The organism is Pseudomonas sp. TREG-RG-20F-10-E-6-01 (assembly GCF_022662455.1).
Taxonomy (GTDB): Bacteria; Pseudomonadota; Gammaproteobacteria; order Pseudomonadales; family Pseudomonadaceae; genus Aquipseudomonas.
This window is the reverse complement of sequence record NZ_JAKNQP010000002.1, coordinates 1-110,554: the sequence shown is the minus strand read 5'-3', so window position 1 is coordinate 110,554 and position 110,554 is coordinate 1. Positions and strand designations below refer to the sequence as shown.

Sequence of the window (110,554 nt, the reverse complement as noted above, 5' to 3'; positions counted from 1 at the left end):
CGAGCGGGCTTGCCCCGCGTTGGGCTGCGAAGCAGCCCAAAACCAGCCGCCGGAGTACCGTCTGGCACACTGCATTTTGCCTCATTGGGGCTGCTGCGCAGCCCAACGCGGGGCAAGCCCGCTCGCCACAAAAAGCCCGCGCGTCACCTGCAGCCCACCGAAATTGCGAGCTGCTTTTTAGTCGTTCGCAAAGCGCTTCAACGAAAACGACGACAAATCCAGGTCACTCGAACCCCGGATGCACCACTGCGCAAACGCTTCACCCAGCGCCGCCGAGTGCTTGAAGCCATGTTGCTGATCAGCCATGACCTGGCCGTGGTACGTGCGTTGGCGCACGACTTGATGGTGGAGGCGGGGAGTACCGAGCGGCTGTTTGAGACACCGCAGCATGCCTATACACGAGATTTGCTGGTGACCTCGTCATTGCGGCCACTGGAATGATCAGCGCCCACGCAGCATTGGCGGGCAACAACGATCAACTGTGGGAGCTGGCTTGCCTGCGATAGGGGCGTGTCAGCGTAAGCCTATGCCACTGACCCACCGCTACCGCAGCACAGAGTGCGCTGTTGTGGCGAGCAGGCTTGCCCTGCGTTGGGCTGCGAAGCCGCCCCAAACCCAGACACTGAGTTCTTCAGGAAAATTGCATTGCCTTTACTGGGGCTGCTTCGCAGCCCAACGCAGGGCAAGCCTGCTCGCCACTGGGAGAAATTGGTTGCCTTCAGAAGTTGTGTAGATATCCAGGGCGATCGCAGGCAAGCCAGCTCCCACATTAGAGCCGCTTCAGGCCAGTCGCACCCGCCAATCACCGCCATGCTGGAGGTTGCAGGCCTCTTCAGAATCAAAGCGTACACAGCGCTCGATTTTCACCGAGGCCACCTCGGCGTCTTCCAACGCAGCAGCCGTCAGTTCGCGCATACGTTGGTCCGCCCCGTTTGCCAGGGCCAGATCCTTGTTGGCCCGCGTATCGAACACCCAAATCACCCGCAGGCTTTGCGGGAACGCAGCGTAGTCAACCGTGTGAGTCAGCCACTCGAAGCCCGGGATTTCAGCCTTGGCGGTTTCGCAGGCTTCGGTCAGCGTGGCGACCAGGCGGCGTTCGAGGCGGGCGGTGTCGCGTTTGGTTGGGGGCATCAAAGGTCCTGAGATTCAATAAAAGTCATCACATCATCCGGCCCGTATTCACGGGTTAGCCAGTTGTTCCCATCGGTTCGAAGTGAAACGCCTTAGACCTGAATGTCACACCACGCCTCAACGGCGTGCAGCCGCAAGGTCAGACCCGATGCGAAGCACACGACCACGTGATGGTCGGCGGGGAAGGTATCGCAGAGGTAGAACGTTTCTGTCGCGGCGTCGGCTTCCACAATGCCGATGGCGTGAAGCACCGTGTCATCCTCAATCGGGCTATCATGGCGCCCTTCGGCCGAAAAATAACTCACGCCATGGAAGGTGACGGTGATCTCCCGTGGCTCTTCGGGCGGCACCCAGTCCTCGGTCCGTCGTGTAAACCTGAGCGACAGCGTGCGCTCAGACAGCGCGTAATGGATGTCGCTGGCGACATAGAAATTGTGCAGGTCACAGGCGCGTCCTTCGACCTCAACCTCTATATGCCCGAGTACAAAACCGTGAAATTTCATCGCGCTTGCCTATCGCTGCTGAAAGGCCACCTTCAGCCCCAGCCCCATAAACAGCGTGCCGATGATTTTGCCTTCCCAGCGACGCAGCTTTGACAGCCCCTTGAACCCGCGACTCAACGGGCGAATCGAGATCGCCAGCAAGCTCGTATAAACCGCGCTGAGCCCCGAAAAAATCAAACCCAGCACCGCAAATTGCACCAGCGACGAGCCGGATTCGGGATGAACAAATTGCGGCAAAAAGGCCAGAAAAAAGATCGCGGTTTTCGGGTTCAACACCTCGGCCCCGATCGCCTGGAAAAACGCCTGACGCGGCGTCACCGCCGGTAACTCAAGGCGCGCATGCTTGCCGGTTTTGGCCATAAAGGCCCGCACGCCCAGGTAGATCAGATACGCCGCACCGGCCCACTTCACCGCGTTGAACGCCGCCGCCGAGGTCATCAAAATCGCTGACAGGCCCAGTGCCGCGCACAGTGTGTGAATCAAGTCGCCGCAAGCCACCCCCAGCCCGGTGGCGATGCCCACCTTGCGCCCGCCTTGAATCGTACGCGTGAGCACCAACAACACCGAAGGGCCGGGGATCAGGAAAAGACCGATCACCACGGCGACGTAGGTGACGAGGGAGGCGAGTTCAAACATGGCGGCGATCTCTGAGTCAGGCACGGCCTACAGTAATCCTCATGTAAAGGGGTAATGCAACGCCGCTCAAGCAAACGCCGCCAGCATAAAGGCCTGCAAGCCTTTTTCTTCCAGAATCTCGATGGAGAAATGCCCAAAGCGCTTGGGCAACCAAATGATGCGCGTGCCGGATGGCGACTGCAGATCCTCCAGGGCCAATGGCCGGCCGTTTTCATCCTCCGGTTGCACGCCCTTGGCGACCAACTCGGCATAGGCCACCTCGATGTCCGGCGTGGTGTAGCAGTGCCGGTAAATCATCCCTTCGCCGTGTGCGTCCAACAGCTCGCGCAAATTACCCGTCAGCGGCTGCACCAGCATAAAACGCTCCTGGCCCATCAGCACGACCGCATACCGCACATGAAAGCCGCCGCGATTCCAGACTTGAGTGGTGGAGAGGTTGGCGTTGAAAATGTTGGCGTAATACGCGCACGCCTGTTCGAGGTCCTCGACCAATATATCGACGTGGCTGAATGTCAGCTCCATTGCATGCCCTCTGGCGGATGTGGGTTCAGGCGACACTAGCCGATTTACAACTGTTTACGTATTCAAAGAAACCTTCGATATAGGCTTTGAACAGCCCCGACCCACTGTTCGCTGAGCCAGCCGCCATGAAACTGCCTGCTATCACCGTCGCGTTTTTTGCCCTCGCCACCCTGCAATCGCCATGGGCGCAAGGCGCAACGCCCATCACCCATGTCGCCATCTACCGTGGCCCGGCGGGGTGTGACGACTGTTCCGAGAACGTCAAAAACGCCTTGCTGCGGCTCAGCCCGAACTACCAGATCGACTTTGTCGGCGCGGATGAAGCCATCGACATCACCCCGCAAAACCTTGCGCGCTATGACCTCTATGTTCAGCCGGGCGGCGGGCAGGACATTCCCGCTGCGCTCGACAGCTTTGGTGACGCACGCGTGGACGCCATTCGTGAATACGTGGCCAAGGGCGGGCGCTACCTGGGGTTATGCATGGGCGCTTATCTTGCGGACAACAGCAACTTCGGGTTGATACCCCAGGACCTCGACTCCGAAGCCGGGCGGCCGGGATTTGAAGTGCGCGGGATTGAAGACGCGGCGGTGCGGGTGGTGTGGGATGGCAAGCCAGACAGCGTGTTCTATCAGGATGGACCGTATTTTCCCAAGGTTGATGGGCACGCGCCGTATACGGTGATTGCGACTTATCGCAATGGGGATGTGGCGGCGGCGCGGTATCGGTATGAGAAGGGCGTGGTGGTGCTGAGCGGGCCGCATCCGGAGGCGGGGAAGGCGTGGTTTGAGAATGCGGGGATTGCGGTGAGTGAGATGCCGCGGGGGGAGTTGTTTGGGGTGTTGGTGGGGAGGGTGGGGAAATAACAGATGTATCTATGTTTGTTTGGTAGCGGGTTGTCGAGAAGGGCTGCTTTCGGCCAGAAGCGGTCACTCCGCATCACATCCTCGGCCTGAAAGCCTGGATAGCCGAGTTGACCGTTCACGATGCAGTGCAGCAGCATGTGATCAATCATTAAGTGCTTCCAGGAAACCTATGCATAGCCCTGTAGATCTTCATGAGTTGTTGGCGCACGTCAGAGATGAACCGTCGTTCATACGATTTATCGAAGCCCTCGGTGTAGATTTCGCCAGCGGGCGTTTAATTGAAAAGACATCGCCTTCATCGGCCTATGGGCCAAGTGCTCTAGGCTGGGAAAATGTGTCCGTTGACGCGTTTTTCGATGCGGCAGCTTCGTGGGCAGACGCCAGTTCACGACTTGCCCAAGAGGATAGGTCGATACCCAATGTTTGGCATCGCTGTGCGGCCATTTTGCTGGCTGGGAAGTATTATGAGTGACACGGGTACGACATCCGCAACGTGGAAGGGAACCGTGGACGGGAGGTTGCCAAAGAACCAACGCAATAAGCTTTTGGTTGAAGCCGAAGCCTACGGTTTAACATTGAATGATCTTGCTGCCACCTGCGAGGAATTCGGCGTGGCCCCCCGCAATCTGCTGAACGAGCTATCCATAGCGGTTGCTGAAGGCTACTTGGCAGGGGCTTTGACTTACGAGTTCTGCGATGGCGTTATGAACGGGCTCATCGCTGCCATCGTTGATGTGGGCATGACCAATGACATGCCGCAGCCTGCTTTCTCGCTTTATCAGGCCTTTGATCAGGGGGAGTGGGGGCGCCATGATGATCCGCCGGAGATTGATACCATTGAGAAATATGTGAAGCCGCTGGTTGTGCAGATAGTGCGTGAGTTTCAGGGTGGTAGCGGATATCGGCCAGAAGCAGATCTTTAAGCTGGAAAAATAAATCCTTCGATTTTCTTGCCGCTTTGAGAGTTTGTCTACGTACTTTTACACTCTCTGGGCTGGTAAGCAGAGTTGGAAAATCAACTCGTCCCCTCTTCAAAAGTAGGTGCAAATGATGGCTCCCTTCGTTCTTCAGGACTTTGACGTTGGATGGGTCGCTACCGACGCCCTCGGACAGGTTGCGCTCTTCACTACAGGTGGCCCCGGACCAGTTCCTGATTCCGCGATACCCTCCGTCGAAAACTCCGAAGAATTTGTCCTTTCCTTGCCGAAAGTGTCCGATGTAGATCGGGCCACTGCCCGGGCTGGTGCAAACGCTTTCGTTGAATTTGCTAAACGTGGGTTCTTTGCTTACGACTGGTCGGACGTTCATCGCGATTCACGCCAGGCGTTGAGGGGGTATGAGCTGCAATACCGTCCCCAGAATCCACTGAAACTATTCGATTTGCCTGCCCCATTACGGGCATTGGCTGAGGTTACCCGGCTATCTCACGTAATCTTCGGAGCATCCATTATAGTGATAGGTGATCAGGTTGCTTAGCCTTTATTCGGCGAAAAGGGGACAGATTTATTTTTCTATCACTGTCCGCTTTTGGCCGATTCCTGCCTCTCACGACGGAAAGTAAACGGACCAGCGAATCCGCACTAACGCGACATCGAAATGCCTTTGCCATCAGGCCTGAATGAGTCGTCGCATAGCTCAGGAGTAAGACGACAGCTAAGGCTTGGCGCGACGTGTGGGCTGGGCCCAAAGCAGACGGTGGGCAGTCTGCTAATGCATCAGCAATGAGGTACCCATCACTGTCGCGCTTACAAAATCACCTTTTATGATGATCAAGAGGTTATGTATGGCGATGGAAAGTTATACAACATACACTCAGTGAATCTCGAAAGAACCTTCGCCTAATAAATATCCAGGAGCAATTATGAAACTTTTCGCGGCATTCACAATTTTGTTATTTGCATTAGTAGGATGCGCTACAACTGGGAGCCAATCGCCACAGCAAGCCGCACAATCTGCGGCAATTTTATTTGAGCAACAAAAATTTAATTTAGTTTGGGTTCCCGCAGCGAATAACGGCATTTCCGGAGCTATGGCATCCGCGCTTATCGGAAGTGCAGGTTTAGAATCTCCAATTGTTTCAAGCATCCACCAAATAATTGCCCCTGCAAGCAAAGCTGATGTTCGTGTCGCCATCTCAGGAACCAATAGTTCTTTTGCAGCCAACTCAGCTATTACAGCCTTAAGTAACACATCAAGCATGCTCCCTAAGTTGCAACTTGCATTTATCGGCTCGACATCAGATGCCGCGGCAGTTCGCTCGGCAGTTGAAGCTAAAGGCGGTAAATTCTTACACGCCACACCAAATGGCTCCTAACTAGCGGTTAGCGACGGTCTGACTTCGACCGTCGCTATGCATGATCAAACCTCAGTCTGTTCCGCCATCTCCAGGGCGTCATCGACCTCAATCCCCAGATATCGAACAGTGCTCTCCAGCTTCGTATGGCCGAGCAGCAACTGAAGCGCCCGTAGGTTCTTCGTTCTGCGATAGATTAGTGATGCCTTCGTACGTCTCATTGTGTGAGTGCCATACATGGCTGGATCAAGGCCTACGGCTTTCACCCAGCCTTTGACGATACGAGCGTATTGACGAGTGGATAGATGGTCTGAGGTATGTAGCCGACTAGGAAAAAGGCAGTCCTCGCTGCGTAGTTGTGCCTGATGTATCCAGGCCACGAGAGCTGACCGTGTTTGCTCAGTGATCTCAAACTGCACTGGTCGCTGCGTTTTTTGCTGCATCACCATGGCTCGGGATGATACGTGCTCGCCATGGGCGACATCGCGCACGCGGAGCTTGGTTAAGTCGCAGGCTCGAAGCTTACTGTCGATGGCCAGATCGAAGAGAGCCAGATCCCGGGTTCTTTCCGCAATTTGAAGCCTTACTCGGATGGCCCAGATATCTCTCAGTCGGAGTGGGGCTTTCTGCCCGACTAGTTTTCCTTTGTTTCAGGGCTGACGGCCGCAGGTAGCGATGGTGTTCATAACAAGTCCTCCACGTGTGGAAAGACAAGGATGGCTAATCAGAGCGACGGTCGCTCACCGGCCAAGGGTAGTCTCTTGGAGGGGTCTAAGAAGCCGGGGGGAAATTAAGTGTAGGAAATTTCTCACGCGCCCTTGAACTTTAATGAGCAACAGTTGTTCATAGGGGAGTTGCCTGTCAGAGGCAATTCTTGCAGATCACGTGCCGTTCTGGTGCATGCTGCACCCGCAGGAAGATTTCACAGGGATGCGAAATGAAAGTATGTTTCCGGCCTAGGGAGTACCTGGCCCGTTTCGGTACGTTGTACTTGCCTGTTAGAAAACTGCCACCGTCCCTTCATTCGGTGGCAGTATTGTTGTTCGGTTTGATCAGCAGTCTCGGCGTGCAGGCCGCTGACCCTCCCGCACCTGCCCAACAGTTGCTATTGCAGCAGGACCGCGAGCGAGCGTTGCGCGAGCAACTTGAGCCGTCGCCGGATGTGCGCCTTGAGGCGCAGCCCTCATCCTCCGCCGGGGTTTTGCTCGAGAAGCGCGAATCCCCCTGTTTCCTGATTCGTCAGGTCGTCTTGAACGGCGAGTTGGCTGAAGATTTTCAATGGGCACTGCGCAGCGCCGATCCCAAAAATGACCCGGCCACCGGTCAATGTCTAGGTGCCCAAGGCATCAACCTGACGATGAAGCGAATCCAGAATGCAATCATCGAGCGCGGGTTTGTCACGACACGCGTGCTTGCACCGCCTCAGGATTTAAACAGCGGTGTGCTGCAACTGACCCTGATTCCGGGGCGCATTCATTCCATCCGCTTCGCCGAAGGCACCTCTACCCGAGCCAATGCCTGGAACGCGGTGCCTGCCAAAACAGGTGACCTGCTGAACCTGCGTGATCTTGAGCAAGCGTTGGAAAACTTCAAACGCGTGCCCACGGCTGAGGCGGATATCCAAATCGCCGCGGCCCAGGGGATGGACGCAAAGCCGGGCGACAGTGACTTGGTTATCGCGTGGAAACAGGCACTTCCCGTGCGTTTGAGCGTGTCGGTAGATGATTCGGGAACCGATGCCACAGGTAAATACCTGGGTTCGGCTTCGGTGTCGTTGGACAACCTGCTGAGCCTGAACGATTTGTTCTACGCCAGCTTCAACCACGACTTGGGCGGGGGGGACGCGGGTAATCGTGGTTCCAAGGGCCATACCTTGCACTACTCTGTCCCCTACGGTTATTGGCTGTTTGGCGTCACGTCCAGCGAGTATGACTATCACCAGACGGTCGCTGGGGCCAACCAGACTTACAAGTACACCGGAGAAAGCAAAAACAACGAGATCAGCGCGTCTCGCTTGCTGTATCGCGATGCCGTGCGCAAAACCACGCTCAAGCTCAGTGGCTGGACGCGCACTTCGCAAAACTATATCGACGATACCGAGATCGAAATTCAGCGCCGACGCATGGCAGGCTGGGCGCTGGGGCTGAGTCATCGGGAGTTCATCGGTACCGCCACGCTCGATCTGGGCACCAGCTATCGCCGGGGCACAGGTGCGCGCAACGCAATCGCTGCGCCTGAGGAGGCGTTTGACGAAGGGACCTCGCGTTCGCAGATCATCAACGCCGACGCGCAATTTTCCGTACCGTTTGGCCTTGCCACGCAGCGCTTGCGTTACACCGCGGCCTGGCGTGCGCAGTGGAACCGCACGGCGTTGGTGCCGCAGGATCGTTTCTCGATCGGCGGGCGCTACAGCGTGCGCGGGTTTGACGGTGAAAACATTTTGTCGGCCGACCGTGGTTGGCTGGTGCGTAACGACCTCGGCCTGGCGCTGGGCAACTCCGGGCAGGAGACCTACCTGGGTGTTGACTACGGCAAGGTGGGCGGCCCTTCAAGCCAATACCTCATTGGTGATCATCTGGCCGGGTACGTGGTGGGGTTGCGCGGTGGCTACCGGCAAGTGTCTTACGACGTGTTTGTCGGTCAACCGATCAGCAAACCCAAGGGCTTCGAGACTGCCAGTACCACGGCAGGTTTCAGCCTGACGTGGTCGATGTGAGGGTTTGCCATGCAACTCGATAACCTTGAGCTGATCGCCCCGGCGTTCAGCGAAAAGCCATGGAACGAGGCCCAGGCGCTGGGTGCCGCCGTATGGCTGTGGATGCACTCGGCGAGCCATCGCGATGTGCCGCTGCACACCCTGAACGCGCTGCTGTTGCCAGCTATTGCCAACCGCCAGTTCATCATCGGCTACGAATCGGGGCGCCCGGTGTTTTACGCCGCCTGGTGTTGGTTCAGCGTCGAGGCCGAGCAGCGCTATGTGCAAAATCCTGCCATCAGCCTGCCTGCGCACGACTGGAACAGCGGCGAGCGACTGTGGTTCCTGGACTGGGTGACGCCTTTTGGTCACAGCGCCCGCCTTGCACGCTTAGTGCAGCGCCATTTGTTTGCCGACAGCCGGTTCAGCGCTCTGTATCACCGGGGCAACGAGCGCGGGTTACGGATCAAGCGGTTTCAAGGTGCTGCTCTGGCGCGCTTGAAGTGGCCGATCGCGGCCGTTGCCCGCCAATCGTAGTACTTGTCGCATTTTAGAGCTTTCAAGACACAGGGATCGTCATGAACAAACACCTCTACAGGATCGTTTTCAACAAAGCCCGTGGCCTGCTGATGGTAGTGGCCGAAAACGTGCTGGGCAGCAAAAAAGCCTCAGGCACCGGGATCGGTGTCGCCCCTGTCGTCTTGAATACTGTGCTGACACTGCTTCCCCTGCGGTTCTCATTGATGGCGGCGTTGGGCTTGATCACATTGGCCTCGCCGCTGGCCTGGGGCGATATTGTGGCTGACCGTGGCGCTGCGCCCGGCCAGCAACCGGTGATTATCAACGCCGCAAACGGTGTGCCCCAAGTCAACATTCAGGCCCCGAGTGCGGCAGGGGTGTCACGTAACACCTACAGCCAGTTCGACGTTAATGCCCAAGGCGCGATCCTCAACAATGCGCGCACCAATACCCAAACTCAGCTGGGTGGCTGGATCGAGGGCAATGCGCATTTGGCCGGCGGTACGGCGCGGGTGATCCTTAACGAGGTCAACAGCAGCAACCCCAGCCAATTGCGTGGTTACATCGAAGTCGCCGGTGACCGAGCCCAGGTGGTGATCGCCAACCCGTCGGGCATCGCCTGTGACGGCTGTGGTTTTATCAACGCCAACCGTGCCACCTTAACCAGCGGCAGTGCGCAGATGCAGGACGGCCAATTGCAAGGCTACCGCGTTGAAAGCGGCAAGGTGGTTATCTCCGGCAAGGGCCTGGACGCATCGCAGACCGACTTTACCGATGTCATCGCACGCTCGGTCGAGGTCAATGCCGGTATCTGGGCCAAAGACCTGCGGGTGACCAGTGGCGCCAACCAGGTCAATGCCGACAATACCCAGGCGACGGTCATCAACGGTTCCGGCGATAAGCCCCAGGTCGCCATTGACGTGGCGCAGCTGGGTGGCATGTATGCCGGCAAAATCAAGTTGGTGGGTACCGAAGCCGGCCTGGGCGTGCGCAATGCCGGGCAAATAGGTTCGAGTGCCGGCGATGTGGTCATCAGCGCCGACGGGCGCCTGGGCAACAGCGGGCAAATCAGCAGCAGTCAGAACCTGCAGGTGGACAGCCAGCTGGGCATCGATAACAGCGGTTCGCTGTACAGCAAGGGCGCCGCGACGCTGTCCAGTCGTGGCGATATCAACAACCAAGGGGTGGTGGCTGCGCAGCAGGACTTGACCCTGACCGCCCAAACCATCGACAACGCCAGCAAGTCGATATTGGGCGCAGGTGTGGCAGCTGACGGCGCGGTCAGTGGCAATGGCGCACTGCGCGTCAGCGCCAGCCAGGCGCTCAAGCACCAAGGCTCGGCGATTGCTGCCGGGGATCTGCAGTTGAGCGCCGAGAACCTTGACCTCAATGCGAGTAAGACCGCTGCGCACAATGTCATGCTCACTGCTCGCACGGGCGGCGCTGACTTAAGCGGTGCAGCGTTGGACGCGACAGGGACGTTGAGCACAGCGGTGCGACAAACCCTGACCACCGACAGTGCCAAAATCAACACCGAAGGTGTGCAATTGGCCGCCGGCAGCCTGTCCAACCGCCAAGGTGAAATCGTCCAGGTCGGCAAGGGCGCCACGGTGATTGCTGTGTCCGACCGCCTGGATAACACCGAAGGACGCATCGCCAGCAATGCGACCGACGTACGCCTTTCGGCGGCGCGCCTGTCCAATGCCAAGGGCAGGATCGAGCATGCCGGCACGGGCAGCCTGACACTTCAAGGCCAGGCGTTGCAGGGGGACCATGGGGACATACACAGCAACGGTTTACTGCAAGTCGCGGTTGCCGATGCCGTGCTGGACGGCGCCAGCACCGTGGCGCGGCAGATTCAGATCGACAGCCATCAACTGTCCAACCGGCAGGGGAAAATCCTGCAGACCGGCACGGATACTCTGCGTATCACCACCACCGGTTTGCTCGACAACACCGGCGCCACCCTGGCCAGTGACAGTGACGTCAGCCTGACGGCGGATCGCTTGCTCAATCAGGGCGGCACGGTTCAGGCGGCAGTGGCCGGCAACCTCAAGGTCACCGCGCATACGCTGTTGGACAACCGTGCAGGCACCCTGGCCGCAGCCAAGGGCGCGCAGTTGAGTAGCGGGCAGTTGCTCAACGCGCAAGGCAAGATCACAGCAGGCGACAGCCTCACGCTGTCCGGCGGGCAGGTGAGCAATGACCACGGCACGCTGGCGGCCATCGGCGCACTCAGTGTCAGCGCCGACGCACTGAGTAACCGCCAGGGCACCGTGGGTTCGGTCGGCGGGCCGCTGGTGCTGGCGGTGAGCCAGGGCGCGTTCGATAACAGCGGCGGTGTGGTGCAGGCCCAGCAAGGCGTGACGATTACCAGCCTGGGTCTGAATAACGACGATGGGTTGATCAGTGGCGCGGCCTTGTTGCTCGACAGTGCCGGGCAAGGCCTGTCAAACCAGCGCGGCGCCATAATCGGCAGCGGCACCGTGGACCTGCGCAGTGGTGAGCTGAAGAACCAGGCCGGGCTTATCCAGGGTAGCGGTGCGATCACACTCGACACCCATGGGCAAACGTTGACCAACACTGATTCGGGCAGCGCCAATGGCATCCTCGGGCAGGCCGGTATCACGCTGCGCACCGGCAACCTGAACAACAGCGCCGGCTTTATCGGCAGCAAAGGCGACGTGGCGATCCATGCCGCGCAGGTCGATAACCTCAACGCCGGTATACTCAGCAGTGAAAAGAGCCTGCTGCTGACGGCTGATGGCCTGAGCAATCGCGGTGGCCAGTTGCAGAGCCTGGGTAACGCGCGGCTGGACATCGGCAGCGGTCGCCTCGATAACGTCGGCGGTCTGCTGCGTGCCGGGGGCACCTTGACGGTCGATGCAGGACAGTTGGATAACCAGCAGACCCAAGGGAGCAACCAGGGTGTGGAGGGGCAGTCGTTGGCCCTGAACCTGGCGCAGTTGCTTAACCGCTCGGGTGCCCTGCGTGCCGACCAGTTGCTGACCGTCAACAGTGCCGGGCAGTTGGATAACAGCGCGGGCCTGATCTCGTCGAGCAAGCAAGTGTCAATCCGCGCCGACCAAGCGCTGCTCAACAGTGCCGGTACCGTGATCGCCGGAGAACGGCTCGGCCTGACCAGCGCGAGCCTCAGCGGCGATGGACGCGTGTTGAGCCTGGGCGATATCAGCCTCAACCTGGCTTCGGGGTTGGTCAATACCGGCAAACTGCAAGCCAACGGTAATCTTGAGCTGACCCTGCAAGGCATGCTCGATAACCAGGGTGGCGTTCAGGCCGGCAAGCAATTGCGGGTCTTGAGCGATAGCGTTGAAAACCGCGCCAACGGCGAGATCAGTGCCGCGCAAGTGACCCTCGATGTGGCGGATACCCTGAACAACCGTGGCTTGATCGATGCCCAGATCACCCGGATCAATACCCAGGTGCTCAACAACCTGGGCAGCGGCCGTATTTATGGTGATCACTTATCCATTGCGGCGGGGCAACTGACCAATGATGTGGAAGATGCCCGCGCGGCTGTGATCGCCGCGCGCGAGCGCCTCGACATTGGCGTCGGGACGCTGGTCAACCGTGAGCACGCCATGCTTTTCAGTGCCGGTGATCTGTTGATCGGCGGCGCGCTGGATGCCCAGGGCCAGGCCACCGGCCAGGCCGGGCTGGTGCGTAACGCCAGCGCAAGCATCGAAGCCCTCGGTGGGCTGAGCCTTAACAGTGCCGAGTTGCGCAATACCAACGAACACTTCAGCACCCAAGTGGTTGAGGTCAGCCGCGAAGGCGTCCAGGAGTTCCAGCACACTGGCTCTGCCAATCGTTATCGCCCTGACCAGATCTCACTCTACAACGACGAAGTCAGCCACTTGGTCAGCCCCGAGGGCGTGGCCGATAACTACAACCGCTACGACTACACCCGCACTATCACCCAGACGCAGATCCTCACCTCGGACCCGGGTGAAATCCTTTCCGGCGGCTCAATGCTGCTGACCGCCAATTCGGTGTTGAACGACAAGAGCCGGATCATCGCCGGCGGCACCTTGGTGGGCACTATCGGACAGCTCAACAACACCGAAGTCACCGGGCAGCAGACGGTGACGGACAGTGGCACATTCAGTCATCTGTATCGCATCCATCGCAAAGGGCGCGACCGCCAGGGCAACTCCACAGCCGCCTACAACCCGGCAGCCAGTGTCACAGATATCTTCCTGCAGCCCACCCAGTACCTGGAAAATACCGCCCAAACCGGCAGTGGCCTGCAAGTCGGTGCACGCCTGACCAGCAGCGTCGACCAGGCCGCCGTCGGTGCCGGCGCTGCCACCGTGAACGTGGGCAATGGCCGTGCGTCGGCCCCGGTCCTGGAGGTGCCGGCCTTGCAAGCTACTGCGGCGGGCGGCGTCGGCGAGTCGATACGCACTGGCGGTGTCAGTGTGCAGGTGCCGGACAATAGCCTGTTCCACCTCAACCCTCAGGCAAACCCGAACTACCTGGTGGAAAGCGACCCGCGTTTCACCAGTTACCGCTCTTGGTTGTCGTCCAATTACATGCTCGATCGGCTCCAACTCGACCCCGGCCTGACCCTGACGCGCCTGGGCGATGGTTTCTATGAGCAGAAGCTGATCCGTGAGCAGATCGCCCAACTGACCGGGCGGCGCTTTCTGGATGGCTACGCCAACGACGAGACCCAGTACCGGGCGCTGCTGGACAGCGCGCTGACCTACGCCGGAAAGTGGAGCCTGGTGCCCGGTGTGGCACTCAGTCCTGAACAAATGGCGCAATTGACCAGTGACATCGTGTGGTTGGTCAAAAAAGACGTGACCCTCGCCGATGGCAGCGTGACCCAGGCATTGGTGCCGCAGGTGTATGTAAGGGTGCGCGACGGTGACCTGGACGGTTCCGGCGCGCTGATGGCGGGTAACGTGGTGGACCTCAATCTGCAAGGCGACCTGGTCAACAGCGGCACGATTGCCGGGCGCAGCGTACTGGCGATTTCCGCCGACAGCATCCAGAACCTGGGCGGGCGTCTGTCCGGCGCCGAGGTAGAAGTGAAGGCTCGCACTGACTTGAATAACCTCGGTGGCTTGATCGATGCCGGCACGCGCCTGAACGCAGTCGCCGGTCGCGACATCAACCTGGTTTCCAGCACGCGCGACACCCAAAGTGCCCAGGGCACCGCGACCGGGATATCACGGGTTGCCGGACTTTTTGTGTCCGATGCCAAGGGTGAACTGGTAGCGAATGCCGCGCGCGACATCAACCTCAGTGCGGCGCAGATCGTCAGCTCGGGCAAAGACGGCAAGACCACGGTGGTTGCCGGCCACGATATCAACTTGGGCACGGTGACCCAGAGCCGCGAGCAGAGTGTGCAATGGAATTCCAGCAACTGGCGCAAGGACGCCAGCCGCACCGATACCGGCAGCGTGATCCAGGGTGAAGGCGAGGTCCGCCTGGTCGCAGACAACGACCTCAATGCCCGTGGCGCGAAAGTCACCAGCGAGCAGGGTGGGGTCACCGTTGCCACAGGGCGTGACGTCAATCTCGGCACCAGCCAGAGCTACAACTTTGTCGATGAAGCCCACAAAGTCACCGGCAGTAATAGCCTGTTCTCCAGCAAGACCACCACCACCCGTGACACGGTCAGTGAGACCCGCGCCCAGGCCACCACCCTCAGTGGCGAGACGACGTGGGTCAAGGCCGGCAACGACGTGAATGTGCGCGGCAGCAACGTGGTCTCTACCAGCGGTACGACCTTGTTGGCCGGACACGATGTGAATGTACTGGCCGCCACCGATCAGCTCAGCGAGCAGCATTTCAAGGACGTCAAGCAAAGCGGGTTGTTCAGCGGCGGCGCAATCGCGGTGACCATCGGCAGCCAGCAACGCAGTGACAAAAACCGCACCGACAGTGAAACGGCGGCCGCCAGCACCATCGGCGCCACCGACGGCAGCGTGAACATTTTGGCCGGCAATACGTATCGCCAGGTCGGCAGCCAATTGACGGCGCCCAAGGGCGATGTGGACATTGCGGCGCAGCACGTCAATATCCTTGAGGCTCGCAACCAGCAACACATCAGTCAGGAGACCAAATTCAAGCAAGGCGGCCTCACGATTACCGTGACTAACCCGGTGATCGAAGCCGTGCAGACCGCTCAGCGGATGAAAACCGCTTCCGACCGTACCGACGATGGCCGGCTAAAAACCCTGGCGCTGGTCAATACCCTGATGGGAGCCGGCAACGGCTATATCCAGTACGACAAAGACCCGGCCATGGCCGGGGGCATCAATATCAGCATTTCGGCAGGCACCAGTAAGAAGGAGAGTAAAAGCGAGCAGACCTCCAACTCGGCGGCCGGCTCGTCGGTATTGGCCGGTGGCGATGTCAACATCACTGCTGCAGGCGCCGGCAAGAACAGTAACCTCACGGTGCAAGGCAGCCAGATCACCGCCAGGCATGATGTAAATCTCAAGGCCGACGGCACAATCGCCTTGCTCGCCGCGCAAAATACAGTGGAGCAGCGCAGTACCGAGAAGGGCAGTAATGCCAGCCTGGGGATCGGTATTGCTATCGGCAGTTCGACCAACGGTATCAGTTTCAACGCAGGTGCTTCCCAGAACCGCGGCAAGGCCGACGGCAATGATGTGGTCTGGAGCAACACCCACGTGGATGCGGGTAATAAAGTCTCGCTCGACTCTGCAGGCGATACCCGGCTCAAGGGAGCGGTGGTCACCGGCAAGCAAGTCACTGCCGATGTGGGCGGTGATTTCAGCGTCGAAAGCCTGCAGGACACCAGTACCTACAAGGCCAAGCAAACCAGCCTCGGCGTGGGCGTGAGCATCTGCGTGCCGCCGTTCTGCATCGGTTCATCGAGCTTCACGCTGAGTCAGAACAAAGGCATCCAGAAATCCAACTTTGAAAGCGTCACCGAGCAGAGCGGCATTCGGGCTGGCGACGATGGCTTTGATATCCGCGTCAAAGGCAATACCGACTTGGTGGGCGGCGTGATTGCCAGCAATGACAAGGCGATCGCCGAGGGCAAAAACAGCCTGAGCACTGGCTCATTGACCACCTCCAACCTGCACAACAGCGCCAAGGCGAGTGCGGACAGCAGCGGGTTCACCCTCAGCAGCGACTTTGTCGGCCAGGGCATGTACGGCGCTAGTAAGGCTTTGTTCAGCAATTACCTGGATGCGGGAAAAGCCTCGGATTCATCCCAGGGCAATACCCTGAGCGCGGTGAGTGCGGGCAATATTCTGATTACCGATGCCTATCGCCAGCAACAGCTGACCGGGCGTGATGCCAACCAAACAGTGGCCGGGCTCAACCGTGATGCCGCCCATTCCCATGTTGGCGCCGGGCGCCAGGATCTGGACAAACTGCAACGCACCGCCGAGGCGGAGCAGTCGATCAAGAATGAAGCCTATCGCCAGGGGGTGCAGTTTACCGATGAGGCGTACCGTACGATGTTCAAGACGGCGCCCCAGATGTATGCCGTGGATATGGATGATCAGGGCAATGTCGACAGAGGTGCGGACACGAAACCGCAGTTCCGGGAGGTTGAGGGTGAGGAGCGGGATAACCTGCAACCCGACGCTAACAACGTGGTCAACGTGGCCCTCAACGGGATTTTCAACGACGCGCAGGCAGCGGCGAAATACGCCGCTCAGCATCGCGACCCAGATGCTACAGGGCCACAATATTTCCTATGGTTTCCGACAGCGGGTAACCGAATGTCAGAGCTGCTGGTTGCCGGCTATCAGAAGGCAATGGACAACGACTTCTGGGGCTTGACCAACTACACCGAAGCCGCTCGGGAAATCCAGCTCAAGTACGGTGCCACCGGTTTGCATTTGACTGAGCACAGCCGCGGCACCATGACCGGCGGCAACTCGCGAGACTCCATTGCTAATTTGCCTGATGCTGCGGGTCTGCTCAGCAAGACCACGGTGTATAACTTTGGCGGAGCGTTCAATGTCTATCGCGCCGATGAACAGCTGGCCTATCTGCAAAACCGCAACGCCGTCACCGACCCTGTCGAACGGGCGAACATGGTCCTCAAATATGAGGTCCACAACTACGATCCGGTTGGCCGGTTGTTCTTCATGGGCAACAACCCGGGCACCGGCGGGGTGATCCCTGAAGGCAGTACCTATCTCAAGGAACTAATCAACGTCTTCAACGGTGCCACTACGATGCACAGTTGTTATGGCAGTGGTGAGTCTGCCTGCACGAGGTATTGGCCTGACATGAAAGAAATGAAGCCGGTGCTGGTGCCTGTCAGCCCTAGAAAATAAGGAAACCTAGAATGTGGCTTAAACCAGTTGCACTTGCAGTCATGCTGCTACCGCTCGTCACGGCCTGTTTTGCCACGCCGTTTCAGCCACCCACTGATGAAGTGGAGCTATGGAAGAAACCGGGTGCGAACAGCCAGGAGGTGTTCGCTTCGATGTTGGCGTGCGGTTCAAAAAACCGATCCGGCATTGATCCCAAGGCCACGCTCCAGCAGAAAGCAGAACGCTTCGAGTGTATGAAGCGTGCAGGCTACACCCGCAGTGACGGTTTTGATCTCTGTGCGCTGGACACCCGGCATGAGCTCAAGGCCTGTGCGTCCGCACGTTGAAGGCACAAGAAATAGGATTTTCCATGAGAGCGTTTCTGATAGCGGGTCTGGCTTTTGCCGTGAGCGGCTGCGGCAATATTGCCAATATCCGGGCTTACTCCACGGCCTATGTCGAACCCGCCTCAGGTGATACCGCGCGTTTGCGCGTAATCACCAATGGCATGGCGCGCGGCGTGCCGGGCCGCGATTGCATCGACTGGCGTGTCCCCGGCGCCGGGGTGATGGCCGTGTCCGAATCCGGCTTTGCGGACAAGAATAATGGTCGCAGCCTGGGCATGCCCGAGAGCAACCGCCGGGTGGAAGGACAAGATCTGGCGCGTACCGAACTCAAAGTGCCGGCGGGCAAGCCTTTCGCCATGAACTTCCAGAGTGAAGGCCACGTTTCCGCCGGATATTCCTATAGTTGCCGGCAAACCTTTCGTTTCACCCCAAAGGCGGGTCAGGACTATGAGCTGGTCCTGTTGGACGGTGGCCAGTGCCTGGTCGCGTTGCAGCGCTTAAACCCAGCTGGAAAACCTGAAAGTGAGCCTGTTGAGAAGGCAGGGCTGTGTAGAGCACTGGATGCCTTTTAGCTCAGCGTATTCAGAATTCCAGCGACAGGTGGCTATCCGGATATTGCGGATAGTTCAAACCTAAGCGTGAGCCGAATCAATGCGCATCGGGGGCGTGGCCTTTAGCCGACTTGACATACCAGGCGTATCCAAGAGGCAGAGAAGTGAGCCAGCTTGCACTTGCGGAGGAGGCAAGCTGGGCGAAACCAGAACCGAGTTGGTCGTCCGCTTTTGGCCGGTTGATTTCTGTCACGAGGGGCTGCTACCGACCTGAAGAGGTTTCAACGAAGTTTCGCCGACGTACTACGGTGTCCTTTTAGATGGCAATTCAGGTGTAATCGGCAAGCCCGCTCTGAGGATTTAAGCCCCATGACTGACCGCTTGGTGTCAAGCTATCCTGACGTACACCGTACTTTCGATGCTCTAGAACCGGCCGAGAAAACGCGGGTGGCTACTCGTATCGTTCTCTGGGCGGTTGATGAGGTAGGGGGTGACTCTAATGAGGTCGCTGAACTGTTGTCGTGTGGAGGTCGGGCTCGACTTGAGACTATATGCGCTCAAATGGAGGAACAATATTTCTATCTGCTGGAGCGCGACGACGACGGATCTTTTGCTTGGTTTTGCAAGGCCCGCGCATATAGTGCTAGCGTGTTCCTTGCCCGTGACGAACTTGACGACGCGGTCTATGAATCGATTTTCGCGACTGATAAACCGTTCCAGGTCAGCGATTTCTTGTGAAAGCGTTGTGCAGTGTGAGCAACGAAAATCTGTCGATGACCACTTTCGACCCATTGCGAGCATTCGAAGGAGCCAACAGAATCGGGGGGCCTCTTGTGGTGAGGTGACGCATGGTGAGGATTGAAGTATCTGAAGAAGCCGACTGGACGCTTTGACGTCCCTCAACTAAGCGCTAAGCAAGGTAGGTTTCGCGATGAAAAGCTGGATAGCTAATACGAAAGTTAATGCACTTTAAGGGGCTAGCTCTCAAAAATTTGATGGCGTGATGCTTAGGCGGGCCCTTATAGAATACTGCGACAGATATCAAAAAATTTACCCTTTGAAATTCTGGAAGAGCCACTTGAGTTTCTGAAAAACAACGTAAATTCAGATGATGAATATAGGGAAATGCGAGCGCTTCTCAGGATTGCAGCTGAAGAATACTGCGTTAGTTTAAACGAGATAGCCGATGCTCTTCTTGACCTGATAGACACGCGCATCCTTTCCACGGACCAAGCAAAGAAAATCATCAGCCACGTTTTCGAAGCATTTTCCTGCAATGAAAGCCCCGAAGATTTCATTCCAAGAGAGGATGCCTACTTGTGCAAAAACCTATTTGCGATTACCTCCAGTTAGCAAATGGTTGAAACCTCTAGCCTGGCTCACAATGACTGGCGCCGATTGGCGCAACTAGATACTCACCTCGGGATACTTTTGGGCCTTGATGACCGGCTGCTTCTGGCCGAAAGCAGCCCCTTTCCACGCTAACCGGTCTACCATGGCATCCCCCGGCAGTGGTCCATGCGCTCCCGATCATTTTTTCTCAAGGTATCGCCATGTCCATCGACCAAATCTCCCTCCCTAAAGGCGTAGGCCCTCACGCCATCAAGCTGCTCGACGCCATCACCGGTGCTTCCACCCACGAAGAACTCAACCGCGCTGGCGGCAAGGCCGAAGGCTTTGTGTTGGGGCTGGAAGCCACCAAAGCCATCAAAAGCCAGATCGCCGAGTCGTTATATGTGGCTTACGATGATGCGGCGAGTAACCGCGCGGGTGAGTTGAAGGGTTAAGAACCGGCAATGCAGGACGTTGCGCGCGCAGGTCGTTAAACTGGGCGCCTTTTTATTTCTCAGGATGAGGCTGTCATGTTCAAAGTTGCTCTCGCGTCACTGCTGCTGGCGTGTGCCTTCGGCGCTCAAGCGGATACGACTGTTGATGTGTCAAAGATTTACGGCAACATCAAGTTCGTCAGTAGCTTCCCGGACTATAAGGTCAAGGTGGTAAACAGTTTCCCTGACCTTAAGGTAAAGCAGGTGAGCAGTTTTCCCGATTCGGCCGGCAAGTGGAAAACAGTCGAGAGTTTCCCCGACTACAAGATCCAGATTGTTGACTCCTTTCCAGACTTCACCATTCAGTACGTTGATTCGTTCCCTGGGGTTAATTGAAGGCAGCGCCCTCAGCGGCGCTGCCGTGGGCTGTGGGTCAGCCAGGGCAAGGTGCTTCATGGTCGAGCAATTTGGCCGTGAGCAGCACGCCCAGTTCGCTCAGTTGGTGGATGGCCAGGGCGATGTCGCGGTGTTTGCCGCACAGGTCTTCGGACAGGTCGAGCAGCAGGGTGCTGACGCTGGTGAAGGTTTCGTAGCTGTTGGTGATGAGGGTTTCGGTGCTGGCGTCGGGGACGACGGTGAAGAGGGTGGTTGAGTCAGTTTTTGCTTGAGTCATAACGATATCCTGGTTTAGGCCGCCATCTTTTCGCTACTAAACGAAAAGGTGGCAGCTGTGCGCAGGTTAGTAGACCGGTGGATATCAAAGCCGGCGCGCCCGAAGACGCCCTACGCACAGCCACCATCAAGCACAGACGCAATGTCTGATTGATGAAGCTCATGCACTTTTCAATACCCAACTCAGGCTACTAAACCCGATCACTGAACATTCAGCGACCGAGCCACCTTAGAGACGGCCACCCCAGCGCACAAGCCGGCGGATTCTGACGCACGCGTAGGCAATGGGGCAAGGTGCTGCGGGCCGTTCGCAATTTCCCAGGCTGAGGAAACTCCTTTTGTGGCGAGCAGGCTTGCCCTGCGTTGGGCTGCGAAGCGGCCCCTCCAAACAGGCGACCGAGTTTCACTGTTGGACCGCGGTGGCTGGGTTGGGAGCGCTGCGCACTCCAACGCAGGGCAAGCCTGCTCGCCACAGCAAGCACTCAAGCCACAACAAGCCTGCCTGACACAGCAAGCCTTCAAGCCACAACAAGCCTGCTTGCCACAACCGTGCCGGGTTCAAAAAACGCCTGATTCACCCCAACCCCACGCATGATCGAAAACCGTGGGTCGATCAGCTTCAGCGTTTGCTCGCCCTTCAGGCGCCCGACCACCACGTGGTAGGTCTTTGGCACTTCGGAGAGGTTTTCCGGGTTGCGGGCGAGTTTTTCAATCGCCGGGGTGTTGGCCCAGTCGGCGATGGTTTTCTGGCGAATGTCCACGGTCACCACCCAGGATTTGTCCACGGCGGCGCCCATGGGGTTGGTGTTGGCGGCAATGTTCTGGACCTTGGCGATTTCATAGCCCTGGGCGTAGCAGAACCCGGATTCCTGCTGCACGTAGGCGGCGCGGCCGGCGTCGGTGAGGGTGTAGGTTTTGTCGCTTTTGGCCAGCAGGCCGGCGTTGGTCAGCGCATCGAAGGCCGGCTGGTTGGCGCTGGAGGTGCCGCTCATGACGCTGTCACTCAAGGTCACCGGGAAGCTGTTGAACATCGCCGCCTTTACGCAGGAAGCCCCTTCCAGCCTGGGTTGCAGCGCGGTTTGAATGTCGGCGTCCGATGGGCTGTCGCTGCAGGCGGTGAGCAGCAACGCGGCGGCGGTGATGAGGGCCATTTCTCTGATTCGCATCGTTTTATCCTTGACGATTGGTGGCGGGCGGGCAAAGTGTATAGAAATATTGCTGTCACGAAACCCTCCCGCCAGTCGTGTAGGGTCGGTGGCTTGAGCCGCACTGAACACCCAAGGATTAACCATGACATTGACCGTCAACACCCTGCTCGAACTGGCCATGGCCAACCCCATCAACGCCCAGATCACCGCACGCCTGCCCGACCTCGGTGTGGAGCAGTGCATGCTCACGGCGGGCTGCCTGTTCCAGGCCGTATGGAACCATCAGTCAAACTTGCCTGCGGCTCAGGGCGTAAAGGACTACGACGTCTTTTACTTCGACACGGATCTGTCTTACGAAGCGGAGGACAAAGTGATCCGCGCCGCCGAACGTTTATTTGAGGATTTGGGCGTCAACGTCGAGGTCAAGAACCAGGCGCGGGTGCACCTTTGGTACGGCGAGCGCTTTGGTCGGCCTTATCCACAGTTGCACTCGGCTAAACAGGGCGTGGACCGTTACCTGGTGGCCGGCACCTGCATCGGGCTGGAGATCGACACGGGCGAGGTGTATGCGCCCTATGGCTTAGCGGATGTGGAGCAGGGCGTGTTGCGCATCAACCCGCTGCACCCGGAGCCTGAGTTGTTCGCCGCCAAGGCCCGCAGTTATCAAGCGCGCTGGCCTTGGCTGAAGATCGTGGCGCCGGATGATTTGTGAACTTTTACCGGCTCCCCATGCGTCCTATCTTCAAATGAACCCTGAGAGTGGATAGCCCATGATCTTCCTGATTTTCCTCATCGCCTGCGCCGCGGCCGCCAGCACCGGCGTTATTTTCAAGCCCGGCCAGTGGTACGAAAGCCTGGTCAAACCCAGCTTCACCCCACCCAATTGGTTGTTTCCGGTGGCCTGGACGGTCATCTATCTGCTGCTCGCCTGGGCGGGCTATCGCCTGACGATGATCCCCGGCAGCCAATTGGCCCTGGGCTTGTGGGCGGCGCAGATTGCGCTGAACACGCTGTGGACGCCGGTGTTTTTCGGCGCGCATAACCTCTTCGTCGGGATGGTGGTGATCGTGCTGCTGTGGCTCGTAGTAGCGGCGTTGGTGGTGATGGCGTTGCGGTTGGACTTGATCACCGGGTTGATCCTGTTCCCTTACCTGGCGTGGCTGAGCGTGGCGGCGGCGTTGAATTTCTCGATTTTGCGGAACAATCGCTGATGGCCTACACACCGTGGCCTGCCAGCGAGCCTGAGCTGGCGCAGATGCGCGACTTCAACAAGAAGCTTGCCTGGATGCCGCGCTTTAAAATCCGCAACCGCGTCACGCCGCGTGTGATTCAGGCGCTATTGCGGGTCAGCCAAACGCTCAAAAAAGCGCCGCCGGCAGAAACCCGCACGGTGGACGCAGTGCCCGTGCGTATTCTGCGGCCCGAGGGGAAAACCAAAGGCGTGGTGCTGGATATCCACGGCGGCGGCTGGGTGATCGGCAATGCGCAGATGGACGACGACCTGAACCTGGGCATGGTGCAGGCGTGCAGCGTGGCGGTGGTGTCGGTGGACTATCGGCTGGCGGTCGACACGCCGGTTGAAGGGCTGATGGAGGACTGCCTGAATGCGGCGCGCTGGCTGCTCACCAGTGACGAGTTTGCTGATTTGCCGGTGTTTGTCGTGGGTGAGTCCGCCGGTGGGCATCTGGCGGCGGCAACCTTGCTGGCGCTTAAGCAATGGCCGGATTTGCTCAAGCGGGTGAGCGGTGCGGTGTTGTACTACGGCGTATACGACTTGACCGGCACGCCGAGCGTGCGCACGGCGGGGCCGGAGACATTGTTGCTGGACGGGCCGGGAATGGTCGAGGCGTTGCGCATGCTCACGCCGGGGTTGAGTGATGAACAACGTCGGCAACCGCCGTTGTCACCGTTGTATGGCGACCTGACAGGTTTGCCGCCGGCGTTGATGTTTGTGGGGGAGTTGGACCCGCTCAAGGACGACACGCTTCATCTCGCTGAGCGATGGGCAGCGGTGGCGGAAGTTGAAGCCCATCTGCTACCGGAATCAGCCCACGGGTTTATTCATTTTCCGGTGGCGATGGCGCAGGCGGTGCTGTTGCATAGCCGAGCGTGGATCACGGCTCGCATCAAGGCGTCGCCAACCCCAATCGATGCGCCTCCACACTCACATTCAACGGCGCAGCCGTAAGCGCTGGCCGATGCCCGAGCAGGCGCGTGGCGGGCTCCAGGCTGTCATCGGCGGGTATCAGCAGCACTTGCAAGGTCACGGGGTTGATGAGGCCCCAATTCGACAGGGTGTGGCAGGCTGTTCCGTTGCACACGGCCTGGTAGACGATGCGCGGCTCGCCATTGGCGTCGGAGTCGCAGGCGCCGCCGATGAAGTCGATGCTGTAGTAGCGCAGCAGCGTTGCACGCGGGCCGCGTTCTACGCGCAGGAAAACTTCAGCGCTTTCGCTGGTCAGCAAGGGCAACGTCGGGTCCACGCCGATCGTCACCGTGGCGTCGGCGCACTGCAGGCGTTGTTCGGCCAGGACCGGTGGGGCGCACAAGCTGGCGAGGAGGGTGCAGGCTGCAATCCGTAGCATAGGGGCGACTCCGTGGCGGGCTGGCGCGGATGCTAGCAGAGCGGTTGGCGAAGAAGATGAAATCCCTTTTTTGCAGCAAGGCAGGTAATCTCACGCGTCCAGATCGTCAGTCATCAAGGGCGGTGCAATGTGTGATTCTCGCGTAACACTCAGGCCGGCCGCTGTGACCGACCTGCCATCGATCTACCGGGGCGAGCAAGCCTACATCCAGTGTTGGGAGCCTGCGCATGAATCCGCATGGCGGCTGCAACTTGAGCGACACCTCACCCTCTGGGCAGACAACTTTGACCGGCTGACCGTCGCGATGCTTGACGGGCAGTTTGCAGGCTATTCGTTATGGGCGCCCGAGCAAGGCGCCGCCGAGCTGTACACCCTCAATGTCAGCGAGGCCTGCCGGCGCAACGGGGTGGGCCGGGCGCTGCTGGACGCTTATGCGCTCAAGGCCAAACAGAGTGGCTTCAATCAACTGGGGTTGCACGTACGCCCAGATAACCCTGCCCGGCTGCTGTATGAGCACGCGGGGTTTGCTTGTGTGGGGACGGCGGCCAACGGTTATCTTCGCTACGTGCGGGACAATGCATGAGCACCCTGTGCGGGTGAATCTCGGCGCAAGAATCGGATAGCGCATGATGCCGCGGGTATCGCCTGATAGGTGCCTACCCTGAGAGGCCTCTATCATGAACTTTCGAATTACCGGGCTTGCCCCCGAACCTTTTTCCAGCTTGTTTGGGTTGCCCGATGACGAACTCGCCTCGCGTGGCATCAAGCGTTGCTATGTCGACTGTCAGCCAGGCTTTCCTGACCGCATAGAGATGAAGGACGCCGAGGTCGGGCAAAGTATGTTGTTGCTCAATCACGTCAGCCAACCCGCGAACTCACCCTACCGCGCCTCGCACGCAATATTCGTTCGAGAGGGCGCGACGCGGGCCTACGACGCGGTGAATCAAGTGCCTGAGGTGATGCGAATCCGGCTGCTGTCTCTTCGGGCGTTTTCTGAGGAGGGCATGCTGCTGGAGGCCGATGTCGTGCCGGGGCAGGAGATAGAGCCGGTGATCGAGCGAATGTTGGCCAACCCAGCGGTCGGTTACATCCATGTTCACAACGCCAAGCAAGGCTGTTATTCGGGGCGGATAGAGCGGGCGTAAGGTCGGTTGAGTGGCATCTGCGGGGTTAGGCGCCTCACCCGGTTGAACTTGAAACCTGATCGGTAGGTCAGGATATGCAGTTGCTTACTCCCATCACAAGGATGCCACCATGCGCGAATACACCCTGAACTACCTGTTCAACGACGAGCCCCGCACCCACGTGTTTGAACTCAAACAGCCTGAACTGCCCGTGCACGAGGCGGCGATGCATTTACTGCAATTGCATTTTGGCGATGCGGAGAATGGGTTGATCCTGCCGCCTGCGGATGCGACGCCCGAGGAGATTCTGGAGCAGGCGCAGGTGGTAGGGATCAGCCAGATCAAAGTTGTATGAACGAGCGACCGGTCATTCAGGACGTGACCTGCGACGACATTCCAGCAGTGCTGGACTTTGTCCTTGAGGCTCGCAGCGAGCTTTTCCCCAAGCTCAGCGCAGCCGGCATGCCGGACGATCTGGCGCGATTTGAAGCGGTGTATGTTCATGGCGACGGGCAGTTTTTGATCGCCCGCGTCGATGGCCGGATCGTTGCGGCCATCGGCTATGTGCCCTACGACGGGCGCTTCTCCCAGTTGAATTACCAGGGCCTCAAGACGGTGGAGGTGGTGCGCCTGTTTGTGGCGCCGGCGTTGCGCCGATTCGGGTTGGCGGGTGAGTTGTACGGCGCGCTGGAGGCGAAGGCGCGGGGGGAGGGGGTGGAGATGGTTTACCTGCATACTCATCCGTTTCTTGCTGGCGCGATTGATTTTTGGCTTCGGCAAGGGTTTGAAATTGTTGATGTCGAGGCGGATCCGGTTTGGCGGACGACGCATATGCAGCGGTCTCTGTAGCTGCTTCAAGGACGCCGGGCAGCCAACCTGATTCTGGAAGCCGAACTCAATCAACTGTGGGAGCTGGCTTGCCTGCGATGGCATCAACTGTGTGTCCCTGATAGACCGAGGTGTCTGCATCGCAGGCAAGCCAGCTCCCACAGAAGAGCAAAGCAGTGCGGCACTGGCAGATGAACTCGGTCAAACTGTGGGAGCGGGCTTGCCCGCGAAGGCGGTGTGTCAGTGATACAACAGTCGGCTGACCCACCGCCATCGCAGGCAAGCCAGCTCCCACACTTGATCGGTGGTGTTTTTAGGGGCCGCGGTCAGCTCATCAGTTCGAGCGCAACCGCAGGATCTGCGCGCCGTCAAACGGGTCCGTCAGGTAGTGCGCCTGTACCCCGAATGTCTCTTGCAATCGCTGCGGCGTCAGCACCTCCAGCGGCTTGCCCAATGCCACCAGGCAGCCATGATCCAGTACCGCCAAACGGTCACAGGTCAGTGCCTGGTTGAGGTCATGCAGCGCAATCAACGTGGTCACCGGCAAGGCCTGCACGCCCTTCAAGATCGCCAGTTGATGCTGGATATCCAAGTGATTGGTCGGCTCATCCAGCAGCAGAATCTGCGGCCGTTGCGCCAGGGCGCGGGCGATGTGCACGCGTTGGCGTTCGCCGCCCGAGAGGCTGCGCCATGCACGTTTGCTCAGGTGGGGGGCGTCCACGTCGTGCAGCGCCTGGCTGACGATGGCCGCGTCCGCGTCCGACCACGGGCTCAATGCCGACAGCCAGGGCGTGCGGCCCAGCGCCACGGCGTCGAACACGCGGATGGCATCGTCGGTATCAGCCTGCTGCTCCACCACGGCCAGTTGCTGCGCGATGGCGCGCCGGGATAGGCGGCCCAAGTGCTGGCCGCCCAACAGCACTTCACCGGACGCCGGTGCACGCAAACCGGCGAGCAGTTTGAGCAGGGTGGACTTGCCGGAACCGTTCGGCCCGACAATGCCCAAGGTTTCACCCCGCTGAACGTCAAGGTGGATATCGCGCAGCAACTCGGCGTCGCGCACCTTGAACCCCAGCCCTGTGCAACTGAGCACCGTCATCGCGCATTTCTCCGGCCGATCAGGATCAATGCAAACACCGGCGCGCCAACCAGCGCGGTGACCACGCCGACCGGAATCACCTGGCCCTTGATCAGCGTGCGCGAGAGCACGTCGGCGGCGATCAAAAACAGCGCGCCGCCCAAGGCGCTGGCCGGCAGCAGGCGTGAATGCCCGGTACCGACCAGCAGGCGCACGGCATGCGGAATCACCAGCCCGACAAAGCCAATGGAGCCGACAATCGACACCATCACCGCCGTCACCAGCGCCGCACAGCCCACCAGCACAAACTGCACCCGGCGCACTGGAATGCCCAGCGAGGCCGCCGAGTCGGTGCCGAAGGTGAAGGCGTCCAGCGCGCGCCGATGCCACAGGCACACCGCCAGGCCTGCGACGGTCACCGGCACCGCCAGCCACACCGACGGCCAGCGCACCCCGCTGAGGTTGCCCAGCAGCCAGAACATAATGCCGCGTGCCTGCTCGGAGCTGGCGGACTTGGTGATCAGGAACGCAGTGAGGGCGTTGAACAGCTGTGAGCCGGCGATGCCGGCGAGGATGATCTGGCCGGTGCCGCTCGCCGAGCCGCTGGCGCGCGCCAGCAGAATCACCAGCGCAAAGGCCGCCATGGCGCCGACAAACGCACCTGCCGACAGCGAAACCAGCCCGCCGCCGACGCCGATCAGCGCCACCAGTACCGCGCCGGTCGAGGCGCCGGCGCTGATGCCCAGCAGATAAGGATCGGCCAACGGGTTACGCAACAGCGACTGCAAGATCACCCCGCACGTGGCCAACCCGGCACCGCACGCGGCGGCGACCAGGGCGCGGGTCAGGCGGTAATTCCACACCACGCCTTCGTCGATTGGGTCAAGCGCATAACCGGCCGCCCACAGTTTGTTGGCCAGCACTTGCAACACCACCTGCGGCGCGATGGCTGTTTCGCCGATGGCCACGCCGGCGAGCACGGCGAGCAACAGCAGCGCCAAGGCGAGAAGGGTACGCATCATTTGTGCAGGTCGTAGCCGTCAATGGCGCCGGCAAGCTGTTCCAGGCCATCGAACGTGCGCACGCTGGCCTGCAATGCCAGGGCGTCGAGGATGATGATGCGGTTGTTTTTCACCGCGTCCATGTTGCGCGTCACCGGGTCACTGCGCAGGAAGGCGAGTTTCTTTTCATGGTCGTCGGCCGGGTAGCGGCGCCGGTCCATGCGCGCGATCACCAGAAAGGTCGGGTTGGCCTTGGCAATGGTCTCCCAGCCGACGGCGGGCCACTCTTCATCGGACTGCACCACGTTGTGCAGGCCCAGGGTTTGGAGCATGAATTCGGGCACGCCCTTGTGGCCGGCCACGTACGGGTCGCTGGCCATTTCCGAGCTGGAGAACCACACCAATGCGCTGGCGTGCTTGAGGCCTTTGCTGTGGGCGGTGGCGATGGATTTGGCCAGGCGCGCCTTGAGTTCGTCGGTCAATTGTTGGCCGCGCGCCTGTACGTCGAAAATCTCGGCCAGTTGGCTGATGCTCTTATAGACGGTCTCGACGCGAAACGGCTCCAGCCGCGTGCCGTCGGCACCCACCAGGTTGTCCTTGGCTTCGCAGTCGGAGGGCAGCAGGTAGGTGGGGATCTTCAGCTCGTGAAACTGCTCGCGGGTGCCGACCACGCCTTGCGGGCCCACCACCCATTCCAGCTCGGCGGCCACCAGTTGCGGGCGCTTGGCGATCACCGCTTCGAAGCTGGGTTCGTTGTTGGCCAGGCGCTCAATGGCGTCGTTCTGCGCCTTGAATTGCGGCAATACGTTGTTGAACCACAGCGAGGTGCCGACCACTTTGTCGCCGACGCCCAAGGCGTAGAGCATTTCGGTGGCGGCCTGGCCGATGGTCACCGTGCGCGCAGGCGCCTGCTCAAAGGTCAGGGTGCTGCCGCAGTTCTGCACCGTCAGCGGGTAGTGAGTGGGCGCCGCTTGGGCCTGGGCACAAAAGCCCAGGGCGGTGATCAGGGCGGTAACGCGTGGCAGCATCGGGCAATCTCCGGGTAAACCGTACGTGGAACGGGGGAGGTACGGCTCGGAAATACACCCTGGAGCGCTGCGGGCATCGCAGGGCGCGGAGGTACTTCCCGGACACCCCGCCGGTTAGTGATTTTGCTGGGCCGGCAGGTCTCCTGACTGATGCGTCGTCGCCACGCTCCGGCCTTCCCGGGCAATACCCAGTGGCGATGTGGAGCAGGCTCAGCACCTACAGTTGCGGGGGCAGTTCCGATTGGCGCAATGAACGCGCTTCGGATTCCCTATTAGTCCCGTGTGGGAACCGGCGCGGTATGGTAGTCGATCATGCCCGCCAGGGGGAGCCTGTCCGCGCGCAATTGGCAGGCCGGCGGGGTCTCTATCTGCGGATATAGGGTGTACCATCGGTCTCTGTCCATCAGATATTAGTCAGACATGCCCACGCTTAGCGAAGAGAGCCGCCGGATCGTAGCGTCTCTGGCGCACCGTGTTGGTCCGCAGGCTGACGCTGCAAGCATCGCCGCGGCGGTTGTTTCGATTTTGCAGGATGTGAGCGCAGCACTGGCGCCCATCATCGGCCAGCAAGGCGTTGCCGCGCTGTACCGTCGCAGCTTCCATCTGTGCGTCTCGACCCATCCACGCCTGGCCGCCACCTATGACAGTGTGCCGGCCGCGATGGACTTGATTGCGCTCAAATCCGTACTCGTGGAGCAGAACGAAGCCGATGCGCTGTTTTTCGGTGAGGTGTTGCTGACGACCCTCTACGAGCTTCTGACCACGCTGATCGGGCCTTCACTCACCGCACGTCTGCTGGTTGGCGTGTGGCAGCCTTCTTCGAGCGACACCTCTTCGCAGGAAATTTCGCCATGAGCACCAAAGTGACTATCAACCGTCTGGCCACGGGTGTGCCAGGACTGGACGAGGTCCTGGGCGGTGGCCTGCCGGAGTTTTCGTTCAACCTGATCGCCGGCCCGCCAGGCTGCGGCAAAACCACCCTCGCGCACCAGATGATGTTTGCCCTGGCCACGCCGGAGCGCCCGGCGCTGTTCTTTACCGTGCTCGGTGAGCCGCCGCTGAAGATGCTGCGCTATCAGCAGCAATTCGATTTTTTCGACGACGCCGCCATCAACCGGTCGATTCGTTATATCAACCTGGCCGACGACACCCTGGCGGGCGACCTGGACGAGGTATTGCGGCGCATTGTCAGCGAGGTCGAAGCGCATTCGCCGTCGCTGGTGTTTGTCGATTCGTTCCGCTCCGTGGTGCTGGCCAGCCAGACCCAGCACAACCCGAACAACAACCTGCCGCAGTTCATCCAGCAATTGGGCATGTTGATGACCACGTGGCAGGCGACCACCTTCCTGATCGGCGAATATTTCACCGAGACTGACACCAACCCGATTTTCACCGTGGCCGATGGCCTGATCTGGCTGCGCCAGAGCGTTGAGCGCAATTCGATGGTGCGCAAGATGGAAATCATGAAGATGCGCGGCCAACCGACCTTGCCGGGGCTGCACACCTTTCGTATTGCCACCTCGGGGGTCAAGGTGTTCCCGCCGGCCGCCGTCAACCGTTTGGTTGAAGCGCCGTCGACGTTCCCGATCACCCGCCTGAAAATGGGTGTGCCGGCGCTTGATGAGATGCTCGGCGGCGGCCTGCCTCGTGGTTATTCGCTATTGGTGGCCGGCCCGTCCGGATCGGGCAAGAGCATCCTGGCGGCGACCTTTCTGGCTGAAGGCGTGCGCAACGGCGAAACCGGGGTGATTGCGGCATTCGAGCAACGGCCCAACCATTCGCAGAACCCTCAGTTGGCCGAGTTGATCAAGAGCGGGAAAGTCAGCCTGGTGGACAGCCGCGCGCCGGACCTGTCCATCGACGAAATCGTGCAACTGCTGCTCAGTGAAATCAGCCGGTTGAAAGCCACCCGTGTGGTGATTGACTCGCTGTCAGGCTTTGAGCTGGCGTTGGCGCCTACCTTCCGTGCGGATTTTCGCGAGTCGCTGTCACGCATGGTCACGGCGCTGACCGCCGTTGGGGTCAGCGTGTTGATGACCTCGGAGCTCGAAGACCGTTACACCGACCTGCGCTTCAGCCCTTATGGCACGGCGTTTCTGACCGACGCGATCATCGTGCAGCGCTATATCGAAGTACAAAGCCGATTACTGCGCATCATGGCCGTGGTCAAGGTGCGTGCCAGCGCCCACTCCGACCAACTGCGCCAGTACCACATCGACGATAACGGCCTGCAGATTCGCGACATGCTGCCGGAGCAGGAGGGGCTGTTGGGCGGCCGACCGACCCGGCAAGCTTCGGCGGAAACCAAACATGTGTGAGCCCGACTCGTGAGTGGCGGCGACGGCAAGCCTGAAAGTGAGCTGACCACGGCGGCTCACGAACTGTTCCTCATTGGCCAAAAAACCGTTGAGGCGCGTACAGTGCTGGCCGCCCTGCAGCAGCAACTGACTGACGTCAGCAGCCGTCTGGTGGATACCCAGCACGTCGAGCAGGTGATCGAGGCCAATCAGCAGCTGGTGCTGGCGATCCTGCTTGCGCAGTCGGACGCCGCAACCCCGCCGCCCCTGGAGGAACAACGCCTTTACCAGGAGCTTCGCGAGGCGAATGCGCAGCTGGTGATCGCGGCGCTCAGTGCTCAAGACTTGCAGGCCACGGCCGAGCGCGCGCTGGGCCAGCAGAAAAGCATCCTGGCGATGGTGGCGCATGAGCTGCGCAACCCATTGACGCCGATCAGCATGATCGCCGAGCGCATGGTTCGCCTGCCCAGCGACCAGTTGCCGCGCATGCGTGAGCTGATTGAAGGTCAGGTGCAGCATATTTCCCAGTTGGTCGACGACTTGCTGGACGTGTCCCGCGTCAGCACGGGCAAGCTGCGCATCGAGCGCCGCGATGTGGACATCCTGCAAATTCTCAGAAGTGCTATTGATGCCTGCGGGCCGGTGATGCGGGCGAAGAAGCAGCAATTTGAGGCCCGCCTGCCTGACGGCCAACTGATGATGAGCGCAGACCCAGGGCGCCTTGCGCAGATTCTGCATAACTTGCTGGCCAACGCAGCCAAGTACACGCCGGTGGGCGGCTCGATAGTGCTGGCTGTGACCGCGACGGACGCGCTGCGTATCAGCATTTGTGACAACGGTATTGGCGTTTCGGCCAAGGCGCTGCCGCTGATCTTTGACCCTTACGTGCAGGATGAACACGCCATCGGCTTCAACGGCTCGGGCCTGGGGATCGGGCTCACGGTGGTGCGCGAGCTGGTTGAAGCACATGGCGGCAAGGTCACCGCCAAAAGCGAGGGCAAGGGCAAGGGCAGTGAGTTTGTGGTGACGCTGCCGTTGTTGAGCGACTGACTCGCGTATTTGCGATCCAGCCACAGGGGCTACGCGTTGCAGAATTCACGCACGGCCACAAACACCGCAAATCAAAAGTGGGAGCTGGCTTGAGTGGGAGCGGGCTTGCTCGCGAATGCAGTCTGTCAGTCGACAAATTTGCCAACTGATACACCGCCTTCGCGAGCAAGCCCGCTCCCACAGTTGAAGGGTGTTGCCTGTTTTATTTGCGATCCAGCCCCACAGTCTGCGCATTGCAGAATTCACCCACGGCCGCAAACGCCGCAGATCAGAGGTGGGAGCTGGCTTGCCTGCGATTGCAGTGTGTCAGCCAAGGAGTTGTCACTGATCCACCGCCATCGCAGGCAAGCCAGCTCCCACAGTTGAAGGGTGTTGCCTGTTTTATTTGCGATCCAGCCACACGGTCTGCGCGTTGCAGAATTCACGCATGGCCACAAACGCCGCAGATCAAAGGTGGGAGCTGGCTTGCCTGCGATTGCAGTGTGTCAGCCAAGGAGTTGTCACTGATCCACCGCTATCGCAGGCAAGCCAGCTCCCACAGTTGAAGGGTGTTGCCTGTTTTATTTGCGATCCAGCCCCACGGTCTGTGCGTTGCAGAATTCACGCATGGCCACGAACACCGCAGATCAAAGGTGGGAGCTGGCTTGCCTGCGATTGCAGTGTGTCAGCCAAGGAGTTGTCACTGATCCACCGCTATCGCAGGCAAGCCAGCTCCCACAGTTGAAGGGTGTTGCCTGTTTTATTTGCGATCCAACCACACGGTCTGTGCGTTGCAGAATTCACGCATGGCCACGAACACCGCAGATCAAAGGTGGGAGCTGGCTTGCCTGCGATTGCAGTGTGTCAGCCAAGGAGTTGTCACTGATCCACCGCTATCGCAGGCAAGCCAGCTCCCGCAGTTGAGAGGTGTTGCCTGTTTTATTTGCGATCCAGCCACACGGTCTGTGCATTGCAGAATTCACGCACGCCAAAGTGCGACAGTTCGCGCCCGAACCCACTCTTTTTCACTCCACCAAACGCTACGCGCGGGTCGGACACGCTGAACGCGTTGACGAATACTGCGCCAGTTTCCAGCTGGTTGGTGATATCCCGTGCCTTCACCGAGTCGGTGGTGAAGACGCTCGCCGTCAGGCCGAATTCGCTGTCGTTGGCCAGGGCCACGGCGTGGTCGGCATCGCGGGCGGTGATGATCGAGGCCACGGGGCCGAACAGTTCCTGTTTGAACGAGGTCATCTGGTCGGTGACGTCGGCCAGCACGGTCGGTTCGTAGTAGTTGCCGGCACCGGCGACTTTGTTGCCGCCCAGCAGTAGGGTTGCGCCTTCTTCCAGCGTGGCCTGGACTTGGCCGTGCAGTTCGTCGCGCAGGTCGAAGCGGGCCATTGGGCCGACGTAAGTGCTGGTTTCGGTCGGGTCGCCCATCACCAAGGCGCGGCTGGCAGCGAGGAATTTGGCGGTAAAGGCTTGCACTACGCCTTCTTCGATGATCAGGCGCTTGGCGGCAGCGCAGACTTGGCCGCTGTTCTGGAAACGCCCGATCACGGCGGCCTGGACGGCGGCGTCGAGGTCGGCGTCGTTGAGCACGATGAACGGGTCGGAGCCGCCCAGTTCCAGCACGCATTTCTTCAGCGCGGCGCCGGCCTGGGAGCCGATGGCGGCGCCGGCGCGGACGCTGCCGGTGAGGGTGACCGCGGCGATGCGTGGGTCGGCGATGGCCTTGGACACGCCGTCGTTGGTCACGTTGACCACTTCAAACAGGCCATCGGCGAAACCGGCTTTTTGAAACGCCGCCTTCATCAGGTAGGCGCTGCCCATCACATTGGGTGCATGTTTGAGCACGTAGGTGTTGCCGGCGAGCAGGGTCGGCACGGCGCCGCGCAGCACTTGCCAGACCGGGAAGTTCCACGGCATGACGGCGAGGATCGGGCCCAGTGGGCGGTATTCGATCTGGGCGCTGCCGTTGTCCACCAGCGTGGGTTCCGGGGCGAGCATGGCCGGGCCGTGGGCGGCATACCATTGGCTGAGTTGCGCGCATTTTTCGATTTCGGCGCGGGCCTGGGCGATGGGTTTGCCCATTTCCAGGGTGATCATCTGCGCCATGTCTTCGGCCTGGTCACGCAACGCAGCGGCCAGGGCCAGCAGCAATTCGGCGCGCTGGCTCACCGGTTGACGGCGCCAGCTGCGGAAGGCATCAGTGGCGCGGTTAAGCGCCGCGTCCAACTGCGCCTCGGTTTCGTAAGGGTAGCTGCCGACTGTTTCGCCAGTGGCGGGGTTGATCGACAAGGCGTGAGTCTGGTGAGAGATAGCGTTCATGGCACCGTCCGGCTGAATGAGTGGATGGGTTCAGCCTACGGGGCTGCATGTTTTCTGGAAACTGAATAATATTAAGCAATACATTCATGATTGGAGAATGATTTGGACCTGGTGCAGCTGGAAATCTTCAAGGCCGTTGCCGAGCAAGGCAGCATCAGCGCCGCCGCGCAGTTGATTCATCGCGTGCCGTCGAACCTGACCACGCGCATCAAGCAACTGGAGCAGGACTTGGGCGTGGAGTTGTTTATCCGTGAGAAGAGTCGCCTGCGCCTGTCGCCGGCCGGGTGGAATTTCCTCGGCTACACGCGGCGCATTCTTGATCTGGTACAAGAAGCCCGCGCCACGGTGGCGGGAGAGGAGCCCCAGGGCGCGTTTGCGCTGGGTTCGCTGGAGAGCACGGCGGCGGTGCGCATTCCGGCGTTGCTTGCGGCGTATAACCAGAAACACGCCAAGGTCGAGCTGGACCTGAGCACCGGGCCGTCCGGCACGATGATCGAGGGCGTGTTGTCGGGACGCCTGGCGGCCGCGTTTGTCGACGGGCCGGTGCTGCATGCCACGCTGGAAGGCGTGCCGGTGTTTGAGGAGGAGATGGTGGTCATTGCGCCGCTGCACCATGCGCCGATCACGCGCGGGCAGGATGTGGCGGGGGAGAGCATCTACACGTTTCGCTCGAACTGCTCGTATCGCCATCACTTCGAGCGCTGGTTTTCACAGGATGGCGCGGTGCCGGGCAAGATCTTTGAAATGGAGTCTTATCACGGCATGCTCGCCTGCGTCAGCGCCGGGGCCGGCCTGGCACTGATGCCGCGCAGCATGCTGGAGAGCATGCCGGGGTTTACGGCGGTGAGTGTGTGGCCGCTGAGCGACGCGTTCCGCCTCCTCCATACCTGGCTGATCTGGCGCCGGGGCACGGTGTCGCAGAGTTTGAACAGTTTTGTGAAGCTGTTGGAGGAACGTGGCCTGGTAGCCACTTAGATCTGATGTGGGAGCTGGCTTGCCTGCGATAGCGGTGTATCGGCTAAGGCCGTGCAGGCTGGACTGACGTCATCGCAGGCAAGCCGGCTCCCACCTGTTGATCGTGTTTTCAACCGCCAAATTGCAGGGTGCCCATGGCGAGTTTTGCCATGATGGCCGTGGCGCCCAGTTGTACCAGCCAAAGGGCCAGGCCACCGAGGAACACACCCAGTGCCACTTGCAGCACCAGGCTTTTCTGGCGCTTGGCTTGCGGCGCGCGCGGGGTGAAGTCATGCAGTTCGTCGCGATCGGCGCGCAGGTCCAGGTCGTCGTTTCTCATAGGGCTCTCACAGCAAAGGGGCAGTTGGGGTTCAGTCTAGGGCTGGTCGCGGCAGGCAGCGAGGTTTTCTTCCTGTGGCGAGCGGGCTTGCCCCGCGTTGGGGGGGCGTCGTGGCCCCTTGTTCAGGCATCGGGTTCTTTCAGTAAGTTCACGGGGGGCTTTATGGGGCTGCTTTGCAGCCCAACGCGGGGCAAGCCCGCTCGCCACGGGAGGCCTGCTGGCCATGGGAAGCCTGCGGGCCACAGGAGGCCTGTTTGCCACGGGAGGCGCGTTGGCTACAAAAAAGGGGAAGCCATTGAATGGCTTCCCCTTTGTCGCAACCGTTGCAGGCTTACAGCACCTGAACAATCGCCTGGGTCACTGCACCAATGTTCGACTGGTTCAGCGCCGCTACGCAGATGCGGCCAGTGTCGAGCGCGTAGATACCAAACTCGGTGCGCAGGCGGGTGACTTGCTCCACGGTCAGGCCGGAGTAGGAGAACATCCCACGCTGGCGGCCGACGAAGCTGAAGTCGTGACCCGGGGCAGCCTTGGCCAGTTCAGCCACCATCTGCTCACGCATGCCACGGATGCGCAGGCGCATTTCGGCCAGTTCTGCTTCCCACTGGGCACGCAGCTCAGGGTTGTTCAGCACCGCCGCCACAATCGCCGCGCCGTGGGTCGGCGGGTTGGAGTAGTTGGTGCGGATCACGCGTTTGACCTGGGACAGGATGCGCGCGCTTTCTTCCTTGGATTCGCTGACGATCGACAGCGCACCCACGCGTTCGCCGTACAGCGAGAACGACTTGGAGAACGAGCTGGACACAAAGAAGGTCAGGCCCGACTCAGCGAACAGGCGCACGGCGGCGGCATCTTCGTGGATGCCATCGCCAAAGCCCTGATAGGCCATGTCGAGGAACGGCACGAGGTTTTTCGCCTTGATCACGTCCAGCACGTTTTGCCAGTCGGCCGGGCTCAGGTCGACGCCGGTCGGGTTGTGGCAGCAGGCGTGCAGCACCACGATGGACTGTGGCGGCAGGGCGTTGAGGTCTTCGAGCAGGCCGGCGCGGTTGACGTCGTGGGTGGCGGCGTCGTAATAGCGGTAGGTTTGCACCGGGAAGCCGGCTTTTTCGAACAGCGCCTGGTGGTTTTCCCAGCTAGGGTCGCTGATGGCAACCACGGCGTTGGGCAGCAGTTGCTTGAGGAAGTCTGCGCCGATCTTCAGCGCGCCGGTGCCGCCGACGGCTTGCGCGGTGATCACACGGCCAGCGCTCAGCAGGGGCGAGTCGGCGCCGAACAGCAGCTTTTGCACGGCCTGGTCGTAGGCAACGATACCGTCGATCGGCAAGTAGCCACGGGCGGCGTGTTGCACCACGCGAATGGCTTCCGCTTCGGCAACGGCACGCAAGAGTGGAATCTTCCCCTCCTCGTTGCAGTAAACGCCCACGCCAAGGTTGACCTTGGTGGTTCGTGTGTCGGCGTTGAATGCTTCGTTGAGGCCCAGGATTGGATCGCGTGGTGCCATTTCGACAGCGGAGAACAGGCTCATTTTTGCGGCAGCTCTATGGGGGAATGGAGGGACGTGTCGCGCTCCAGCCGAATGCACTAGAGCGGTGCACAAACGGGGAGCTAGTATAGAGGCCATCCAGGCTCAGGGCGACAACCGAAACGGCTTTTCGGCCAAGTTTTTCGGTTTATTTGCCGACCGTTAGTCTTATTGCAACGTGGGGCGGCGACAGCAGGTAGGACGATTGCCTTGAAACCCGTCACATTCGCCTCCACTTCTACAGCTATCATGGTTTTTTCCTGCAACCTGCGTTGACTATTCGCGGGTTGCTGAGCTTTTTCGTCCCTGGCGGTTTCGAGTCTGGGGTGACTACACGAGGTACGTTATGTCGGATTTCCAGCTCGTCACCCGCTTTGAACCCGCCGGCGATCAACCCGAAGCCATTCGCCTGATGGTTGAAGGCATTGAAGCCGGCCTGGCGCACCAGACGCTGCTTGGGGTGACCGGTTCAGGCAAGACCTTCAGCATTGCCAATGTGATTGCGCAGACCAATCGCCCAACCCTGGTGCTGGCGCCGAACAAAACCCTGGCCGCCCAGCTGTATGGCGAGTTCAAGGCGTTTTTCCCGAACAACGCGGTGGAGTACTTCGTTTCCTACTACGACTACTACCAGCCCGAAGCCTACGTGCCATCCTCTGACACCTTCATCGAGAAGGACGCGTCGATCAACGATCACATCGAGCAGATGCGGTTGTCGGCGACCAAGGCGCTGCTGGAACGCAAGGACGCGATCATCGTCACCACGGTGTCGTGCATCTACGGTCTGGGCAGCCCGGAAACCTATTTGAAGATGGTGCTGCACGTCGATCGCGGCGACAAACTCGACCAGCGCGAGCTCCTGCGGCGCCTGACGAGCTTGCAGTACACCCGCAATGACATGGATTTCGCCCGCGCCACCTTCCGTGTGCGCGGTGATGTGATCGACATCTACCCGGCCGAATCCGACCTCGAAGCCATTCGCATCGAGCTGTTCGACGACGAAGTCGAGAGCCTGTCGGCCTTCGACCCGTTGACCGGTGAGGTGATACGCAAGCTGCCGCGCTTCACCTTCTACCCGAAAAGCCACTACGTGACCCCGCGCGAAACGCTGATGGGCGCGATCGAGGGCATTAAGGTCGAGCTGGCGGAGCGCCTGGACTACCTGCGCGCCAACAACAAGCTGGTGGAAGCCCAGCGCCTGGAGCAGCGCACGCGGTTCGACCTGGAAATGATTCTGGAGCTGGGTTACTGCAACGGCATCGAAAACTACTCGCGCTACCTCTCGGGTCGCGAATCCGGGCAGGCGCCGCCCACCTTGTTCGATTACTTGCCGGACGACGCCTTGCTGGTGATCGACGAATCCCACGTCAGCGTGCCGCAGGTGGGCGCGATGTACAAAGGTGACCGCTCGCGTAAGGAAACCTTGGTGGAATACGGTTTCCGCCTGCCATCGGCGCTGGATAACCGGCCGATGCGTTTCGACGAGTTTGAAAGCATCAGCCCGCAGACGATTTTCGTCTCGGCCACACCGGGTAACTACGAAGCCGAACATGCGGGCCGCGTGATTGAGCAACTGGTGCGCCCGACCGGTCTTGTCGACCCGCAAATCGAAATCCGCCCGGCGCTGACCCAGGTCGATGACTTGCTGTCGGAAATCACCAAGCGTGTGGCCCTGGAAGAGCGGGTGCTGGTCACCACGCTGACCAAGCGCATGTCCGAAGACTTGACCGATTACCTGGCCGACCACGGCGTGCGCGTGCGCTATTTGCACTCGGACATCGACACCGTGGAGCGCGTCGAGATTATCCGCGACCTGCGTCTGGGCACCTTTGATGTGCTGGTGGGCATCAACCTGTTGCGTGAAGGGTTGGACATGCCAGAGGTGTCGCTGGTGGCGATTCTGGACGCCGACAAGGAAGGCTTCCTGCGCTCCGAGCGCTCGCTGATCCAGACCATCGGCCGGGCGGCGCGTAACCTCAATGGCCGGGCGATTCTGTACGCGGACCGTATCACCGGCTCCATGGAGCGCGCGATTGGCGAGACCGAACGTCGCCGTGACAAGCAGATCGCCTTCAACCTGGAGAATGGCATTATCCCCAAAGGCGTGTTCAAGGACGTCGCCGACATCATGGAAGGCGCCACCGTGCCGGGCTCGCGCAGCAAGAAGCGCAAAGGCATGGCCAAGGCCGCCGAAGAAAGCGCCAAGTACGAGAATGAATTGCGCTCGCCGAGTGAGATCACCAAGCGTATCCGGCAGTTGGAAGAGAAGATGTACCAGCTGGCGCGCGACCTTGAGTTTGAAGCCGCGGCGCAGATGCGCGATGAGATCGGCAAGTTGCGCGAGCGGTTGTTGGCTGTTTGATTTGCGGTGAATGAGCGGGCCTCATCGGGGGCAAGCCCCCTCCCACATTTGACGGCGTTCACACGCCAAAGTGTGGGAGGGGGCTTGCCCCCGATGGCCGCGCCTCGGTTTTCCAGAAATCCCCCAGGCTGTTACCATTCGCCCCTTGTTTCAATTTTCAGTTATATCGCCCATTCGAGACCTGCCATGACCACCGTCCGCACGCGCATTGCGCCATCGCCTACTGGGGATCCCCACGTCGGCACTGCTTACATCGCCCTGTTCAACTACTGCTTTGCCAAGCAGCACGGCGGTGAATTCATCCTGCGGATCGAAGACACCGATCAACTGCGTTCGACCCGTGAGTCGGAACAGCAGATCTTCGATGCCTTGCGCTGGCTGGGCATCACCTGGGCCGAAGGCCCGGACGTCGGTGGCCCGCACGGCCCGTATCGCCAGAGCGAGCGCAGCGACATCTACAAGCAGTACACCCAGCAATTGGTCGACATGGGCCACGCGTTCCCGTGCTTCTGCACGGCCGAAGAGCTGGACCAGATGCGTGCCGAGCAACAGGCCCGTGGCGAAACCCCGCGTTACGACGGCCGTGCGCTGCTTCTATCCAAAGAAGAAGTGGCCCAGCGCCTGGCTGCCGGTGAACCTCACGTGATTCGCATGAAAGTGCCGAGCGAAGGCGTGTGCGTGGTGCCGGACATGCTGCGCGGTGACGTCGAGATTCCGTGGGACCGCATGGACATGCAGGTGCTGATGAAGACCGACGGCCTGCCGACGTACTTCCTGGCCAACGTGGTCGACGACCACCTGATGGGCATCACCCACGTGCTGCGCGGCGAAGAATGGCTGCCGTCGGCGCCCAAACTGATCCTGCTCTACGAATACTTCGGCTGGGAACAGCCGCAGTTGTGCTACATGCCGCTGCTGCGTAACCCGGACAAGAGCAAGCTGTCCAAGCGCAAGAACCCGACCTCGGTGACGTTCTACGAGCGCATGGGCTTCATGCCCGAAGCGATGCTCAACTACCTGGGCCGCATGGGCTGGTCGATGCCGGACGAGCGTGAGAAGTTCTCGCTGCAGGAAATGGTCGATAACTTCGACTTGTCGCGCGTATCCCTGGGCGGGCCGATTTTCGATATCGAGAAGCTGTCGTGGCTCAACGGCCAGTGGCTGCGCGACCTGCCGGTGGAAGAATTCGCCAGCCGTGTGCAGCAATGGGCGCTGAACCCCGAGTACATGATGAAGATCGCGCCGTTGGTGCAGGGCAGGGTGGAGACGTTCAGCCAGGTGGCTCCGTTGGCCAGCTTCTTCTTTGCCGGTGGCGTGAACCCGGATGCCAAGCTGTTTGAGTCCAAGAAGCTCTCGGGTGATCAGGTTCGCCAACTGATGCAGTTGATCCTGTGGAAGCTCGAAAGCCTGCGTCAGTGGGAGAAGGATGCAATCACCGCGACGATTCAGGCGGTGGTCGAGTCCCTTGAGCTGAAACTGCGCGATGCCATGCCACTGATGTTTGCCGCGATTACCGGGCAGGCCAGTTCGGTGTCGGTACTGGATGCGATGGAAATCCTCGGCCCGGACTTGACGCGTTTCCGTCTGCGCCAAGCCCTTGATTTGCTTGGTGGTGTATCGAAGAAAGAAAACAAAGAGTGGGAAAAGCTGCTGGGCGCTATCGCTTAAGTCGGCTGTTGTAACGACGAAACCCCGGTTTTCCGGGGTTTCGTCGGTAAGTGATTGTTATCCCGGCAAAAAATTTTGGAAATAGTTGAAAATAAATTTGACACGTTTCCAAACCGCCATTAAGATTCGCCCCGTCCTCACCGATGAGGGGCTATAGCTCAGCTGGGAGAGCGCTTGCATGGCATGCAAGAGGTCAACGGTTCGATCCCGTTTAGCTCCACCAATTTACAGGTTCAAGGTCTGGCCACACCGTCCTTGAATTGATCAGTTCTCAGCGCTGATCAGATGTACAGAAGGTTTTGTCCCCTTCGTCTAGTGGCCTAGGACACCGCCCTTTCACGGCGGTAACAGGGGTTCGAGTCCCCTAGGGGACGCCAGTTTCAACAAGCAGGTCGAAAGGTCTGCTGCGCCGCGAGGCGAAAAATCCGGGGCTATAGCTCAGCTGGGAGAGCGCTTGCATGGCATGCAAGAGGTCAACGGTTCGATCCCGTTTAGCTCCACCAATTTACAGGTTCAAGGTCTGGCCACACCGTCCTTGAATCGATCAGCTCTCAGCGCTGGTCAGTTGTATAGAAGGTTTGTGTCCCCTTCGTCTAGTGGCCTAGGACACCGCCCTTTCACGGCGGTAACAGGGGTTCGAGTCCCCTAGGGGACGCCACGATTACCCGCTCTGCGGGATTTTTAAGGGTCATTCAATTATTGAATGGCCCTTTTGTTTGTCTGGCGTTTGGGTTTTTCCCGCGGCCGTTTACGGCATCCTGCGTACCCCATTGGCGGTGCACAGAGATTCGTTGATGCGCGCCAGCTCCTTTTGCCGATCAACCTGCGGACCTCTGTTCTGGGCGTCCCCCAGTGCGACGTTGCACATTTCGACGCGAATGCCGGGCAAGCGTGAAATCGCACGCAGGCAGCCTTGGTCTATTTCGTCGTTGGGGTGGTAGATATTCGCGGTTTCAATCACCAGCCGTGTGTTTGGAAAGCTCAGCAGGATGTCTTCCATGAACTGCCTGAACAGCACGCAGCATTGCCGACACGGTGAGTTGTTGAGGCTCACCACGATCTCCTGATACCCCGCATCGAACACACAGTCATTGGCGCGCAGGGCCTCCAGGAAGTTGGCCTCGGCATGCCCGTCGGCGTCGTTGAAGAATTTGCCGAACGGCTGGTTGCCCACGCCTTTGCCTTCAACCTTTGAAGTTGGCGGTGTATTCGTTGGCGAACACGTAGGGGGTCTTCTGCGGCTACCCATGCGCAGTTCTGGTTTTGCTGCCGCCAGGCCATGACGTTCTCTGCGATGCGCAGTTCATTGCAGTGAGAGCGCCTGGGGCGGGCGGTTTATTCCCTTGATGTGATCTGTGCTGCTCGGACGAGCGGTCACGCGGGTGGCTTGCGAAATATTATTATGGTAATAATATTCAACCCATGAGAGACGGAGGCAACGATGAGCGATAAAAAAGCGCAAACCCGCGAACGCATTTTGCAGGCTGCCAGCGCGGCGTTGATCCAGCGCGGCCCGGCCGAACCGAGTGTCGGCGAAGTCATGGGCGCGGCCGGGCTTACGGTCGGCGGCTTCTACGCGCACTTTGAAAGCAAGGACGCGTTGATGCTGGAGGCCTTCACCCAGTTGCTCGCCCGGCGGCGCGCGTCGATCGACGACATGGACGCGCAACTCACCGGTGAGGAGCGCAGAGGCCTGGTGGCGGCGTTTTATCTGTCGCGCAAGCACCGTGACTCCACGGACCAGGCCTGCCCGATACCCGCCACTGTGGGCGAGATGAGCCGCTTGCCGGATGAGTTTCGCCAGGCACTCAACGAGCATACGGAGCTGATGGCCGCGCAATTGGCTGCCAGCCCGGAGGACACCGACAAAGCCCTGGCGGATATGGCCTTGATGATCGGCGGCCTGGCCTTGGCCCGCGCGCTCGGGCCGGGCGAGTTGTCGGACCGCGTGTTGCGCGCGGCCAAATCGGCGGTGCGCTGAAAAAGGAGTCGCCTGATGGGCGCATTAACCTGGATTCGAGGCTTCAATGGCACCGTCGGCCGCGTGGCGCCGCACCTGGTGGCCAGCAAGTTGCGTCGTACCTTCATGACGCCACGCAATCTGCCGCCGCGTGACTGGGAGTTGCCGCTGCTGGCGCAATCGGAGCGCATCACCTTGCGTTTCGGCCTGTCGGCGTTGCGTTGGGGCCAGGGCCCCGCCGTGCTGCTGATGCACGGCTGGGAAGGGCGCCCCACACAGTTCGCCAGCCTGATCACGGCGTTGGTGGATGACGGCTATTCGGTGATTGCCCTCGACGGTCCGGCCCACGGCCGTTCACCGGGGCGCGAGGCGCATGTCCTGCTGTTCGCCCGCGCCATGCTTGAAGCCGCCGCCGAGTTGCCGCCGTTGCACGCGGTGGTGGGGCATTCCATGGGCGGTGCCAGCGCGATGCTGGCGGTTCAGCTGGGCCTGCGTACCGAGGCGCTGGTGAGCATTGCGGCGCCTTCGCGCTTTCTCGACGTGCTGCGCGGTTTTGCCGGCATGGTCGGGTTGCCGCCACGGGCGCGCTCGGCGTTTATCCAGGAAGTTGAATTGACCTTCGGCATGCCGCTCAAACACCTGGACGTGGCTCACTACCAGCTCAATATCCCCGGTTTGATCGTGCACGCCGAAGACGACACCTTTGTCCCGGTCAAAGCCTCACAAGCCATTCACGAGGCCTGGTTCGACAGCCGCCTGTTGCGGCTGGAACAAGGCGGGCACCAGAAAGTGCTGGCCGATCCGCGGGTGATCGAGGGTGTGCTTGCCCTGTTGGCCGGCCGCCGTCTACAGGCGCGGCAAACGGCCTGATACACTGCCCCGCCGACATCAATCGACTGGAGCAAGGCATGGGCTGGGACTTGGCAACGCCATTCATCATCGATCTGCAGGTTGGCGCTGAAGACATCGACGGCCTCGGGCACGCCAACAATGCGGTGTACGTGTCGTGGCTGGAGCGTTGCGCCTGGCGCCATTCCCAGCGCCTGGGGCTGGACCTTACCGAATACCGCCGGCTCGACCGCGCCATGGCCGTGGTGCGCCATGAGATCGACTACTTGGCGGCCGGCTACGAAGGTGATGAGCTGCAGCTGGCGACCTGGATCGTCGAATGGGACCAGCGCCTGAAGATGACCCGCCGTTTCCAGCTGGTCCGTCCTCGCGACGGCGCGACCTTGCTGCGCGCGCACACCACGTTTGTCTGCATCGAACTCTCCACGGGCAAGCCCAAGCGTATGCCGGCCGAATTTCTCGACGGCTACGGTCCCGCGCTGACAGGGGGTTAACGTTTTTTGCAGGAAACCCAGTAAACTGCGCCACGATTTTTGTTGAGTGTTTTCCATGCAAATTGCTTTGGCGCCCATGGAGGGGTTGGTCGACAACATCCTGCGCGATGTGCTGACCCGCGTGGGCGGTATTGACTGGTGCGTGACCGAGTTCATCCGCGTCAACGACCGCCTGCTGACCCCCGCCTATTTCCACAAGCTCGCCCCGGAACTGCTGCACGGTGCCCACACCGCGGCGGGCGTGCCGTTGCGTGTGCAGCTGCTGGGTTCCGACCCGGTGTGCCTGGCCGAAAACGCCGCGCTGGCGTGCGAGCTGGGTTCCCAGGTGATTGACCTGAACTTCGGCTGCCCGGCCAAGACGGTCAACAAGTCGCGCGGCGGCGCCGTGCTGCTCAAGGAGCCGGAGCTGCTCAATCAGATTGTTGAACACGTGCGCCGTGCCGTGCCCGCGCATATCCCCGTGACCGCCAAGATGCGCCTTGGCTTCGACAGCCCGGACGGTGCGCTGGTGTGCGCTACGGCGCTGGCTGAAGGCGGCGCGGCGCATATCGTGGTGCATGCGCGTACCAAGACCGACGGCTACAAGCCGCCGGCCCACTGGGAGTGGATCCCGCGGGTGCAGGACGTGGTCAAGGTGCCGGTGTTCGCCAATGGGGATATCTGGAGCGTCGAAGACTGGAAGCGTTGCCGTGAAATCAGCGGCGTCGAAGACATCATGCTTGGTCGCGGCCTGGTGGCACGGCCTGACTTGGCGCGCCAAATTGTGGCAGCCAAGGCGGGCGAAGAGGTGGTGGAAATGACCTGGGCGCAGATGCAGCCGATGCTTCAGGCGTTCTGGACCCAATCAGTGGCGCAGCTGACTGAAAAGCAGGCGCCTGGCCGGTTGAAGCAATGGCTGGCGATGCTGACGCGCAATTATCCCGAAGCAGTGGTGCTGTTTACCGCCTTGCGGCGCGAGACGGATTTGAAGAGCGTCAGCCACCTGCTGGGCATGCAACACCCCATTGCAGCCTGATTGTTCACGTTCACTAAAAAAGGGTGCCATTGGCGCCCTTTTTTCGTTTGTGGGCTAGCACAAAAAATTGGCGAACAGGCGGTTTAATCTTGTCGGTGAGTTGCATGCCTGCAGTGTATTAACGGGTGTGACGATTTTTTAGCGCCAAGATCGGCTTGCCTCGCGGTTTGTCGCGATAGTTCATGCGGCAAAGTCTGATAACGCGCATTGGTTTCCTTATATGAGCTGCGATTGGCGGAACTCGATAGCCTAACTTTCCACGAAAGTAAGGACTGTGAAGCAACGTGGTTGTTTTCAGCTATTAACACTCTCACTTCTCTGGTCCGCTGATACGGCCAGGCTCTGTTGAATAAGGAATTGCTAAATGTCGCTGTCGGTTAATAATCCATCGTTCATGAAAGTTAATGCGTCTGTCCTTGATCGAAACAGTATTTCATCCGCTAAGTTTGCTGAAACGACAGAGGTGCAGGTTTCCGGTGCGCGTGTTGCCAATACGCCGCTGAGTACTGATAACTCCCGGTTCTCGCCCAACGAACTGATGATTCCGGGTGCTGCGCTCACGCGGTTATTTGACATGCTCGAGCAGGTTTTCAAGGCTATACGCGAAATGGTCGCCGGAAAGGATTTAACGCCCGCGCTGCTGTCCGGCCCGGGCGTTGTGCCAGACGCCAAGCCTGAGGCGCGCACGTTGCCGGTGAATTCCGAGGTCGCCAAGCAGCCGAGTTCGCCGGATGTAGGCAACTTGCCGGCGAAACCGCAGGTGCCGGAGCCGCAAGCGAAGCTGCAGCTGATGGACGCTGCACTGGTAGTGCCCACTGCTCTCAAAGCGCCAGCTGCGCTACCACATCTGCCCGCGCCCGAGCCGGCGATTACCGTGACGAATGACGGTAAGACCAACGTACACGTCAATGTGAACGCCGGTCATTGCCATTGCACGGATGCGCAGGCGGTTGTGAACAACGTCCCACGACTGAAGCGTGTGCTGGATCTGTCGCCATTGCCTGAAACCGCCCCGCAACCGGGGATCAAGCCGGGTGTAACACCGGACGTGAAGGCTGATATCACGCCAGAACACACCCCTGAGGTACCCGGCACCGTCACGCCTGAAGCCGAGTCGGATACCAAGCCTGGCGTGCCGCCTGCGCCAAAGACCGAGATCAAGCCAGACCACACACATGCGGTGCCAGGCATCGTCACGCCGGTGGTTAAGCCAGAGCCAACGCCCTCCGTGGTGCCGGACGTCGCTCCAAAGCCCTTGCCTGATACGCCGGTTCCGGACTTAACCAGCCCAGGCCCGGTTGAAGATTATTTTGATCCAAGAAACTGGCGGTTAAATACCAAGCCAATGTTTAAGGCCTGATAGTCCCACACTTGGTTTAACTTCTTGAAGCGTGCAGGCGCCTCTGTGGCTATAAGTTGCGAAGAGGCGCCTGCTCTATGGGGGGAATATGTCTAACTGTTTAATTAATAATATCGCGCGTGTCATCGATGTCAGGCAGGTGATCAATAGTGATTTAACAAGTGCCAATCATGCAGCGGATGTTCACTTGAGCGTGATTGAAAGAAAGACTGCTGCAACTGTTTGTCGGCCATCTATCAACGGTTCAGCACGTCGGGTGCGCGGCGTTAATGAACGTGATGCGGTGCAGTCGTTTGCGGTGCTGTTGAGTTCTTTATTGACTCAGATATTGAGGGCGTTGTCGGCCACCAAAGATAAGTTAGTCCCCGTTATACCCACGCCACCGGTCAATCCGTCGGTAGTGCACGAGCCGGTCACTCCCAGGCCCAATTCCGAAGCCGCGCTCGCGTGCCTTTCAAACAAGCGCGGCGGTGCGAAGCCGGACAACATCTGGAGTGGGTTTCGCCAAGGCCCCGATGGCAACTGCGTGACGGTGTCGGCGATCAAGGCGGCGATGCACCGATTTGGTCAAAGCCCCACGGATATCTACCAACAAGTCACGCGCCTCAGCGGCGGTTATCGAGTGGTGATGCGCGATGACTTTCAGCTCACGCTGACTGACCGTGAATTGGCCGAAGGTGCGCGAGGCGCCAGGTTCAGAGGGCACGACAAGGGCATGCTCAAGGATGCGCAATTTCTGTTTGCGGTCAGTGCCAAGCGTGCACAGATGGAAAACAACGATTACACGGCGGGCAGAAGTTATCAGGCGGCGATTCGCAGCCTGAATAACGGTGAGGATGAGCGTGGGCCAGGGGAGGGGTTCATGCGGCTGGGGCTGCGCGAGCACATGAAAACGGTCTCTGTGCGGGAACTCGCCCGTGGGCAATTGGGCATGTGCAATCGCACCGGGCATTCGGTGGCGGTGATCAACGGCCGCGAAGAGTTGTGGGGGCGCAGGGGCGCCACGCCTGCCCGCGGTCAGGCGATAGCGCTTTTCTAGGGGGGCGACCACAGGCGATGCGGGCGGCTCAACCCATCGCAGCGTCGCCCCGCCCCGATTGTGTTTTGCAGGTTATTGCTTCGGTAAGTCTCAGGAAATCAGTGAATGAATATCACAGCAAGTAATGGCCCAGGCTCGCCGGCCAACGGGTACGACGACGCGGCTTCGGTGTTTTCGTCAAAACGTGCGGGGGAAAAACCTGCGCATATCATCCGTGCATTCAATGCGGCGCGGGGGGAGTTTGGCGAGCACTTTGACACCAGCACCCACGCAGCCGTCATCAAACTGATGATGACAACCTTCGGGCAGCACCCGGCTGGCATGTTCAATGCGCTGACTGCCACGGGCGATGGCTATCACATCACCATGAAGGACGAGTTCAAGGTTCAGTTGTCTCGCCAGGAGTTGGCGCAGGCGACGCAGGCTTCGAGGTTCAGTGGCGACGATAGCGGGGCAGTCAAGGATGCCAACTTTGTGTTCGCGGCGTTCGTAAAGCGCAAGCAACTTACCGGCAATTACCCGACGTTTGAAGCCGCGCTGGCAAAAACGCTGGAGGGCGAAACCGTCCTGCGGTGTTTGCAGGGTATGGGCCTGTTCGGCCTGTGCCAGTACGTGCCGTCAAGTGTCATGCAGGCAAAGGGTGCGGTAGGGGTCATGGAGACTCACAGCTTTGGCTCGGCGCTGGTGATGGACGGTGTAAGCCATTATTACGACGAGCGGCGCCAGACCACGCAGGGTTACGGGTACGTGTTGTTCGACGACAAGCCGGCGGCACCCGACAACGCCCGGCAGGTGTCCGATGTCGTGTCCGGCATGACGCCCGAACAGATCTGGGGTGGTTTTTATCAGGGCGTGGAAGGCAATTGCGTCACGGTGTCGGCGATCAAGGCGGCGATCATCCGGTTCTGGCAGGACCCCCAGGGAATCTATAAGCGCATCCAAGTCACCCCCGACGGTTTTGAGGTGGTCATGAGGGACTCCTTCACGCTGACGGTGACCCATGATGAGCTGCGCCAGGCCATCGTCGCGTCAAACTTCCACGGCAGCAATACGCAGTTGATCAACTACGCCAACTTCTTGTACGCGGTCAGTGCCAAGCGCGCGCACCTGGAAAATAACGACATGCGCGCCGGGCAGAGTTATGCAACGGCCCTGCACACCCTCAACGACGGCGAGTACCCGGGGGAGGCGCTCCGGCGGCTTGGGTTGTACGCCTATATACGTGAAAGCACGGTTGAAGAACTGGCCCGGGGCGCGGTCGGCACGCTGGCGGACACCGGCCACTCGGTCGCGGTCATCAATGGCGCGCTGGATTTCTATGGGCGAAAGCAGGACCTGGCGTCATCGCGATGGATGAACGGCGGGTTTCGCGCATTGAAGCTGGTGTAAGGGTCACACCAATAGCTTCCTGAACGCCTCGATGGGCAGAGGCCGGCTGTGTAAATACCCTTGGAACAAATGGCAGCCCAGCTTTTGCAGGAATGCCAGTTGTTCCGGGGTTTCCACGCCCTCGGCGATCACTTCCAGGTTCAAGCTGCGCGCCATGGCGACGATGGCGCGGATGATTTCGGCATCGTTGGGGTCGTGGGTGGCGTCGCGCACAAAGGACTGATCGATCTTCAACGCATCCACCGGCAGGCGCTTGAGGTAGGTCAGCGACGAGTAGCCGGTGCCGAAGTCATCCATGGCAAAGCTTACGCCGAGTTTTTTCAGGCGGCGCATCTTGGCCACGGTGTCATCCAGGTTCTGGATCACGATGCCTTCGGTGATTTCCAGTTTCAGCAGGCTATACGGCAGGTGATGCTGCTTGAGGCAGCGCTCCACCCGCTCCACGAAGTCGTTCTGGCGAAACTGGCGCGGGCTTATATTCACGCACAGGCTGAAATTCAACGGGTCCACCAGGCCATCGGCGATCAATTGGGCAAAGGCGCCGCAGGCTTCATCAAGAATCCAGGTGCCGACTTCCAGGATCAGGCCGCTGTCTTCCAGCACTTTGATAAATTCGGTGGGTGACTGCGCTCCCAGTTGCGGGTGCTGCCAGCGCACCAGCGCTTCGGCACCGATGATGCGGTTGCCGCGCGCATCCACTTGAGGCTGGTAATGCACGCTGAACTCACCGCGTGACAGCGCCAGACGCAGGTCGGTCTCCATGCGCAGGCGTTCACTGGCGGTTTTCTGCATGCTGTTATGAAACATCTGCGTGGTGTTGCGTCCTGAATCCTTGGCCCGATACAGCGCAATGTCGGCACGCTTGAGCAGGTCTGAGGGTGTCGAGCCGTGGTCGGGGATCAGCGCCACGCCAATGCTCGGCGTGACCTGCAGGCGATGGCCATCGAGGAACATCGGTTCCGAGAGCAATTCGCGCAGGGTGTCCGCCAGTTCCTGTACCTGAGCGCTGACTTCCACGCGTGTACCTTCCAGGCCGCTGAGCAGCACCACGAACTCATCGCCGCCCAGGCGCGCCACCGTATCTTCCATGCGCACGCTGGCTTCGAGGCGTGCGGTGACGATTTTCAGCACGGTGTCGCCCACCGGGTGGCCGAGGGAATCGTTGATGTGCTTGAAATGATCGAGGTCGAGAAACAGCAGGGCGCCCCTCAGGTTATGGCGTTTGAGCAGGGCGATCTGCTGGCTCAGGCGGTCCATCAGCAATGCACGATTGGGCAGGTTGGTCAGCGGGTCGTGATAGGCCAGGTGACGGATCTGCGCCTGGGCGTTTTTCAGCAGGCTCACGTCCCGCGCCGTCAGCAGCAGGCACGGCGTTTCATTGAGGGTGATCGGTTCGACCGACACCTCCACGGCCAACAATTCGCCACGTTTGTTGTGCCAAAGCATTTCCAGGTGATGAATTCGGCCCTTGATCTGCAGTTCGGCCAGCAGCGCCGCACGCTGATTCTCATCAGCCCAGATGCCGATCTGATACAGCGTCAGGCCGATGGCCTCCTCGGCGCGGTAGCCGGTGAGGCGGCAGAAGCCGTCATTGACCTCCACATAACGGCCGGTGTCACGTTCGGTGATGGAGATGGCGTCGGGGCTTGAATGGAAGGCCTTGGCGAATTTTTCTTCGCTGGCCTTAAGGGCGGCCTCGGAGCGTTGTTGCTGGGTGATATCGCGCAGGGTCGTGACGATGCAGGGTTGGTCGCCCACCTTGATCAAGCGGCTGGAAATCACGCAGGTCAGGCTTTGGCCATTTTTGTGATGCACCCCAATGGCGACATTGTTTAATGACTGCTCGCGAATCACCCGCTCGATACGTTGCAGGCGCTTGCTCGAGTCATCCCACAGCCCGATCTGGTCGGCGCTTTTGTCGAGCACCTCGGCGGCGGTCCAGCCAAAGGCCTGCGTAAACGCGGGGTTGATTTCGATAAAGGCACCGCTGTCCAGGTAGGTCACGCAGATCGGGTCGGGGCTGGCCTGGAACAGGCTGGCGAACTTTTCTTCGGAGGCGGTGATGCGCTGCTCGCGTTCCACCTGGTCGGTGATATCCAGCAAGGTGCCGGCCATGCGCAACGGTTTGCCCGATTCGTCGCGATACAGCCGCGCGCGGCTTTCCAGGTAACGAGCGCTGCCGTCCTCCATCTGGACGCGGTAGGTCAACTGGTAGTTGCCGCCCGGGCCTTCACGCAGGCTGCGATAGGCGTTGCGCATGCCCTCGCGTTCTTCATCGGACATGCCTTCAAAAAACGCATCGAAAGGTTCGTGAAACGGCAACGCCTCCAGGCCGTGCAGTTGCGCTGCGCGGGCCGAGCCATAGAGCATGCCGCTGGGGATATGCCAGTCCCAGGTGCCCAGCTGTGCCGAATCCAGGGCCAGGTCAAGGCGCTCCTGGCTGTCCTTGAGCGCCTGCTCGGCGTTTTTGCGTTCGGTGGTGTCGACAAACGTGCTGATCAGGTAGGCCTCACCCTCCAGCTCGACTTTTTGTGCGCTCAAGGTGCCGTCGTGGATCTGGCCGTTGCTGGCGCAGAACTGCACTTCCATGCTGATGGGTTCGCCCTTGCGTTGGGTGGCCCTGACCAGCAGCGCACGCTGTTGCGGGTCACGCCACAGGCCCAGGTCCAGCGTGGTGCGGCCGATGGCCTGGGCCACGGGCCAGCCGAAGAGCATCTCGAAATACTGGTTGGCTTCGCTGATCAGGCCGTCGGCCTGGCGGGTCAGCAGGACCATATTGGGGCACAGATGAAACAGCGTGGCGAAGCGTTTTTCCGAGTGGATAAGGGCGTGCTCGCGCTCGCGCTGGCGAGTGGTTTCGCGGATCACGCCGATCATGCGGCGCCGGCCGGTCTTGTCCGGTGCCAGGCTGCCGTTGATTTCCAGCCAGTGATGGCTGCCATCCGGCCATTGGATGTGGTGGTGCATGGCCTGCTCAAACGGCTCGCCCGCCAGCACGGCGTGAAAGGCCCGCACCACGCGCGCGCGGTCCGACGGCGCGAGCAGATCCAGGTAATCCAGGTCTTTGGGCAGCGGCTGGCGCGGATCGTAGCCGAACAGCGCCTGGGTGCCGCGTGACCAGCTGATCCTGCCCGTGTCGATTTCCCAGCACCACGCGCCCAGGCGGGCAGCGTTGAGGGCTGCCAGCAACTGCGGGGCGCTGTCCCAGCTTCGTTCCGCCTCTTGAGGGTCCAGGGCGTAAATGCGGGGCAGGGGTGGCACGGAATCGACGGGGTTGCGCATTATCAAAGGGCCTTGGCTCAATGGGGGTTCGGCGCGGTTTATTCAGGCCTTGAGGCCGCACAGCTTCATGCCGGTGTCCCTGGCAGATCGACCTGTGCATCCAATAGGCTCATGAAAGCCCGCGCAGCGTTCGACAGCGTCCTTTCGGTGTGCACGATATAGCCTAGCTGGCGACTGAGCTGTATGCCCGGCAAAGCGATACTTGCCACCTGTTCATCAAGCATGGTGCGCGGCAACACGCTCCAGGCCAGGCCGATGGACACCATCATCTTGATGGTTTCCAGGTAGTTGGTGCTCATGGCGATATTCGGCGTCAGGCCCTGGGCTTCGAACAAGCGGCTGACAATATGGTGGGTAAAGGTGTTGCCACCGGGGAAGACCGCCGGGTGTTTGGCGATATCGGCCAGGTTGACCGTGCCATTGGCGGTCAGGCTGTGCTCGGGCGCCACCACGAAATCCAGCGGGTCGTCCCACACCGGTGTGGCGCGTACCAGGTTGTGCGGATCGGGCGCCAGGGTAATAACGGCCACTTCAGCGCGGCCATGGAGGATTTCCTCGTAGGCCACTTCCGAATCGAGGAACTGAATATCCAGCGCTACATTTGGGTACTCGCGGGTAAAGGTGCGCAAAATCGGTGGCAGGCGGTGCAGGCCGATGTGGTGGCTGGTGGCCAACGTCAGGCGGCCGCTGACTTCGCCGGTCAGGTTGGTGAGCGCGCGGCGGGTGTCGTCCAGCACATTGAGAATCTGATAAGCACGTGGCAGCAGGGCGCGCCCGGCCTCGGTCAGGCCGACTTCACGGCCCAGGCGGTCGAATAAACGTACCTTTAATTGTTGTTCCAGCCCGGCAATGCGCTTGCTGATGGCCGGTTGGGTCAGGTGCAGGCGTTCACCGGCGCCGGAGAAGCTGCCGGTCTCGGCGATGGCAATAAAGGCATTAAGGTTGGCCAAGTCCATTGAAGTATTCCAGTTGGTAATCCAAAGCATAAAAAATATGAATTTGAGTTATTTAATGTAGCGCCATACCATCAGCCTCACAAGCCAAAGGGTTATTGAATGTCTCAAGGCCCGGGGCATAGAAAGACCGATGATGAGGACCGACTGATGGCCGGCAAAACGCTTTACGACAAGCTTTGGGATTCCCATGAAGTGAAACGGCGCGACGATGGCTCGTCGCTGATCTATATCGACCGTCACATCATCCATGAAGTGACCTCGCCCCAAGCGTTCGAAGGCCTGCGGCTGGCCGGGCGCAAGCCTTGGCGCGTCGACTCGATCATCGCCACCCCGGACCACAACGTACCGACCACCCCGGAGCGCAAGGGCGGCATCGAGGCCATTGCCGACCAGGTGTCGCGTTTGCAGGTGCAAACCCTCGACGACTATTGCGATGAATATGGCATCACCGAATTCAAGATGAATGACGTGCGTCAGGGCATCGTGCACGTGATCGGCCCGGAGCAGGGCGCCACCTTGCCAGGCATGACCGTGGTTTGCGGTGACTCCCACACCTCCACCCACGGCGCGTTCGGCGCTCTGGCCCATGGCATCGGCACCTCCGAGGTGGAACATGTGTTCGCCACCCAGTGCCTGGTCGCCAAAAAGATGAAGAACATGCTGGTTAAAGTCGAAGGCACCTTGCCGTTCGGCGTGACCGCCAAGGACATCGTGCTCGCCGTGATTGGCAAGATCGGCACCGCCGGCGGCAACGGCCATGCCATCGAGTTCGCCGGCAGCGCCATCCGCGACCTGTCCATCGAAGGCCGCATGACCATCTGCAACATGTCCATCGAAGCCGGTGCCCGTGTCGGCATGGTCGCGGCAGACGAAAAAACCGTCGAATACGTCAAAGGCCGCCCATTCGCCCCGCAAGGCGCCGATTGGGACGCAGCGGTCGAAGCCTGGAAAGACCTGGTCTCCGACGCCGATGCGGTGTTTGACACCGTGGTCGAACTCGACGCCGCCCAGATCAAGCCGCAAGTCAGCTGGGGCACCTCGCCGGAAATGGTCCTGGCCGTTGACCAGAACGTGCCGGACCCGGCCAAGGAAACCGACCTGGTCAAGCGTGGCTCCATCGAGCGCGCCTTGAAGTACATGGGCCTGAAAGCCAACCAGGCGATTACCGACATCCAGTTGGACCGCGTGTTTATCGGTTCTTGCACCAACTCGCGGATCGAAGACCTGCGCGCCGCGGCGGTGATCGCCAAAGGCCGCAAAGTGGCCTCGACCATCAAGCAAGCCATCGTGGTGCCAGGTTCGGGCCTGGTCAAAGCGCAAGCCGAAGCCGAGGGCCTGGACAAGATCTTCCTTGAGGCCGGTTTTGAATGGCGCGAGCCGGGCTGCTCCATGTGCCTGGCGATGAATCCGGACCGTTTGGAGTCGGGCGAGCATTGCGCGTCCACGTCCAACCGTAACTTCGAAGGGCGTCAGGGCGCCGGTGGGCGTACCCACCTGGTCAGCCCGGCCATGGCCGCCGCCGCTGCCGTCAACGGTCGTTTCATCGACGTTCGCGAATTGATCTGAGGAATACCCGATGAGAGCTTTTACCCAACACACCGGTCTTGTCGCGCCGTTGGACCGTGCCAACGTCGACACCGACCAGATCATTCCCAAGCAGTTCTTGAAGTCGATCAAGCGCACCGGCTTTGGCCCGAACCTGTTCGATGAGTGGCGCTACCTGGACGTGGGCTACGCCTACCAGGACAACTCCAAGCGCCCGTTGAACAAGGATTTTGTGCTCAACGCCGAGCGTTACCAAGGCGCCAGCGTATTGCTGGCCCGCGAGAACTTCGGCTGCGGCTCCAGCCGTGAACACGCGCCGTGGGCCCTGGAAGAATATGGCTTTCGCAGCATCATCGCGCCGAGCTACGCCGACATCTTCTTCAACAACAGCTTCAAGAACGGCTTGCTGCCGATCATCTTGAGCGACGCCGAAGTGGACGAGCTGTTCAAGCAGGTCGAAGCCGATGTCGGCTACCAACTGACCGTTGACCTGGCCGCGCAGACCGTGACCCGTCCGGACGGCAAGGTCTATCACTTTGAAGTCGATGCGTTCCGTAAGCACTGCCTGATCAATGGCCTGGACGATATCGGCCTGACCTTGCAGGACGGCGATGCGATTGCCGCGTTTGAAACCAAGCACCGGGCGAGCCAGCCCTGGTTGTTTCGCGATGTCTGATTTGCGGTAACCGTGCGGGCCCCATCGCGGGCAAGCCCGACTCCCACCTTGGAATGCATTCCAACAGTGGGAGCTGGCTTGCCTGCGATAGCGCCCGTACAACCACCCCAAAACCCAAGGAAAGCCACCATGACCAACACCGCCCACACCCAAGTCGTGCAAAAACAATTCGGCGAACAGGCCTCGGCCTACCTGAGCAGTGCCGTGCACGCTCAAGGCAGCGAATTCGCACTGCTGCAGGCCGAACTGGCCGGGCAGGGCGCCGCACGACTGCTGGACCTGGGTTGCGGTGCCGGGCATGTGAGCTTCCACGTTGCGCCGCTGGTTAAAGACGTGGTGGCCTACGACCTGTCCCAGCAAATGCTCGACGTGGTGGCAGCCGCCGCAAAAGAGCGTGGCCTGAACAACATCCGCACCGTGCATGGCGCCGCCGAGCGCCTGCCATTTGCCGATGGCGAGTTCGACTTCGTGTTCAGCCGTTACTCGGCCCACCACTGGAGCGACCTTGGCCTGGCCTTTCGCGAGGTGCGTCGGGTGCTCAAGCCTGGCGGCATCGCGGCATTTGTCGATGTCTTGTCACCGGGCAGCCCGCTGTTGGACACTTACCTGCAAACCGTCGAAGTGCTGCGCGATACCAGTCACGTGCGCGATTACTCCGCCGCCGAATGGATGCGCCAGCTCAGCGAAGCCGGCTTGCACGTCCGCAACAGCAGCCGTCAGCGCCTGCGCCTGGAATACACCTCGTGGGTGGAGCGCATGCGTACACCCGAGGTATTGCGCGCCGCGATCCTCGAGTTGCAGCAGGCGATGGGCCAGGAAGTACGCGATTACTACGAGATTCAAGCCGACGGCACCTTCAGCACCGACGTGCTGGTGGTGTTTGCCGAACGCTGATTAATTTTCCCGACCTGCCCACGGGCGGGTCGCTTGATGAAACGAGGAACGCATGAGCAAGCAGATTCTGATTCTTCCTGGCGACGGTATTGGTCCGGAAATCATGGCCGAAGCGGTCAAAGTCCTGGAATTGGCCAACAGCAAGTACAGCCTGGGCTTCGAATTGAGCCACGACGTGATCGGCGGCGCCGCCATCGACAAGCACGGCGTGCCCCTGGCTGACGAAACCCTGGACCGCGCCCGTGCTGCCGACGCCGTACTGCTCGGCGCCGTGGGCGGCCCGAAGTGGGACAAAATCGAACGTGACATCCGCCCGGAGCGCGGCCTGCTGAAGATTCGCGCGCAACTGGGCCTGTTCGGCAACCTGCGTCCGGCGATTCTGTACCCGCAGCTGGCCGATGCATCGAGCCTCAAGCCGGAAGTGGTGGCGGGCCTGGACATCCTGATCGTGCGCGAGCTGACCGGCGGTATCTACTTCGGCTCGCCACGCGGCGTGCGTGAGTTGGAAAATGGCGAGCGTCAGGCCTACGACACGCTGCCGTACAGCGAGAGCGAGATCCGCCGTATCGCCCGTGTCGGTTTCGACATGGCCCGCGTGCGCGGCAAGAAGGTCTGCTCGGTCGACAAGGCCAACGTACTGGCCTCCAGCCAACTGTGGCGCGAAATCGTCGAAGAAGTGGCCAAGGACTACCCGGACGTCGAACTGAGCCACATGTACGTCGACAACGCCGCCATGCAGCTGGTACGTGCACCCAAGCAGTTCGACGTGATCGTCACCGACAACCTGTTCGGCGACATCCTGTCCGACCAGGCGTCGATGCTCACCGGTTCCATCGGCATGCTGCCGTCGGCGTCCCTGGACACCAACAATAAAGGCATGTACGAGCCGTGCCACGGTTCGGCGCCGGACATTGCAGGCCAAGGCATTGCCAACCCGTTGGCGACCATCTTGTCGGTGTCGATGATGCTGCGTTACAGCTTCAACCTGAGTGAAGCGGCGGATGCGATCGAGAAGGCTGTGAGCCTGGTGCTGGACCAGGGTTTGCGCACCGGCGACATCTGGTCGCAGGGTTGCACCAAGGTTGGGACGCAAGAAATGGGCGACGCAGTAGTCGCCGCGCTGCGGAATCTGTAATCTCTCGGGCCCGCTTGCAGTTGTTGCTGCAAGGCGGCCCACTTTTTAACAAGGTGTAGTTGCGATGAAACGTGTAGGTCTGATCGGTTGGCGCGGTATGGTCGGTTCCGTGCTCATGCAGCGGATGCTGGAAGAGCAGGATTTCGATCTTATTGAGCCGGTGTTTTTCACCACGTCGAACGTGGGTGGCCAAGGGCCGTCCGTGGGCAAGGATATTGCTCCGCTCAAAGACGCCTACAGCATTGAAGAGCTCAAAACCCTCGACGTGATTTTGACCTGCCAGGGTGGCGACTACACCAGCGAAGTCTTCCCCAAGCTGCGCGAAGCCGGCTGGCAGGGTTACTGGATTGACGCCGCCTCGAGCCTGCGCATGCAGGACGACGCCGTGATCATCCTCGACCCGGTGAACCGCAAGGTGATTGACCAGCAGCTGGACGCTGGCACCAAGAACTACGTGGGCGGCAACTGCACCGTCAGCCTGATGCTGATGGGCCTGGGCGGCTTGTTCGAAGCTGGCCTGGTCGAGTGGATGAGCGCCATGACCTATCAGGCGGCCTCCGGCGCCGGCGCGCAGAACATGCGCGAGCTGATCAAGCAAATGGGCGCCACCCACGCCGCTGTGGCTGATCAACTGGCCGACCCTGCCAGCGCGATCCTCGACATCGACCGTCGTGTGGCCGAAGCCATGCGCAGCGATGCCTACCCGACCGAAAACTTCGGCGTGCCATTGGCCGGTAGCCTGATCCCATGGATCGACAAGGAACTGCCGAACGGCCAGAGCCGCGAAGAGTGGAAGGCCCAGGCTGAGACCAACAAGATCCTCGGTCGCTTCAAGAACCCGATTCCGGTGGACGGCATCTGCGTGCGCATCGGCGCCATGCGCTGCCACAGCCAGGCGCTGACCATCAAGCTGAACAAAGACGTGCCGATCGCCGATATCGAAGGGCTGATCAGCCAGCACAACCCATGGGTCAAGCTGGTGCCGAACAACCGCGACATCAGCATGCAGGAGCTGAGCCCAACCAAGGTCACCGGCACCCTGAATGTACCGGTTGGTCGTCTGCGCAAGCTGAACATGGGTACTCAGTACCTGGGTGCGTTCACCGTCGGCGACCAACTGCTGTGGGGCGCGGCTGAACCGCTGCGTCGCATGCTGCGGATTTTGCTGGAGCGTTGATCGCTGCTGGTGAGTGAGAAACCCGCGTTCTGGTGACAGGCGCGGGTTTTTTATTGCTCTTGAGGGCCTCATCGCAGGCAAGCCAGCTCCCACATTTGACTGTGTTCACAAATCAAAATGTGGGAGCCGGGCTTGCCCGCGATGGGGCCATCAGCCTCACCCCAGGGCCCAGCCCAATTGCCTCACCCCCAACCACCCGGTAAAGTGCCGCTCCCCCCGCAATGCCCGAGGCAGCCACCATGACCCAGACCTTTGAAATCGCCGTGATCGGTGCAACCGGCACCGTGGGTGAAACCCTGGTGCAGATTCTCGAAGAACTGGATTTTCCGGTAGGCACCCTGTATCTGCTGGCGGGCAGCAACTCGGCCGGCGCCTCGGTGCCGTTTCGCGGCAAAAACGTGCGGGTCAAGGAAGTTGATGAGTTCGACTTCAAAAAAGCCCAGCTGGCCTTCTTCGCGGCAGGCCCGGCGGTGACCCTGAGTTTCGCACCACGCGCCACGGCGGCTGGTTGCTCGGTGATCGACCTCTCCGGCGCCTTGCCGGCCGATCAGGCACCTCAGGTCGTGCCGGAAGCCAACGCGCATATTCTCAAGGGCCTGAAAAAGCCCTTCCAGCTCGGCAGCCCGAGTCCGTCCGCCACCAACCTGGCGGTGGTTCTGGCGCCGTTGCGCGGCGTGCTGGATATCCAGCGCGTCAGCGTCACTGCCAACCTGGCCGTTTCGGCCCAGGGCCGCGAGGCCGTCAGCGAGCTGGCCCGTCAGACCGCCGAGCTGCTGAACGTGCGCCCGCTGGAGCCGAAGTTCTTTGATCGGCAGATGGCCTTCAACCTGCTGGCGCAAGTCGGCACGCCTGACGCCAAAGGTCATACAGCCTTGGAGAAACGCCTCGTACACGAACTACGCGCGGTGCTGGAAACACCTCTGCTAAAGATTTCCGCAACCTGCGTTCAAGCCCCGGTGTTTTTTGGCGATAGCCTGACAGTGTCTTTGCAGTCGGGCGCGCCGGTCGACCTGGCCGCTGTCAACCGTGCACTGGAGGCAGCGCCGGGGATCGAGCTGGTGGAAGAGGGCGACTACCCTACGGCCGTTGGGGATGCGGTCGGCCAGGATGTGGTCTACGTTGGACGAGTGCGTGCGGGCGTTGACGACCCGGCGGAACTAAATCTGTGGCTGACGTCAGATAACGTACGCAAGGGCGCGGCATTGAACGCCGTGCAGCTGGCGCAGTTGTTGATAAAAGGCCTTGTGTAAAAGATACTTGGCGGCAATTTGTAGATTGATTCTAGCCAGGCGCTATGCTTGGCCCCAAGCGAAACAGAAGCGCGTCGGTAACCTATCGGCTCGCCATGCCTTATGGCAGCGGTTACCAACCTTCTCGCAGGCCGGGGAGTGTTCAAACAAAGGATGAGGCTATGGTTCAAGTTCGCAAACTGGTGTTAGCAATAGCGGCCGCCTCGGCGCTGTCTTCCGGTATGGCGCAGGCGCTGCAGCTTGGGGAGATGACCCTCAAGTCGAAGTTGAACCAGCCGTTGGCGGTGGAAATCGAATTGCTCGATGTCGGCGGCCTCACCGCCTCCGAGATCACCCCGAGCCTGGCGTCTGACCAGGCGTTTGTGGACGCCGGCGTGGATCGCCAGGCGTTTCTGAATGACCTGACGTTTACCCCGGTGATCAACCCCAATGGCCGCAGTGTGGTGCGCGTCACCTCCAGCAAGCCGCTGCCTGATTCCTATGTACGTTTTCTGCTTCAAGTGCAATGGCCCAACGGCCGCCTGATGCGCGACTACAGTGTGCTGCTCGACCCGGCCAAGTTCGAGCAGCCGGCACCGACCGCCAGCGCACCTGCACCGCGCTTGAGTGCGCCGACCCAGTCGGCACCTGCCAATACGGCGCCCCCAGTCAGCAAAGCTGCGCAGCACACCACGACTTCTCGCGATACCTTGTGGGAAATTGCCGCGAAGAACCGTAACGGCGCATCGGTCCAGCAAACCATGCTGGCGATCCAGGCGCTCAACCCTGATGCTTTCATCGACGGCAATATCAACCGCCTGAAAACCGGCCAGGTGCTGCGTCTTCCGGATCGCCAGCAAGCCACCAGCTTGCCGCAGCCGGAGGCGATTGCCGAAGTCACTGCGCAAAATGCCGCCTGGCGCCAGGGGCGTCGCACGGCCAATAATCAGGCCGCCGGCAAGCAGCAACTCGACGCCACTCGGCGCACCCAGGCAGGCGATGCGCCCTCGAGCAGCAATGCCAAGGACAATTTGAGCCTGGTGTCGGCCGAGTCCGCCAAGAAAGGTGCAAAGGGCAGGGCCGCTGATGGTCGTGCGTTGAGCGACAAGCTGGCGATGACCCAGGAAGAACTGGACACCACGCGCCGCGACAATGCCGAGCTGAAAAGCCGCGCAGCCGACCTGCAAAGCCAGCTGGACAAGCTGCAAAAGCTGATTCAACTGAAAAACGATCAACTGGCCAAGTTGCAGGCTCAGGGCGGTAACCCGGCAGTGCCGGGCACTGCGCCCGCGACAGCAACCATCCCCGCGCAGCTGCCAGGTGAGCCTGCGGCCACTGCGGCGGCTGCGCCGGCACCCGATGCGACGCCGGCTGCCGTGGTGGCTACGCCCGAGCCGATCAAGGCGGATGCCGCGCCGGCGAGCACCACCGAAGGTAAATTCAACGATCTGCTGACCAACCCGATTGTCCTTGGGGTCATCGGCGGTGCTGCCGGCTTGCTGGTGTTGTTGCTCCTGCTGCTGTGGGCCCGTCACCGCAACGCCCGCCTCGAAGAGGAAAAGCACCTGCGTATGGCGCGGGCGCTGGCTGAAGAGCCACAGTTCTCGCCGAGTGTGGATCACGACCTGCCACCGGACAGCTTCGAAGGCCTGGAAGTGCCGCCGCCGAACGTCAAGCTGGCTGCTGCGCCAGCGCCTGCCCCCGTGGTTGAGCCTGTCGTGGTGCCGAGCGTGGCTTCCGTGCTGGCGCCGTTGGCGGTCGCCGTAGCCCCGGTAAACTCCAGCGACGCGCTGGCACAAGCTCAATCCCATATCGACCGTGGTCACCTGAATCAGGCCGCCGATGTGTTGGAGCAGGCGATCAAGCGCGAGCCCAAGCGCAGTGACCTGCGTTTGAAGCTGATGGAAGTCTACGGTCTGCAGAGCGACAAGGACGGCTTCGTCACGCAAGAGCGTCAACTGGTGGCCACGGGCGAAAACCACGCTCAGGTCGAGCAGCTCAAGAGTCGCTTCCCGGCCATGGCCGTGTTGGCCGCGGGCGTCAGTGCTGCGGTGGCCGCGGCGGCGCTGGACGCTCAATACGTGAAGAACCTGCTCGAAGACAAACCGGCAGCACCGGCCCCGGAACCCGACGCGTTCGATACGGATTTCGACTTGAGCCTGGACGATCTGGAAGCCGCTTCGCCGGCCGTGGTCAGCCCCAAGGATGAGTCGAGTTTCGAGTCGGTCCTGCAGCGCCAGACGCAAGCCAAGCCTGCACCGGATGATGTGTCGGACTTCGATCTGGACTTGCAGCTGGACGCGCCGTCGTCCACGCAATCGGACGATGACTTCCTCTCGGGCCTTGAAGACCAGATGAAGGATGTGCCGGCCGTTGAGCCGCCGACCCTTACCCCTGCCGCACTGGATGATTTCGACCTGCCGGAAGACTTCGACCTGTCCCTGGCTGACGAACCGCAAGCGCCGCCGGCCGCCAAGCCGGATGCCTTCACGTCCGAGCTGGACGATGTCAACGCTGAGCTCGATCGCCTGTCCCAGAGCCTCGAGCATCCGCCGATCGAGCCTTCCTTTACCGCTGAAGATGCGGCGTTGGGCGCTGATGAGCCGGAATTTGATTTCCTCTCTGGCACCGATGAAGTGGCCACCAAGCTCGACCTGGCCCAGGCGTACATCGACATGGGCGATGCCGACGGCGCGCGCGACATCCTGTCCGAAGTGCTGACTGAGGGCGACGAAGCCCAGCGCGGTGAAGCCAAGGAAATGCTCGGCAAAATCTGAAGGGTGGTGTAACACCAGTGTGGGAGCGGGCTTGCTCGCGAGCGTGACGTGCCGGTTAGCTGATTGAGCGACCGGCACGTTGCATTCGCGAGCAAGCCCGCTCCCACAGTTGGTTTGGCGTGTGGCCTCGCAACAAAAGCGCCCCTCATGCGTGCGCCGCCTTTATAATGGCCGCCTTTGCGCAACTCATCGGGCTCTCAGTTCTTGGCAAATATAGATAACGCGGCCGCCGAAATGGCGGCCGCAGGCTTTAACCGCATCGCCCTGGGCGTGGAATACAAAGGCTCACGCTATCGCGGCTGGCAGCGCCAGGCCTCGGGTGTGTTGACGGTGCAGGAAACCCTCGAAAATGCCTTGTCCAAGGTCGCCGACTCGCCGGTGTCGCTGATGTGCGCCGGGCGAACCGACGCCGGTGTGCACGCCTGTGGCCAGGTAGTGCACTTTGACACCCAGGCCGAGCGCACGATGAAAGCGTGGGTGATGGGCGCCAATATCAATTTGCCCCATGACGTCAGCGTCACCTGGGCCAAGGTCATGCCTGCGCATTTTCATGCGCGCTTCAAGGCGATTGCCCGGCGTTATCGCTACGTGATCTACAACGACCAGATCCGTCCGGCGCACCTCAACCAGGAAATCACCTGGAACCATCGCCCGCTGGACGCCGAGCGCATGGCCGAGGCCGCGCAGCATTTGGTCGGTGTGCATGATTTCAGCGCGTTTCGTGCCGGCCAGTGCCAGGCCAAGTCGCCGATCAAGGAAGTCCATCACCTGCGGGTGACCCGTCACGGCAAGATGATCGTGCTGGATATCCGCGCCGGCGCCTTCCTGCACCATATGGTGCGCAATATTGCAGGCGTGTTGATGACCATCGGCACCGGCGAGCGCCCGGTGGAGTGGGCCAAAGAAGTGTTGGAAAGTCGCATCCGCCGCACAGGTGGGGTGACGGCGCATCCTTTTGGCCTGTATCTGGTGGACGTGGAGTACCGCGACGAGTTCGAATTGCCGGATCGTTTCATCGGGCCACACTTCCTCACAGGTTTCAGCGAACTTGGCGGCTGACGCCCGGAATAGCTTTTGTTACCATCCGGGACTTTCTCGGTTCAACCCCTGAGGTTTCTACGACATGTCAGCCGTTCGCAGCAAGATTTGCGGGATCACCCGCATAGAAGACGCGCTGGCGGCAGTCGAGGCGGGGGCGGATGCCATCGGTTTCGTGTTTTATGCCAAGAGCCCACGGGCGGTGAATGTGTTGCAGGCGCGTGCAATCATCGCCGCGTTGCCGCCGTTCGTGACCACCGTGGGCTTGTTCGTCAACGCCAGTCGCTGCGAGCTCAACGAAACCCTGGATGCCGTGCAGCTGGACATGCTGCAGTTTCACGGCGACGAAAGCCCCGACGAGTGTGAAAGCTACCAATGTCCGTATATCAAGGCGCTACGCGTCAAGGCCGGGGATGACATCGCCGCCGCGTGTGCTGCCTATACTGGCGCTCGTGGCATTCTGTTGGATACCTATGTCGAAGGCGTGCCGGGCGGTACGGGCGAAGCATTCGACTGGACGCTGATTCCCGAGGGGCTGAGCAAGCCGATTATCCTGGCCGGCGGGCTCAACCCCGAGAATGTCGGGGCTGCCATCGAGCAGGTTCGGCCGTACGCCGTCGACGTCAGCGGTGGGGTGGAGCAGGGCAAGGGCATCAAGGATCACCACAAGATTCGCGCATTCATGCAAGCGGTGCGCAACAGCAGTAGCGCGATGTGACGGCTCGCAGTCTGCCGCCGTCCATAACTACCACTGTGTAAAACAGCATCGGCGCCGCCTGCGGGAGGCCCGGAAATGTAGTGGCAACCCGCGCTGCAGGTTGTCTGGAAGGCTGAGGATACAGGCAGGAAGTGGCTGGTCGAACGTCTGACCCCGTCCAGCCTGTGTCATCGCCACATATGAATTTAGCTCAAGGGCATACGCGGGGCTGTGTTCAAGCCACCGGTACTGGAGAAAGAAAGCATGAGCAACTGGTTAGTAGACAAACTGATCCCTTCGATCATGCGTTCCGAGGTGAAGAAAAGCTCGGTTCCTGAAGGTCTGTGGCACAAGTGCCCATCCTGCGACGCGGTGCTGTATCGCCCGGAGCTGGAAAAGACCCTGGACGTTTGCCCCAAGTGCAACCACCACATGCGTATCGGCGCCCGCGCCCGCATCGACATTTTCCTCGACGCCGATGGCCGTGCCGAGCTGGGCGCTGACCTGGAGCCGGTTGACCGGCTCAAGTTCCGCGATGGCAAGAAGTACAAGGATCGCCTGACCGCCGCGCAAAAGCAGACCGGTGAAAAGGACGCGCTGATTTCCGTCAGCGGCAAGTTGCTGGGCATGCCGGTGGTGGTGTCGGCGTTTGAGTTTTCCTTCATGGGCGGCTCCATGGGCGCCATCGTCGGTGAGCGTTTCGTACGTGCCGCCAACTACGCCCTGGAAAACCGTTGCCCGATGATCTGCTTCGCCGCCTCCGGTGGCGCGCGCATGCAGGAAGCGCTGATTTCCCTGATGCAAATGGCCAAGACCTCCGCGGTACTGGCGCGTCTGCGTGAAGAAGGCATTCCGTTCATCTCCGTGCTGACTGACCCGGTCTATGGTGGCGTTTCCGCCAGCCTGGCGATGCTGGGTGACGTGATTGTCGGCGAACCCAAGGCCCTGATCGGCTTTGCCGGCCCGCGCGTGATCGAGCAGACCGTTCGCGAAAAACTGCCGGAAGGTTTCCAGCGCAGCGAGTTCCTGCTGGAGCACGGCGCGATTGACATGATCATCGCCCGTGGCGAGCTGCGTCCACGCCTGGGTAACCTGTTGGCGCAAATGATGGGTCTGCCGACGCCCGTGTACGTCGCGCCTAAAGTCGAACCGATCGTTGTACCGCCGGTGCCTGCAAACCTATGACCCAACGTACCCTGGGCGAATGGCTCGCCTACCTTGAGCAGTTGCATCCGTCAGCCATCGACATGGGCCTGGAGCGCTCGCAACAGGTAGCGGCCCGCCTCGGGTTGGGCCGGCCGGCACCGCGTGTGATCACGGTGACCGGCACCAACGGCAAAGGCTCTACCTGTGCCTTTGTCGCGGCGCTGCTGCAAGCCCAAGGGCTGAAAGTCGGTGTCTACAATTCCCCGCACCTGCTGCGTTACAACGAGCGGGTGCAGCTCAATGGTGTAGAAGCCACTGATGAGCAGCTCTGCGAAGCCTTCGCCGCACTGGATGCCGGGCGCGGCGAAATTTCCCTGACCTACTTCGAAATGGGCACCCTGGCGGCGTTCTGGCTGTTCGAGCGTGCGCAATTGGATGTGGTTGTCCTGGAAGTCGGCCTGGGTGGGCGTCTGGACACGGTCAACGTGGTGGATGCCGACCTGGCGTTGGTCACCAGCATTGGCGTCGACCATGCCGACTACTTGGGCAATACCCGCGAGTCGGTCGCCTATGAAAAGGCCGGGATCTTCCGCCAGGGCAAGCCTGCCCTGTGTGGTGATCTGGACCCGCCGCAACCCTTGCTCGACAAGGTGCGCGAGCTGGATTGCCCGTTTTACCTGCGCGGCCGCGAATTCAATCTCGACATCGGTGCTCAACATTGGCAATGGCGTGGGCGTGATGCGCGCGGCCAGGTGGTAGAGCTGCATGATCTGCCGCTGCTGAACCTGCCCATGGAAAACGCTGCGCTGGCGTTGCAGGCTTACCTGCTGCTGGATTTGCCGTGGCATGCCGAGCAGATTGCCGCGACATTGCTGGCCACTCGGGTGGTCGGGCGCCTGGATCGTCGCACCTTCGAGTGGGAGGGCAAGCGCCTGAACGTGCTGCTGGATGTGGGGCACAACCCGCATGCCGCCGAGTACCTGGCACAACGCCTGTCGCGTACGCCGCCGGTGGGTCGCCGCCTGGCGGTGTTCGGGCTGTTGGCTGACAAAGACCTGGGCGGCGTGGTTGCGCCGTTGCTGGACAATGTCCAGGCTTGGGCGGTTGCGCCGCTGGATACGCCGCGCAGTCGGCCGGCCGCTGAATTGGAAACGGCCTTGCAGAACCTTGGTGCGCCAGTGGCGTCGTATGCAAGCGTCACCGCTGCGTTTGAAGCGCAGTGTGCGGTGGCAACGGCCGAGGACGAGATTCTGTTGTTCGGATCATTTTATTGTGTTGCCGAGGCGCTAGAGTGGTTGGCCCGGCGCTCCACGGAGGAAGCTGCACATGGCATTACTGGATAGCGCATACAAGCAGCGAATGGTTGGAGCCCTGGTGCTGGTGGCGTTGGCGGTGATTTTTCTGCCGATGCTGTTTTCGCGTCAGGACGAGCAGCGCCAGGTAGTTGTTGAGGCGCCGGCTGCGCCCCAGGCTCCGACGGTACCGCAAGTTCAGGTCGAGCCGGTGGTGGTGCCCGAGCCGCAGGCGTTGCCTGAGGAGCCTATGCCGAGTGATGCGGATGTGGCTGCGCAGCAGGCGCCGAGCATGCCGGTGCAGCCGAGTGTGCCAGTGGTCAAGTCTGCACCTGCGCCCGCTCCGGCAGCGCCTGCGGTTGCCGCCAAGCCGGCCGCGCCGGCACCAGCGCCCAAGCCGGTTGCGCCGCAACCTGCCGCGCCGGGCAAGCCGGACGTTGGTCAAAGCCGCATCGATCCCAATGGCCTGCCGATCACTTGGTCGATCCAGCTCGCCAGCCTGGCCAATCGCGAGAGCGCCGAAGCCTTGCAGAAAAAGCTGCGTGCTCAGGGCTACAACGCCTATATCCGCAGTGCCGATGGCAAGAACCGGGTGTTTATCGGGCCGCTGATCGAGCGCGCCGAGGCCGATCGTCTGCGCGACTTGCTGGGTCGCCAGCAGAACCTGAATGGTTTTGTGGTGCGTTTTCAGCCTGAGCGCGGCTGATTTCACCCCCGTTTCAGCTTGGAATGCACTCAATGTGGGAGGGGGCTTGCCCCCGATGGCGGTAGGTCAGTCAGCATCTCTGATAATGACCCATCGCTATCGGGGGCAAGCCCCCTCCCACATTGTATTTGGTGGTCCTGAGGGGGCCTTCGCCCTACTCAACCCATTGATTTGCAACGCACCCGCAATCACAGCTTACCGACAGCCCGGCGCTCTGCTAAAATGCGCCGCCTTATCCGTACGTAGGCTGCACTGTGCCATTTACCTGGGTTGATTGGGCGATCGTTGCAATCGTCGCCATCTCCGCTTTGATCAGTCTAAGCCGCGGCTTCGTAAAAGAAGCACTGTCGTTGCTGACCTGGATCATCGCAGGAGTCGTAGCCTGGATGTTCGGTGGTTCATTGTCGGTTTACCTGGCCGGTTACATCGAGACACCTTCGGCTCGCGTCATCGCGGGCTGCGCCATCATGTTCATCGCCACGCTGCTGGTCGGGGCAATGGTCAATTATCTTATTGGCGAGTTGATACGTGTCACCGGCCTCTCCGGGACCGATCGATTTCTCGGCATGGCCTTCGGCGCTGCGCGTGGCGCGTTGCTGGTGGTCGTGGCGGTCGGGCTGTTGAGCCTGGGGCCGGTACAGCAGGATTCGTGGTGGCAGGAGTCGGTACTCGTGCCAAAATTTCTATTGGTTGCAGATTGGTCCAAGAACCTCATTCTGGGGTGGAGCAGTCAGTGGCTGGCCAGCGGAATCAGCGTACCCGCTGATCTTCCGTTCAAGGAACACCTCTTGCCGGCCAAAACGCCTCAGTAAGCAGTGTTCAGTCAAGATTCATTAAGTAGGGGTTGCGTCGCATGTGTGGCATCGTCGGTATCGTCGGTAAGTCGAACGTGAATCAGGCGCTGTATGACGCGCTAACCGTCCTCCAGCACCGCGGCCAGGACGCTGCCGGTATTGTGACCAGCCACGACGGCCGGTTATTCCTGCGCAAGGACAATGGCCTGGTGCGTGACGTGTTCCATCAGCGTCACATGCAGCGCCTCGTCGGGCACATGGGCATTGGCCATGTGCGTTACCCGACTGCGGGCAGCTCGACCTCGGCCGAAGCTCAACCGTTTTACGTCAACTCGCCTTACGGCATTACCCTGGCGCACAACGGTAACCTGACCAACGTTGAACAACTGGCCAAGGAGATTTACGAATCCGACCTGCGCCACGTCAACACCAGTTCCGACTCGGAAGTGCTGCTCAACGTGTTCGCCCACGAGCTGGCCCAGCGCGGCAAGCTGCAGCCAACCGAAGAAGACGTGTTCGCCGCCGTGACTGACGTGCACAACCGTTGCGTCGGTGGTTACGCGGTCGTGGCCATGGTCACCGGTTACGGCATCGTCGGTTTCCGCGACCCGCATGGCATTCGCCCGATCGTGTTCGGCCAGCGTCACACCGACGAAGGCGTCGAGTACATGATCGCCTCCGAAAGCGTGTCCCTGGACGTGTTGGGCTTCACCCTGATCCGCGACCTGGCCCCGGGCGAAGCGGTGTACATCACCGAAGACGGCAAGCTGCACACCCGTCAGTGCGCTGTTGCGCCGAAACTGACCCCGTGCATTTTCGAACACGTCTACCTGGCGCGTCCGGATTCGATCATCGACGGCGTTTCGGTATACAAAGCGCGTCTGCGCATGGGCGAGAAGCTGGCCGAGAAAATCCTGCGCGAGCGTCCTGAGCACGACATCGACGTGGTAATCCCGATTCCGGACACCAGCCGTACCGCTGCGCTGGAGCTGGCCAACCATTTGGGCGTCAAGTTCCGCGAAGGTTTCGTCAAGAACCGCTACATCGGCCGTACCTTCATCATGCCGGGCCAGGCGGCGCGCAAGAAGTCGGTCCGCCAGAAGCTCAACGCAATCGAGCTGGAATTTCGCGGCAAGAACGTGATGCTGGTGGACGACTCCATCGTACGTGGCACCACGTGCAAGCAGATTATTCAGATGGCCCGTGAAGCGGGTGCCAAGAACGTGTACTTCTGCTCTGCTGCGCCAGCTGTGCGTTACCCGAACGTGTACGGTATCGACATGCCGAGCGCCCACGAGCTGATTGCCCACAACCGTTCGACCCAGGATGTGGCCGACCTGATCGGCGCCGATTGGCTGATCTATCAGGACCTGCCGGACCTGATCGAAGCGGTTGGTGGCGGCAAGATCAAGATCGAGCAGTTCGATTGCGCCGTGTTCGACGGCAAGTACGTGACCGGCGATGTCGACGAGGCTTACCTGAACAAGATCGAACAGGCGCGCAACGACTCGTCGAAGATCAAGACCCAGGCGGTCAGCGCGATCATCGATCTGTACAACAACTGAGTAAACACCGGCCCTGAGGGGCCGGTTTTGTATCTTAAATAAAGAATTGAGTAAGGAGTCGCAGCATGAGTCAGGAATGGGATGCCGGTCGGTTGGACAGCGACCTCGATGGCGTAGCTTTCGATACCCTGGCTGTGCGCGCCGGCCAGCACCGTACCCCGGAGGGTGAGCACGGCGACCCGATGTTCTTCACCTCCAGCTATGTGTTCCGCACCGCCGCCGACGCCGCTGCGCGTTTTGCCGGTGAAGTGCCGGGCAACGTCTACTCGCGCTACACCAACCCGACTGTCCGTGCGTTCGAGGAGCGTATTGCGGCCCTCGAAGGTGCTGAGCAGGCGGTGGCCACGGCGACCGGTATGGCGGCCATCCTCGCCGTTGTGATGAGCTTGTGCAGCGCTGGCGACCATGTATTGGTTTCACGCAGCGTGTTCGGTTCAACCATCAGCCTGTTCGAGAAGTACTTCAAGCGCTTCGGTATTGAAGTGGACTACGTACCGCTGGCAGACCTGTCCGGTTGGGACGCGGCGATCAAGGCCAACACCAAATTGCTGTTCGTCGAGTCGCCGTCCAACCCGCTGGCCGAGTTGGTGGACATCGCCGCATTGTCCGAAGTGGCGCACGCCAAGGGCGCGATGCTGGTGGTCGACAACTGCTTCTGCACGCCTGCATTGCAGCAGCCGTTGAAGCTGGGCGCAGACATCGTCGTGCACTCGGCGACCAAGTTCATCGACGGCCAGGGCCGTTGCATGGGCGGCGTGGTGGCTGGGCGTGGCGAGCAGATGAAAGAAGTGGTGGGTTTCTTGCGCACTGCTGGCCCGACGCTGAGCCCGTTCAACGCCTGGATCTTCCTCAAGGGCCTGGAAACCCTCAGTCTGCGCATGAAGGCCCATTGCGCCAATGCCCAGGCCCTGGCCGAGTGGCTGGAGCAGCAGGATGGCATCGAGAAAGTGCACTACGCCGGCCTCAAGAGCCACCCGCAACACGAATTGGCCCAGCGCCAGCAGCGTGGTTTCGGCGCCGTGGTCAGCTTCGAAGTGAAGGGCGGCAAAGAGGGTGCCTGGCGCTTTATCGACGCCACTCGCTTGATTTCGATCACCGCCAATCTGGGCGACAGCAAGACCACCATCACGCACCCGAGCACCACCTCCCATGGTCGCCTGGCGCCGCAAGAGCGTGAAGCGGCCGGCATTCGCGACAGCCTGATCCGCATCGCGGTGGGCCTGGAAGATGTGGCCGACTTGCAGGCAGACCTGGCCCGCGGGCTGGCGGCCTTGTGATCGAGTGGTCCATGGATGCTGCGGCGGTCGGTAACGGCCGCGTCGCACTGGTGACGGGCGCGGCGCGGGGCATTGGTCTCGGGATCGCGGCGTGGCTGATCAGCGAAGGCTGGCAAGTGGTGTTGACCGACCTGGACCGCGAGCGCGGCTCCAAGGTGTCCAAGGTGCTGGGCGACAATGCCTGGTTTATCACCATGGACGTCGCCGACGAGAAACAAGTGGCCCAAGGTGTCGCAGAAGTACTGGGGCAGTTCGGGCGGCTGGACGCGTTGGTGTGCAACGCGGCCGTGGCCGACCCGCGCAATATCACCCTGGAAAGCCTCGACCTGGCGTATTGGAATCGCGTGTTGGCGGTGAATCTCAGTGGGCCGATGCTGTTGGCCAAGCACTGCGCGCCGTACCTGCGTGCCCATGGCGGTGCCATCGTCAACCTGGCGTCGACCCGGGCGCGTCAGTCGGAGCCGGACACCGAGGCCTATGCGGCGAGCAAGGGCGGCCTGCTGGCCCTGACGCATGCCTTGGCCATGAGCCTGGGGCCGGAGGTGCGGGTCAATGCCGTCAGCCCTGGCTGGATCGATGCGCGTGATCCGGCGGCCCGACGTGCCGACCCTTTGACGGATGCCGACCATGCCCAGCATCCGGCGGGCAGGGTGGGTACGGTTGAAGACGTGGCGGCGATGGTGGCGTGGTTGCTGTCGCGCCAGGCGGGGTTTGTCACCGGGCAAGAGTTTGTGGTGGACGGTGGCATGAGCAAGAAGATGATTTACAGCGAGTAGGGCAGATCGCCGTCTTGAAGCAATTTTGTCTTTTTCTGAAAAACTTCAAGCAGGCTATTGACTTAGGTCCGCTACCTGCGTAAATTTCGCGGCCTCAACGAAGCAAAGGGTGATTAGCTCAGCTGGGAGAGCATCTGCCTTACAAGCAGAGGGTCGGCGGTTCGATCCCGTCATCACCCACCACTTCTTGAGAGTTTTGCCCTAGGGCAAGACGCAACGTTAAAGGTTGCACCGACGCGCAGCGGTAGTTCAGTCGGTTAGAATACCGGCCTGTCACGCCGGGGGTCGCGGGTTCGAGTCCCGTCCGCTGCGCCATATTTTCCAGGTTCGACATGTCGAGCTTGAGATTGAACAGCCCAGGCTGATCGATCAGATGTTTAAAGACGGTTGAGGGTTTACGCTCAGCTGGTCAAGCGATACGCAGCGGTAGTTCAGTCGGTTAGAATACCGGCCTGTCACGCCGGGGGTCGCGGGTTCGAGTCCCGTCCGCTGCGCCATATCTGCCTCAAGGCCCACTGAACGCCTTGAAGCACAAAGAAAGCCCTTGGCTGACTTTGATCCGATAGCAAAGACCCTGGTCGAAAGACCGGGGTTTTTTGTTTCTGCGATTTGGCTTTCTGCTGCAAGAGCCGGCAAGCCGGCTCCCACTGCGTACTCAGACCCCCAGTTTGTCCCGCAACCCGTAATACCAGGCGCCCAGCGCCGCAAACGGCGTGCGCAGCAGTTGCCCGCCTGGGAACGGGTAGTGCGGCAGGTCGGCAAACGCATCAAAACGCTCCGCCTGACCTCTCAGTGCCTCCGCCAGCACCTTGCCTGCCAGGTGCGTGTACGTCACGCCATGGCCGCTGCAGCCTTGTGAGTAATAGATGTTGTCGCCCAGACGACCCACCTGCGGCAAGCGCGATAGGGTCAGCAGGAAATTGCCGGTCCAGGCGTAATCGATTTTCACGTCCTTGAGCTGCGGGAAGGCCTTGAGCATCTTCGGGCGGATGATCGCTTCGATGTTGGCCGGGTCACGTGCGCCGTACACCACGCCGCCGCCGAAGATCAGGCGCTTGTCGCGGGTGAGGCGGTAGTAGTCGAGCAAGTAGTTGCAGTCTTCGACGCAATAATCCTGGGGCAGCAGCGTCTTGGCCAGTTCATCACCCAGCGGTGCCGTGGTGATGACTTGCGTGCCGCAAGGCATCGATTTGGCCGCCAGCTCCGGCACCAGGTTCCCCAGGTAAGCGTTGCCCGCGACGATGATGAACTTGGCCCTGACCTTGCCTTCGGCGGTGTGCACCACCGGGTTCGCGCCGCGCTCGATGCGCACCGCGGCCGATTGCTCGTAGATCGTGCCGCCCAGGGATTCAACGGCAGCCGCTTCGCCCAGTGCGAGGTTGAGTGGGTGAATGTGCCCGCCGCTCATGTCGAGCAAGCCGCCGACATAGTTGTCACAGGCCACCACTTCGCGGATACGGCGTTCGTCCAGCAACTCGAGTTGCGTATGCCCGTAGCGTTCCCACAAGCGTTTCTGCGATTCCAGGTGGCCCATGTGCTTGCTGTTGAGGGCGGCGAACACGCCGCCATCCTTCAAGTCGCACTGGATCTGATATTTGGCCACGCGCTCGCGAATGATCCTGCCGCCCTCAAACGCCATTTGCCCCAGCAGCTGCGCTTGCTTGGGGCCGACGCTGCGCTCGATCACATCGATGTCGCGGCTGTAGCTGTTGACGATTTGCCCGCCGTTACGGCCCGACGCACCAAACCCCACCTTGGCGGCTTCCAGCACGGTGACGCGAAAACCGTTCTCCAGCAGAAACAGCGCGCTGGAAAGGCCGGTGTAGCCGGCTCCAATCACACACACATCGGTTTCGACGTCACCTTGCAGTACCGGGCGTGGCGGTGCCGCATTCGCGGACGCGGCGTAATACGACTGGGGGTAGGGGGTGTTCGCCATCCTGGAACCTCTGTTTTATATTTTTTACGAGTGCGCCGATCCTACCTGAGTTGAAAATTGCCTGCCAGCCACCCGAAAATCACCGGTGCACCCGACGCAAATAAATAATTCGCATATTCATAGGGTTAGCTGCAAAAAAGATGTTGACACCCCTCCGGAATTCCGTAGAATGTCGCCTCACAGCAGGCACGTAGCTCAGTTGGTTAGAGCACCACCTTGACATGGTGGGGGTCGTTGGTTCGAGTCCAATCGCGCCTACCAAACAAAATCCGCTCTGCTGGGCGGTCTAGAAGGGCTCACCGAAAGGTGGGCCCTTTTTTGTTGTCTGCGATTTACCCACGCCCCGTTCGGCGCCCGCCTTCTTGTTCGAATCGCCCTGAGTGCATCGGTGCTGATCACACGCTGCGTCGATGTGATTGAGGTTTACTCAAAATAGCCGATACCGGTGTGGGCGCGATTCGACCGGCGCGGAGAAGCTCACCTATTTATCCATCTGGTTTGTCGTTGTCGGCTTTATTTTCGGCTTTCGCCTGTTTGTTGAGCTACGCGCGCGTCTGGCCCGATACGCCAAGGCCTTGAATGTTCTGGCGGGGTGTTCAAGGCCTTGAGGCCTATTATTTAAGATCTTCAGCGCGAACGCGGCCCCCGCTCGGTTATACGAAGCGGAGGTTGAAAGGCAGGCAGTACTGATGGGTCAGCAGAACAGCGTGGCAACCGACAAAAGGCAGATGATTTGAACAACCATCTGGCAGCGTATTTCACCATTTGTTGTCGTCATATTCATTTGTCCTGCGTACATAGCGGCTACCTCTTGGTCGGCAATACTGCCGTGAGCGGTGCGCAAAACGCGCAACAGCTCAAGTGAGTATAGGCCTGGAACAGGATTCTTCACGGTCCCGTCGTTTTAGCGCGATTCAGCACGTTTTCGCCGGCGCCCATCGGTAAACGATACACGTCAATCAATCCCACGAGCCCAAGCGGCGCCACGCCCACGAAGGCCACCCGAAAGTCCCCGACAGCCGCGTGCACGGCGTGCCCTTGCACAGCCATCGACGCTCGTAACAATAGCGCCGCCATGGAGACCCCCAGACCCATCGCCAGCTGGAACGCCATGCTGAACAGCGCCGACGCCTCGCTCATCTGCGCCTTGGGGACGTCGGCGAAGCCGATTGAGTTGTAGCAAGTAAACTGCATCGACCGTGACAGCCCACCCACGAACAGCACGGCCGCAATCAGCGGTAAGGGCGTTTGCACCGTGAACAAGGCACAGGTTGCAACCAATGCGACGCCAATAGCGCCATTGACCAGCAGCACCGGGCGAAACCCGAAGCGTTGCATGATGGGCGTCGTGAAGGGTTTCATTACCAGGTTGCCGGCAAACACCGCCAGCACCAGCAAGCCGGCATCCACCGCAGAAAGGCCAAAACCCACTTGAAACAACAGGGGCAGTAGAAAGGGCAGGGCGCTGATGGCGAGACGGAACAGCGACCCGCCAAGAATACTCACGCGAAAGGTGCCGATGGACAGGGTCTGAAGCGGTAATAACGGTTCGGCATGCTGGCGGCAATGACGCACGGCCCATGCCGCGAGCAACGTGCCCGTGGCCACCAGTACAAAACCCGGGATCAGCGTTTCGCTGGTCTGGTTGCCCAGCCATTCCAGCCCGCCCAGCACTGCCACACACGCACCTGCCAGCAGCACAAAGCCTTTGGCATCGAATCGCCGTACGCTGGCCTCGCGCCCCTTGGGCACAAGCCACAATGCGGCAACCAGGGCCAGCACTCCCAGAGGCAGATTTACGTAAAAAATCCACGGCCACGTTGCGTGGGTCACGATCAAACCACCCACCAACGGCCCTAGAATCGGCGCGACCAGCCCAGGCCAGGTGATCACCGCAATCATGTTCACCAAGTCTTTTTTGTCGGTATTGCGCAGCACCGCCAGGCGCCCCACCGGCACCATCAGCGCGCCGCCTACGCCTTGCAGCACCCGGGCGATCACGAACATCTCAAGGCTTTGGCTCAACCCGCAAAGCAGCGAAGCCAGGGTGAAGATGATGATCGCACCGGCGAACACCCGGCGTGCGCCAAAACGGTCGGCGATCCAACTGGACAGCGGGATGAAGATCGCCACGGCAAGAATGTACGCGGTGATGCCGATATTCATGTCGACCGCCGTGACCCCGAACGCGGACGCCATGGTGGGCAAGGCGGTGGCGATGACGGTGGCATCGAGGTTCTCCATGAAAAAGGTCACGGCGACCACCAGGGCGATCAAACGGGTTTGCACGCTTGAAACAGGTTTAACGGATGAAGTCACCGGTGTTGGCCTTTTTTCAGTGAAGGTCGATCGCACTCGACAATACCGGGTCAGCCCTGGGCCCGCACGCTCGAATTACCGCGTCTGCGCCACCTTCTTCAAATACCGCGGCTGATCCGGATTGCGCCCGCGCGTCACAGCCAGCTGCGCTCACATAGAACCCTTGGATCATCGTGAAGGGCTCCAGTAGCGCATGTGCGGTCGGCACGCTGGGCAACAGGCCTTCGCAAGCCGTTCCGCGCCGCGATCAATCACAATTGAACGCCTCTATTGCGTCGCCAGCGAGCTGACGAATTTTGTGCACCTGTTTATCGGCAGCGGTCTCGGTGCCGGTTTGTACCTGTGTAACTACCGGTATTCCGGCCACTGGCACAATGCTGGTGAGATCGGGCACACGACGGTGATTCCGGGTGGCAAGGCGTGTTCCTGCGGTAACCAAGGGTGTTGGAGCACCTGGGGTCGCAGGGCAGGACGCAGTGGCATTGGGGGCGGCAGCCTTGATGATCCTGGCGCAGATCAGCCCGGATTACGAGGCTGGTCAAGCCGCAGTAAGCCTGCATACTGGTCGCCGACTCAATTCATGACAGGGAGCACGCTATGGAAGTGGCAATGGAAGTGTCGTTCGACGTAACGGCGCAGGAGCGTGAGGCCATCCTCAAACCGCTGAGGGCGTACAACCTCAGTCACACGGGCAACATGGCGTTCGAAACCATCGGGATTTTGTTGCGAGACCCCGCTACACAAGAGGTTGTCGGTGGCCTTTGTGGAAAAATTTCCTACGGATGGATGTTCATTGAGCTGTTGAGCATCCCGGATCAGATGCGTACCCAAGGTACCGGCACGCGGTTGATGCGCGCCGCCGAAGAGTTGGCCCGTGAGCGGCAATGTGTCGGGATTTGGCTGGACACCTTCAGCTTCCAGGCGCCGGGGTTTTATCGAAAGCTGGGCTTCAGTGAATTTGGCCATATCGCTGATTACCCGGCGGGTCACCAGCGGCACTTTTTCCAGAAACGCCTCGGCTGAATTTTCGTACGGCGCCGGATCGCCCGGCGCCAATCACCCACAAAATTTATTGGTTTGCAGCAACAATTTTTCTTGTTGGACACCTCCCGCCCCCAGGCAGCAAAGTTGCCGCCACTGACGCTCGACCTATCGGGTCAACAATAAAAACCGCGCCGGGCTGCATGCCACTTTCATGCTGTGAACCCTTTGTTCACATCCTGCTGTAATGGCGCCGCAGCGCGCATTCAAGGACCTCTTCGTCATGCAAACTGTTGTGAACCTATGGCCGTTGATCGGCGTACTTGTCATCGTGGTTGGCTTCGTCTTGCGCTTCAATCCGCTGTTGGTGGTCACCGCCGCCGCCATTGCCACCGGGCTGGCTGCCCACTTCCCGCTGGAAAAAATTCTCGCCAGCATGGGTGATGGTTTCCTTCAGACCCGCGCGCTGCAACTGATCCTGTTATTGCCCCTGGCTGTCATTGGCCTGCTGGAGCGCCATGGCCTGCGCCTGCATGCACAAAACTGGATCGCGCGTTTCGAGCGAGCCACGGTCGGGCGCCTGTTGATCATCTACCTGTTTGTGCGCGAGTCCACCGCCGCCATGGGCCTGACCAGCCTGGGCGGGCATCCGCAAATGGTGCGGCCGTTGCTGGCGCCCATGGCCGAAGGGGCGGCGGAAAAACGCTACGGCAAACTGCCGGATACGTTGCGCCACAAAGTGTTGGCCATGTGTGCGGCAACCGATAACGTCGGGCTGTTTTTCGGTGAGGACATCTTTGTCGCCTTTGGTGCGATCGCGTTGATGCACACCTTCCTGCTGGGTTCGGGGATTGATGTGGAGCCACTGCACATTGCGGTGTGGGGCATTCCGACGGCGATTTGCGCCTTTATCATCCACGCCATTCGCCTGCACCGGTTTGATCGCAGGCTTACGCGCGAGATGACGCCCGCCGCCACGCCGGTGGAGGCTGCACAATGATCATCTCCATTGAGTACCTGTACTGGCTTGCCGGTGTTCTATTGCTGATAACTGCAGGAATGATCCTGCTGGATCGCACCCATCCCAAACGCTGGTCAACCGCGCTGTTCTGGCTCTTGTTTGCCGTTCCATTCCTGGTGGGGGAGCGCTTGCCGTCGGTGGTCATTGGTGTCGGCGTGGTGGTGATGGCGCTGATCGCAGGCTTGGGTGGCGTCGGCCGCGGCAAGCATGCCGAACTGCATGATAAGGCCTCCCGCGCGAGCGCCGGGCGCCTGGGGCATAAATTGTTTATTCCCGCGCTGGCCATTCCCCTGACCACCGTGATTGGTTCGGTGTTGCTCAAACACACCGAGATCGGCGGCGTACCGCTGCTGGACCCGAAAAACACCACCTTTGTATCCTTGGGCATCGGCTGTCTGATCGCCCTCGGCCTGGCTTGCTGGCTGACCCGCGATACACCGGTGCAAGCCTTGCGTGAATCCCGGCGCCTGACCGAGGCCCTCGGCTGGGCCATGGTGTTGCCGCAGATGCTTGCAATGCTGGGGCTATTGTTTAATGAAGCCGGAGTGGGCACGGCCGTTGCGCATGTCACCACTACCTACATCAACCTTGATTTCAAGTTGGTAGCGGTGATGGTCTACGTGCTGGGTATGGCGCTGTTCACGGTGATCATGGGTAACGGCTTTGCGGCGTTTCCGGTGATGACCGGCGGTGTCGGCGTACCGGTGCTGGTGGGCGTGTATGGCGGTAACCCGGCGGTGATGGCGGCAATCGGCATGTTCTCCGGCTATTGCGGCACGTTGATGACGCCCATGGCTGCCAACTTCAATATCGTCCCGGCGGCGTTGCTGGAGTTGCCGGACAAGAACGCAGTGATCAAGGCTCAACTGCCGACGGCGTTGATGATGCTGGTGGTCAATATCGTGCTGCTCTACCTGTTGATGTGAGGCCAAAAATGCAAACTGTGTTGCTGACGGGCTTCGAGCCCTTTGACCAGGACCTGATGAACCCGTCCTGGGAGGCATCGCGCCAGTTGGACGGCGTGCGACTGAGCGAAGATGTGCACATTGTGGCGCGTCGACTGCCCTGTGCGTTTGCCACGGCGGGGGCGTGCCTGACGCGGTTGATCGCCGAATTTGACCCGGTGATGGTGATTGCCACAGGCCTCGCCCCCGGCCGTAGCGATTTCTCCATGGAGCGGGTGGCGATCAACGTGAACGACGCACGCATCCCTGACAATCTGGGGGCCCAACCGGTCGATACCCCAGTGGTGGTCGGGGGGCCGGCGGCCTACTTCACGACCTTGCCGATCAAAGCGATGGTCAAGGCTGTGCGCGAGGCCGGGATCGCGGCGTCGGTATCACAGACGGCGGGGACCTTTGTGTGTAATCAGGTGTTTTACCTGTTGCAGCATGCCCTGGCCGGCACGGCGATACGCAGTGGCTTTATCCACGTACCCCCAAGCCTGCCGGATCAGGTCTCTGGTGCGGCGCAGCCCTCCATGGCACTGGTGACAATGGTTGAAGGTTTGCGGGTTGCGCTACAGGCGGCGTGGGATACGCAGGTGGATATCGTGCAAACCGGTGGGCAGGTCAGTTGACCTGCCAGGCTTGCCTCAACCGGCCAACGCTCGGGTCAGCCCGAAAGTAATGGCGCAGGCCAACCCCGTCATCGCGAACGCAGTGGCCACATACCATTTGATCAGGTTCAGCTCTGTGGTTGCCAGGTCCGCGCGGGTTGCATAGTGTTTTTCATGGGTGGTGGAGTGCCTTTCAATGGCTTCTGCCCTGTTCGAAACGGCGATCAGCTTCTCTTTCATGTCAGCCAGCCCTTTTTCCAGTAAACCCAAGCGTTTTTCCATACCAGAATCTCCGTTATTACCTGCACCGGCTCTACCCTGAGTCAGCGTGTTCGTCCCGCCTGATTGATGCTGTTTGTTCTCCAAAGCGTGACACCTGTTTTGAATGATCTGAGAGAGCGCTCTGGGCAAGAGTAGAGGCAGATGGGAACGGCTGCGACCTACAAAACTTTGCAAAATAACACCAGGGTTCTGGCACGCACTGCTCAGTGTTCCCGCTTCGGAAAAATCAGCTCAAAACATGTCAATGCGCCTTCACTGGTGACGCTGTAGCGGCCGTTATGCAGCTGCATGATGGTCGCGACGATCGATAAACCCAGCCCGTTGGACTGGGCCGAGCGTTCCCGCGATTCGTCCACCCGATAAAACCGTTCGAACAGCCTGGGCAGGTGTTCGGCGGGGATGGTCTCTCCCTGATTGCTGACGCTCAGGCGGATGCCTTCGGCATTTGGCGTGGCTTGAATCACCAGCTCCGAACCGGGGGCGCCGTATTTGATGGCATTGGCACACAGATTTGCCAGCGCCCGGCGCAGCAGCATCGGTTCAGCCCAGATCACGCCTTCGCCTTGCGCGAGGATGCTGATATTCACATCGCTCGCCAACCCTTCGAAGTAATCAGCCATGCGTTGCACTTCATCCGCCGCACTCAGCTCCTGGCGCTGGCGCAAGGCGCTGGCCGGATCGGTGCGGGCGAGAAACAGCATGTTGTCGAGCATCCGTGCCAGGCGTTCGAGCTCTTCGACATTGGAGGCCAGCAATTGCTGATAGCTTTCGATGCTGCGGCTCTGCTGGAGCGCGACCTGGGTTTCGCCCAGCAGGTTATTGATCGGCGTGCGCAGTTCGTGGGCCATGTCGGTAGACACCTGGCCCAGTTGCACAAAACCCTTGGCCAGCCGCTCGAGCATGGTGTTGAAAGAGTCGATCATCGGCAGAAGTTCTTTCGGCGCACCGTGGCTGTCGAGTCGTTCGGTAAGGTTACCCACGCCGATGCCTTGGGCGTGTGTGGCCAGGCGCCGCAGCGGCAGCAGGCCTCGGTACACCAGCAGGTAACCGACCAGGGCGAGGATAATCGCCGCGATGCTGGCCAGGATAAATACGCTCAGGCGATAGCTGGCAAGCATGGCGGTCCGTTCGGTCATCAAGCGTCCCGTGGTGACTTGCAGGCTTCCCAGGTCTCCGGAATCAATGGAAGCGGCGACGGTGGCGAAGGGTACGCCGTTCACTCCAGGTAAGTGGTGCACGTCGGAAAAGCCCAGTTCATGGTCCTTTGGCACGGGCATTACGTTCGGCATTTCAATGTTGCCCGGGTTGACCAGCAATAACGGCTTCTGCCCCGGCGCCGCGATACTCAGCACCGACTCGCTGTTGCCCAGCATGTTCCGGAACAGCTCCGGCTTGGTCTTGATCAGGTCCAGGGTGTTGCTGTCGTTGAGCAGGTTGCGCAACTGGTCGGCGCGATAGATCAGCGCGGCATCGTCACGCTTGATCAGTTCACGCTCAAGTTCGCGGTACAGCGCCACGCCCAGGGTGGCCAGCAGGGCAAAGGCGAGCAGGGCGAAGATCAGCGCCAGTCGCAGGGTCAGCGAGTAGTGGCGGCGGTTGTTCATGGCTGGGTGTCGAAGCGGTAGCCAATGCCCCGCACGCTGTGGATCAACTTGAGCTGGAACGGGTCGTCGATTTTCAGGCGCAGGCGCCTTACGGCGACGTCGACTACATTGGTGTCGCTGTCGAAGTTCATGTCCCAGACCCGCGAGGCGATCATCGAACGTGACAGCACCTGGTCCTGATGGGTCGCGAACAGATGCAACAGGGCGAACTCTTTATTGGTCAGGGTAATGCGCGCGCCGGCGCGGGTGACGCGGCGTTTGAGCACGTCGATCTGCAGGTCGGCGATGTGCAGCTGTTCTTCTTCGCGGCTCGGGCCGCGGCGGGTCAAGGTGCGCAAACGCGCGACCAGCTCGGCGAAGGAGAACGGCTTGATCAAGTAATCATCGGCACCCAGTTCCAGGCCCTTGATGCGGTCGGCAATGTCGTCGCGGGCGGTGAGAAACAGCACCGGCGTGTCGGCCTCCTTGCGCAGGCGGCGCAGCACTTCCCAACCGTCCATTTTCGGCATCATCACATCCAGCACGATCACGTCGAATGACGTTTCCAGCGCCTGGTGCAACCCGTCCACACCGTCACGGGCAAGGCTCACGGAGTAACCCAGTTCCTGCAGCCCATTGAGCAGGTAATTGCCGGCCTTGGGTTCGTCTTCGACTACAAGGATATTCATGGGAAGTGCCCTGGTTCTGTGCGTGGCGCAAGTGTAGCCCGATCAATTGTCACTGGCGCAACCGATGCCCTGTACCTGGTAGTCCAGCACTTGTTCGCGGCCCTGGTGGTCGAGGTAATCGAGGCGGGCAGGGACGATGCCGCACTGCCCGTAGGTGTCGGTGCTCGACAGCACTTTGTCGACGTCCAGGTGCACGAAGAAGCCGGTCTTGTCGTGGATCACGTTGGTGGCGGAAGGGGTGTCGGCGGCAAATGCGGAACCGGTGGCAAGCAGCGCGGCGAAGCCCAGGATAAACAGTTTCATGGCAGTAGTTCTCTTAAAGGGTCGGCTGCCGGGATTGGCAGTGAGTTCACAGTAACCAGGCGCCCCAAACAGCCAACCAACAGGATCATGACAAGTTCGTAATCAACGGATTCAAGGCTGGCGACCGGACGCTTCGAGGATCAGGTCGGTGATTTCCTTGGCGTGGGACACCAACGACAAGTGGCTCGAAGGCAGCTCGATGGTGGTGGCGTTCATGCGCTTGGCGAGGAAGCGTTCCAGGTCCGGGTTGATGGTCTGGTCATTGCTCGACACGGCGTACCAGGACGGCTTGGTGTGCCAGGCGGCATTCACGGTGCGACCACTGAACAGCGTCTTGGTAATCGGTTGTTGTACGGCGTACAGCTCCAGTGCCTTGGCGCGGGGCACGTCGGCGGCGAAGTACTTCAGGAAAGAGTCCTGGTTCAGGGTCAGGTAACCGTCGTGCTCTTCAACGCCGGCTCGCACCGGCATGCTCGGGTATTTGGCGGAGAGCGCGACGAAGTCTTCATTGGCGTCCGGTGCGCGGGCTGCCACATACACCAGAGAGCTGACCTTCGGGTTCGCGCCGGCGTCGCTGACCACGGTGCCGGCGTAGGAATGGCCGACCAGGACGGTAGGACCGTCCTGTTGATCGAGTACGCGGTTGGTGGCGGCGACGTCATCGGCCACCGAGGTCAGCGGGTTCTGTACGGCGGTGACATGCAGGCCTGCGGCCTGAAGACGGGTGATCACGTCGGACCAGCTCGAGCCGTCCGCCCAGGAGCCGTGCACCAGGACCACGTTGTTGGCTTTGATCGGTGCCACGGTGCCGGCCATGGCGGTACCGGTGCCCAGCATCAACAGGCTGGCGGCGATCAGGCAGAGTGTGCTTGCAGGTTTCATCGTGCGGCCCTTCATCAGTGTGCAGGTGTGTCACCCGGTGTGGGTGACTGACGACGCCACTGTATGAAGTGAGGGTGCTGACAAGACTTACAGCTTCATTACATGCTTGTAATGCAAAGGGGGAGGGCAGTGCTCTGCAACGTTTACAAGTGTTGACGTGATCCGTAGATTGCATCGGGGTCAGCATTTGTCAGCGATAAAAAGGAAACCTCGCAGTGTCTATTCAAGGTCCAGCCGCATTTACCCAACGCTACCGCGCCTTTTTATTCGATATGGATGGGACCTTGCTCAACTCTATCGCCGCCGCCGAACGGGTCTGGAGTATCTGGGCTGAACGCCACGGCCTGGAGGTGGCGGCTTTTCTGAGTACCATTCACGGCGCACGAGCCATTGATACGATCACCCGGCAGGCATTGCCAGGCGTGGACGCTGAAGTTGAAGCGCAGTGGATAACCGAGGCGGAAATCAACGATGTCGAGGGTGTCGTCGCGATTCCAGGCGCTGTCGAGTTTCTGAACAGTTTGCCTGGCGATCAGTGGGCGCTGGTCACGTCTGCACCCAGGGCGTTGGCGTTGCGCCGCCTGCAAGCGGCGGGCATTGCGCCGCCGGCAGTGCTGGTGACGGCCGAGGATGTCGCCAGTGGCAAACCGGATCCGGCTTGTTATGTGCTGGGTGCGCAGCGTCTGGGCGTACCGGTGCAGGACTGCCTGGTGTTCGAGGATGCGACGGTGGGGATTCGCGCCGCGGAGGCGGCAGGGGCTGACGTGGTAGTCGTGACCTCGACGCACTTGCAGCCCATGGTCACGGTGCATGCGTCGATTCAGGGGTATGAGCGCGTGCGCGTGCATCGTAACGATGACGGGTTGCTGAGTTTATCGATCGCCGTGGCTTGATACACGAAAGCCAAACCCGTTATCGCTCCTGATTTCATCAGTTGCCGGGTCGGTCCGACCTTACGCTGTTTTCCGGTAGGGCCTGCAGTCGGCTGCTGCGAAGGCCCTGTCGGGACATCACCATTTCTCTGAGGATTTCGTTCGCCAGCCGGGCTATCGCTTCTGCGCCGCGATAGTGCGCGCGCACGATACCGGTGATTGCAAAGTGGTCGGTTTCAGGGCCGCTGAGAACAGCCGACAATGTGCCGTCAGCGTGCAGTGTGCAGGCTATTGTGTAACTGGGCAGGCGGGCCGCCAGCGCAGTTTCAATTTCGGATTTACTCAGGGTATCCATCTGTTTCAGCCCTTAATACTGACCGTGCAAGCCCAAGCATAGGTCTTGCTGCGACACTGTAAATGCCGGTGATCTGATAGCCCGCAAGGGGGGCGTTATCGTGCAGTTTTGTGGTGTGTTCGTTGAGCGGCGCGTTGACACAACTTGCGCAGAATCGCCTTCTGAATAGGCTTGAGGCAGAACGCAAACAGGTAACCGCACAGAAACAGCGCCAGATCAGGCCAAGAGCTACCATGGGAGGCACTGCTACTTTCAATTTCGTATCTCAGGCCATAACCCAGCGTCACGAAGACCAGCCCTATCAGCAGGACGATCCACCAGGACTTGGAAACGAGGGGCTTGGGGGCGGCGTGCCTCATCGACGTGCTCCTGAATGCACTCGGACGGCAGGATAAGAGTCAGAAGATTCGGCTGTGGATTACGCAACAAGTTCAAGTCGTCAAGACAGTTTCATCTTGGGGCGAAGCGCAAGGCGCAAAACGTGCTGTTCACGCAAGAGACGCGAGCAGGCTTGAAGGGTCTTCGCCAGCCGTTACAGTGAACGAAAGGGCTGGCTACTGAGAGTGCGTCAAGGAGTCTGGTTTTTGTCCGGAGCCGTCAGGCCGGCCTGGATACGCTGGTAAATCTCCTCGCGATGCACGGCAACGTCCTTGGGTGCGTTGATGCCGATTCGTACTTGCTGGCCGCTGACGCCCAGAATGGTGATCGTGATGTCATCACCGATGTTTATGCTTTCACCGACTTTGCGGGTGAGTATAAGCATGGACTTCTCCTTGATTACTTTTAAGGACACATGTTTCAGACAGGGCAGATGTCGGATGTGTGTAGCTTACTGCTAAGCGCTTCCCTGTGACTGCCTCTTTTAGGACGCATAGAGGCGACATTAATTCCCATGGCGGCATCATACAGGTCTGCGATACATCATTCGCATTGTTTAAGCCAACGTTTATGACGGCCAGAATAGACAGTGAATGATAAAGTTGCCTCTTTATCCTCAAAGGAGCAGGGCAGTGCGTAAAGTAGCGATGGCAATTGCGGTGTTGGCATTGGCCGGCTGCGGTGAAGGCAAACCTGTCGAAGCGCCCAAGGCCAAGCCTGCCGTGACTGAAAGCCAGCCAGACACCGGCGCGATTGCCGCTCAGGAATGGGATGTGTGGGTCGGCCCGCCGGACCACAAGCTCCAGGCAATCACTGACTTGACTGCCTGGTTGCTGGAACATGGGTTTAATTTTTATATCGTGAAAACAGACGGCAAGGACGATGTCCTGTTGGGGCCGTTCGCCAGTAAGGCCGAAGCCGAAGCCAAGCAGGCGCAACTGACCGAAAAACTGGCCCGCGCCAAGAAAAATGACACCGAGTCCCAGGTGATTGAACACAAGGCTGCACAGTAACCAACAGATCGGGCGGGAGTTCCTCCCGCCTTCAACCGCAGGCTTTCAGGTTAACCGGGCCGACAAACTCGTTGCCCCGCCCCATCACGCAGGCCACGGTCTGGTTGCGCTGGCGCTCCCAGGTTTGTACCGGGTAAGTCTTGTTCCAGGCTTCATATAGTTGGCGGTCCTGTTTCGACAGGCGCAAGCCATATTGTTTGCTCATGTAAAAGTAGGTCCGGGCAATCATTCCGCGAATAGACGGGCGCGGCATGACCTTTTTTGCCTTGAAGTCCACTTGGGTCAAACATGAGCCGTACTGTCCGGTTTGTACCGGCAGCCAACCAAAACTGAAGTTATTGCGATCACCATTGACCTCCCCGATGCTCGGCACCAGGTTGTGCAAGTCGGCCTCTGCACGCTTGAACACATCATCGCGGCGCGTACAGTTCTTGCGTCCACCGTTCTGCCAGCATTGACGCTGATGGCCGATCTGCCAGGCTGGAACGATATGCTCCCATTCGATGCGTGCGGCACGGTTGGCATTTTTGCGTGGAATATACCCGCAGGCTTTTAAATTCACCCGGTTGCCGGTGTATTTGCAGCCGCAGTAAAACTCTGTGGATTGTGGCGCATAGAGCTTCCAGGCAACTTTCTTGGCTTCGCTGAAGGTTCGAGGCGCCTGGGCGTTGGCAGTAATGGCAAAAAACAGACAAAACAACGCAGTAAAGCGAACACTCATTGAATCAATCTTCCTTCGGCACAACCCAGAAAATCTGCACACCACCGTCGTCCCGATAAGCGAGGGTCACGTTGTCGTTCTCCGCAATTTCTTCCAGCAAGCGCGCCCATTCATCTTCGGGCTCTTCGGGTAAACGGAAGATCAAGGCTGCCTTGGCTTTCTGGGCATTGGTCGAATTGATGATTTTTTGCACACGAACGGCCAAGCGTGCGTAAGCGTCAGGCGGGGTTGGGGCTGCGGAAGAGGACTTTGCCACGGAGCATTCCTTAGTTTGCTGTATGTGTATACAGTATTTAACTATAAGGAATTTCGCAACTGCTTAAAACTCAGGACTTGCGCGGGGAGTTGTGGCGGGGAAGTTTCAAGAGAAGATAGAGGCGAGTAAACCCGCCTCCACAGTGTTATCAGAAATCAATATTCCCAGAACATCCGTTGCAGCTCTTTGCTGTCTTGGGTCTTGGTCAGCGCAACCATCGCCAGGATCCGCGCTTTCTGCGGGTTCAGGTCATGGGCAACCACCCAGTCGTACTTGTCGTCAGGCTGTTCGGCGTTACGCAGCACGAAACCGCCGGCGTTCACGTGGGACGAGCGAATGATCTGCACGCCTTGTTTGCGCAGTTCCTGCAGGGCAGGGACGACCTTGGAAGACACCGAGCCATTGCCAGTGCCGGCATGGATGATGGCTTTGGCGCCAGCCTGAGCCAGGGCCTTGACGGCGGTGTCGCTCACATTGCCGTAGCCATAAGCGATTTCAACGTCCGGCAGGCTTTTAATGGTTTTGATATCGAATTCAGAATCCAGGGTGTGGCGCTTGGCCGGCAGGCGGAACCAGTAGGATTTGCCTTCAACCACCATGCCCAATGGCCCCCATGGGCTCTTGAACGCTTCGGTCTTGATATTGATCATCTTGCTGACGTCACGACCCGACTGGATCTCATCGTTCATGGTGACCAGCACGCCCTTGCCGCGTGCATCTTTGCTGCCGGCGACGGCGACGGCGTTGTACAGGTTGAGCATGCCGTCCGCCGACATGGCGGTGCCCGGACGCATCGAGCCGACCACCACGATTGGCTTGTCGGTTTTTTCCACCAGGTTCAGGAAGTAGGCGGTTTCTTCGAGGGTGTCGGTACCGTGCGTAATCACGATGCCGTCGACGTCCTTGCTGTCGGCCAGTTCGGCAACACGGCGACCCAGTTGCAGCAGGTTTTCATTGTTGATGCTTTCGGACGCAATTTGCATCACTTGCTCGCCGCGCACATTGGCAATCTGGCTAAGCTCAGGAACACCAGCGATCAATTGCTCGATGCCGACCTTGGCCGCCTGATAAGTGGCGCTGTTGGCAGCGCTGGCGCCCGCGCCGGCAATAGTGCCGCCGGTGGCAAGAATCACCACATTGGACAGTTTGGTCTTGGCTTCAACTTCCTTTGCCTGAGCGGCAACGGGGAACAGCAGCAGGAGGGCGAGTGCGCCCGGAACAAAAGACTTCAGTGCAGATTTCATTATTTTTCTCTCTGGTTTTTGATGAGTGCGGTCGCAGGTTCATCTAGAACACCCGGGCGGTTCTGAACGCCACGAGGTGCCAGGAAAGAGCAGGATTTGTACCAAGCTGATTGTGTTCGTGCCTATAAATTAAGCTGTTGATTTAAAACACTATTTACAGATATCTCAGAAGGCATGAAAAAGCACACGTCCGGCTTTCCGAACGGGGAGGCAGTATCGTGTTCGGTTGTCCGAAGGCCATCAGGGCATATCGACAGGTTGCGTATGACATGAGTCTCACAGGCTGTCGTTTTAGAGAACGGGCGGGCGAGGGCGATGTTTAGTCGCATCCACCGAATGGGGCGCAATGGCAGGTAGCAATGGGCTTGGATGAAAGGCGTTTTTCACCCGTTGACAAATCTCGACAAGGTTCTCATAGTTTGACTAACGCAAACGTTTGCGAGACGGTCTGCCGTGCAAGCGTTGCTCACAATAATCATAAGATCGGAGTGAACCCATGAAGCTGCCATTTGCTGGACGTCTTCTTGCTGTCGCTGTGCTTGCCGCTGCATCCGCTGCTCTGCCCCTTTCCTCTGCTTTTGCCGATGACGCCGCCGCCAAACCCAAGGTCGGCCTGGTGATGAAGTCCCTCGCCAACGAATTCTTCGTGACCATGCAGGACGGCGCCAAGAAGTATCAAAAAGACCACGCCGGTGATTTCGACATGATCACCAACGGGATCAAGAACGAAACCGATACCAGCGCGCAGATCGATATCGTCAACCAGATGATCCTCGCCAAAGTAAACGCCATCGTGATTGCTCCGGCTGATTCCAAGGCGTTGGTCACCGTATTGAAGAAAGCTTCCGATGCGGGCATCAAGGTCGTCAACATCGACAACCGCCTTGATCCGGATGTACTGAAAAGCAAAAACCTCGATATTCCGTTCGTAGGCCCGGATAACCGTAAAGGCTCCAAGCTGGTCGGTGACTACCTGGCCAAGCAACTGGCCGCGGGTGACAAGGTCGGCATCATCGAAGGTGTCCCGACCACCACCAACGCGCAGCAGCGCACCGCAGGCTACAAGGACGCGATGGACGCTGCCGGCATGAAGATCGTCTCCACTCAGTCGGGCAACTGGGAAATCGACCAGGGTCAGAAAGTCGCCTCCGCCATGTTGAGCGAATACCCGGACCTCAAGGCACTATTGGCGGGTAACGACAACATGGCCCTGGGCGCTGTCTCTGCCGTGCGCGCTGCGGGCAAAGCCGGCAAAGTGCTGGTCGTAGGCTACGACAACATCGAAGCCATCAAACCAATGCTGCAAGATGGCCGTGTGCTTGCGACCGCTGACCAGGCTGCCGCCCAGCAAGCCGTGTTCGGTATCCAGAACGCGCTCAAGCTGGTCAAGGGTGAGAAAGTCGATGCCAAAGACGGTGTGATCGAAACCCCGGTCGAACTCGTCCTCAAGAAGTAATCCTGGCAGCACCCAACAGCGCCCGCTCGTCCTGAGTGGGCGCCTGGAGATTTTCCTATGTCATCTTCCGCCCCGAACGCTGTCCTCTCGGTCAGCGGTATCGGCAAGACCTATGCCCAACCGGTTCTGTCCGACATCACCCTGACGCTCAACCGCGGGGAAGTGCTGGCGCTGACCGGTGAGAACGGCGCGGGTAAAAGTACCCTGTCGAAAATTATCGGCGGGCTGGTCACGCCGACCACCGGGCATATGCAGTTCAATGGTCAGGACTACCGTCCCGGCAGCCGCACCCAGGCTGAAGAGCTGGGCGTGCGCATGGTCATGCAGGAGCTCAACCTGCTGCCCACACTGACCGTGGCCGAAAACCTGTTTCTGGATAACCTGCCCAGCAAGTGTGGATGGATCAGCCGCAAACAGCTGCGCAAAGCCGCGATCGAAGCCATGGCTCAGGTCGGCCTGGATGCGATCGACCCGGATACCCTGGTTGGCACCTTGGGCATTGGCCATCAGCAGATGGTCGAAATCGCCCGCAACCTGATCGGCGACTGCCACGTACTGATTCTCGACGAACCCACGGCGATGCTTACCGCGCGCGAAGTCGAAATGCTCTTTGAACAAATCACCCGCCTGCAGGCTCGGGGCGTGGCGATCATTTATATTTCACACCGGCTCGAAGAGCTGGCCCGTGTTGCCCAGCGTATTGCGGTATTGCGCGACGGCAAACTGGTCTGCGTCGAGCCGATGGCCAACTACAACAGTGAGCAACTGGTCACCCTGATGGTCGGGCGCGAGCTGGGTGAACAGATCGACCTGGGCCCGCGCACTATCGGCGGCCCCGCCTTGACCGTGAAAGGGCTGACCCGCTCGGACAAGGTGCGTGATGTGTCCTTTGAAGTACGCGCCGGGGAGATCTATGGCATCTCCGGCCTGATCGGCGCCGGCCGCACCGAGCTGTTGCGCCTGATCTTCGGCGCGGACCTGGCGGACAGCGGCACTGTCGCCTTGGGGTCGCCGGCTCAGGTGGTGAGCATTCGTTCCCCGGTGGATGCGGTGGGCCATGGCATTGCCCTGATCACCGAAGACCGCAAGGGCGAAGGCCTGCTGTTGACCCAGTCGATCAGCGCCAACATTGCCTTGGGCAACATGCCGGAAATTTCCGGCGGCGGCGTGGTGAACAGCCGCGACGAAACCGCCTTGGCCAAGCGCCAGATCGACGCCATGCGCATCCGCAGCTCCAGTCCGGCGCAGTTGGTGTCCGAGCTGTCGGGCGGTAACCAGCAGAAAGTCGTGATCGGCCGTTGGCTGGAGCGCGATTGCGCGGTGATGCTGTTCGATGAGCCGACCCGAGGCATCGACGTCGGCGCCAAGTTCGACATTTATGCCTTGCTCGGCGAATTGACGCGCCAGGGCAAAGCGCTGGTGGTGGTGTCCAGCGACCTGCGTGAGCTGATGCTGATCTGTGACCGCATCGGTGTGCTGTCCGCCGGGCGCTTGATCGAAACCTTCGAGCGCGACAGCTGGACCCAGGACGAATTGCTCGCCGCCGCTTTTGCCGGCTACCAAAAACGTGACGCGCTGCTCAACGACGCAGCGCTTAGGGATACCCCATGAAAACCACAACTTCCCCGGGTAAAACCGGCGGCAACTTCTACGGCCTGGGCACTTACCTGGGCCTGGCTGGCGCCTTACTGGCGATGATCGCGCTGTTCTCAATGTTGAGCGATCACTTCCTGTCCTATGACACCTTCAGCACCCTGGCCAACCAGATACCGGACTTGATGGTATTGGCGGTGGGCATGACGTTCATCCTGATTATCGGCGGCATCGACCTGTCGGTTGGCTCGGTGCTGGCGTTGGCCGCGTCGGCGGTCAGTGTGGCGATTCTCGGCTGGGGCTGGAGCGTGCTGCCGGCAGCGCTGCTGGGCATGGGCTGTGCGGCAGTGGCAGGCACCATCACCGGCTCGATTACTGTGGCCTGGCGAATCCCCTCGTTTATTGTGTCCCTCGGCGTACTGGAGATGGCGCGCGGCGTGGCGTACCAAATGACTGGCTCGCGCACCGCCTATATTGGTGATTCGTTTGCCTGGCTGTCGAACCCGATTGCCTTCGGAATTTCGCCGTCGTTCATCATTGCCTTGCTGGTGATCATTGCCGCTCAGTTGGTGTTGACGCGCACGGTGTTTGGTCGCTACCTGATCGGTATCGGCACCAATGAAGAGGCCGTGCGCCTGGCCGGGATCAATCCCAAGCCGTACAAAATCCTGGTATTCAGCCTGATGGGGCTGTTGGCCGGTGTGGCGGCACTGTTCCAGATTTCGCGCCTGGAAGCGGCGGACCCGAATGCCGGCTCCGGCCTGGAGCTGCAGGTGATCGCCGCTGTGGTGATCGGCGGCACCAGCTTGATGGGCGGACGCGGTTCGGTTATCAGCACCTTTTTCGGCGTGTTGATCATTTCGGTACTGGCCGCTGGCCTGGCGCAGATCGGTGCTACGGAGCCCACCAAACGCATCATCACCGGTGCTGTGATCGTGATTGCCGTGGTCCTCGACACTTACCGCAGCCAGCGCGCCAGCCGGCGAGTCTGAACCATGGCGACGATCAAGGATGTGGCAGCGCTTGCGGGTATTTCCTACACCACCGTGTCCCATGTGGTGAACAAGACGCGGCCGGTGAGTGAGCCTGTGCGGATCAAGGTCGAAGCGGCAATCAAGCAGCTCGATTATGTGCCCAGTGCGGTCGCGCGATCGCTCAAGGCCAAGACCACCGCCACCATCGGCCTGTTGGTGCCGAACAGCCTCAACCCGTATTTTGCCGAGTTGGCCCGCGGGATCGAGGATTACTGCGAGCGTAATGGCTATTGCGTGATCCTCTGCAACTCCGACGACAACGCTGAAAAACAGCGCAGCTACTTGCGCGTGTTGCTCGAAAAGCGCATCGACGGCTTGATCGTGACCTCGGTAGGGGGCGACGACAGTGGCCTTGCCGCTGGCTTGAGCGCGGTGCGCACGCCCATGGTGATCGTCGACCGTGCGCTGGATGGCATCGATGTCGATCTGGTGCGCATCGATCACGAGGAGGGCGCCTACCTGGCGACCCGGCACTTGCTTGAACTCGGTCACCGCGACATCGCCTGCATTGGTGGCCCCGGCCACACCCGCGTGGCGCAAATGCGTCTGGCGGGGTATCACCGGGCGCTGCGTGAGGCGGGCGTGCAAGTGGCGGCCAATCGCACTCAAGAGAGCGACTTCACCAGCACCGGCGGGTATGCCGCAGCCGTGCGGTTGCTGGCGGACAATCCACCGAGCGCGATCTTCGCCAGTAACGATATGATCGGTTTCGGCGTGTTGCGCGCTGCGGCAGAGCGCAATATTCGCGTGCCTGGCGAATTGTCGGTGATTGGTTTCGATGATATTCAAATGGGCCGTTACGTATACCCGGCTTTGACCACGGTCGGGCAGTCGATCGTGCAACTGGGCGAAACGGCGGCCGAGCTTTTGCTGCGAAGAATTGCAACCCCCCAACTGCCGATCGATCAACGTATCGTGACGCCGAGTATTGTTTTGCGTGAGTCGACGGCGCCGGTCGCCGGTGTGTTCGCCCAATACCGCTGAACCGAATTGATGAGTACTGATGTATGCCAGCAAAAGTAGTGGTAATAGGCAGCTTGAACATGGACTTGGTCACCCGCGCCAGTCGGTTGCCGCGTGCCGGTGAAACCCTGATCGGCCAAACGTTCTCTACCGTCCCCGGCGGCAAGGGCGCCAACCAGGCAGTGGCTGCTGCGCGTCTGGGCGCTGATGTGGCGATGGTCGGCTGTGTCGGCATTGATGCCTACGGCGCCCAATTGCGTGATGCGCTGGTGGTGGAGGGCATTGATTGCCAGGCCGTGAGCACGGTAGACGGCTCCAGCGGCGTGGCGTTGATTGTGGTGGATGACAGCAGTCAGAACGCAATTGTGATTGTGGCCGGTGGCAACGGTGCGCTGACGCCAGCCTCGTTGCAACGGGCTGACGCAGTGTTGCAGGCCGCCGACGTCATCGTCTGCCAGCTGGAATCGCCGATGGACACGGTAGGCCAGGCCCTCAAGCGTGGACGTGAACTGGGCAAGACGGTGATCCTCAATCCGGCACCCGCCAGCGGCCCTTTGCCGGCCGAATGGTATGCCTCGATTGACTACCTGATTCCCAATGAAAGTGAAGCCGCCGCCTTGAGCGGCGTGACGGTCGACTCTCTCGACAGTGCCAAGGTCGCTGCGACGCAGTTGATCAAGGCAGGCGCGGGCAAGGTCATCATCACCCTCGGTGCCCAGGGCGCATTGTTTGCCGATGGCCAAGGCTTTGAGCATCTGGTGGCGCCCAAGGTCAAGGCGGTGGACACCACGGCGGCGGGCGACACCTTTGTCGGCGGGTTTGCCGCCGCGCTCGCCAATGGCAAGAGCGAAGCCGAGGCCATCCGCTTTGGTCAGGTGGCCGCAGCGCTGTCTGTGACTCGCGCCGGTGCGCAACCCTCTATTCCCACGCTGCATGACGTTCAAGGTTTTGTGCCCTCATGAAAAAGACACCGCTGCTCAATATTGCCCTGTCGCGTGTCATTGCGTCTCTCGGTCACGGTGACGTCCTGGTGATCGGCGATGCCGGCTTGCCCGTGCCGCCGGGTGTCGAGCTGATCGACCTGGCGCTGACCCAAGGTATTCCTGACTTCATCAGCACCCTGCGCATTGTGCTCAGCGAGATGCAGGTGGAAAGCCACGTACTGGCCGAAGAAATCCTGCTCAAGCAACCGCCTGCACTCACTGCGCTCAACACCCTGACCGAGCAGGCAGCCCTGGGCGAGCGACGCCTGGTCAGCCACGAAGAATTCAAGCAACTGAGCCGCAAGGCTCGCGCCGTCGTGCGCACCGGCGAGTGCCAGCCTTATTGCAATATCGCGCTGGTGTCCGGCGTAACTTTCTAGAGATTTCCTACGACAAGGAGTGTTTCATGCAACGTGGTCTTCCATCCCTGAAAAACCTGTTTCGGAGTGTCCTGCTTTTGTCCGCGCTCACAGCAGCCAGCGCCCACGCGGCGGAAAAAATCGACCTGATCATCGACACCGACCCGGGTGCTGACGATGTAGTGGCCTTGCTGTTTGCAATGGCCTCTCCACAGGAATTGAATATTCGTGCGCTGACCACCGTCGCCGGTAACGTGCGCCTCGACAAAACCTCCCGCAATGCGCGCCTGGCCCGCGAATGGGCAGGGCGCGAGGATATTCCGGTGTACGCAGGGGCGCCAAAACCGATGCTGCGCACGCCGATCTACGCCGAGAATATTCACGGTAAAGAGGGTATTTCGGGCGTTACCGTGCACGAGCCGAAAAAAGGCCTGGCCGAAGGCAATGCCGTTGATTACCTGATCAAAACCCTGAGCACCGCCAAGCCCCACAGCATCACCATCGCCATGCTCGGCCCACAGACCAACCTGGCGCTGGCGTTGACCCAGGCTCCGGAAATCACCCAAGGCATCAAGGAAGTGGTGGTGATGGGCGGTGCGCACTTCAACGGCGGCAATATCACGCCGGTGGCCGAATTCAACTTGTTTGCCGACCCTATTGCGGCTGAGGTCGTGCTCAAAAGCGGCGTCAAGTTGACTTACCTGCCACTGGACGTCACCCACAAGGTGTTGACCAGTGAAGCGCGCCTCAAGCAAATCGCCGATATCAACAACAACGCGAGCAAAGTCGTCGGCGATATTCTGAATGAATACGTCAAAGGCGATATGGAGCACTACGGCATTCCAGGCGGCCCGGTTCACGATGCCACCGTTATTGCCTACCTGCTCAAACCTGAGCTGTTCAGCGGCCGTGAAGTCAATGTGGTGGTGGACAGCCGTGAAGGCCCGACCTTCGGCCAGACCATTGTCGATTGGTACGATGGCCTGAAGCAGCCGAAGAATGCCTTCTGGGTCGAGAACGGCGATGCTCAGGGCTTCTTCGATCTGCTGACCGAGCGTCTGGCGCGTCTGAAGTAATGTGTGTGCCGGTCGGCGTTCGTCGGCCGGTTCTTATTCGCGCTCTGGGTTGTGTGCGCCCATGTGATCGGCCGGGTATTTTTCGAATACCTGGCCGATGAAGGCCTGTGCAGCCTGAGTGCCGAGTTCCTTGACCAGCAGGTCGATTCCGATGATTGCCAACTCCTCCGGGCTTCCGGGGCTGTAGGAGCTTTGTCCTTGGGGCCACTTGGCTTTGATGTCGGCTTGGAGGGTAACAGTGGTCATGGGTGTCTCGCGGGGTTGAAAGTACTGGGTAGTGCGCTAAAACGCGGCTTTTACCGGCGCAGTTAACCATTTTTGGGTGGCGTTTGGCACTGCTACTTAGGCATGAGGCATGTGCTGTGCGACACTGTGGCCCTGTTTAATTGCCGGGGAACGCCAGGTGCAGATCGATTTGAACAACCCCGAGAACCTGACGCTGGAGGCTGTTCGTCAGTTGCTGGCCAGCGCCAGCGATGACCAGCATACCCAGCTGCGGGTGACCAAGGCCGGGATTGCCTACATCTCGTCAGGCGTGGTGGGCGGCACTGATATCGCCGGCTTGCTGTTTCGCCTTGAGACCTGGGCCAAAGGCTCCGGTTATGTCGGTAACGTAGCGGCCAGTGATGAAGTCTGGGTCATGCAGATATTCAACGCGCTCAAGCAAAACTGGCCGAAGCCGCCGTTCGACTACATCGACATCTACTGAATACATTCATATCTGGTGACGATTGACCGAGCGAATGCTCGGCCTGAGTCAGGCAGACTTGCCTGCGGGCGATTCACGTCTTGAAACCAATCCCCCAGATCGCTGTCGCACGATCTCTGTCCATTTTTATCATAGGAGGCTTCATGCCTTGGAAGCTCGCATCATTCGGTACTTTGTTGGCAGCATTCGCGTTGGCGGGTTGCAGCACCCCGGGTACCTCTGAGCCAGCCAAAGACGCCGCCGTGGCCGATGCCGGTCATAGCCGCTGTGAGGCGAAGGCCGCCGAGTTCGCGATCGGCCAGAAAGCCTCGCCCCAATTGCTGGAGCAGGCGCGTACACGTGCCGGTGCGCAGAACGCACGTATCCTCAAGCCTAATGACATGATCACCCTGGAATACCGCTCCGACCGCCTGAACCTGAACACCGATGACAATCTGGTGATCACGCGAGTCAACTGCGGCTAAGAACCTCGGCACTTTTGTAGCGCCCATAAAAAACCCCGTCACATGGACGGGGTTTTTTTTAGCTCAGCGGAGAATTACTCGCCGCGAACCTGTGCAGCTTGCATACCCTTTTGGCCTTTCTCAGCCACGAAGGAAACGGTTTGGCCTTCTTTCAGGCTTTTGAAACCGTCGCTTTCGATAGCTTTGAAGTGTACGAACAGGTCGTCACCGCCACCTTGAGGAGTGATGAAGCCGAAGCCTTTTTCATCGTTGAACCATTTAACGGTGCCGGTTTGGCGATTAGACATGGTGTATCTCCAAGAAACATATATTTTCAGTAGTGCTGTGCTGCTCAGGCCAACTGGGCACACTTGGCTATCATAGTCGAAATGTTCGACTTGGGAGCCCCCCCAAGGCATTGTTTGCTAATCAATAGCGTTGCATTTGCTGCCTGGGCTGGCTGAAAGCCCCGATTTACGGGGCTTTGGTGCGAAATATCAGCTGTTAAAAAAAGCCGTAAAAGCTGCGTAATTTGTGCGAAATGGCAGTTTTCAGGCTGTTTTTTCAGCGCGACGGCCGTCTGATCAGTGGTCGTTCTGATTATTTCTTCACGACTTTGCAGGACGAAATAGCCGCGACAGCTTTGTTCTTAAGCGCCGGATCTGCGTTCTGGTTGGTCATGAGCTCCTTGATCTCTGCGGTGCTCAATTCAGCGTTGATCTTGTCAGCGCCACATTCGCAATGGTCTTTGGCAGTTTTGGCGTCCACGCTTTGCTGGGCTGCCGAGCTGCAATCTTTGATGAAGTTGTCGCGAGCGCCGGTTGGCCAGTTCGATGGGGCGGCTGCCTGGGCGCCGAGCGACAGGAAGGCCAGGGAAGCAGCGAGAGCGAGGGTCGAGGTGAAACGCATCATGTGGATGCTCCTTTGGGTCGAGGACGAACAGCGATTCTCGGTGTGTTTGAGGCATGGCGTACAGCTCAAGTTCACTTTTGCACCTATAAAGCCTCGAATTTGTCTTTCAGAAAGGCGGCGCCAGCACGATGACCGTTCATCTGTGCTAGCATCCTCGGCCTGGCTATTTCCAGGCGTGCCAAATTGCCGCCTTGCCATGTTCTTTTTAGCTCACTCCAGTCACTCTGGTTCGATTATCGGTTGGCCGAAAGGCTCCTGCCGCTGTAAGGCAGGCGTTCATCATTGAACGGCCTGGTGTTGGATCTTGTACTGGCTCATCCCAACCCACGTGACCTTTGGTAGGGGTCACCACTAGGAGAGGAGGCGCCATGCCAACTATTACTCTTCCCGACGGCAGTCAACGTTCATTCGATCATTCGGTATCCGTAGCCGAGGTCGCCGCTTCTATCGGTGCAGGCCTGGCCAAGGCCACCGTAGCCGGCAAAGTCGACGGCAAGCTGGTAGACGCCAGCGACCTGATCACCAGCGACGCCAGCCTGCAAATCATCACGCCCAAGGATCAAGAGGGGCTGGAGATCATTCGCCACTCTTGCGCGCACTTGATCGGCCATGCGGTTAAACAGCTGTACCCCACCGCAAAAATGGTGATCGGTCCGGTTATCGATGAAGGCTTCTATTACGATATCGCCTACGAGCGTCCTTTCACTCCGGACGACCTGGCCGCTATCGAAGCGCGCATGCACGCGCTGATCGAAAAAGATTACGACGTAATCAAGAAGGTCACGCCGCGCGCCGAGGTGATCGATGTGTTCACCGCGCGTGGCGAAGACTACAAGCTGCGTCTGGTGGAAGACATGCCGGACGAGCAGGCGATGGGCCTGTATTACCACGAAGAATACGTCGACATGTGCCGTGGCCCGCACGTGCCGAATACGCGCTTCCTCAAGTCGTTCAAGCTGACCAAGCTGTCCGGCGCTTACTGGCGCGGCGATGCAAAGAACGAGCAACTGCAGCGTATCTACGGCACGGCCTGGGCTGACAAAAAGCAGCTGGCGGCCTACATCCAGCGCATTGAAGAAGCCGAAAAACGCGACCACCGCAAGATCGGCAAGCGCCTGAACCTGTTCCACCTTCAGGAAGAAGCGCCTGGGATGGTGTTCTGGCACCCGAACGGCTGGACCCTGTACCAGGTGCTCGAGCAGTACATGCGCAAGGTTCAGCGCGAAAACGGCTACCTGGAGATCAAGACTCCGCAGGTCGTTGACCGCAGCCTCTGGGAAAAGTCCGGGCACTGGGCCAACTACGCCGACAACATGTTCACCACTCAGTCGGAAAACCGCGACTACGCCATCAAGCCGATGAACTGCCCATGCCACGTGCAGGTGTTCAACCAGGGCCTGAAAAGCTACCGCGAGTTGCCGATGCGTCTGGCCGAGTTTGGTGCCTGCCACCGTAACGAGCCATCGGGTGCGCTGCACGGCATCATGCGCGTGCGCGGCTTTACTCAGGACGATGCACACATCTTCTGCACCGAAGAGCAGATGCAGGCTGAATCCGCCGCGTTCATCAAGCTGACCATGGACGTTTATCGCGATTTCGGCTTCACCGAAGTCGAAATGAAGCTGTCCACTCGTCCGGAAAAACGCGTCGGCTCCGACGAGCTGTGGGATCGCGCCGAAGCTGCACTGGCCGCAGCCCTAGACAGCGCGGGCCTTGCGTACGATCTGCAGCCGGGTGAGGGCGCCTTCTACGGTCCGAAAATCGAGTTCTCGCTGAAAGATTGTCTTGGTCGTGTCTGGCAATGTGGTACTTTGCAGCTCGATTTTAACCTGCCGATCCGTTTGGGAGCCGAATACGTCTCCGAAGACAACAGCCGGAAACACCCGGTTATGTTGCACCGAGCGATCCTTGGCTCGTTCGAACGGTTTGTCGGAATCCTGATCGAGCACTACGAGGGTGCGTTCCCTGCGTGGCTTGCTCCGACCCAGGCAGTGATCATGAATATCACTGATAAACAGGCAGATTTTGCGGCTGAAGTTGAAAAAACTCTCAACGAAAGCGGATTTCGTGCCAAGTCCGACTTGAGAAATGAAAAGATCGGCTTTAAAATCCGCGAGCATACTTTGCTCAAGGTTCCCTATCTTTTGGTTATCGGAGATCGGGAAGTCGAGATGCAGACTGTCGCTGTGCGTACTCGTGAAGGTGCTGACCTGGGCTCGATGCCCGTCGCCCAGTTCGCTGAGTTCCTCGCGCAAGCGGTTTCCCGGCGTGGTCGCCCAGATTCGGAGTAATTATTATTAAGCGTGAAATGAGACAAGATAAACGAGCTGCACCGAAAGCCCCGATCAACGAGAATATCTCGGCACGCGAGGTTCGGTTAATTGGCGCTGACGGCGAGCAGATTGGCATCGTCTCGATTGATGAAGCGCTTCGTATTGCTGAAGAGTCCAAATTGGACCTGGTGGAAATCTCCGCCGATGCAATCCCACCCGTTTGCCGGGTGATGGACTACGGCAAGTCGATCTTCGAGAAGAAGAAACAGGTTGCCGCAGCGAAGAAGAACCAGAAGCAGATTCAAGTAAAAGAAATCAAGTTTCGTCCAGGGACGGAGGAAGGGGATTACCAGGTAAAACTGCGCAACCTGGTACGTTTCCTGAGTGATGGGGACAGGGCCAAGGTATCCTTGCGATTCCGCGGCCGTGAGATGGCCCACCAGGAGCTGGGGATGGAACTCCTCAAGCGGGTTGAAGCTGACCTGCTGGAGTACGGTTCCGTCGAGCAGCATCCTAAGATGGAAGGACGCCAGCTGATTATGGTCATCGCCCCGAAAAAGAAGAAGTAATCAACAGGGCACGGCAGGCCTTCTGATTATGTTTATCAACTGAATGCGGAGTATCCGAACATGCCAAAGATGAAGACTAAAAGTGGTGCTGCTAAGCGGTTTCTGAAAACTGCTAACGGTATCAAGCACAAGCACGCTTTCAAGAGCCACATCCTGACCAAAATGTCGACCAAGCGTAAGCGTCAACTGCGCGGTAGCAGCTTGCTGCATCCGTCTGACGTGGCAAAAGTCGAGCGCATGCTGCGCCTTCGTTAATTTTTGGATCAAGACTAGAGGAAGTAACTCATGGCTCGTGTAAAGCGTGGCGTCATTGCCCGTAAACGTCACAAAAAAATTCTGAAACTCGCTAAAGGCTACTACGGCGCACGCTCACGCGTATTCCGTGTTGCCAAGCAAGCGGTAATCAAGGCAGGCCAATACGCCTACCGTGACCGTCGTCAGAAAAAACGTCAGTTCCGCGCTCTGTGGATCGCTCGTATCAATGCTGGTGCTCGTGTTAACGGTCTGTCCTACAGCCGTTTCATCGCTGGCCTGAAAAAAGCGTCCATCGAAATCGACCGTAAGGTTCTGGCTGAACTGGCCGTGAACGATAAAGCGGTGTTTGCTGCGATTGTCGAGAAAGCTAAAGCCACCTTGGCTTAAGTACCCCCGACAGTCACCCTGGGCTGCTCCTGCAGCTCAAGGTGGTAAACGTCATAAATAGGGGAAGAGCCTTCAAGCTCTTCCCCTATTTTGTATCTGGAGTCTGTACATGGAAAACCTGGACGCGCTCGTCGCTCAAGCCCTTGAGGCTGTGCAAAGCGCTGAAGATGTAAATGCCCTGGAGCAAATCCGGGTTCACTACCTTGGCAAGAAAGGTGAATTGACTCAGGTGATGAAGACCCTGGGGAATTTGCCGGCTGAAGAGCGTCCGCAAGTCGGTGCGCTGATCAACGTTGCCAAGGAGCGTGTCACAGAGGTTCTCAATGCGCGCAAGGCGTCGCTCGAGGAGGCCGATCTTGCGGCCAAACTCGCCGCCGAGTCCATTGACGTGACCCTGCCTGGCCGTGGCCAGGCCTCGGGCGGTCTGCATCCGATCACCCGGACTCTGGAGCGTATCGAGCAGTTCTTTACCCACATCGGCTACGGCATTGCCGAAGGCCCTGAGGTCGAAGACGACTATCACAACTTCGAGGCGCTCAACATCCCAGGCCATCACCCGGCCCGGTCGATGCACGACACCTTCTATTTCAACGCGAACATGCTGTTGCGCACCCATACCTCGCCGGTACAGGTCCGCACCATGGAAGCGACCAAGCCGCCGATCCGCATCGTCTGCCCAGGCCGTGTGTACCGTAGCGACTCGGATATCACCCACTCGCCGATGTTCCACCAGGTCGAAGGCCTGCTGGTTGATCGCGACATCAATTTCGCCGACCTCAAAGGCACCATCGAAGAATTCCTGCGGGTGTTCTTCGAGAAAGAGCTGGCGGTGCGTTTCCGTCCTTCGTTCTTCCCGTTCACCGAGCCGTCCGCTGAAGTCGACATGGAATGCGTGATGTGCAGCGGCAAAGGCTGCCGCGTCTGCAAACAGACCGGTTGGCTGGAAGTGATGGGCTGCGGCATGGTTCACCCTAACGTGCTGCGCATGTCCGGGATCGACCCGGAAGAGTTCTCGGGCTTTGCCTTCGGCATGGGCGTTGAGCGCCTGGCCATGCTGCGTTACGGCGTGAACGACTTGCGTCTGTTCTTCGACAACGACTTGCGGTTCCTCGCGCAATTTCGCTAGTCGTAACGAATCTTTAGGAGAGCAGGATGAAATTCAGTGAACAATGGCTGCGTGGCTGGGTAAGCCCGCAGGTAGATCGCGACGAGCTGGTTGCTCGTCTGTCGATGGCCGGTCTTGAGGTCGATAGCGTCACGCCGGCCGCCGGTGTTTTCAGCGGCGTCGTGGTGGGCGAGGTGCTGAGCACCGAGCAGCACCCGGATGCCGACAAATTGCGTGTGTGCCAGGTCAGTGACGGCGCGCAGACGTTTCAGGTCGTGTGCGGAGCGCCTAACGTGCGCCCGGGCCTGAAGATTCCGTTTGCCATGATCGGCGCCGAACTGCCGGGTGACTTCAAGATCAAGAAAGCCAAGCTGCGTGGCGTTGAATCCAACGGCATGCTGTGCTCCCAGGCTGAGCTGCAAGTGGGCGAAGGCAACGACGGCCTGATGGAACTGCCGGTCGACGCGCCAGTGGGCCAGGACATCCGCGTTTACCTGGAACTCGAAGACGCCAGCATCGAGGTCGACCTGACCCCGAACCGTGGCGACTGCCTGTCCCTGGCCGGTCTGGCACGCGAAGTGGGTGCGTTGTATAACGTCCCGGTTACTCGTCCGGTGGTTGCCGCCGTGCCCGCTGTGCACGATGAAGTGCGCCCGATCGAGGTCTTGGCTCCCAACGCTTGCCCGCGTTACCTGGGCCGTGTGATCCGCAACGTCGACCTGTCCAAGCCAACCCCGCTGTGGATGGTTGAGCGCCTGCGCCGCGCCGACGTACGCAGCATCGACGCTGCCGTCGACATCACCAACTACGTGATGTTGGAGCTGGGCCAACCGCTGCACGCGTTCGATCTCGCCGAAATCAACGGCGGCATTCGCGTCCGCATGGCCGAAGAAGGCGAGAAACTGGTCTTGCTCGACGGCCAGGAAGTGGCCCTGCGCGCCGATACCCTGGTGATCGCCGATCATTCCCGCGCCCTGGCCATTGCTGGCGTGATGGGTGGCGAGCACAGCGGAGTGTCCGCGACCACGCGTGATATTTTCCTTGAAAGTGCGTTCTTTGATCAGATCGCCATCGCTGGCAAAGCCCGTTCCTACGGCCTGCACACTGATGCTTCGCACCGCTATGAGCGTGGCGTGGACTGGAAGCTGGCGCGTGAAGCCCTGGAGCGCGCCACTGGCCTGCTGCTGGAAATCACCGGCGGCGAAGCTGGCCCGATCACTGAAACCGTGAGCGAGCAGCACCTGCCATCCGTTGCACCGATCACCTTGCGCGCCAAGAGCGTCGAGCAAATGCTCGGCCTGGTAATCGAGCCGGCTCAGATCGAGCAACTGCTGTCGGCCCTCGGCCTGAGCATTGCCGCGAGCGGGGAAGGGCAGTGGCACGTCGAAGTGCCAAGCCATCGCTTCGATATCAGCCTGGAAGTCGACCTGATCGAAGAACTGGCCCGCCTGTATGGCTACAACCGCCTGCCGGTTCGCTACCCGCAAGCGCGCCTGGCGCCGCAGCCTAAAGCTGAAGCCCGTGCGCACCTGCCGGAGCTGCGTCGCCTGCTGGTCGCCCGTGGCTACCAGGAAGCGGTGACCTACAGCTTCATCGATCCTAAACAGTTCGAGCTGTTCAACCCGGGCGTCGAGCCACTGCTGTTGGCTAACCCGATCTCGAACGACATGGCGGCCATGCGTTCGTCGTTGTGGCCGGGCCTGGTAAAGGCACTGTCCCACAACCTTAACCGTCAGCAAGACCGCGTGCGCATGTTCGAAAGCGGTCTGCGTTTTGTCGGCCAACTCGACGGCCTGAAACAAGAACCGATGCTGGCTGGCGTGGTGTGCGGCAGCCGCCTGCCTGAGGGCTGGGCCCAAGGCCGCGACGCCGTGGACTTCTTCGACGTCAAGGCTGACGTGGAAGCGGTATTGGGCTTTGCCGGCGCGCTTGACGATTTCACGTTCGTGCCGGGCAGCCACCCAGCGTTGCACCCAGGCCAGACTGCGCGTATCGAACGCGAAGGGCGCCTGGTGGGCTACGTAGGTGCCATCCACCCGGAGCTGTCGAAAACCCTCGGCCTGGACCGTCCGGTATTCGTTTTTGAGCTGGTCTTGGCGGAAGTTGCGTCGGGCAAGATGCCTAAATTCAGCGAGTTGTCGCGCTTCCCTGAAGTGCGTCGTGACCTGGCCCTGATCGCCGATCGCGAAGTCGCCGCCACTGCCGTTCTGGATGTAATCCGTGAAAATGCAGGGGAATGGCTGACAGACCTCAGGCTATTTGACGTCTATCAGGGTAAAGGCATTGATCCGCATAGAAAAAGCCTTGCAGTTGGCTTGACCTGGCAGCATCCATCGCGCACTCTTAATGACGATGAGGTGAATACCACGACACAAAATATCCTCACCTCGCTTGAACAAAGGTTGAACGCCACGTTAAGGAAGTGACGTATGGGGGCTTTGACGAAAGCTGAGATGGCGGAACGTCTGTACGAAGAGCTGGGTCTGAACAAACGCGAAGCCAAGGAATTGGTCGAGCTGTTTTTTGAAGAAATCAGGCACGCTCTGGAAGACAACGAACAGGTCAAATTGTCCGGTTTCGGCAATTTTGACCTGCGGGACAAACGCCAGCGGCCTGGCCGCAATCCAAAAACGGGAGAAGAAATCCCGATCACGGCTCGCCGTGTGGTCACCTTTCGTCCAGGGCAGAAGTTGAAGGCCCGAGTTGAGGCTTATGCTGGAACCAAGTCATAACGACGAACTACCCGTCATCCCAGGCAAACGCTACTTCACCATTGGTGAAGTCAGCGAGCTCTGTGCGGTCAAGCCGCACGTGCTGCGCTATTGGGAGCAGGAGTTTCCTCAACTCAACCCCGTCAAACGCACCGGGAACCGTCGGTATTATCAGCGCCAGGATGTGCTGATGATCCGACAGATCCGTGCGTTGCTGTACGACCAGGGGTTCACCATCAGTGGCGCGCGCCAGCGCATGTCCGGTGATGAAGCCAAAGACGACACCACCCAATACAAGCAACTGATCCGCCAGATGATCTCCGAACTCGAAGATGTGCTGGTGGTCTTGAAGAAATAACGTCGGCTTTTAAAATACTTCCACATTTCAAAAGCTTGCGGTATATTCCGGATCGCTTCGTAGCGAAGCGAACCCAGTAACACGCCTAGTCGGGGCGTAGCGCAGTCCGGTAGCGCACTAGCATGGGGTGCTAGGGGTCGAGTGTTCGAATCACTCCGTCCCGACCATATTTTTCAATGACTTAGCCGAACTCTAACCAGTTCGGCTTTTTCATGCATAGGGACTTTTGCGGGGGGATCATCCCGATTTCCTCCTCAAGATAGTCAGCGCTGGCCCGCGAGAGTCAGTTGCCGATACTTTGTTCGCAGCCTTAATCAGGTGCTGCAGCTCCTGGGTAGAATAGTGGCTCGTAATGCTGCCGTTCTTGTGCCCCAACAATGCTTTCCGATCTTCCTCTGTCACACCTGCTGCACGTATCCTTCTGCCAAAGGTGTGCTTCAGATCGTGAATCCGAAATGACCTGAACCCTGGATGCGCCGGCGACTGGTTGGCTACTTCCCACTTGTCCGCCGCGCGCTTCCTGGCCTTCCTCCAGGCCGTGTCGTTCATTCTGTCCATGGTGGTGGCCCCATATTGATCTGGCTGTCCGTAGGGGAACACCAAGTCTTTATGCAGGCCGCGCTGCTTGTCGATGATATTCATCGCCACTCTATTCAAGATCACCAGGCGTTCATCGCCGTTCTTTACCCCAGCTTTATCACTTCGCCCACCGAATCCGGCAGGTATCAAAAACACACTGGTGTTCAGATCCGGCACCCGTATTTCCCACTCCCATCGTAACTTGCACACTTCCTGTTCCCGGCACCCCGTGTTCACCTTATAGAGGGCCATCCTCAACAGGTGATCCGGCAGTTCAGGGAACAGAATCGCCTGCTCTTCCCAGGACATCGGGTACGGTTTCCGGGCAGACCTCTTTTCCTCAAGCATCGATATCATCGGCACGCTCTCCAGCCACGGCCGCTTTTCAGCATCGCGCCACTTGCGGTGGCATAGGTTTAAAATCCTGACGACGCGCTGCAGTAGGGCGCATGGAAGGGAAGATCGAATCCCTCACAAGCCAGGTCGCGCAGCTCACGGCAACGGTCACCTCGCAGGGCGAAGAGATCGCCCGACTGCGAACCAAGCTGGGAGGCATCAACTGATGGACAGATGCGCAATCAACTTCATCGCCCGCCATTGGTGGCGGCGCACCGAAGTATGGGTCATTGCGATCCTGCTGGTGTTCGGCGGGCTGACACTTGGCTACCAAGCCGGCGTGTGGTCCGCCAGTAGCGAGCAGACCAAACAGCTTGCCGAGGTTCGCGCCGCTTACGACGCCGCACTGGGCAAGCGCGACCTGCGACTGACTACCCTGGCCGAGAAGACCCAGGACGCTGCAGTGAAGGTGCAAGACGCTTCACGCTCCGCAGTCCAGGTGGCTGATACCGCTAGCAAGGCGGCCGAGAAGGTCAGCGAAGCGGTAGAGCGGCAGGCGCCGTAATCCGCGCCACGTTTTCGAATGCGCCAAATCGTGGCGCGCAATCATGAGGAATCCCCCATGGATAAACAGCACAAGAAAATCACCGGCTACCGCGACCTGAGTCAGTCCGAGATCGACGGCATGAACTCGATCAAAGCTCTGGAAGCCGACGCCGGCGAGCTGTTCAAGCAGATCGGCCAGATTGAAGGCGTTGACCCGCGACTGTTAGCGTTGGCAAAGTCCAATCTGCAGCAGGGTTTCATGTGGTTTGTGCGCTTGATCGCTAAACCTGCCGATCCGTTCAGCTGATGAGCAACGTAACCCGCCTGCGCCACGCGCTGCCGATGAGCCAGGACATCAACAAGGCACTGACCGACCTGGATGTGGCCACCGCCAAGGCGGTCGACGCTGCTCGGGTCGCCGGAATCCCTCAAGGGCTGATCGTCGCGGAGCTGCAAGGGCACGCACACGTACAAACCCACATCATGGTGAGTTGAATAGCCGTTAAGGAGCTGGGGTGAGATCAGGCAGTTAACGTTTTATCCCCATGCAAGCATCCAATGAGTCTTTGCTCCGTTCCAGCGCCGCCAGTGTCTCTTTGCGCTGCTCTCCTCGAGTCGAGAATACATCCAGTGCCGATATAGCGAGTTTGCTCTCCAGTCTTGAAATATCTTGCCTGTAGGGTTCGCAGCGTTTATCAGATGCCGTGAGTGCTTTGTAGGTTTCAGCTTCTGCCTTAGAGTTCAAAGCGTCCCGATTGATGGAGGCGAGTTGTTTATCGAACTCTTCGAGACGAACCTCTTTCGTGGCGAGATCGATTCGGCTTTGGAGCAGTGAATCGTTGAGCTGCTTGTTTTCGAGGTGAGCTGACTCAAGGTCCTTTCTCACCTCCGCCAACGTGTCAGTCAGGTGTTTGACGTCGCTTCTAAGTTGACTTCGTTCATCTACGACATTGATCGCAAAAATTAACAGTACTGTGAAGCTTGCAAACCACGTCCCGTCCTTTAGCAAGCTAAGAAGTTTGAATCTTAGGGGCTTAGGTTTTTGATGGCTCAGGTCTTTCATTTCATTAAGCTCTAGGTCGTTCGTTACGCACGAGAACCTACCATCTCAAAGACGTTATGGGGGAGTCGTGAAAAGGCCGATGCCTGCTGCTTCGTTGCTCGATCCCTTAGATTTTGTCTTCTCACAATATTCGCCTGACCCCAGCTCCAGAGGTGTGGGACTGGCTCCAAGCCGAGATCCTTGCCGAAACCGGTAGCATTCACAACGAAGACCATGCCCACCTATTGGATGCAGACATCCGGGTGATGTGGGCGTCATCGAGCTTCGAGAAGCAGGGCAGAATAGTTCTTGGCCAGGCCGAACAGGTAGCGTTCCGCGCCGGCGGTTGGCAGAAAGCCCGGATGGAGCAACAGATGCGCGATTGGTTCGCCGAGCAGGCCGGCCTGCACAAGGATGATTTGGCCGCAATAGCTAAAGCCGCCAGCGCGCAAGCCCGCGCAGAACAGAGCAAGCGCCTGGCCATCGAGCAGGATCTCGCGGCCCAGGACCAACAACACACCCGAGAACTATCCGATGCTCAACGCAACCAGGCTCTTCTGCGCGATCGCCTTGCCACTGCTGATGTGCGGCTGTCAGTCCTCCTTGCCGACGACCCAGCCAGTGGCTGCAACGTGCCTACCGCCGCCGGCACCGTGGTTCATGCAGCCCGTCGAGCCCAACTTGACCCAGCGCATGCTCAAAGAATTATCGGCATCACCGACGCCGGCGACCAAGGATTGATCGCGCTGCGGGCCTGTCAGGGTTATGTGAAAAGCATTTTAACTTCGCACTGGAGGAGTTATTAAGTTATGGGTAAGCAGTCCTTTTTGGCGCTTTTGTCTTGCTCATCGCTGCCGTCGATTTTGTGACCAGCGCATTGGGGTAGGGGTTTTCCTAACCGCTGTTTCAACATTCCTACACTTAAATAGGGGGTGTCGGATGGTTGCGATGATGTCAATGAGCCATTGTTTTGCTAGAAGCTCGATCACCGGTCCACCAGCGGTTACAGGTTATGAGTGGGAGACAAGCAGTGATCGAGCGGACTCCAACCATTCTGCAGCTTTGGCTCCGCTTCCCGTGAGGGGTGGCAGCCTGCTATGGGGGGCTTTCTGTTGACTAAACGTGATGCCCAGACTCATGTCTTAAGGCGCACTCCAGTAAATTTGATGCCTGTTGAGAGCGCCACTCAAGCTAGGGCACTAGCAGTCGATAAAGAGTGATGTCGATACGACATCATTCGATCTTTGCATTAAAAATCTAAAAGTCCGAGCCAAGGATGCTCCACCATTCGAGTGCATACATATGTATAGCAAACTCAGT

110 protein-coding genes, 9 tRNA genes, 4 pseudogenes and 1 riboswitch are annotated in these 110,554 nt (G+C 59.8%); of the genes and pseudogenes, 86 read left to right on the top strand and 37 right to left on the bottom strand.

The window, feature by feature from the left end; all coding sequences use genetic code 11:
- Positions 1 to 177: 177 nt before the first annotated feature.
- Entirely contained in the window at positions 178 to 306 is a 129-nt protein-coding gene (locus L8K08_RS30255) for a hypothetical protein (RefSeq protein ID WP_277933605.1), read from the bottom strand.
- Between L8K08_RS30255 and L8K08_RS06905 the strand changes: the two genes are divergently transcribed.
- Positions 289 to 441 carry a hypothetical protein gene (locus tag L8K08_RS06905; protein WP_242196415.1) on the top strand — a complete coding sequence of 51 codons (153 nt, stop codon included), beginning with the start codon at positions 289 to 291 and terminating at the stop codon, positions 439 to 441. The two genes, L8K08_RS30255 and L8K08_RS06905, sit on opposite strands and share 18 nt — an antisense overlap.
- 339 nt (positions 442 to 780) lie before the next feature.
- Here the strand turns inward: L8K08_RS06905 and L8K08_RS06900 are convergent, their stop codons facing one another.
- The 4 genes from L8K08_RS06900 to L8K08_RS06885 all read right to left on the bottom strand — a co-directional run bounded on the left by L8K08_RS06900 (position 781) and on the right by L8K08_RS06885 (position 2,792).
- Complete coding sequence (locus L8K08_RS06900; RefSeq protein ID WP_145158591.1) at positions 781 to 1,131, bottom strand: hypothetical protein; 351 nt, start codon at positions 1,129 to 1,131, stop codon at positions 781 to 783.
- Between the two features lie 92 nt (positions 1,132 to 1,223).
- Positions 1,224 to 1,634 (bottom strand): hypothetical protein, encoded by a 411-nt coding sequence (locus L8K08_RS06895; RefSeq protein ID WP_242195295.1) that lies wholly within the window; start codon positions 1,632 to 1,634, stop codon positions 1,224 to 1,226.
- 9 nt (positions 1,635 to 1,643) lie between these two features.
- Complete coding sequence (locus L8K08_RS06890; RefSeq protein WP_277933575.1) at positions 1,644 to 2,270, bottom strand: LysE family translocator; 627 nt, start codon at positions 2,268 to 2,270, stop codon at positions 1,644 to 1,646.
- A gap of 66 nt (positions 2,271 to 2,336) precedes the next feature.
- The gene (locus L8K08_RS06885) at positions 2,337 to 2,792 is read right to left on the bottom strand and encodes a VOC family protein (protein WP_242195289.1); all 456 of its coding nucleotides are present in this window, start codon (positions 2,790 to 2,792) and stop codon (positions 2,337 to 2,339) included.
- A gap of 125 nt (positions 2,793 to 2,917) precedes the next feature.
- On the opposite strand from L8K08_RS06885, the gene L8K08_RS06880 reads away from it, so the two are divergent.
- From L8K08_RS06880 to L8K08_RS06870, 3 genes are all read left to right on the top strand, one after another.
- Positions 2,918 to 3,658 (top strand): BPL-N domain-containing protein, encoded by a 741-nt coding sequence (locus tag L8K08_RS06880; protein ID WP_242195286.1) that lies wholly within the window; start codon positions 2,918 to 2,920, stop codon positions 3,656 to 3,658.
- 518 nt (positions 3,659 to 4,176) lie between these two features.
- Entirely contained in the window at positions 4,177 to 4,581 is a 405-nt protein-coding gene (locus L8K08_RS06875; RefSeq protein ID WP_145166011.1) for a hypothetical protein, read from the top strand.
- Positions 4,582 to 5,519: 938 nt separating this feature from the next.
- Positions 5,520 to 5,972, top strand: a complete 453-nt coding sequence (locus L8K08_RS06870) for a hypothetical protein (RefSeq protein ID WP_157986860.1) — start codon at positions 5,520 to 5,522, stop codon at positions 5,970 to 5,972.
- A 44-nt stretch (positions 5,973 to 6,016) separates the two neighbouring features.
- Here L8K08_RS06870 and L8K08_RS06865 read toward each other — a convergent pair.
- Positions 6,017 to 6,637 (bottom strand): annotated as a pseudogene (locus tag L8K08_RS06865) (tyrosine-type recombinase/integrase).
- A 251-nt stretch (positions 6,638 to 6,888) separates the two neighbouring features.
- On the opposite strand from L8K08_RS06865, the gene L8K08_RS06860 reads away from it, so the two are divergent.
- The 8 genes from L8K08_RS06860 (at position 6,889) to L8K08_RS06825 (ending at position 20,507) form a co-directional block, all read left to right on the top strand.
- Positions 6,889 to 8,667 carry a ShlB/FhaC/HecB family hemolysin secretion/activation protein gene (locus tag L8K08_RS06860; RefSeq protein WP_242195283.1) on the top strand — a complete coding sequence of 593 codons (1,779 nt, stop codon included), beginning with the start codon at positions 6,889 to 6,891 and terminating at the stop codon, positions 8,665 to 8,667.
- 9 nt (positions 8,668 to 8,676) lie between these two features.
- Positions 8,677 to 9,183, top strand: coding sequence for a toxin-activating lysine-acyltransferase (locus tag L8K08_RS06855; protein ID WP_078827813.1), 507 nt, complete (start codon positions 8,677 to 8,679; stop codon positions 9,181 to 9,183).
- A 41-nt stretch (positions 9,184 to 9,224) separates the two neighbouring features.
- Entirely contained in the window at positions 9,225 to 17,468 is an 8,244-nt protein-coding gene (locus L8K08_RS06850) for a hemagglutinin repeat-containing protein (protein WP_242195280.1), read from the top strand.
- A gap of 11 nt (positions 17,469 to 17,479) precedes the next feature.
- A complete protein-coding gene (locus L8K08_RS06845) occupies positions 17,480 to 17,794 on the top strand; it encodes a hypothetical protein (RefSeq protein ID WP_119742569.1) in 315 nt (104 codons plus the stop codon).
- A 23-nt stretch (positions 17,795 to 17,817) separates the two neighbouring features.
- Positions 17,818 to 18,366, top strand: coding sequence for a hypothetical protein (locus L8K08_RS06840; RefSeq protein WP_119742571.1), 549 nt, complete (start codon positions 17,818 to 17,820; stop codon positions 18,364 to 18,366).
- A gap of 348 nt (positions 18,367 to 18,714) precedes the next feature.
- The gene (locus L8K08_RS06835) at positions 18,715 to 19,083 is read left to right on the top strand and encodes a hypothetical protein (RefSeq protein ID WP_119742573.1); all 369 of its coding nucleotides are present in this window, start codon (positions 18,715 to 18,717) and stop codon (positions 19,081 to 19,083) included.
- An 815-nt stretch (positions 19,084 to 19,898) separates the two neighbouring features.
- Positions 19,899 to 20,132, top strand: a complete 234-nt coding sequence (locus L8K08_RS06830; protein WP_106576648.1) for a hypothetical protein — start codon at positions 19,899 to 19,901, stop codon at positions 20,130 to 20,132.
- 75 nt (positions 20,133 to 20,207) lie between these two features.
- On the top strand, positions 20,208 to 20,507 hold the full coding sequence (locus L8K08_RS06825; RefSeq protein ID WP_017136894.1) for a hypothetical protein: 300 nt from the start codon (positions 20,208 to 20,210) through the stop codon (positions 20,505 to 20,507).
- A 37-nt stretch (positions 20,508 to 20,544) separates the two neighbouring features.
- On the opposite strand, the gene L8K08_RS06820 is transcribed toward L8K08_RS06825, so the two are convergent.
- Positions 20,545 to 20,784, bottom strand: coding sequence for a DUF6124 family protein (locus L8K08_RS06820; protein WP_242195277.1), 240 nt, complete (start codon positions 20,782 to 20,784; stop codon positions 20,545 to 20,547).
- 517 nt (positions 20,785 to 21,301) lie between these two features.
- A complete protein-coding gene (locus L8K08_RS06815) occupies positions 21,302 to 21,949 on the bottom strand; it encodes a hypothetical protein (RefSeq protein ID WP_242195274.1) in 648 nt (215 codons plus the stop codon).
- A gap of 124 nt (positions 21,950 to 22,073) precedes the next feature.
- Here L8K08_RS06815 and L8K08_RS06810 point away from each other — a divergent pair, with 124 nt between their 5' ends.
- From L8K08_RS06810 to L8K08_RS06800, 3 genes are read left to right on the top strand one after another with little or no spacing between them, the layout of a single operon-like run.
- Positions 22,074 to 22,643, top strand: coding sequence for a nucleotidyltransferase family protein (locus L8K08_RS06810; protein WP_124418051.1), 570 nt, complete (start codon positions 22,074 to 22,076; stop codon positions 22,641 to 22,643).
- 58 nt (positions 22,644 to 22,701) lie between these two features.
- Entirely contained in the window at positions 22,702 to 23,142 is a 441-nt protein-coding gene (locus L8K08_RS06805) for a TspO/MBR family protein (protein WP_242195272.1), read from the top strand.
- Positions 23,142 to 24,119: an alpha/beta hydrolase gene (locus L8K08_RS06800; protein WP_242195271.1), complete on the top strand. Its 978-nt coding sequence runs from the start codon at positions 23,142 to 23,144 to the stop codon at positions 24,117 to 24,119. The genes L8K08_RS06805 and L8K08_RS06800 overlap by 1 nt, the downstream gene beginning before the upstream one ends.
- Here L8K08_RS06800 and L8K08_RS06795 read toward each other — a convergent pair.
- Positions 24,058 to 24,516 (bottom strand): hypothetical protein, encoded by a 459-nt coding sequence (locus tag L8K08_RS06795; protein ID WP_242195268.1) that lies wholly within the window; start codon positions 24,514 to 24,516, stop codon positions 24,058 to 24,060. The two genes, L8K08_RS06800 and L8K08_RS06795, sit on opposite strands and share 62 nt — an antisense overlap.
- 163 nt (positions 24,517 to 24,679) lie before the next feature.
- On the opposite strand from L8K08_RS06795, the gene L8K08_RS06790 reads away from it, so the two are divergent.
- From L8K08_RS06790 to L8K08_RS06775, 4 genes are all read left to right on the top strand, one after another.
- A complete protein-coding gene (locus L8K08_RS06790; protein WP_242195265.1) occupies positions 24,680 to 25,099 on the top strand; it encodes a GNAT family N-acetyltransferase in 420 nt (139 codons plus the stop codon).
- Positions 25,100 to 25,193: 94 nt separating this feature from the next.
- Positions 25,194 to 25,661, top strand: a complete 468-nt coding sequence (locus tag L8K08_RS06785; RefSeq protein WP_242195262.1) for a DUF1203 domain-containing protein — start codon at positions 25,194 to 25,196, stop codon at positions 25,659 to 25,661.
- Between the two features lie 109 nt (positions 25,662 to 25,770).
- On the top strand, positions 25,771 to 25,995 hold the full coding sequence (locus L8K08_RS06780) for a hypothetical protein (protein ID WP_145166000.1): 225 nt from the start codon (positions 25,771 to 25,773) through the stop codon (positions 25,993 to 25,995).
- Complete coding sequence (locus tag L8K08_RS06775) at positions 25,992 to 26,489, top strand: GNAT family N-acetyltransferase (RefSeq protein WP_242195259.1); 498 nt, start codon at positions 25,992 to 25,994, stop codon at positions 26,487 to 26,489. Before L8K08_RS06780 ends, L8K08_RS06775 begins: the two co-directional genes overlap by 4 nt.
- 313 nt (positions 26,490 to 26,802) lie before the next feature.
- On the opposite strand, the gene L8K08_RS06770 is transcribed toward L8K08_RS06775, so the two are convergent.
- The 3 genes from L8K08_RS06770 to L8K08_RS06760 are packed head-to-tail and all read right to left on the bottom strand — an operon-like array spanning position 26,803 to position 29,575.
- Positions 26,803 to 27,567, bottom strand: coding sequence for an ABC transporter ATP-binding protein (locus L8K08_RS06770; protein ID WP_242195256.1), 765 nt, complete (start codon positions 27,565 to 27,567; stop codon positions 26,803 to 26,805).
- A complete protein-coding gene (locus tag L8K08_RS06765; protein WP_179677036.1) occupies positions 27,564 to 28,568 on the bottom strand; it encodes an iron ABC transporter permease in 1,005 nt (334 codons plus the stop codon). Before L8K08_RS06765 ends, L8K08_RS06770 begins: the two co-directional genes overlap by 4 nt.
- The gene (locus L8K08_RS06760) at positions 28,565 to 29,575 is read right to left on the bottom strand and encodes an ABC transporter substrate-binding protein (RefSeq protein WP_242195254.1); all 1,011 of its coding nucleotides are present in this window, start codon (positions 29,573 to 29,575) and stop codon (positions 28,565 to 28,567) included. Before L8K08_RS06760 ends, L8K08_RS06765 begins: the two co-directional genes overlap by 4 nt.
- Before the next feature lie 115 nt (positions 29,576 to 29,690).
- Positions 29,691 to 29,884, bottom strand: a riboswitch (cobalamin riboswitch).
- 111 nt (positions 29,885 to 29,995) lie between these two features.
- On the opposite strand from L8K08_RS06760, the gene L8K08_RS06755 reads away from it, so the two are divergent.
- Genes L8K08_RS06755 through L8K08_RS06745 form a run of 3 tightly spaced genes read left to right on the top strand, consistent with a single transcriptional unit; the run spans position 29,996 to position 32,922 of the window.
- A complete protein-coding gene (locus L8K08_RS06755) occupies positions 29,996 to 30,430 on the top strand; it encodes a hypothetical protein (RefSeq protein ID WP_242195251.1) in 435 nt (144 codons plus the stop codon).
- Positions 30,427 to 31,893 (top strand): ATPase domain-containing protein, encoded by a 1,467-nt coding sequence (locus tag L8K08_RS06750; RefSeq protein WP_242195248.1) that lies wholly within the window; start codon positions 30,427 to 30,429, stop codon positions 31,891 to 31,893. Before L8K08_RS06755 ends, L8K08_RS06750 begins: the two co-directional genes overlap by 4 nt.
- Positions 31,894 to 31,902: 9 nt before the next feature.
- Positions 31,903 to 32,922 carry a HAMP domain-containing sensor histidine kinase gene (locus L8K08_RS06745; protein WP_242195245.1) on the top strand — a complete coding sequence of 340 codons (1,020 nt, stop codon included), beginning with the start codon at positions 31,903 to 31,905 and terminating at the stop codon, positions 32,920 to 32,922.
- 918 nt (positions 32,923 to 33,840) lie between these two features.
- Here the strand turns inward: L8K08_RS06745 and L8K08_RS06740 are convergent.
- A complete protein-coding gene (locus L8K08_RS06740; protein WP_242195242.1) occupies positions 33,841 to 35,232 on the bottom strand; it encodes an aldehyde dehydrogenase family protein in 1,392 nt (463 codons plus the stop codon).
- A 102-nt stretch (positions 35,233 to 35,334) separates the two neighbouring features.
- Between L8K08_RS06740 and L8K08_RS06735 the strand changes: the two genes are divergently transcribed.
- The gene (locus L8K08_RS06735; RefSeq protein ID WP_242195239.1) at positions 35,335 to 36,207 is read left to right on the top strand and encodes a LysR family transcriptional regulator; all 873 of its coding nucleotides are present in this window, start codon (positions 35,335 to 35,337) and stop codon (positions 36,205 to 36,207) included.
- Positions 36,208 to 36,316: 109 nt separating this feature from the next.
- Here L8K08_RS06735 and L8K08_RS06730 read toward each other — a convergent pair whose 3' ends face one another.
- Complete coding sequence (locus tag L8K08_RS06730) at positions 36,317 to 36,526, bottom strand: hypothetical protein (protein WP_078738148.1); 210 nt, start codon at positions 36,524 to 36,526, stop codon at positions 36,317 to 36,319.
- 331 nt (positions 36,527 to 36,857) lie between these two features.
- A complete protein-coding gene (locus L8K08_RS06725) occupies positions 36,858 to 38,054 on the bottom strand; it encodes an amino acid aminotransferase (RefSeq protein WP_242195236.1) in 1,197 nt (398 codons plus the stop codon).
- 343 nt (positions 38,055 to 38,397) lie between these two features.
- On the opposite strand from L8K08_RS06725, the gene uvrB reads away from it, so the two are divergent.
- From uvrB to L8K08_RS06695, 6 genes are all read left to right on the top strand, one after another.
- Complete coding sequence (uvrB, locus tag L8K08_RS06720) at positions 38,398 to 40,413, top strand: excinuclease ABC subunit UvrB (protein WP_242195233.1); 2,016 nt, start codon at positions 38,398 to 38,400, stop codon at positions 40,411 to 40,413.
- 186 nt (positions 40,414 to 40,599) lie between these two features.
- On the top strand, positions 40,600 to 42,081 hold the full coding sequence (gene gltX, locus L8K08_RS06715; protein WP_053128828.1) for a glutamate--tRNA ligase: 1,482 nt from the start codon (positions 40,600 to 40,602) through the stop codon (positions 42,079 to 42,081).
- 147 nt (positions 42,082 to 42,228) lie between these two features.
- Positions 42,229 to 42,304, top strand: a tRNA-Ala gene (locus tag L8K08_RS06710).
- A gap of 78 nt (positions 42,305 to 42,382) precedes the next feature.
- Positions 42,383 to 42,458: transfer RNA gene (locus L8K08_RS06705), tRNA-Glu, on the top strand.
- Positions 42,459 to 42,508: 50 nt separating this feature from the next.
- Positions 42,509 to 42,584: transfer RNA gene (locus tag L8K08_RS06700), tRNA-Ala, on the top strand.
- Positions 42,585 to 42,663: 79 nt separating this feature from the next.
- Positions 42,664 to 42,739, top strand: a tRNA-Glu gene (locus L8K08_RS06695).
- Between the two features lie 90 nt (positions 42,740 to 42,829).
- Here the strand turns inward: L8K08_RS06695 and L8K08_RS06690 are convergent.
- Positions 42,830 to 43,255, bottom strand: a complete 426-nt coding sequence (locus L8K08_RS06690; RefSeq protein ID WP_242195230.1) for a hypothetical protein — start codon at positions 43,253 to 43,255, stop codon at positions 42,830 to 42,832.
- Between the two features lie 267 nt (positions 43,256 to 43,522).
- Here L8K08_RS06690 and L8K08_RS06685 point away from each other — a divergent pair, with 267 nt between their 5' ends.
- The 7 genes from L8K08_RS06685 to L8K08_RS06655 all read left to right on the top strand — a co-directional run bounded on the left by L8K08_RS06685 (position 43,523) and on the right by L8K08_RS06655 (position 50,187).
- Positions 43,523 to 44,062: a TetR/AcrR family transcriptional regulator gene (locus tag L8K08_RS06685; protein WP_083357717.1), complete on the top strand. Its 540-nt coding sequence runs from the start codon at positions 43,523 to 43,525 to the stop codon at positions 44,060 to 44,062.
- Between the two features lie 15 nt (positions 44,063 to 44,077).
- Complete coding sequence (locus tag L8K08_RS06680) at positions 44,078 to 44,911, top strand: alpha/beta fold hydrolase (RefSeq protein ID WP_242195227.1); 834 nt, start codon at positions 44,078 to 44,080, stop codon at positions 44,909 to 44,911.
- Positions 44,912 to 44,949: 38 nt separating this feature from the next.
- Positions 44,950 to 45,384: a thioesterase family protein gene (locus L8K08_RS06675; RefSeq protein WP_242195224.1), complete on the top strand. Its 435-nt coding sequence runs from the start codon at positions 44,950 to 44,952 to the stop codon at positions 45,382 to 45,384.
- Between the two features lie 55 nt (positions 45,385 to 45,439).
- Positions 45,440 to 46,399: a tRNA-dihydrouridine synthase family protein gene (locus tag L8K08_RS06670; RefSeq protein WP_242195221.1), complete on the top strand. Its 960-nt coding sequence runs from the start codon at positions 45,440 to 45,442 to the stop codon at positions 46,397 to 46,399.
- Between the two features lie 364 nt (positions 46,400 to 46,763).
- A complete protein-coding gene (locus tag L8K08_RS06665; protein ID WP_242195218.1) occupies positions 46,764 to 47,759 on the top strand; it encodes a hypothetical protein in 996 nt (331 codons plus the stop codon).
- A gap of 88 nt (positions 47,760 to 47,847) precedes the next feature.
- Positions 47,848 to 48,798: a CsgG/HfaB family protein gene (locus L8K08_RS06660; protein WP_242195215.1), complete on the top strand. Its 951-nt coding sequence runs from the start codon at positions 47,848 to 47,850 to the stop codon at positions 48,796 to 48,798.
- Positions 48,799 to 48,903: 105 nt separating this feature from the next.
- The gene (locus L8K08_RS06655) at positions 48,904 to 50,187 is read left to right on the top strand and encodes a hypothetical protein (protein ID WP_242195212.1); all 1,284 of its coding nucleotides are present in this window, start codon (positions 48,904 to 48,906) and stop codon (positions 50,185 to 50,187) included.
- 3 nt (positions 50,188 to 50,190) lie between these two features.
- Here L8K08_RS06655 and L8K08_RS06650 read toward each other — a convergent pair whose 3' ends face one another.
- Both L8K08_RS06650 and L8K08_RS06645 read right to left on the bottom strand, forming a co-directional pair.
- Positions 50,191 to 53,469, bottom strand: a complete 3,279-nt coding sequence (locus L8K08_RS06650) for an EAL domain-containing protein (RefSeq protein WP_242195205.1) — start codon at positions 53,467 to 53,469, stop codon at positions 50,191 to 50,193.
- A gap of 65 nt (positions 53,470 to 53,534) precedes the next feature.
- Positions 53,535 to 54,425: a LysR family transcriptional regulator gene (locus L8K08_RS06645; protein WP_106576678.1), complete on the bottom strand. Its 891-nt coding sequence runs from the start codon at positions 54,423 to 54,425 to the stop codon at positions 53,535 to 53,537.
- Between the two features lie 147 nt (positions 54,426 to 54,572).
- On the opposite strand from L8K08_RS06645, the gene leuC reads away from it, so the two are divergent.
- From leuC to L8K08_RS06550, 19 genes are all read left to right on the top strand, one after another.
- The gene (gene leuC / locus L8K08_RS06640) at positions 54,573 to 55,991 is read left to right on the top strand and encodes a 3-isopropylmalate dehydratase large subunit (RefSeq protein WP_145166122.1); all 1,419 of its coding nucleotides are present in this window, start codon (positions 54,573 to 54,575) and stop codon (positions 55,989 to 55,991) included.
- A 10-nt stretch (positions 55,992 to 56,001) separates the two neighbouring features.
- Positions 56,002 to 56,646 (top strand): 3-isopropylmalate dehydratase small subunit, encoded by a 645-nt coding sequence (gene leuD / locus L8K08_RS06635; RefSeq protein WP_242195201.1) that lies wholly within the window; start codon positions 56,002 to 56,004, stop codon positions 56,644 to 56,646.
- A gap of 129 nt (positions 56,647 to 56,775) precedes the next feature.
- Positions 56,776 to 57,540, top strand: coding sequence for a class I SAM-dependent methyltransferase (locus L8K08_RS06630; protein ID WP_242195198.1), 765 nt, complete (start codon positions 56,776 to 56,778; stop codon positions 57,538 to 57,540).
- A gap of 52 nt (positions 57,541 to 57,592) precedes the next feature.
- A complete protein-coding gene (gene leuB / locus L8K08_RS06625) occupies positions 57,593 to 58,675 on the top strand; it encodes a 3-isopropylmalate dehydrogenase (RefSeq protein WP_021491199.1) in 1,083 nt (360 codons plus the stop codon).
- A 64-nt stretch (positions 58,676 to 58,739) separates the two neighbouring features.
- A complete protein-coding gene (gene asd / locus L8K08_RS06620; protein WP_058412147.1) occupies positions 58,740 to 59,852 on the top strand; it encodes an aspartate-semialdehyde dehydrogenase in 1,113 nt (370 codons plus the stop codon).
- A 239-nt stretch (positions 59,853 to 60,091) separates the two neighbouring features.
- Positions 60,092 to 61,102 (top strand): aspartate-semialdehyde dehydrogenase, encoded by a 1,011-nt coding sequence (locus tag L8K08_RS06615; RefSeq protein ID WP_242195194.1) that lies wholly within the window; start codon positions 60,092 to 60,094, stop codon positions 61,100 to 61,102.
- Positions 61,103 to 61,263: 161 nt separating this feature from the next.
- Positions 61,264 to 63,858: a FimV/HubP family polar landmark protein gene (locus L8K08_RS06610; RefSeq protein WP_242195191.1), complete on the top strand. Its 2,595-nt coding sequence runs from the start codon at positions 61,264 to 61,266 to the stop codon at positions 63,856 to 63,858.
- A gap of 234 nt (positions 63,859 to 64,092) precedes the next feature.
- Positions 64,093 to 64,917 carry a tRNA pseudouridine(38-40) synthase TruA gene (gene truA, locus L8K08_RS06605; RefSeq protein ID WP_106576685.1) on the top strand — a complete coding sequence of 275 codons (825 nt, stop codon included), beginning with the start codon at positions 64,093 to 64,095 and terminating at the stop codon, positions 64,915 to 64,917.
- Positions 64,918 to 64,981: 64 nt separating this feature from the next.
- Positions 64,982 to 65,614: a phosphoribosylanthranilate isomerase gene (locus tag L8K08_RS06600; RefSeq protein ID WP_242195188.1), complete on the top strand. Its 633-nt coding sequence runs from the start codon at positions 64,982 to 64,984 to the stop codon at positions 65,612 to 65,614.
- Positions 65,615 to 65,857: 243 nt separating this feature from the next.
- A complete protein-coding gene (accD, locus tag L8K08_RS06595; RefSeq protein ID WP_106576687.1) occupies positions 65,858 to 66,778 on the top strand; it encodes an acetyl-CoA carboxylase, carboxyltransferase subunit beta in 921 nt (306 codons plus the stop codon).
- A complete protein-coding gene (folC, locus tag L8K08_RS06590) occupies positions 66,775 to 68,082 on the top strand; it encodes a bifunctional tetrahydrofolate synthase/dihydrofolate synthase (protein ID WP_242195185.1) in 1,308 nt (435 codons plus the stop codon). The genes accD and folC overlap by 4 nt, the downstream gene beginning before the upstream one ends.
- Positions 68,066 to 68,737: an SPOR domain-containing protein gene (locus L8K08_RS06585; RefSeq protein WP_242195182.1), complete on the top strand. Its 672-nt coding sequence runs from the start codon at positions 68,066 to 68,068 to the stop codon at positions 68,735 to 68,737. The genes folC and L8K08_RS06585 overlap by 17 nt, the downstream gene beginning before the upstream one ends.
- 254 nt (positions 68,738 to 68,991) lie before the next feature.
- Positions 68,992 to 69,549 carry a CvpA family protein gene (locus tag L8K08_RS06580; protein ID WP_003192538.1) on the top strand — a complete coding sequence of 186 codons (558 nt, stop codon included), beginning with the start codon at positions 68,992 to 68,994 and terminating at the stop codon, positions 69,547 to 69,549.
- Positions 69,550 to 69,590: 41 nt separating this feature from the next.
- On the top strand, positions 69,591 to 71,096 hold the full coding sequence (purF, locus tag L8K08_RS06575; protein WP_058426877.1) for an amidophosphoribosyltransferase: 1,506 nt from the start codon (positions 69,591 to 69,593) through the stop codon (positions 71,094 to 71,096).
- 65 nt (positions 71,097 to 71,161) lie between these two features.
- Positions 71,162 to 72,373, top strand: coding sequence for an O-succinylhomoserine sulfhydrylase (locus tag L8K08_RS06570; protein WP_099583998.1), 1,212 nt, complete (start codon positions 71,162 to 71,164; stop codon positions 72,371 to 72,373).
- 11 nt (positions 72,374 to 72,384) lie between these two features.
- Complete coding sequence (locus tag L8K08_RS06565; protein ID WP_242195180.1) at positions 72,385 to 73,149, top strand: SDR family oxidoreductase; 765 nt, start codon at positions 72,385 to 72,387, stop codon at positions 73,147 to 73,149.
- Between the two features lie 107 nt (positions 73,150 to 73,256).
- Positions 73,257 to 73,332, top strand: a tRNA-Val gene (locus L8K08_RS06560).
- 55 nt (positions 73,333 to 73,387) lie between these two features.
- Positions 73,388 to 73,464: transfer RNA gene (locus L8K08_RS06555), tRNA-Asp, on the top strand.
- Between the two features lie 105 nt (positions 73,465 to 73,569).
- Positions 73,570 to 73,646, top strand: a tRNA-Asp gene (locus L8K08_RS06550).
- A 158-nt stretch (positions 73,647 to 73,804) separates the two neighbouring features.
- On the opposite strand, the gene L8K08_RS06545 is transcribed toward L8K08_RS06550, so the two are convergent.
- Entirely contained in the window at positions 73,805 to 75,088 is a 1,284-nt protein-coding gene (locus L8K08_RS06545) for an FAD-binding oxidoreductase (RefSeq protein WP_242195176.1), read from the bottom strand.
- 184 nt (positions 75,089 to 75,272) lie between these two features.
- On the opposite strand from L8K08_RS06545, the gene L8K08_RS06540 reads away from it, so the two are divergent.
- Positions 75,273 to 75,349 (top strand) — tRNA-Val (locus L8K08_RS06540).
- A gap of 627 nt (positions 75,350 to 75,976) precedes the next feature.
- Here L8K08_RS06540 and L8K08_RS06535 read toward each other — a convergent pair.
- Together L8K08_RS06535 and L8K08_RS30340 are read right to left on the bottom strand one after the other, a co-directional pair.
- A complete protein-coding gene (locus L8K08_RS06535) occupies positions 75,977 to 77,407 on the bottom strand; it encodes an MFS transporter (protein WP_347340997.1) in 1,431 nt (476 codons plus the stop codon).
- A gap of 75 nt (positions 77,408 to 77,482) precedes the next feature.
- Positions 77,483 to 77,594 (bottom strand): annotated as a pseudogene (locus tag L8K08_RS30340) (iron dicitrate transport regulator FecR); the annotation flags it as partial.
- 6 nt (positions 77,595 to 77,600) lie between these two features.
- On the opposite strand from L8K08_RS30340, the gene L8K08_RS06530 reads away from it, so the two are divergent.
- From L8K08_RS06530 to pcp, 5 genes are all read left to right on the top strand, one after another.
- Positions 77,601 to 78,038 carry an ROK family protein gene (locus L8K08_RS06530; RefSeq protein ID WP_242195172.1) on the top strand — a complete coding sequence of 146 codons (438 nt, stop codon included), beginning with the start codon at positions 77,601 to 77,603 and terminating at the stop codon, positions 78,036 to 78,038.
- A complete protein-coding gene (locus tag L8K08_RS06525) occupies positions 78,005 to 78,430 on the top strand; it encodes a GNAT family N-acetyltransferase (RefSeq protein WP_242195169.1) in 426 nt (141 codons plus the stop codon). The genes L8K08_RS06530 and L8K08_RS06525 overlap by 34 nt, the downstream gene beginning before the upstream one ends.
- Positions 78,431 to 78,671: 241 nt before the next feature.
- Positions 78,672 to 79,388 carry a DUF969 domain-containing protein gene (locus L8K08_RS06520; protein WP_242195166.1) on the top strand — a complete coding sequence of 239 codons (717 nt, stop codon included), beginning with the start codon at positions 78,672 to 78,674 and terminating at the stop codon, positions 79,386 to 79,388.
- Positions 79,385 to 80,335, top strand: coding sequence for a DUF979 domain-containing protein (locus tag L8K08_RS06515; RefSeq protein ID WP_145165829.1), 951 nt, complete (start codon positions 79,385 to 79,387; stop codon positions 80,333 to 80,335). Before L8K08_RS06520 ends, L8K08_RS06515 begins: the two co-directional genes overlap by 4 nt.
- 8 nt (positions 80,336 to 80,343) lie before the next feature.
- Entirely contained in the window at positions 80,344 to 80,988 is a 645-nt protein-coding gene (gene pcp, locus L8K08_RS06510; protein WP_242195163.1) for a pyroglutamyl-peptidase I, read from the top strand.
- 15 nt (positions 80,989 to 81,003) lie between these two features.
- On the opposite strand, the gene L8K08_RS06505 is transcribed toward pcp, so the two are convergent.
- The 5 genes from L8K08_RS06505 to L8K08_RS06485 all read right to left on the bottom strand — a co-directional run bounded on the left by L8K08_RS06505 (position 81,004) and on the right by L8K08_RS06485 (position 84,706).
- Positions 81,004 to 81,249 carry a hypothetical protein gene (locus L8K08_RS06505; protein ID WP_145165831.1) on the bottom strand — a complete coding sequence of 82 codons (246 nt, stop codon included), beginning with the start codon at positions 81,247 to 81,249 and terminating at the stop codon, positions 81,004 to 81,006.
- 203 nt (positions 81,250 to 81,452) lie between these two features.
- Positions 81,453 to 82,853, bottom strand: coding sequence for a heavy metal sensor histidine kinase (locus tag L8K08_RS06500; protein ID WP_242195160.1), 1,401 nt, complete (start codon positions 82,851 to 82,853; stop codon positions 81,453 to 81,455).
- Positions 82,850 to 83,521 (bottom strand): heavy metal response regulator transcription factor, encoded by a 672-nt coding sequence (locus L8K08_RS06495; RefSeq protein WP_242195157.1) that lies wholly within the window; start codon positions 83,519 to 83,521, stop codon positions 82,850 to 82,852. The genes L8K08_RS06500 and L8K08_RS06495 overlap by 4 nt, the downstream gene beginning before the upstream one ends.
- A gap of 42 nt (positions 83,522 to 83,563) precedes the next feature.
- On the bottom strand, positions 83,564 to 83,824 hold the full coding sequence (locus L8K08_RS06490) for a DUF2790 domain-containing protein (RefSeq protein WP_242195154.1): 261 nt from the start codon (positions 83,822 to 83,824) through the stop codon (positions 83,564 to 83,566).
- A gap of 111 nt (positions 83,825 to 83,935) precedes the next feature.
- Positions 83,936 to 84,706, bottom strand: a complete 771-nt coding sequence (locus tag L8K08_RS06485) for an alpha/beta hydrolase (protein WP_242195151.1) — start codon at positions 84,704 to 84,706, stop codon at positions 83,936 to 83,938.
- Between the two features lie 215 nt (positions 84,707 to 84,921).
- Here L8K08_RS06485 and L8K08_RS06480 point away from each other — a divergent pair, with 215 nt between their 5' ends.
- The gene (locus L8K08_RS06480; RefSeq protein WP_242195148.1) at positions 84,922 to 85,599 is read left to right on the top strand and encodes an HAD family hydrolase; all 678 of its coding nucleotides are present in this window, start codon (positions 84,922 to 84,924) and stop codon (positions 85,597 to 85,599) included.
- A 37-nt stretch (positions 85,600 to 85,636) separates the two neighbouring features.
- Here L8K08_RS06480 and L8K08_RS06475 read toward each other — a convergent pair whose 3' ends face one another.
- The 3 genes from L8K08_RS06475 to csrA all read right to left on the bottom strand — a co-directional run bounded on the left by L8K08_RS06475 (position 85,637) and on the right by csrA (position 86,696).
- Positions 85,637 to 85,933: a hypothetical protein gene (locus L8K08_RS06475; protein ID WP_242195145.1), complete on the bottom strand. Its 297-nt coding sequence runs from the start codon at positions 85,931 to 85,933 to the stop codon at positions 85,637 to 85,639.
- A gap of 95 nt (positions 85,934 to 86,028) precedes the next feature.
- Entirely contained in the window at positions 86,029 to 86,292 is a 264-nt protein-coding gene (locus tag L8K08_RS06470; RefSeq protein WP_145165837.1) for a hypothetical protein, read from the bottom strand.
- A gap of 209 nt (positions 86,293 to 86,501) precedes the next feature.
- The gene (gene csrA / locus L8K08_RS06465; RefSeq protein ID WP_003192511.1) at positions 86,502 to 86,696 is read right to left on the bottom strand and encodes a carbon storage regulator CsrA; all 195 of its coding nucleotides are present in this window, start codon (positions 86,694 to 86,696) and stop codon (positions 86,502 to 86,504) included.
- Between the two features lie 262 nt (positions 86,697 to 86,958).
- Between csrA and L8K08_RS06460 the strand changes: the two genes are divergently transcribed.
- Positions 86,959 to 87,324 (top strand): SPOR domain-containing protein, encoded by a 366-nt coding sequence (locus L8K08_RS06460; RefSeq protein ID WP_242196379.1) that lies wholly within the window; start codon positions 86,959 to 86,961, stop codon positions 87,322 to 87,324.
- A 31-nt stretch (positions 87,325 to 87,355) separates the two neighbouring features.
- Here the strand turns inward: L8K08_RS06460 and L8K08_RS06455 are convergent, their stop codons facing one another.
- The 3 genes from L8K08_RS06455 to L8K08_RS06445 all read right to left on the bottom strand — a co-directional run bounded on the left by L8K08_RS06455 (position 87,356) and on the right by L8K08_RS06445 (position 89,545).
- Positions 87,356 to 88,045 (bottom strand): endonuclease I family protein, encoded by a 690-nt coding sequence (locus L8K08_RS06455; protein WP_242195142.1) that lies wholly within the window; start codon positions 88,043 to 88,045, stop codon positions 87,356 to 87,358.
- A gap of 4 nt (positions 88,046 to 88,049) precedes the next feature.
- Entirely contained in the window at positions 88,050 to 88,301 is a 252-nt protein-coding gene (locus L8K08_RS06450; protein WP_106580525.1) for a DUF1654 domain-containing protein, read from the bottom strand.
- Positions 88,302 to 88,456: 155 nt separating this feature from the next.
- The gene (locus tag L8K08_RS06445; protein WP_242195139.1) at positions 88,457 to 89,545 is read right to left on the bottom strand and encodes an asparaginase; all 1,089 of its coding nucleotides are present in this window, start codon (positions 89,543 to 89,545) and stop codon (positions 88,457 to 88,459) included.
- Positions 89,546 to 90,041: 496 nt separating this feature from the next.
- Between L8K08_RS06445 and L8K08_RS06440 the strand changes: the two genes are divergently transcribed.
- From L8K08_RS06440 to L8K08_RS06410, 7 genes are read left to right on the top strand one after another with little or no spacing between them, the layout of a single operon-like run.
- Entirely contained in the window at positions 90,042 to 91,001 is a 960-nt protein-coding gene (locus L8K08_RS06440) for a sugar ABC transporter substrate-binding protein (protein WP_145165840.1), read from the top strand.
- A gap of 57 nt (positions 91,002 to 91,058) precedes the next feature.
- Positions 91,059 to 92,612, top strand: a complete 1,554-nt coding sequence (locus tag L8K08_RS06435; RefSeq protein WP_145165841.1) for a sugar ABC transporter ATP-binding protein — start codon at positions 91,059 to 91,061, stop codon at positions 92,610 to 92,612.
- Positions 92,609 to 93,586, top strand: a complete 978-nt coding sequence (locus tag L8K08_RS06430; RefSeq protein WP_242195136.1) for an ABC transporter permease — start codon at positions 92,609 to 92,611, stop codon at positions 93,584 to 93,586. The genes L8K08_RS06435 and L8K08_RS06430 overlap by 4 nt, the downstream gene beginning before the upstream one ends.
- A gap of 3 nt (positions 93,587 to 93,589) precedes the next feature.
- Positions 93,590 to 94,612 (top strand): LacI family DNA-binding transcriptional regulator, encoded by a 1,023-nt coding sequence (locus L8K08_RS06425; protein WP_242195132.1) that lies wholly within the window; start codon positions 93,590 to 93,592, stop codon positions 94,610 to 94,612.
- Between the two features lie 23 nt (positions 94,613 to 94,635).
- Entirely contained in the window at positions 94,636 to 95,553 is a 918-nt protein-coding gene (gene rbsK / locus L8K08_RS06420) for a ribokinase (RefSeq protein ID WP_242195130.1), read from the top strand.
- Positions 95,550 to 95,954, top strand: a complete 405-nt coding sequence (gene rbsD / locus L8K08_RS06415; protein WP_145165845.1) for a D-ribose pyranase — start codon at positions 95,550 to 95,552, stop codon at positions 95,952 to 95,954. The genes rbsK and rbsD overlap by 4 nt, the downstream gene beginning before the upstream one ends.
- Positions 95,955 to 95,980: 26 nt before the next feature.
- Entirely contained in the window at positions 95,981 to 97,009 is a 1,029-nt protein-coding gene (locus L8K08_RS06410; RefSeq protein WP_106580533.1) for a nucleoside hydrolase, read from the top strand.
- Positions 97,010 to 97,042: 33 nt separating this feature from the next.
- Here L8K08_RS06410 and L8K08_RS06405 read toward each other — a convergent pair whose 3' ends face one another.
- Positions 97,043 to 97,255, bottom strand: coding sequence for a hypothetical protein (locus L8K08_RS06405; protein ID WP_032886978.1), 213 nt, complete (start codon positions 97,253 to 97,255; stop codon positions 97,043 to 97,045).
- A gap of 157 nt (positions 97,256 to 97,412) precedes the next feature.
- Here L8K08_RS06405 and L8K08_RS06400 point away from each other — a divergent pair, with 157 nt between their 5' ends.
- The gene (locus L8K08_RS06400) at positions 97,413 to 97,718 is read left to right on the top strand and encodes a hypothetical protein (protein ID WP_145165847.1); all 306 of its coding nucleotides are present in this window, start codon (positions 97,413 to 97,415) and stop codon (positions 97,716 to 97,718) included.
- 143 nt (positions 97,719 to 97,861) lie between these two features.
- Positions 97,862 to 98,182: an I78 family peptidase inhibitor gene (locus L8K08_RS06395; RefSeq protein ID WP_106580536.1), complete on the top strand. Its 321-nt coding sequence runs from the start codon at positions 97,862 to 97,864 to the stop codon at positions 98,180 to 98,182.
- A gap of 74 nt (positions 98,183 to 98,256) precedes the next feature.
- Here L8K08_RS06395 and L8K08_RS06390 read toward each other — a convergent pair whose 3' ends face one another.
- Complete coding sequence (locus tag L8K08_RS06390; RefSeq protein ID WP_003234260.1) at positions 98,257 to 98,469, bottom strand: cold-shock protein; 213 nt, start codon at positions 98,467 to 98,469, stop codon at positions 98,257 to 98,259.
- 292 nt (positions 98,470 to 98,761) lie between these two features.
- Positions 98,762 to 99,073 carry a hypothetical protein gene (locus L8K08_RS06385; RefSeq protein WP_106580537.1) on the bottom strand — a complete coding sequence of 104 codons (312 nt, stop codon included), beginning with the start codon at positions 99,071 to 99,073 and terminating at the stop codon, positions 98,762 to 98,764.
- Positions 99,074 to 99,441: 368 nt separating this feature from the next.
- On the opposite strand from L8K08_RS06385, the gene thrS reads away from it, so the two are divergent.
- From thrS to L8K08_RS06340, 9 genes are all read left to right on the top strand, one after another.
- Positions 99,442 to 101,364, top strand: coding sequence for a threonine--tRNA ligase (thrS, locus tag L8K08_RS06380; protein ID WP_119742672.1), 1,923 nt, complete (start codon positions 99,442 to 99,444; stop codon positions 101,362 to 101,364).
- On the top strand, positions 101,364 to 101,915 hold the full coding sequence (gene infC / locus L8K08_RS06375; protein ID WP_015884933.1) for a translation initiation factor IF-3: 552 nt from the start codon (positions 101,364 to 101,366) through the stop codon (positions 101,913 to 101,915). The genes thrS and infC overlap by 1 nt, the downstream gene beginning before the upstream one ends.
- 60 nt (positions 101,916 to 101,975) lie before the next feature.
- Complete coding sequence (rpmI, locus tag L8K08_RS06370; RefSeq protein WP_002553160.1) at positions 101,976 to 102,170, top strand: 50S ribosomal protein L35; 195 nt, start codon at positions 101,976 to 101,978, stop codon at positions 102,168 to 102,170.
- A gap of 30 nt (positions 102,171 to 102,200) precedes the next feature.
- Positions 102,201 to 102,557 (top strand): 50S ribosomal protein L20, encoded by a 357-nt coding sequence (gene rplT, locus L8K08_RS06365; protein ID WP_053257052.1) that lies wholly within the window; start codon positions 102,201 to 102,203, stop codon positions 102,555 to 102,557.
- Positions 102,558 to 102,666: 109 nt separating this feature from the next.
- Positions 102,667 to 103,683, top strand: coding sequence for a phenylalanine--tRNA ligase subunit alpha (pheS, locus tag L8K08_RS06360; protein WP_057721572.1), 1,017 nt, complete (start codon positions 102,667 to 102,669; stop codon positions 103,681 to 103,683).
- A 26-nt stretch (positions 103,684 to 103,709) separates the two neighbouring features.
- Entirely contained in the window at positions 103,710 to 106,088 is a 2,379-nt protein-coding gene (gene pheT, locus L8K08_RS06355; protein WP_242195127.1) for a phenylalanine--tRNA ligase subunit beta, read from the top strand.
- A gap of 3 nt (positions 106,089 to 106,091) precedes the next feature.
- The gene (gene ihfA, locus L8K08_RS06350) at positions 106,092 to 106,394 is read left to right on the top strand and encodes an integration host factor subunit alpha (RefSeq protein ID WP_002553164.1); all 303 of its coding nucleotides are present in this window, start codon (positions 106,092 to 106,094) and stop codon (positions 106,392 to 106,394) included.
- Positions 106,375 to 106,731 (top strand): MerR family transcriptional regulator, encoded by a 357-nt coding sequence (locus L8K08_RS06345; protein ID WP_003174972.1) that lies wholly within the window; start codon positions 106,375 to 106,377, stop codon positions 106,729 to 106,731. The genes ihfA and L8K08_RS06345 overlap by 20 nt, the downstream gene beginning before the upstream one ends.
- Before the next feature lie 90 nt (positions 106,732 to 106,821).
- Positions 106,822 to 106,898, top strand: a tRNA-Pro gene (locus L8K08_RS06340).
- Between the two features lie 70 nt (positions 106,899 to 106,968).
- On the opposite strand, the pseudogene L8K08_RS06335 reads toward L8K08_RS06340, so the two are convergent.
- Positions 106,969 to 107,751: pseudogene (locus L8K08_RS06335) on the bottom strand (tyrosine-type recombinase/integrase); the annotation flags it as partial.
- Between L8K08_RS06335 and L8K08_RS06330 the strand changes: the two are divergent.
- From L8K08_RS06330 to L8K08_RS06315, 4 genes and pseudogenes are all read left to right on the top strand, one after another.
- Positions 107,745 to 107,873: pseudogene (locus L8K08_RS06330) on the top strand (chemotaxis protein); the annotation flags it as partial. The pseudogenes L8K08_RS06335 and L8K08_RS06330 overlap by 7 nt on opposite strands.
- Complete coding sequence (locus tag L8K08_RS06325; RefSeq protein WP_242195123.1) at positions 107,873 to 108,211, top strand: hypothetical protein; 339 nt, start codon at positions 107,873 to 107,875, stop codon at positions 108,209 to 108,211. The pseudogene L8K08_RS06330 and the gene L8K08_RS06325, both read left to right, overlap by 1 nt.
- A 57-nt stretch (positions 108,212 to 108,268) precedes the next feature.
- The gene (locus tag L8K08_RS06320) at positions 108,269 to 108,499 is read left to right on the top strand and encodes a hypothetical protein (protein ID WP_242195118.1); all 231 of its coding nucleotides are present in this window, start codon (positions 108,269 to 108,271) and stop codon (positions 108,497 to 108,499) included.
- Complete coding sequence (locus tag L8K08_RS06315) at positions 108,499 to 108,687, top strand: hypothetical protein (RefSeq protein ID WP_242195115.1); 189 nt, start codon at positions 108,499 to 108,501, stop codon at positions 108,685 to 108,687. The genes L8K08_RS06320 and L8K08_RS06315 overlap by 1 nt, the downstream gene beginning before the upstream one ends.
- Positions 108,688 to 108,721: 34 nt before the next feature.
- Here L8K08_RS06315 and L8K08_RS06310 read toward each other — a convergent pair whose 3' ends face one another.
- On the bottom strand, positions 108,722 to 109,255 hold the full coding sequence (locus L8K08_RS06310; RefSeq protein WP_242195113.1) for a hypothetical protein: 534 nt from the start codon (positions 109,253 to 109,255) through the stop codon (positions 108,722 to 108,724).
- A 152-nt stretch (positions 109,256 to 109,407) separates the two neighbouring features.
- Between L8K08_RS06310 and L8K08_RS06305 the strand changes: the two genes are divergently transcribed.
- On the top strand, positions 109,408 to 110,040 hold the full coding sequence (locus tag L8K08_RS06305) for a lysis system i-spanin subunit Rz (RefSeq protein ID WP_242196376.1): 633 nt from the start codon (positions 109,408 to 109,410) through the stop codon (positions 110,038 to 110,040).
- The last annotated feature ends 514 nt before the right edge of the window (positions 110,041 to 110,554 follow it).

Coding starts and splice junctions, on each gene's coding strand:
- L8K08_RS06905 (WP_242196415.1), top strand. CDS start 289: ATGTTGCTGATCAGCCATGACCTGGCCGTGGTACGTGCGTTGGCGCAC.
- L8K08_RS30255 (WP_277933605.1), bottom strand. CDS start 306: ATGGCTGATCAGCAACATGGCTTCAAGCACTCGGCGGCGCTGGGTGAA.
- L8K08_RS06900 (WP_145158591.1), bottom strand. CDS start 1,131: ATGCCCCCAACCAAACGCGACACCGCCCGCCTCGAACGCCGCCTGGTC.
- L8K08_RS06895 (WP_242195295.1), bottom strand. CDS start 1,634: ATGAAATTTCACGGTTTTGTACTCGGGCATATAGAGGTTGAGGTCGAA.
- L8K08_RS06890 (WP_277933575.1), bottom strand. CDS start 2,270: ATGTTTGAACTCGCCTCCCTCGTCACCTACGTCGCCGTGGTGATCGGT.
- L8K08_RS06885 (WP_242195289.1), bottom strand. CDS start 2,792: ATGGAGCTGACATTCAGCCACGTCGATATATTGGTCGAGGACCTCGAA.
- L8K08_RS06880 (WP_242195286.1), top strand. CDS start 2,918: ATGAAACTGCCTGCTATCACCGTCGCGTTTTTTGCCCTCGCCACCCTG.
- L8K08_RS06870 (WP_157986860.1), top strand. CDS start 5,520: ATGAAACTTTTCGCGGCATTCACAATTTTGTTATTTGCATTAGTAGGA.
- L8K08_RS06860 (WP_242195283.1), top strand. CDS start 6,889: ATGAAAGTATGTTTCCGGCCTAGGGAGTACCTGGCCCGTTTCGGTACG.
- L8K08_RS06855 (WP_078827813.1), top strand. CDS start 8,677: ATGCAACTCGATAACCTTGAGCTGATCGCCCCGGCGTTCAGCGAAAAG.
- L8K08_RS06850 (WP_242195280.1), top strand. CDS start 9,225: ATGAACAAACACCTCTACAGGATCGTTTTCAACAAAGCCCGTGGCCTG.
- L8K08_RS06845 (WP_119742569.1), top strand. CDS start 17,480: ATGTGGCTTAAACCAGTTGCACTTGCAGTCATGCTGCTACCGCTCGTC.
- L8K08_RS06840 (WP_119742571.1), top strand. CDS start 17,818: ATGAGAGCGTTTCTGATAGCGGGTCTGGCTTTTGCCGTGAGCGGCTGC.
- L8K08_RS06835 (WP_119742573.1), top strand. CDS start 18,715: ATGACTGACCGCTTGGTGTCAAGCTATCCTGACGTACACCGTACTTTC.
- L8K08_RS06830 (WP_106576648.1), top strand. CDS start 19,899: ATGTCCATCGACCAAATCTCCCTCCCTAAAGGCGTAGGCCCTCACGCC.
- L8K08_RS06825 (WP_017136894.1), top strand. CDS start 20,208: ATGTTCAAAGTTGCTCTCGCGTCACTGCTGCTGGCGTGTGCCTTCGGC.
- L8K08_RS06820 (WP_242195277.1), bottom strand. CDS start 20,784: ATGACTCAAGCAAAAACTGACTCAACCACCCTCTTCACCGTCGTCCCC.
- L8K08_RS06815 (WP_242195274.1), bottom strand. CDS start 21,949: ATGCGAATCAGAGAAATGGCCCTCATCACCGCCGCCGCGTTGCTGCTC.
- L8K08_RS06810 (WP_124418051.1), top strand. CDS start 22,074: ATGACATTGACCGTCAACACCCTGCTCGAACTGGCCATGGCCAACCCC.
- L8K08_RS06805 (WP_242195272.1), top strand. CDS start 22,702: ATGATCTTCCTGATTTTCCTCATCGCCTGCGCCGCGGCCGCCAGCACC.
- L8K08_RS06800 (WP_242195271.1), top strand. CDS start 23,142: ATGGCCTACACACCGTGGCCTGCCAGCGAGCCTGAGCTGGCGCAGATG.
- L8K08_RS06795 (WP_242195268.1), bottom strand. CDS start 24,516: ATGCTACGGATTGCAGCCTGCACCCTCCTCGCCAGCTTGTGCGCCCCA.
- L8K08_RS06785 (WP_242195262.1), top strand. CDS start 25,194: ATGAACTTTCGAATTACCGGGCTTGCCCCCGAACCTTTTTCCAGCTTG.
- L8K08_RS06780 (WP_145166000.1), top strand. CDS start 25,771: ATGCGCGAATACACCCTGAACTACCTGTTCAACGACGAGCCCCGCACC.
- L8K08_RS06775 (WP_242195259.1), top strand. CDS start 25,992: ATGAACGAGCGACCGGTCATTCAGGACGTGACCTGCGACGACATTCCA.
- L8K08_RS06770 (WP_242195256.1), bottom strand. CDS start 27,567: ATGACGGTGCTCAGTTGCACAGGGCTGGGGTTCAAGGTGCGCGACGCC.
- L8K08_RS06765 (WP_179677036.1), bottom strand. CDS start 28,568: ATGATGCGTACCCTTCTCGCCTTGGCGCTGCTGTTGCTCGCCGTGCTC.
- L8K08_RS06760 (WP_242195254.1), bottom strand. CDS start 29,575: ATGCTGCCACGCGTTACCGCCCTGATCACCGCCCTGGGCTTTTGTGCC.
- L8K08_RS06755 (WP_242195251.1), top strand. CDS start 29,996: ATGCCCACGCTTAGCGAAGAGAGCCGCCGGATCGTAGCGTCTCTGGCG.
- L8K08_RS06750 (WP_242195248.1), top strand. CDS start 30,427: ATGAGCACCAAAGTGACTATCAACCGTCTGGCCACGGGTGTGCCAGGA.
- L8K08_RS06740 (WP_242195242.1), bottom strand. CDS start 35,232: ATGAACGCTATCTCTCACCAGACTCACGCCTTGTCGATCAACCCCGCC.
- L8K08_RS06730 (WP_078738148.1), bottom strand. CDS start 36,526: ATGAGAAACGACGACCTGGACCTGCGCGCCGATCGCGACGAACTGCAT.
- L8K08_RS06725 (WP_242195236.1), bottom strand. CDS start 38,054: ATGAGCCTGTTCTCCGCTGTCGAAATGGCACCACGCGATCCAATCCTG.
- uvrB (WP_242195233.1), top strand. CDS start 38,398: ATGTCGGATTTCCAGCTCGTCACCCGCTTTGAACCCGCCGGCGATCAA.
- gltX (WP_053128828.1), top strand. CDS start 40,600: ATGACCACCGTCCGCACGCGCATTGCGCCATCGCCTACTGGGGATCCC.
- L8K08_RS06685 (WP_083357717.1), top strand. CDS start 43,523: ATGAGCGATAAAAAAGCGCAAACCCGCGAACGCATTTTGCAGGCTGCC.
- L8K08_RS06680 (WP_242195227.1), top strand. CDS start 44,078: ATGGGCGCATTAACCTGGATTCGAGGCTTCAATGGCACCGTCGGCCGC.
- L8K08_RS06675 (WP_242195224.1), top strand. CDS start 44,950: ATGGGCTGGGACTTGGCAACGCCATTCATCATCGATCTGCAGGTTGGC.
- L8K08_RS06670 (WP_242195221.1), top strand. CDS start 45,440: ATGCAAATTGCTTTGGCGCCCATGGAGGGGTTGGTCGACAACATCCTG.
- L8K08_RS06665 (WP_242195218.1), top strand. CDS start 46,764: ATGTCGCTGTCGGTTAATAATCCATCGTTCATGAAAGTTAATGCGTCT.
- L8K08_RS06660 (WP_242195215.1), top strand. CDS start 47,848: ATGTCTAACTGTTTAATTAATAATATCGCGCGTGTCATCGATGTCAGG.
- L8K08_RS06655 (WP_242195212.1), top strand. CDS start 48,904: ATGAATATCACAGCAAGTAATGGCCCAGGCTCGCCGGCCAACGGGTAC.
- L8K08_RS06650 (WP_242195205.1), bottom strand. CDS start 53,469: ATGCGCAACCCCGTCGATTCCGTGCCACCCCTGCCCCGCATTTACGCC.
- L8K08_RS06645 (WP_106576678.1), bottom strand. CDS start 54,425: ATGGACTTGGCCAACCTTAATGCCTTTATTGCCATCGCCGAGACCGGC.
- leuC (WP_145166122.1), top strand. CDS start 54,573: ATGGCCGGCAAAACGCTTTACGACAAGCTTTGGGATTCCCATGAAGTG.
- leuD (WP_242195201.1), top strand. CDS start 56,002: ATGAGAGCTTTTACCCAACACACCGGTCTTGTCGCGCCGTTGGACCGT.
- L8K08_RS06630 (WP_242195198.1), top strand. CDS start 56,776: ATGACCAACACCGCCCACACCCAAGTCGTGCAAAAACAATTCGGCGAA.
- leuB (WP_021491199.1), top strand. CDS start 57,593: ATGAGCAAGCAGATTCTGATTCTTCCTGGCGACGGTATTGGTCCGGAA.
- asd (WP_058412147.1), top strand. CDS start 58,740: ATGAAACGTGTAGGTCTGATCGGTTGGCGCGGTATGGTCGGTTCCGTG.
- L8K08_RS06615 (WP_242195194.1), top strand. CDS start 60,092: ATGACCCAGACCTTTGAAATCGCCGTGATCGGTGCAACCGGCACCGTG.
- L8K08_RS06610 (WP_242195191.1), top strand. CDS start 61,264: ATGGTTCAAGTTCGCAAACTGGTGTTAGCAATAGCGGCCGCCTCGGCG.
- truA (WP_106576685.1), top strand. CDS start 64,093: ATGGCGGCCGCAGGCTTTAACCGCATCGCCCTGGGCGTGGAATACAAA.
- L8K08_RS06600 (WP_242195188.1), top strand. CDS start 64,982: ATGTCAGCCGTTCGCAGCAAGATTTGCGGGATCACCCGCATAGAAGAC.
- accD (WP_106576687.1), top strand. CDS start 65,858: ATGAGCAACTGGTTAGTAGACAAACTGATCCCTTCGATCATGCGTTCC.
- folC (WP_242195185.1), top strand. CDS start 66,775: ATGACCCAACGTACCCTGGGCGAATGGCTCGCCTACCTTGAGCAGTTG.
- L8K08_RS06585 (WP_242195182.1), top strand. CDS start 68,066: ATGGCATTACTGGATAGCGCATACAAGCAGCGAATGGTTGGAGCCCTG.
- purF (WP_058426877.1), top strand. CDS start 69,591: ATGTGTGGCATCGTCGGTATCGTCGGTAAGTCGAACGTGAATCAGGCG.
- L8K08_RS06570 (WP_099583998.1), top strand. CDS start 71,162: ATGAGTCAGGAATGGGATGCCGGTCGGTTGGACAGCGACCTCGATGGC.
- L8K08_RS06565 (WP_242195180.1), top strand. CDS start 72,385: ATGGATGCTGCGGCGGTCGGTAACGGCCGCGTCGCACTGGTGACGGGC.
- L8K08_RS06545 (WP_242195176.1), bottom strand. CDS start 75,088: ATGGCGAACACCCCCTACCCCCAGTCGTATTACGCCGCGTCCGCGAAT.
- L8K08_RS06530 (WP_242195172.1), top strand. CDS start 77,601: ATGTGCGGTCGGCACGCTGGGCAACAGGCCTTCGCAAGCCGTTCCGCG.
- L8K08_RS06525 (WP_242195169.1), top strand. CDS start 78,005: ATGGAAGTGGCAATGGAAGTGTCGTTCGACGTAACGGCGCAGGAGCGT.
- L8K08_RS06520 (WP_242195166.1), top strand. CDS start 78,672: ATGCAAACTGTTGTGAACCTATGGCCGTTGATCGGCGTACTTGTCATC.
- L8K08_RS06515 (WP_145165829.1), top strand. CDS start 79,385: ATGATCATCTCCATTGAGTACCTGTACTGGCTTGCCGGTGTTCTATTG.
- pcp (WP_242195163.1), top strand. CDS start 80,344: ATGCAAACTGTGTTGCTGACGGGCTTCGAGCCCTTTGACCAGGACCTG.
- L8K08_RS06505 (WP_145165831.1), bottom strand. CDS start 81,249: ATGGAAAAACGCTTGGGTTTACTGGAAAAAGGGCTGGCTGACATGAAA.
- L8K08_RS06500 (WP_242195160.1), bottom strand. CDS start 82,853: ATGAACAACCGCCGCCACTACTCGCTGACCCTGCGACTGGCGCTGATC.
- L8K08_RS06495 (WP_242195157.1), bottom strand. CDS start 83,521: ATGAATATCCTTGTAGTCGAAGACGAACCCAAGGCCGGCAATTACCTG.
- L8K08_RS06490 (WP_242195154.1), bottom strand. CDS start 83,824: ATGAAACTGTTTATCCTGGGCTTCGCCGCGCTGCTTGCCACCGGTTCC.
- L8K08_RS06485 (WP_242195151.1), bottom strand. CDS start 84,706: ATGAAACCTGCAAGCACACTCTGCCTGATCGCCGCCAGCCTGTTGATG.
- L8K08_RS06475 (WP_242195145.1), bottom strand. CDS start 85,933: ATGGATACCCTGAGTAAATCCGAAATTGAAACTGCGCTGGCGGCCCGC.
- L8K08_RS06470 (WP_145165837.1), bottom strand. CDS start 86,292: ATGAGGCACGCCGCCCCCAAGCCCCTCGTTTCCAAGTCCTGGTGGATC.
- csrA (WP_003192511.1), bottom strand. CDS start 86,696: ATGCTTATACTCACCCGCAAAGTCGGTGAAAGCATAAACATCGGTGAT.
- L8K08_RS06460 (WP_242196379.1), top strand. CDS start 86,959: ATGGCAATTGCGGTGTTGGCATTGGCCGGCTGCGGTGAAGGCAAACCT.
- L8K08_RS06455 (WP_242195142.1), bottom strand. CDS start 88,045: ATGAGTGTTCGCTTTACTGCGTTGTTTTGTCTGTTTTTTGCCATTACT.
- L8K08_RS06445 (WP_242195139.1), bottom strand. CDS start 89,545: ATGAAATCTGCACTGAAGTCTTTTGTTCCGGGCGCACTCGCCCTCCTG.
- L8K08_RS06440 (WP_145165840.1), top strand. CDS start 90,042: ATGAAGCTGCCATTTGCTGGACGTCTTCTTGCTGTCGCTGTGCTTGCC.
- L8K08_RS06435 (WP_145165841.1), top strand. CDS start 91,059: ATGTCATCTTCCGCCCCGAACGCTGTCCTCTCGGTCAGCGGTATCGGC.
- L8K08_RS06430 (WP_242195136.1), top strand. CDS start 92,609: ATGAAAACCACAACTTCCCCGGGTAAAACCGGCGGCAACTTCTACGGC.
- L8K08_RS06425 (WP_242195132.1), top strand. CDS start 93,590: ATGGCGACGATCAAGGATGTGGCAGCGCTTGCGGGTATTTCCTACACC.
- rbsK (WP_242195130.1), top strand. CDS start 94,636: ATGCCAGCAAAAGTAGTGGTAATAGGCAGCTTGAACATGGACTTGGTC.
- rbsD (WP_145165845.1), top strand. CDS start 95,550: ATGAAAAAGACACCGCTGCTCAATATTGCCCTGTCGCGTGTCATTGCG.
- L8K08_RS06410 (WP_106580533.1), top strand. CDS start 95,981: ATGCAACGTGGTCTTCCATCCCTGAAAAACCTGTTTCGGAGTGTCCTG.
- L8K08_RS06405 (WP_032886978.1), bottom strand. CDS start 97,255: ATGACCACTGTTACCCTCCAAGCCGACATCAAAGCCAAGTGGCCCCAA.
- L8K08_RS06395 (WP_106580536.1), top strand. CDS start 97,862: ATGCCTTGGAAGCTCGCATCATTCGGTACTTTGTTGGCAGCATTCGCG.
- L8K08_RS06390 (WP_003234260.1), bottom strand. CDS start 98,469: ATGTCTAATCGCCAAACCGGCACCGTTAAATGGTTCAACGATGAAAAA.
- L8K08_RS06385 (WP_106580537.1), bottom strand. CDS start 99,073: ATGATGCGTTTCACCTCGACCCTCGCTCTCGCTGCTTCCCTGGCCTTC.
- thrS (WP_119742672.1), top strand. CDS start 99,442: ATGCCAACTATTACTCTTCCCGACGGCAGTCAACGTTCATTCGATCAT.
- rpmI (WP_002553160.1), top strand. CDS start 101,976: ATGCCAAAGATGAAGACTAAAAGTGGTGCTGCTAAGCGGTTTCTGAAA.
- rplT (WP_053257052.1), top strand. CDS start 102,201: ATGGCTCGTGTAAAGCGTGGCGTCATTGCCCGTAAACGTCACAAAAAA.
- pheS (WP_057721572.1), top strand. CDS start 102,667: ATGGAAAACCTGGACGCGCTCGTCGCTCAAGCCCTTGAGGCTGTGCAA.
- pheT (WP_242195127.1), top strand. CDS start 103,710: ATGAAATTCAGTGAACAATGGCTGCGTGGCTGGGTAAGCCCGCAGGTA.
- ihfA (WP_002553164.1), top strand. CDS start 106,092: ATGGGGGCTTTGACGAAAGCTGAGATGGCGGAACGTCTGTACGAAGAG.
- L8K08_RS06345 (WP_003174972.1), top strand. CDS start 106,375: ATGCTGGAACCAAGTCATAACGACGAACTACCCGTCATCCCAGGCAAA.
- L8K08_RS06325 (WP_242195123.1), top strand. CDS start 107,873: ATGGACAGATGCGCAATCAACTTCATCGCCCGCCATTGGTGGCGGCGC.
- L8K08_RS06320 (WP_242195118.1), top strand. CDS start 108,269: ATGGATAAACAGCACAAGAAAATCACCGGCTACCGCGACCTGAGTCAG.
- L8K08_RS06315 (WP_242195115.1), top strand. CDS start 108,499: ATGAGCAACGTAACCCGCCTGCGCCACGCGCTGCCGATGAGCCAGGAC.
- L8K08_RS06310 (WP_242195113.1), bottom strand. CDS start 109,255: ATGAAAGACCTGAGCCATCAAAAACCTAAGCCCCTAAGATTCAAACTT.